Origin of the sequence: Cupriavidus metallidurans CH34, from assembly GCF_000196015.1 — a bacterium.
GTDB classification, from domain to species: Bacteria; Pseudomonadota; Gammaproteobacteria; order Burkholderiales; family Burkholderiaceae; genus Cupriavidus; species Cupriavidus metallidurans.
The window spans coordinates 1,316,028-1,431,370 of the sequence record NC_007974.2 but is presented as its reverse complement, the minus strand read 5'-3'; the positions used below and the strand labels follow the sequence as shown (position 1 = coordinate 1,431,370).

The 115,343-nt window shown below is 64.1% G+C and carries 101 protein-coding genes and 1 riboswitch (2 of these 102 cut by a window edge); of the genes, 55 read left to right on the top strand and 46 right to left on the bottom strand.

The window, feature by feature from the left end; genetic code table 11:
• Positions 1-551, bottom strand: the start of a protein-coding gene (locus RMET_RS24590; protein ID WP_029309901.1) for an amidase. The gene continues 925 nt to the left of window position 1, outside the view; the window shows 551 of its 1,476 coding nt (coding positions 1-551); it begins with the start codon at positions 549-551; its stop codon lies off the left edge, out of view.
• A gap of 151 nt (positions 552-702) precedes the next feature.
• Here RMET_RS24590 and RMET_RS24585 point away from each other — a divergent pair, with 151 nt between their 5' ends.
• On the top strand, positions 703-1,017 hold the full coding sequence (locus tag RMET_RS24585; protein WP_011519216.1) for an excalibur calcium-binding domain-containing protein: 315 nt from the start codon (positions 703-705) through the stop codon (positions 1,015-1,017).
• A gap of 52 nt (positions 1,018-1,069) precedes the next feature.
• Here RMET_RS24585 and fghA read toward each other — a convergent pair whose 3' ends face one another.
• From fghA to RMET_RS24565, 4 genes are all read right to left on the bottom strand, one after another.
• A complete protein-coding gene (gene fghA / locus RMET_RS24580) occupies positions 1,070-1,918 on the bottom strand; it encodes an S-formylglutathione hydrolase (RefSeq protein WP_011519215.1) in 849 nt (282 codons plus the stop codon).
• 11 nt (positions 1,919-1,929) lie between these two features.
• Positions 1,930-3,036, bottom strand: coding sequence for an S-(hydroxymethyl)glutathione dehydrogenase/class III alcohol dehydrogenase (locus tag RMET_RS24575; RefSeq protein ID WP_011519214.1), 1,107 nt, complete (start codon positions 3,034-3,036; stop codon positions 1,930-1,932).
• Positions 3,037-3,146: 110 nt separating this feature from the next.
• Positions 3,147-4,508, bottom strand: a complete 1,362-nt coding sequence (locus RMET_RS24570) for an NTP/NDP exchange transporter (protein WP_011519213.1) — start codon at positions 4,506-4,508, stop codon at positions 3,147-3,149.
• A gap of 39 nt (positions 4,509-4,547) precedes the next feature.
• Positions 4,548-5,471 (bottom strand): aldo/keto reductase, encoded by a 924-nt coding sequence (locus RMET_RS24565; protein ID WP_011519212.1) that lies wholly within the window; start codon positions 5,469-5,471, stop codon positions 4,548-4,550.
• 171 nt (positions 5,472-5,642) lie between these two features.
• On the opposite strand from RMET_RS24565, the gene RMET_RS24560 reads away from it, so the two are divergent.
• The 6 genes from RMET_RS24560 (at position 5,643) to RMET_RS24540 (ending at position 10,142) form a co-directional block, all read left to right on the top strand.
• Positions 5,643-6,506, top strand: a complete 864-nt coding sequence (locus tag RMET_RS24560) for a branched-chain amino acid ABC transporter permease (protein ID WP_409365171.1) — start codon at positions 5,643-5,645, stop codon at positions 6,504-6,506.
• Positions 6,503-7,498: a branched-chain amino acid ABC transporter permease gene (locus tag RMET_RS24555; RefSeq protein ID WP_011519210.1), complete on the top strand. Its 996-nt coding sequence runs from the start codon at positions 6,503-6,505 to the stop codon at positions 7,496-7,498. Before RMET_RS24560 ends, RMET_RS24555 begins: the two co-directional genes overlap by 4 nt.
• Positions 7,495-8,247 carry an ABC transporter ATP-binding protein gene (locus RMET_RS24550; protein WP_011519209.1) on the top strand — a complete coding sequence of 251 codons (753 nt, stop codon included), beginning with the start codon at positions 7,495-7,497 and terminating at the stop codon, positions 8,245-8,247. Before RMET_RS24555 ends, RMET_RS24550 begins: the two co-directional genes overlap by 4 nt.
• A complete protein-coding gene (locus RMET_RS24545; protein WP_011519208.1) occupies positions 8,240-8,941 on the top strand; it encodes an ABC transporter ATP-binding protein in 702 nt (233 codons plus the stop codon). The genes RMET_RS24550 and RMET_RS24545 overlap by 8 nt, the downstream gene beginning before the upstream one ends.
• A 233-nt stretch (positions 8,942-9,174) precedes the next feature.
• Entirely contained in the window at positions 9,175-9,441 is a 267-nt protein-coding gene (locus RMET_RS33725; RefSeq protein ID WP_029306347.1) for a hypothetical protein, read from the top strand.
• A 233-nt stretch (positions 9,442-9,674) separates the two neighbouring features.
• Complete coding sequence (locus RMET_RS24540; RefSeq protein WP_011519207.1) at positions 9,675-10,142, top strand: GNAT family N-acetyltransferase; 468 nt, start codon at positions 9,675-9,677, stop codon at positions 10,140-10,142.
• Positions 10,143-10,179: 37 nt separating this feature from the next.
• Here the strand turns inward: RMET_RS24540 and RMET_RS24535 are convergent, their stop codons facing one another.
• The 5 genes from RMET_RS24535 to RMET_RS24515 all read right to left on the bottom strand — a co-directional run bounded on the left by RMET_RS24535 (position 10,180) and on the right by RMET_RS24515 (position 15,809).
• Positions 10,180-11,361, bottom strand: coding sequence for an ABC transporter substrate-binding protein (locus RMET_RS24535; RefSeq protein WP_011519206.1), 1,182 nt, complete (start codon positions 11,359-11,361; stop codon positions 10,180-10,182).
• A 134-nt stretch (positions 11,362-11,495) separates the two neighbouring features.
• A complete protein-coding gene (locus RMET_RS24530; RefSeq protein WP_011519205.1) occupies positions 11,496-12,857 on the bottom strand; it encodes a GntP family permease in 1,362 nt (453 codons plus the stop codon).
• Positions 12,858-13,030: 173 nt separating this feature from the next.
• Positions 13,031-13,423: a RidA family protein gene (locus RMET_RS24525; protein WP_008651227.1), complete on the bottom strand. Its 393-nt coding sequence runs from the start codon at positions 13,421-13,423 to the stop codon at positions 13,031-13,033.
• A gap of 14 nt (positions 13,424-13,437) precedes the next feature.
• The gene (locus RMET_RS24520; protein WP_011519204.1) at positions 13,438-14,901 is read right to left on the bottom strand and encodes an N-acyl-D-amino-acid deacylase family protein; all 1,464 of its coding nucleotides are present in this window, start codon (positions 14,899-14,901) and stop codon (positions 13,438-13,440) included.
• Between the two features lie 2 nt (positions 14,902-14,903).
• Entirely contained in the window at positions 14,904-15,809 is a 906-nt protein-coding gene (locus RMET_RS24515) for a MurR/RpiR family transcriptional regulator (protein ID WP_011519203.1), read from the bottom strand.
• Positions 15,810-15,941: 132 nt separating this feature from the next.
• Here RMET_RS24515 and RMET_RS24510 point away from each other — a divergent pair, with 132 nt between their 5' ends.
• The 3 genes from RMET_RS24510 (at position 15,942) to RMET_RS24500 (ending at position 18,951) form a co-directional block, all read left to right on the top strand.
• A complete protein-coding gene (locus tag RMET_RS24510; RefSeq protein WP_011519202.1) occupies positions 15,942-17,213 on the top strand; it encodes an amino acid deaminase in 1,272 nt (423 codons plus the stop codon).
• Positions 17,214-17,270: 57 nt separating this feature from the next.
• Positions 17,271-18,206, top strand: coding sequence for a sugar kinase (locus RMET_RS24505; protein WP_011519201.1), 936 nt, complete (start codon positions 17,271-17,273; stop codon positions 18,204-18,206).
• 103 nt (positions 18,207-18,309) lie between these two features.
• On the top strand, positions 18,310-18,951 hold the full coding sequence (locus RMET_RS24500) for a bifunctional 4-hydroxy-2-oxoglutarate aldolase/2-dehydro-3-deoxy-phosphogluconate aldolase (RefSeq protein WP_011519200.1): 642 nt from the start codon (positions 18,310-18,312) through the stop codon (positions 18,949-18,951).
• A gap of 118 nt (positions 18,952-19,069) precedes the next feature.
• Here RMET_RS24500 and RMET_RS24495 read toward each other — a convergent pair whose 3' ends face one another.
• The 7 genes from RMET_RS24495 to RMET_RS24465 all read right to left on the bottom strand — a co-directional run bounded on the left by RMET_RS24495 (position 19,070) and on the right by RMET_RS24465 (position 24,697).
• A complete protein-coding gene (locus tag RMET_RS24495; protein WP_008651235.1) occupies positions 19,070-19,198 on the bottom strand; it encodes an entericidin A/B family lipoprotein in 129 nt (42 codons plus the stop codon).
• Between the two features lie 144 nt (positions 19,199-19,342).
• Complete coding sequence (locus RMET_RS24490; protein ID WP_011519199.1) at positions 19,343-20,680, bottom strand: EAL domain-containing protein; 1,338 nt, start codon at positions 20,678-20,680, stop codon at positions 19,343-19,345.
• Positions 20,681-21,079: 399 nt separating this feature from the next.
• Complete coding sequence (locus tag RMET_RS24485) at positions 21,080-22,393, bottom strand: hemolysin family protein (RefSeq protein ID WP_011519198.1); 1,314 nt, start codon at positions 22,391-22,393, stop codon at positions 21,080-21,082.
• Positions 22,394-22,507: 114 nt separating this feature from the next.
• Entirely contained in the window at positions 22,508-22,855 is a 348-nt protein-coding gene (locus tag RMET_RS24480) for a HigA family addiction module antitoxin (RefSeq protein WP_011519197.1), read from the bottom strand.
• 9 nt (positions 22,856-22,864) lie between these two features.
• Positions 22,865-23,149, bottom strand: coding sequence for a type II toxin-antitoxin system RelE/ParE family toxin (locus RMET_RS24475; RefSeq protein ID WP_011519196.1), 285 nt, complete (start codon positions 23,147-23,149; stop codon positions 22,865-22,867).
• Between the two features lie 176 nt (positions 23,150-23,325).
• A complete protein-coding gene (gene ppk2 / locus RMET_RS24470) occupies positions 23,326-24,477 on the bottom strand; it encodes a polyphosphate kinase 2 (protein WP_011519195.1) in 1,152 nt (383 codons plus the stop codon).
• 1 nt (position 24,478) lies between these two features.
• On the bottom strand, positions 24,479-24,697 hold the full coding sequence (locus RMET_RS24465) for a YdcH family protein (RefSeq protein ID WP_008651241.1): 219 nt from the start codon (positions 24,695-24,697) through the stop codon (positions 24,479-24,481).
• A gap of 309 nt (positions 24,698-25,006) precedes the next feature.
• On the opposite strand from RMET_RS24465, the gene RMET_RS24460 reads away from it, so the two are divergent.
• The 3 genes from RMET_RS24460 (at position 25,007) to RMET_RS24450 (ending at position 27,649) form a co-directional block, all read left to right on the top strand.
• On the top strand, positions 25,007-25,897 hold the full coding sequence (locus tag RMET_RS24460; RefSeq protein ID WP_011519194.1) for a helix-turn-helix domain-containing protein: 891 nt from the start codon (positions 25,007-25,009) through the stop codon (positions 25,895-25,897).
• Positions 25,898-25,963: 66 nt separating this feature from the next.
• Positions 25,964-26,125, top strand: a riboswitch (FMN riboswitch).
• Positions 26,126-26,249: 124 nt separating this feature from the next.
• Positions 26,250-26,936, top strand: coding sequence for a 3,4-dihydroxy-2-butanone-4-phosphate synthase (gene ribB, locus RMET_RS24455; protein WP_011519192.1), 687 nt, complete (start codon positions 26,250-26,252; stop codon positions 26,934-26,936).
• 122 nt (positions 26,937-27,058) lie between these two features.
• Complete coding sequence (locus RMET_RS24450; protein ID WP_011519191.1) at positions 27,059-27,649, top strand: surface-adhesin E family protein; 591 nt, start codon at positions 27,059-27,061, stop codon at positions 27,647-27,649.
• 82 nt (positions 27,650-27,731) lie between these two features.
• Here the strand turns inward: RMET_RS24450 and RMET_RS24445 are convergent, their stop codons facing one another.
• A complete protein-coding gene (locus tag RMET_RS24445; RefSeq protein WP_011519190.1) occupies positions 27,732-28,133 on the bottom strand; it encodes an RT0821/Lpp0805 family surface protein in 402 nt (133 codons plus the stop codon).
• A gap of 524 nt (positions 28,134-28,657) precedes the next feature.
• Between RMET_RS24445 and RMET_RS24440 the strand changes: the two genes are divergently transcribed.
• A complete protein-coding gene (locus RMET_RS24440) occupies positions 28,658-30,169 on the top strand; it encodes a glucan biosynthesis protein G (protein WP_175582387.1) in 1,512 nt (503 codons plus the stop codon).
• Entirely contained in the window at positions 30,142-32,748 is a 2,607-nt protein-coding gene (gene mdoH, locus RMET_RS24435) for a glucans biosynthesis glucosyltransferase MdoH (protein ID WP_029309904.1), read from the top strand. Before RMET_RS24440 ends, mdoH begins: the two co-directional genes overlap by 28 nt.
• A 249-nt stretch (positions 32,749-32,997) precedes the next feature.
• On the opposite strand, the gene RMET_RS24430 is transcribed toward mdoH, so the two are convergent.
• Positions 32,998-33,576 carry a hypothetical protein gene (locus RMET_RS24430; protein WP_017513713.1) on the bottom strand — a complete coding sequence of 193 codons (579 nt, stop codon included), beginning with the start codon at positions 33,574-33,576 and terminating at the stop codon, positions 32,998-33,000.
• Positions 33,577-33,836: 260 nt separating this feature from the next.
• Here RMET_RS24430 and RMET_RS24425 point away from each other — a divergent pair, with 260 nt between their 5' ends.
• The gene (locus tag RMET_RS24425) at positions 33,837-35,063 is read left to right on the top strand and encodes a Bcr/CflA family multidrug efflux MFS transporter (protein ID WP_029306338.1); all 1,227 of its coding nucleotides are present in this window, start codon (positions 33,837-33,839) and stop codon (positions 35,061-35,063) included.
• 30 nt (positions 35,064-35,093) lie between these two features.
• On the opposite strand, the gene RMET_RS24420 is transcribed toward RMET_RS24425, so the two are convergent.
• Together RMET_RS24420 and RMET_RS24415 are read right to left on the bottom strand one after the other, a co-directional pair.
• Positions 35,094-35,960, bottom strand: a complete 867-nt coding sequence (locus RMET_RS24420) for a mechanosensitive ion channel family protein (RefSeq protein WP_011519185.1) — start codon at positions 35,958-35,960, stop codon at positions 35,094-35,096.
• Between the two features lie 241 nt (positions 35,961-36,201).
• On the bottom strand, positions 36,202-37,404 hold the full coding sequence (locus RMET_RS24415; RefSeq protein ID WP_011519184.1) for an ammonium transporter: 1,203 nt from the start codon (positions 37,402-37,404) through the stop codon (positions 36,202-36,204).
• A 551-nt stretch (positions 37,405-37,955) separates the two neighbouring features.
• On the opposite strand from RMET_RS24415, the gene RMET_RS24410 reads away from it, so the two are divergent.
• The 3 genes from RMET_RS24410 to RMET_RS24400 all read left to right on the top strand — a co-directional run bounded on the left by RMET_RS24410 (position 37,956) and on the right by RMET_RS24400 (position 39,361).
• A complete protein-coding gene (locus tag RMET_RS24410) occupies positions 37,956-38,237 on the top strand; it encodes an HU family DNA-binding protein (RefSeq protein ID WP_008651272.1) in 282 nt (93 codons plus the stop codon).
• A 154-nt stretch (positions 38,238-38,391) separates the two neighbouring features.
• Positions 38,392-38,877 (top strand): acyl-CoA thioesterase, encoded by a 486-nt coding sequence (locus RMET_RS24405; RefSeq protein ID WP_017515742.1) that lies wholly within the window; start codon positions 38,392-38,394, stop codon positions 38,875-38,877.
• A gap of 7 nt (positions 38,878-38,884) precedes the next feature.
• The gene (locus tag RMET_RS24400) at positions 38,885-39,361 is read left to right on the top strand and encodes a CreA family protein (RefSeq protein WP_011519181.1); all 477 of its coding nucleotides are present in this window, start codon (positions 38,885-38,887) and stop codon (positions 39,359-39,361) included.
• A gap of 65 nt (positions 39,362-39,426) precedes the next feature.
• Here the strand turns inward: RMET_RS24400 and RMET_RS24395 are convergent, their stop codons facing one another.
• The 3 genes from RMET_RS24395 to RMET_RS24385 all read right to left on the bottom strand — a co-directional run bounded on the left by RMET_RS24395 (position 39,427) and on the right by RMET_RS24385 (position 43,090).
• On the bottom strand, positions 39,427-41,232 hold the full coding sequence (locus RMET_RS24395; RefSeq protein WP_011519180.1) for a class I adenylate-forming enzyme family protein: 1,806 nt from the start codon (positions 41,230-41,232) through the stop codon (positions 39,427-39,429).
• A 25-nt stretch (positions 41,233-41,257) separates the two neighbouring features.
• The gene (locus RMET_RS24390) at positions 41,258-42,022 is read right to left on the bottom strand and encodes an SDR family oxidoreductase (RefSeq protein WP_008651283.1); all 765 of its coding nucleotides are present in this window, start codon (positions 42,020-42,022) and stop codon (positions 41,258-41,260) included.
• A 189-nt stretch (positions 42,023-42,211) separates the two neighbouring features.
• Positions 42,212-43,090, bottom strand: a complete 879-nt coding sequence (locus tag RMET_RS24385) for an arylamine N-acetyltransferase family protein (RefSeq protein WP_011519179.1) — start codon at positions 43,088-43,090, stop codon at positions 42,212-42,214.
• Positions 43,091-43,232: 142 nt separating this feature from the next.
• Here RMET_RS24385 and RMET_RS24380 point away from each other — a divergent pair, with 142 nt between their 5' ends.
• Together RMET_RS24380 and RMET_RS24375 are read left to right on the top strand one after the other, a co-directional pair.
• Entirely contained in the window at positions 43,233-43,730 is a 498-nt protein-coding gene (locus RMET_RS24380) for an Mpo1 family 2-hydroxy fatty acid dioxygenase (RefSeq protein WP_011519177.1), read from the top strand.
• 256 nt (positions 43,731-43,986) lie between these two features.
• Positions 43,987-44,460, top strand: coding sequence for an HU family DNA-binding protein (locus RMET_RS24375; RefSeq protein WP_008651289.1), 474 nt, complete (start codon positions 43,987-43,989; stop codon positions 44,458-44,460).
• A gap of 124 nt (positions 44,461-44,584) precedes the next feature.
• Here the strand turns inward: RMET_RS24375 and RMET_RS24370 are convergent, their stop codons facing one another.
• Together RMET_RS24370 and RMET_RS24365 are read right to left on the bottom strand one after the other, a co-directional pair.
• Positions 44,585-45,577 (bottom strand): isopenicillin N synthase family dioxygenase, encoded by a 993-nt coding sequence (locus RMET_RS24370; protein ID WP_011519175.1) that lies wholly within the window; start codon positions 45,575-45,577, stop codon positions 44,585-44,587.
• 239 nt (positions 45,578-45,816) lie between these two features.
• Positions 45,817-46,323 carry a GNAT family N-acetyltransferase gene (locus tag RMET_RS24365; RefSeq protein ID WP_011519174.1) on the bottom strand — a complete coding sequence of 169 codons (507 nt, stop codon included), beginning with the start codon at positions 46,321-46,323 and terminating at the stop codon, positions 45,817-45,819.
• 87 nt (positions 46,324-46,410) lie between these two features.
• Between RMET_RS24365 and RMET_RS24360 the strand changes: the two genes are divergently transcribed.
• Entirely contained in the window at positions 46,411-47,103 is a 693-nt protein-coding gene (locus RMET_RS24360; RefSeq protein WP_011519173.1) for an NnrU family protein, read from the top strand.
• 51 nt (positions 47,104-47,154) lie between these two features.
• Here RMET_RS24360 and RMET_RS24355 read toward each other — a convergent pair whose 3' ends face one another.
• Positions 47,155-47,580, bottom strand: coding sequence for a cupin domain-containing protein (locus RMET_RS24355; RefSeq protein ID WP_011519172.1), 426 nt, complete (start codon positions 47,578-47,580; stop codon positions 47,155-47,157).
• A gap of 567 nt (positions 47,581-48,147) precedes the next feature.
• Here RMET_RS24355 and RMET_RS24350 point away from each other — a divergent pair.
• The gene (locus RMET_RS24350; RefSeq protein ID WP_011519171.1) at positions 48,148-49,728 is read left to right on the top strand and encodes an isocitrate lyase; all 1,581 of its coding nucleotides are present in this window, start codon (positions 48,148-48,150) and stop codon (positions 49,726-49,728) included.
• A gap of 142 nt (positions 49,729-49,870) precedes the next feature.
• Here the strand turns inward: RMET_RS24350 and kdgD are convergent, their stop codons facing one another.
• Complete coding sequence (kdgD, locus tag RMET_RS24345; RefSeq protein ID WP_011519170.1) at positions 49,871-50,785, bottom strand: 5-dehydro-4-deoxyglucarate dehydratase; 915 nt, start codon at positions 50,783-50,785, stop codon at positions 49,871-49,873.
• Positions 50,786-51,204: 419 nt separating this feature from the next.
• Between kdgD and RMET_RS24340 the strand changes: the two genes are divergently transcribed.
• Entirely contained in the window at positions 51,205-52,566 is a 1,362-nt protein-coding gene (locus RMET_RS24340; protein ID WP_008651304.1) for an MFS transporter, read from the top strand.
• A 16-nt stretch (positions 52,567-52,582) separates the two neighbouring features.
• A complete protein-coding gene (gene garD, locus RMET_RS24335) occupies positions 52,583-54,175 on the top strand; it encodes a galactarate dehydratase (RefSeq protein WP_008651306.1) in 1,593 nt (530 codons plus the stop codon).
• A 66-nt stretch (positions 54,176-54,241) separates the two neighbouring features.
• Here garD and RMET_RS24330 read toward each other — a convergent pair whose 3' ends face one another.
• The 3 genes from RMET_RS24330 to RMET_RS24320 form a co-directional block, all read right to left on the bottom strand.
• Positions 54,242-54,610, bottom strand: a complete 369-nt coding sequence (locus tag RMET_RS24330) for a 5-carboxymethyl-2-hydroxymuconate Delta-isomerase (protein WP_029309905.1) — start codon at positions 54,608-54,610, stop codon at positions 54,242-54,244.
• Between the two features lie 97 nt (positions 54,611-54,707).
• Positions 54,708-55,532 carry an IclR family transcriptional regulator gene (locus RMET_RS24325; RefSeq protein WP_011519168.1) on the bottom strand — a complete coding sequence of 275 codons (825 nt, stop codon included), beginning with the start codon at positions 55,530-55,532 and terminating at the stop codon, positions 54,708-54,710.
• A gap of 273 nt (positions 55,533-55,805) precedes the next feature.
• Positions 55,806-56,675: an AraC family transcriptional regulator gene (locus tag RMET_RS24320; RefSeq protein WP_011519167.1), complete on the bottom strand. Its 870-nt coding sequence runs from the start codon at positions 56,673-56,675 to the stop codon at positions 55,806-55,808.
• 140 nt (positions 56,676-56,815) lie between these two features.
• On the opposite strand from RMET_RS24320, the gene RMET_RS24315 reads away from it, so the two are divergent.
• Positions 56,816-57,361, top strand: a complete 546-nt coding sequence (locus RMET_RS24315) for a carboxymuconolactone decarboxylase family protein (protein WP_029309906.1) — start codon at positions 56,816-56,818, stop codon at positions 57,359-57,361.
• Positions 57,362-57,506: 145 nt separating this feature from the next.
• On the opposite strand, the gene RMET_RS24310 is transcribed toward RMET_RS24315, so the two are convergent.
• The 3 genes from RMET_RS24310 to RMET_RS24300 all read right to left on the bottom strand — a co-directional run bounded on the left by RMET_RS24310 (position 57,507) and on the right by RMET_RS24300 (position 60,484).
• On the bottom strand, positions 57,507-58,157 hold the full coding sequence (locus RMET_RS24310; RefSeq protein WP_011519165.1) for an HAD domain-containing protein: 651 nt from the start codon (positions 58,155-58,157) through the stop codon (positions 57,507-57,509).
• A 334-nt stretch (positions 58,158-58,491) separates the two neighbouring features.
• The gene (locus tag RMET_RS24305; protein ID WP_008651314.1) at positions 58,492-58,692 is read right to left on the bottom strand and encodes a hypothetical protein; all 201 of its coding nucleotides are present in this window, start codon (positions 58,690-58,692) and stop codon (positions 58,492-58,494) included.
• 187 nt (positions 58,693-58,879) lie between these two features.
• Positions 58,880-60,484 (bottom strand): methyl-accepting chemotaxis protein, encoded by a 1,605-nt coding sequence (locus RMET_RS24300; protein ID WP_011519162.1) that lies wholly within the window; start codon positions 60,482-60,484, stop codon positions 58,880-58,882.
• A gap of 300 nt (positions 60,485-60,784) precedes the next feature.
• On the opposite strand from RMET_RS24300, the gene RMET_RS24295 reads away from it, so the two are divergent.
• Entirely contained in the window at positions 60,785-62,617 is a 1,833-nt protein-coding gene (locus RMET_RS24295) for a phosphodiesterase (protein ID WP_049799847.1), read from the top strand.
• Between the two features lie 20 nt (positions 62,618-62,637).
• Here RMET_RS24295 and RMET_RS24290 read toward each other — a convergent pair whose 3' ends face one another.
• Positions 62,638-63,423: a response regulator transcription factor gene (locus RMET_RS24290; protein ID WP_011519160.1), complete on the bottom strand. Its 786-nt coding sequence runs from the start codon at positions 63,421-63,423 to the stop codon at positions 62,638-62,640.
• 323 nt (positions 63,424-63,746) lie between these two features.
• Here RMET_RS24290 and cls point away from each other — a divergent pair, with 323 nt between their 5' ends.
• The 4 genes from cls (at position 63,747) to RMET_RS24275 (ending at position 66,951) form a co-directional block, all read left to right on the top strand.
• Complete coding sequence (gene cls, locus RMET_RS24285; RefSeq protein WP_029309908.1) at positions 63,747-65,180, top strand: cardiolipin synthase; 1,434 nt, start codon at positions 63,747-63,749, stop codon at positions 65,178-65,180.
• 109 nt (positions 65,181-65,289) lie between these two features.
• The gene (locus RMET_RS24280; RefSeq protein WP_011519158.1) at positions 65,290-65,982 is read left to right on the top strand and encodes a TetR/AcrR family transcriptional regulator; all 693 of its coding nucleotides are present in this window, start codon (positions 65,290-65,292) and stop codon (positions 65,980-65,982) included.
• Positions 65,983-66,214: 232 nt separating this feature from the next.
• Complete coding sequence (locus tag RMET_RS32810; RefSeq protein ID WP_011519157.1) at positions 66,215-66,730, top strand: hypothetical protein; 516 nt, start codon at positions 66,215-66,217, stop codon at positions 66,728-66,730.
• Between the two features lie 35 nt (positions 66,731-66,765).
• On the top strand, positions 66,766-66,951 hold the full coding sequence (locus RMET_RS24275; protein WP_011519156.1) for a hypothetical protein: 186 nt from the start codon (positions 66,766-66,768) through the stop codon (positions 66,949-66,951).
• Between the two features lie 60 nt (positions 66,952-67,011).
• On the opposite strand, the gene RMET_RS24270 is transcribed toward RMET_RS24275, so the two are convergent.
• The 4 genes from RMET_RS24270 to RMET_RS24255 form a co-directional block, all read right to left on the bottom strand.
• Complete coding sequence (locus RMET_RS24270) at positions 67,012-67,437, bottom strand: hypothetical protein (protein WP_011519155.1); 426 nt, start codon at positions 67,435-67,437, stop codon at positions 67,012-67,014.
• Positions 67,438-67,735: 298 nt separating this feature from the next.
• Complete coding sequence (locus tag RMET_RS24265; protein WP_011519154.1) at positions 67,736-68,836, bottom strand: alpha/beta fold hydrolase; 1,101 nt, start codon at positions 68,834-68,836, stop codon at positions 67,736-67,738.
• Positions 68,837-68,916: 80 nt separating this feature from the next.
• Complete coding sequence (locus RMET_RS24260) at positions 68,917-69,684, bottom strand: helix-turn-helix transcriptional regulator (protein WP_011519153.1); 768 nt, start codon at positions 69,682-69,684, stop codon at positions 68,917-68,919.
• Positions 69,668-70,576 carry a DMT family transporter gene (locus RMET_RS24255; protein WP_011519152.1) on the bottom strand — a complete coding sequence of 303 codons (909 nt, stop codon included), beginning with the start codon at positions 70,574-70,576 and terminating at the stop codon, positions 69,668-69,670. Before RMET_RS24255 ends, RMET_RS24260 begins: the two co-directional genes overlap by 17 nt.
• 254 nt (positions 70,577-70,830) lie before the next feature.
• On the opposite strand from RMET_RS24255, the gene RMET_RS24250 reads away from it, so the two are divergent.
• From RMET_RS24250 to RMET_RS24240, 3 genes are all read left to right on the top strand, one after another.
• Positions 70,831-71,346: a cupin domain-containing protein gene (locus RMET_RS24250; RefSeq protein ID WP_029309910.1), complete on the top strand. Its 516-nt coding sequence runs from the start codon at positions 70,831-70,833 to the stop codon at positions 71,344-71,346.
• Between the two features lie 60 nt (positions 71,347-71,406).
• Positions 71,407-71,853: a hypothetical protein gene (locus tag RMET_RS24245; protein WP_011519150.1), complete on the top strand. Its 447-nt coding sequence runs from the start codon at positions 71,407-71,409 to the stop codon at positions 71,851-71,853.
• Positions 71,854-72,462: 609 nt separating this feature from the next.
• Positions 72,463-73,257: a response regulator gene (locus tag RMET_RS24240; protein ID WP_011519148.1), complete on the top strand. Its 795-nt coding sequence runs from the start codon at positions 72,463-72,465 to the stop codon at positions 73,255-73,257.
• A gap of 40 nt (positions 73,258-73,297) precedes the next feature.
• Here RMET_RS24240 and RMET_RS24235 read toward each other — a convergent pair whose 3' ends face one another.
• Positions 73,298-74,434 carry a sensor histidine kinase gene (locus RMET_RS24235; protein ID WP_029306323.1) on the bottom strand — a complete coding sequence of 379 codons (1,137 nt, stop codon included), beginning with the start codon at positions 74,432-74,434 and terminating at the stop codon, positions 73,298-73,300.
• Positions 74,435-74,747: 313 nt separating this feature from the next.
• On the opposite strand from RMET_RS24235, the gene gspG reads away from it, so the two are divergent.
• From gspG to RMET_RS24135, 20 genes are all read left to right on the top strand, one after another.
• Positions 74,748-75,248 (top strand): type II secretion system major pseudopilin GspG, encoded by a 501-nt coding sequence (gspG, locus tag RMET_RS24230; RefSeq protein WP_011519146.1) that lies wholly within the window; start codon positions 74,748-74,750, stop codon positions 75,246-75,248.
• 43 nt (positions 75,249-75,291) lie between these two features.
• Positions 75,292-76,494 (top strand): type II secretion system F family protein, encoded by a 1,203-nt coding sequence (locus RMET_RS24225; protein ID WP_029309911.1) that lies wholly within the window; start codon positions 75,292-75,294, stop codon positions 76,492-76,494.
• Between the two features lie 6 nt (positions 76,495-76,500).
• Positions 76,501-78,207, top strand: coding sequence for a GspE/PulE family protein (locus tag RMET_RS24220; protein WP_011519144.1), 1,707 nt, complete (start codon positions 76,501-76,503; stop codon positions 78,205-78,207).
• Positions 78,188-79,102: a hypothetical protein gene (locus RMET_RS24215; protein ID WP_011519143.1), complete on the top strand. Its 915-nt coding sequence runs from the start codon at positions 78,188-78,190 to the stop codon at positions 79,100-79,102. The genes RMET_RS24220 and RMET_RS24215 overlap by 20 nt, the downstream gene beginning before the upstream one ends.
• Positions 79,099-79,629 carry a hypothetical protein gene (locus tag RMET_RS24210; protein WP_011519142.1) on the top strand — a complete coding sequence of 177 codons (531 nt, stop codon included), beginning with the start codon at positions 79,099-79,101 and terminating at the stop codon, positions 79,627-79,629. Before RMET_RS24215 ends, RMET_RS24210 begins: the two co-directional genes overlap by 4 nt.
• Positions 79,626-80,192 carry a hypothetical protein gene (locus tag RMET_RS24205; protein WP_011519141.1) on the top strand — a complete coding sequence of 189 codons (567 nt, stop codon included), beginning with the start codon at positions 79,626-79,628 and terminating at the stop codon, positions 80,190-80,192. Before RMET_RS24210 ends, RMET_RS24205 begins: the two co-directional genes overlap by 4 nt.
• Positions 80,189-80,797 (top strand): hypothetical protein, encoded by a 609-nt coding sequence (locus RMET_RS24200; RefSeq protein ID WP_011519140.1) that lies wholly within the window; start codon positions 80,189-80,191, stop codon positions 80,795-80,797. The genes RMET_RS24205 and RMET_RS24200 overlap by 4 nt, the downstream gene beginning before the upstream one ends.
• Positions 80,798-83,002, top strand: coding sequence for a type IV pilus secretin PilQ (locus RMET_RS24195; protein ID WP_011519139.1), 2,205 nt, complete (start codon positions 80,798-80,800; stop codon positions 83,000-83,002).
• 3 nt (positions 83,003-83,005) lie between these two features.
• Complete coding sequence (locus RMET_RS24190) at positions 83,006-83,536, top strand: type II secretion system protein (protein ID WP_011519138.1); 531 nt, start codon at positions 83,006-83,008, stop codon at positions 83,534-83,536.
• 5 nt (positions 83,537-83,541) lie between these two features.
• Positions 83,542-83,979, top strand: coding sequence for a type II secretion system protein (locus RMET_RS24185; RefSeq protein WP_011519137.1), 438 nt, complete (start codon positions 83,542-83,544; stop codon positions 83,977-83,979).
• Entirely contained in the window at positions 83,976-84,587 is a 612-nt protein-coding gene (locus RMET_RS24180; protein WP_011519136.1) for a hypothetical protein, read from the top strand. Before RMET_RS24185 ends, RMET_RS24180 begins: the two co-directional genes overlap by 4 nt.
• A 211-nt stretch (positions 84,588-84,798) precedes the next feature.
• Entirely contained in the window at positions 84,799-86,313 is a 1,515-nt protein-coding gene (locus RMET_RS24175) for a multicopper oxidase domain-containing protein (protein WP_011519135.1), read from the top strand.
• 10 nt (positions 86,314-86,323) lie between these two features.
• A complete protein-coding gene (locus tag RMET_RS24170) occupies positions 86,324-87,955 on the top strand; it encodes a multicopper oxidase family protein (protein ID WP_029309913.1) in 1,632 nt (543 codons plus the stop codon).
• 17 nt (positions 87,956-87,972) lie between these two features.
• The gene (locus tag RMET_RS24165) at positions 87,973-96,069 is read left to right on the top strand and encodes an Ig-like domain-containing protein (RefSeq protein WP_011519133.1); all 8,097 of its coding nucleotides are present in this window, start codon (positions 87,973-87,975) and stop codon (positions 96,067-96,069) included.
• A gap of 12 nt (positions 96,070-96,081) precedes the next feature.
• Complete coding sequence (locus RMET_RS24160) at positions 96,082-96,570, top strand: hypothetical protein (RefSeq protein WP_011519132.1); 489 nt, start codon at positions 96,082-96,084, stop codon at positions 96,568-96,570.
• Between the two features lie 48 nt (positions 96,571-96,618).
• Complete coding sequence (locus RMET_RS24155; protein WP_011519131.1) at positions 96,619-97,398, top strand: LolA-like protein; 780 nt, start codon at positions 96,619-96,621, stop codon at positions 97,396-97,398.
• A 15-nt stretch (positions 97,399-97,413) separates the two neighbouring features.
• Positions 97,414-98,262 (top strand): hypothetical protein, encoded by an 849-nt coding sequence (locus tag RMET_RS24150; protein WP_011519130.1) that lies wholly within the window; start codon positions 97,414-97,416, stop codon positions 98,260-98,262.
• The gene (locus RMET_RS24145; RefSeq protein ID WP_011519129.1) at positions 98,259-99,884 is read left to right on the top strand and encodes a c-type cytochrome; all 1,626 of its coding nucleotides are present in this window, start codon (positions 98,259-98,261) and stop codon (positions 99,882-99,884) included. The genes RMET_RS24150 and RMET_RS24145 overlap by 4 nt, the downstream gene beginning before the upstream one ends.
• Before the next feature lie 131 nt (positions 99,885-100,015).
• Positions 100,016-100,639: an SCO family protein gene (locus tag RMET_RS24140; protein ID WP_029306311.1), complete on the top strand. Its 624-nt coding sequence runs from the start codon at positions 100,016-100,018 to the stop codon at positions 100,637-100,639.
• A gap of 52 nt (positions 100,640-100,691) precedes the next feature.
• Positions 100,692-101,567: a peptidyl-prolyl cis-trans isomerase gene (locus tag RMET_RS24135; protein WP_011519127.1), complete on the top strand. Its 876-nt coding sequence runs from the start codon at positions 100,692-100,694 to the stop codon at positions 101,565-101,567.
• A gap of 84 nt (positions 101,568-101,651) precedes the next feature.
• On the opposite strand, the gene RMET_RS24130 is transcribed toward RMET_RS24135, so the two are convergent.
• A complete protein-coding gene (locus tag RMET_RS24130) occupies positions 101,652-102,278 on the bottom strand; it encodes a lytic transglycosylase domain-containing protein (RefSeq protein WP_017514262.1) in 627 nt (208 codons plus the stop codon).
• A 288-nt stretch (positions 102,279-102,566) separates the two neighbouring features.
• Here RMET_RS24130 and RMET_RS24125 point away from each other — a divergent pair, with 288 nt between their 5' ends.
• Positions 102,567-103,145 carry a septation protein IspZ gene (locus RMET_RS24125; RefSeq protein WP_011519125.1) on the top strand — a complete coding sequence of 193 codons (579 nt, stop codon included), beginning with the start codon at positions 102,567-102,569 and terminating at the stop codon, positions 103,143-103,145.
• A gap of 34 nt (positions 103,146-103,179) precedes the next feature.
• Here the strand turns inward: RMET_RS24125 and RMET_RS24120 are convergent, their stop codons facing one another.
• The 5 genes from RMET_RS24120 to RMET_RS24100 form a co-directional block, all read right to left on the bottom strand.
• Positions 103,180-104,637 (bottom strand): GntP family permease, encoded by a 1,458-nt coding sequence (locus RMET_RS24120; protein WP_011519124.1) that lies wholly within the window; start codon positions 104,635-104,637, stop codon positions 103,180-103,182.
• A gap of 3 nt (positions 104,638-104,640) precedes the next feature.
• Positions 104,641-105,693: a patatin-like phospholipase family protein gene (locus RMET_RS24115; RefSeq protein WP_008649035.1), complete on the bottom strand. Its 1,053-nt coding sequence runs from the start codon at positions 105,691-105,693 to the stop codon at positions 104,641-104,643.
• A gap of 65 nt (positions 105,694-105,758) precedes the next feature.
• Positions 105,759-110,441, bottom strand: coding sequence for a hypothetical protein (locus tag RMET_RS24110; protein WP_011519123.1), 4,683 nt, complete (start codon positions 110,439-110,441; stop codon positions 105,759-105,761).
• Between the two features lie 29 nt (positions 110,442-110,470).
• On the bottom strand, positions 110,471-114,628 hold the full coding sequence (locus RMET_RS24105; protein WP_011519122.1) for an ABC transporter substrate-binding protein: 4,158 nt from the start codon (positions 114,626-114,628) through the stop codon (positions 110,471-110,473).
• Positions 114,629-114,796: 168 nt separating this feature from the next.
• Positions 114,797-115,343: the 3' portion of a DUF1109 domain-containing protein gene (locus RMET_RS24100; RefSeq protein WP_011519121.1), read on the bottom strand. 95 nt of this gene lie beyond the right edge of the window; the window shows 547 of its 642 coding nt (coding positions 96-642); its start codon lies beyond the right edge, outside the window — the gene reads right to left on this strand; it ends in the stop codon at positions 114,797-114,799.

Genomic DNA, 115,343 nt, shown 5'->3' with positions numbered 1-115,343 from the left:
CCGCCAAAGTCGCTGCCATCGGCAACCGGCAGCATACGCAGCGCCAGCGCGGCGGCTGCACCACCACTGGAGCCGCCAGCCGAGCGCGTGGGATCGTAGGGATTCAGCGTGGCGCCATAGACGGGATTGAACGTGTGCGACCCCAGCCCGAACTCAGGCGTGTTGGTCTTGCCGATCAGGATCGAGCCGGCACGTCGCATACGCTCTACGATGACCGAATCACTGGCGGGGATATTGTCGCGAAAGATCGGCGATCCGTACGTTGTGCGAATGCCGCGCGTCATCGCCAGATCCTTCGGCGCCTGCGGGAAGCCATGCATCCAGCCGGAAGACTTGCCCGCCGCCAGCGCTTCGTCGGCCGCCGATGCCTCGCGCATCAGCGCTTCCTCGTCCTGCATGGCGACGATGGCGTTGCTGCCCGGGTTGACTCGGGCGATGTGCGCCAGATAGGCCGTCATGACTTCCCGGCTCGACACCTCCTTCTTGTGAATGGCCTCGGAAAGCTGTCGGGCAGACAGCATGACGATGGGGTCGGGACGGTAGGCGGACATCGGAGGAGGGCGCAAATTGGATGTGGCGGAAGACGGCATCATGAATGAATTGCCCGCGCTCGTGTATTGGGAGTTGACCGCGAGGCGTGTTGATCACGCCATGTCGTATCATTCCTGCCCAAAACCACAAAAATGACACTAGGGAGAAGCAATGCGCAAGCTGATATTGGTCGCCGCACTGTGCGCCGCCGGGTACTACTACTATCAGCACGACCGGCAGGCGCGCCTGCTGGCGGCAACGGAGATTGTGGCGGCAACGGAGACTGTGGCGGCCGAACCGTCTGCGCCGATCAGCCTGAGTCGGTCGAAACCGGCGGTGCAGTCATTCAGTTGCCAGGGCAAGACCAGATGCAACGAGATGACGTCCTGCGACGAGGCAACGTTCTATCTTCAGAACTGTCCTGGTACGAAAATCGATGGCGACGGTGATGGCATCCCATGCGAGAGGACGCTCTGCGGCGGCTAGAGGGATTCAGGCGTGAATGGATGCCGGCGCCGGGATGCGCCGGCATCAGTCCTTAAAGCTGCTCTGCGTGATGCCGCACGTGGTCGGCAATGAACGTCGAGATGAAGTAGTACCCGTGGTCGTACCCGTCGTGCCGACGTAGTGTCAGGGGCTGCCCGGCCTTTTCACAGGCGGCCTCGAACACTTCCGGATGCAGTTGCTCGGCCAGGAATTTGTCGGCGAGCCCCTGATCGATCAGGATGCCGGCCGGGAAGGGTGCCGACGTCTGCGCGCGCATCAGGGCACTGGCATCGTGCTGGGCCCAGCGGCTGCGATCTTCGCCAAGGTAGCCGGTGAACGCCTTCACGCCCCACGGGCAGTCCGACGGCGCCGCGATTGGCGCGAACGCCGATACCGATCGGAACCGCTGCGGGAAGCGCTGGGCCAGTACCAGCGCGCCATGTCCACCCATGGAATGCCCAAAGATCCCTACCCGTGCCGCATCGGCGGGAAGCTCGCGGGTCACCAACTGGAACAACTCATCCGCAACGTAGCTCTCCATGCGCCAGTGCATGCGCCATGGCGTTTCGACCGCATCCACGTAGAAGCCGGCGCCCACGCCGAAGTCCCACGCATCGGCCTCGCCCGGCACATGCGCGCCGCGCGGACTCGTATCCGGGCCCACCAGGATCAGGCCGTGCTCGGCGGCAAAGCGCTGCGCGTTAGCCTTGATCGCGAAGGTTTCCTCGGTGCAGGTCAGGCCGGCCAGATAGAACAGCGCTGGCAGCGGCTTCGCGCCGGGTTGCAGCGCCTGCGGCGGGAGATAGACCGAGAACCGCATCGGCAGCCCGATGGCCACCGACTGGTGCTGGTAGAAGCGCTGGACGCCGCCGTGGCAGCCGTGTTCTGACAGCAGTTCCATGGATCGCGTCCTCAGTACAGGACCACCGAGCGGATCGATTCGCCGCGCTTCATCAGGTCGAAGCCCTCGTTGATGCGGTCGAGCGGCAGCGTATGCGTGATCAGGTCGTCGATGTTCAGCTTGCCGTCCATGTACCAGTCGACGATCTTGGGCACATCGGTGCGCCCGCGCGCGCCGCCGAAGGCCGAGCCCTTCCATTCGCGGCCCGTGACGAGCTGGAACGGACGGGTGGAGATTTCAGCGCCCGCTTCGGCCACGCCGATGATGATCGACTTGCCCCAGCCCTTGTGGCAGCACTCCAGCGCCTGACGCATGACCTGCGTGTTGCCGATGCACTCGAACGAGTAGTCGGCGCCGCCGTCGGTCAGTTGGACGATGTGGTCCACCACGTTGTCGACATCCTTCGGATTCACGAAGTGGGTCATGCCGAACTTGCGTGCCATCGCCTCGCGCGCGGGATTGAGGTCCACGCCGATGATCTTGTCCGCGCCCACCATCTTTGCACCCTGGATCACGTTCAGGCCGATGCCGCCCAGGCCGAACACCACCACGTTCGCGCCGGCTTCCACCTTGGCCGTGAAGATCACCGCGCCCACGCCCGTGGTCACGCCGCAGCCGATGTAGCAGACCTTGTCGAACGGTGCGTCGGGGCGGATCTTCGCCAGCGCGATTTCGGGCACCACGATATGGTTGGCGAACGTCGACGTGCCCATGTAGTGGAAGATCGGCTTGCCATCGATCGAGAAGCGCGAGGTGCCATCCGGCATGAGGCCCTTGCCCTGCGTGGCGCGGATGGCCTGGCACAGGTTGGTCTTGCGCGACAGGCAGAACTTGCACTGACGGCATTCCGGCGTGTAGAGCGGAATCACGTGATCGCCCGGCTTGAGCGACGTGACGCCCGGACCAACGTCGGTGACGATGCCCGCGCCTTCATGGCCCAGGATGGCGGGGAAAATGCCTTCGGGGTCCGCGCCGGACAGCGTGTAGTAGTCCGTATGGCAGATGCCGGTGGCCTTGATCTCCACGAGGACTTCGCCCGCGCGCGGACCGTCGAGGTCCACCTCTTCGATGGTGAGTGGTGCACCGGCTTTCCAGGCGATGGCGGCTTTGGTTTTCATGAAGCAACTCCCGAGCGAATGAATTGAGGCGGCACGTGTCCGCGTGACAGGCTAATACCAAGGCCACGACTATAAGCCGAACCGCGCACACGAGCCAGACCGGCGGGCGATTATCGGCTGCCGGTCTGGCCCCGGGCGAGTACAGCCGGTGAGGATTTCTCGACTGTCAGTTCGGTCAGTTGACCTTCGTGCTGGCGGCCAAGCCACCAGCCTAGCCAGCCCCACACGATGGCGAGTACCGCGCCCGCCAGCGCCACGGTTGCGGGGTGCCCGGACAAGGCGTCGATCGCCGTTTTCACCCAGGCGCTGACGGCATCGCCGGCACGATAGATTGCGGTATCGATGACGTTCTTGGCCTTGTACTTGGTTTCCGGGTCGACCACCGTAAACAGCATCTCCCGGCCGGGGCGCAGCATCGCGTACTCCCCGACGCGCCGCACGATCATGGCAGCCGCGAGCACGCCGAATGTGGGCCACATCGCCAGTAGCAGGAAGCCGCCGGTCACGGCCAGCGGCACGGCGGTCAACAGGGCGGTCACGCCGTAGCGCCGCGCCACGCGTCCTGAAAAGAAGATCTGCACGAGGATCGTTAGCGCCTGCACGGTGGCGTCGAGCGCGCTGAATACCTGTGTCTGCTGCGCACGCGAGTGGAAGGTGGCCGCCACCAGTCGTGCCTGCTCGAAGTAGAGGAACGTGCTCGATGTGGCCAGCAGGATCACGAACAGGCTGATACCGATGAGGTACCGGGAACGGAGGACCAGGGACAGGCCAGCCCAGAGTCCGCCGCCTACCGGTTGCGCGGGGTCCGCCGCCGAAGCTGTCTCGCTGCCGGGCGCACCCGCTCCATACCTGCGTCGCCAGGCGAACAGGTAGCCGACCCCGGGCAGCGTCGCGGCCAGCAACGCGGCCGACAGCAACATCAGGCCAGTCAATCCGATGTGTCCCACGAGCCCGGCGCCGAGTACGGGTCCGGCGAGACCACCTGCGCTGGCGCCCGCCGCGATGATGGCGAACAGTCGCTTGGCCTGTTCGGGCCGAAATACATCGGCCATCAGGCTCCACGCCACCGATACCACAAACAGGTTGAAGACCGAGATCCAGACATAGAACACGCGGGCCAGCCAGACACTATCGGGCAGGGCGCGGGTGACCAGCGCGAACGCCACGAGGTTGGCGATGAAGAATGCGTAGACCCATGGCACGAAGCGCCGGCGCGGCAGCCACTTGCAACATGCGCCGTAGAACGGGATGGCCACGAGCATCACCACGAACGTCGCGGTAAACAGCCACTGCAGATTCTGCACGCCGCCAGCGATGCCCATCGTCTCCCGCACGGGCCGCAGCATGAAGTAGCTCGCGAACAGGCAGAAGAAGAATAGGAAGCCCGCCACCACGGCCGGGGTTTCGCTCCGATCGATGCCAAGCAGCCCGCTGGGGCCGGCGGGATTGGGAGGCAGGTCCGGAGTGTCCATGGCGAGGGCCGACGGTCAGGCCAGCAGTCAGGTCAGCAGTCAGGCCAGCGCCGCTGCGATGCGGGCGCGTTCGGGCGTATCGGGCATCCGCCCGAACGCGGCGCCTGCGTTGTCGAGCATATTGTGCGGATTGGAGGTGGCCGGGATGGCGGCGGTGACAGCGGGATGACTGACGATGAACTTCAGGAAGAGCTGACCCCAGGACTCGCAGTCGACCTCGGCGGCCCAGTCTGGCACGGGCTTGCCCTTGACGGCCGCAAACAGGCGCCCGTCCTGGAACGGGCGGTTGATCAACACGGCTACGCCGCGCTCCTGGCATAGCGGCAGCAACACGCGCTCGGCACCGCGTTCGCCCAGTGAATAGTTGATCTGGACGAAGTCGAGCCTCTCGGCCCGCACGATCTGCGCGACGGCATCCTGCGCGTCTTCCCGATAGTGGGTGATGCCGATATACCGCGTCTTGCGCTGTTCCTTCCATTGCCGAAGCAGCTTCAGGTTGTCGCGCCAGTCGATCAGGTTGTGCACCTGCAGCAAATCGACCGCATCCGTATGCAGATCAGATAGCGAACTGGCGAACTGCGCTGGTGCACTGGCTGCGTTGGCTGAGATCTTGGTGGCCAGGAAGACGCGGCGCCGCGCGTCGGCGGCTTGCAGCAGGTCGCCGGTCACCGCTTCGGCGCTGCCATAGCTCGGCGCGGTATCGACGACGGCGCTTGGCAGGCGTTGCAGCAGCACGGCCATGACTTCGGTCAGGGGTGCGCGTTCTTCGGTGCTCTTGCCGGTGTTGAACGTACGGGCCGTCCCCATGCCAATGACGGGCAATTGCACGGTCGAGCCCGGAATCTTGCGACGCATCGGCGCGTCGACGGTTGCGGCGCTGGCCGTGTTGCCGAGCGTGAGGCCGGCTGGCAGCGCGGCCAGCGAGGCGGAGATTCCCAGAAAGGTGCGGCGGTCAATCGACATGGCGATGTCCCCGGCTGTCAGGTGCAACGACCTTAGCGCTTGTGGGGGGCGAAGTAAACCGGCACCGGGTGCTGCGCGGGTCGCGCCCGATTGCAAAAATGCGGCGAGACCTGAACAATCGGCGCCAACCTTCCCGAACGCGCGGTCATCCATGAAAAGGACCGGATTGTGATATCGAGCTTGCCTGGCGTGCTGTTCGATGGCGTGGCATACGGCAGCCTGCTGTTCCTCATCAGCATCGGGCTGTCCGTGACGATGGGGCTGATGAACTTCGTGAACCTGGCACATGGCGCGTTCGCGATGCTTGGTGGCTACGTGGCGGTGGTGCTGATGAACCGGGCCGGGGTGCCGTTCCTGGCAGCATTGCCGCTGGCGTTCCTGGGCGCGGCGGCAGCCGGCTGGGTGCTTGAGCGCACGCTCTATCGCAGGCTGTATCGGGCCAGCCACCTGGATCAGGTGCTGTTCTCGATCGGCCTGACCTTCATGGCGATGGCGGGCGCCACGTGGCTGTTCGGCCCGGGCCAGCAGCCCGTGGTATTGCCGGATTTCCTGATCGGGCAGGTTCGCGTGGGCGGGGTCGACCTCGGCGCCTACCGCCTGTTCCTGATCGCGGTCGTGATCGCCATCACGCTGGCGCTTGGGTGGCTTGTTGCGCGTACCCGCTTTGGCGCGCAGGTGCGCGCGGCAGTCGATCATCAGCAGGCGGCGCGCGGGCTTGGCATCGACGTCGAACGCGTGTTCAGCCTGACCTTCGCGCTGGGATCGGGCCTGGCCGGACTTGGCGGTGGGCTGGGCATCGACGTGCTGGGCCTCGATCCGACGTTCCCGCTCAAGTACATGGTGTATTTCCTGCTCGTGGTCGCCGTTGGCGGTGCCGGGAGTATCCGTGGCTCGCTGGTCGCCGCGATCGTGTTGGGCGTGGCGGACGTGGCAGGCAAGTACTACGTGCCCGAGATCGGCGCGTTCGTGATCTACGCAATGATGGTGCTGCTGCTGGTAGCGTTTCCGGCAGGTCTCTACGGGAGGCGCGCATGAAGACCCGTGTGCATCGTCTGCCCGATGGCCGCTGGCATCCGGCGGAGATCGTGTTCTGGCTGGCGCCGGTCGTGGCGTTCTTCTTGCTGCCCGACTACCTGATCCTCGGCAGCCAGATCCTGATCGTTGGACTCTTCGCGCTATCGCTCGATCTGATTCTGGGTTATGCGGGCATCGTGTCGCTGGGCCATGCGGCGTTCTTCGGCCTGGGCGCGTACATGGCCGGTCTGCTTGGCGCGCATGGCTGGGGTGAGCCGCTCACGGGCTTGCTAGCCGCAGCTGCGGTGGCGGCGCTGGCCGGATGGCTGTGCAGCTTCCTCGTGATCCGGGGCGGCGATCTGACCCGCCTGATGGTGACGCTCGGCATCGGTCTGATGTTGTTCGAGGCGGCGAACAAGGCGGCATTTCTGACGGGTGGCGTCGACGGGCTCTCCGGCGTGACGATGAACAAGATCCTTGGCATGTTCGAGTTCGACCTGTTCGGCAAGACCGCCTATGTCTACAGCCTGGTGGTGCTGTTTGTGATCTTTCTGCTGGTGCGAAGGCTGGTGGCTTCGCCATTCGGTCTGTCGCTGCGGGGTATTCGCGAGGGTGCGCGGCGAATGCCAGCGCTTGGGACCGACGTGCCCGCACGACTTCGGGCGGTCTTCACGGTGGCAGCGGCGATTGCCGGCGTGGCGGGCGGCTTGCTGGCCCAGACCACGCAGTTTGTCGGCATGGATGTGCTCGGCTTTCCGCGCTCGGCTGAATTGCTGGTGATGCTGGTGCTTGGTGGCACTGGGCGGCTTTACGGCGCGTTGGTTGGCGCGGCATTGTTCATGATCGCGCAGGACGTCCTGGCTGGTATCAACCCCGTGTACTGGCAATTCTGGATCGGGTTGCTGCTGGTGGTCATCGTGTTGTTCGCGAGAGGTGGTGTGATGGGGGCGCTGTCGGCGCTCGGCCGGCGCAGGCATCCGTCCGAGCCAGCGCGAAAGGAGGTCGACGCATGACCGCGATCCTGCGCACGGAAGGGCTGAGCAAATCGTGGGGCGCGTTCGCGGCGAACAGCGACGTCTCGCTGACGTTCAAACCGGGCGCCCGCCATGCGCTGATCGGACCCAATGGGGCGGGCAAGACCACGTTTGTCAATCTGCTGACCGGGGCGCTGGCGCCGTCGGCAGGACGCATCTGGCTCGGCGAGCGTGACATCACCACGCTGCCGCAGCACGTGCGCGTGGAGCTGGGCATGACGCGCACATTCCAGATCAACACGCTGTTCCCCGGGCTGACGGTGCTCGAATCAGTAGTGCTGGCGGTCGCCGAGCGCACGGGGGCGGGGCGCGTCTGGAGGCGCACGGTGGCGTCGCAGGTCGCGCTAGTCGACGAGGCGATGGCAGTGCTGGCCATGCTCAGGCTCGAGGCCGACGCCGATGTCGAGACCCGGCAATTGCCCTATGGCAAACAGCGCCTGCTGGAGATGGCACTCGCGCTGGCCACGCGGCCTTCGATCCTGCTGCTCGACGAGCCCGCCGCCGGCATTCCGACCGGTGAGAGTGCAGAGTTATTCGCGGTGATTGCCGCGCTGCCCCGCGACATCACCATCGTTTTCATCGAGCACGATATGGATCTGGTGTTCCGCTTCGCCGAACGCATCACGGTGCTGGTGGCCGGGCGCGTATTGATGGAAGGGACGCCGGCTGAAGTCTCCACCGACCCAAGAGTGCGTGAGGTCTATCTTGGAGAGGCCGCCCATGAGTGATCTGCTACGGCTGGAGACTGTCAGCGCCGGATATGGCGAGGCGACGGTGCTCGAGCAGATCGATCTGGCGCTGGGCGCCGGCGACAGCCTCGCGCTGCTGGGCCGTAACGGCGTAGGCAAGACTACGTTGCTGTCCACGCTGATGGGCTTCACGCGATTGCGTGGGGGCAAGCTGGTCTGGCAAGGGCGGGATCTGGCCAGGGTGCCGCCGCATCGCCGTGCGCAGAGCGGCATCGGCTGGGTGCCGCAGGAGCGCTGGGTCTTTCCCTCGCTGACCGTGGAGGAGCATCTCGGCGCGGTGGCCCGGCCCGGGCCATGGGATGTCCAGCGTGTGTATCGGACCTTTCCGAGGTTGGGTGAGCGTCGGCGTAATCTCGGCAACCAGTTGTCTGGCGGGGAGCAGCAGATGCTGGCCATTGGCCGGGCACTGATGGTCAACCCCGCCCTGTTGCTGCTGGACGAGCCGATGGAAGGGCTGGCGCCGGTCATCGTGCAGGAGTTGCAGCGCGTGATCGCAGGGCTGATCGCAGACGCGGGCATGGCTGTGATCGTGGTGGAGCAACACGCGCGGTTGGCGTTGGGCATGACCCGGCAGGCGATTGTTCTGGACCGGGGCCGAGTGGTGCACCGGTCGGATAGCGCAACACTGCTGGCCAACAAGGCGTTGCTGGATCGGCTGGTTTCGGTCCGATAGCAGGGGGCGGGGCGTTCGCATTAGTGCTCGGACGATTCCGAACGTTTTCGGAATCGTCTTATATCCGTGTGGTCTCCCGGCTTTGACAATGCATGGGTCGCCGCAAGGGTGGCGACGCGGGCCACACGCCCGCCTGAACGCTTTGTCGAAAGAAAGGAGTTACGCCATGCATCGCCACGATGTCTGCATCTTACTTGCTGTTCCGGTCTCCCTCCCCCTGGGGAGGCCGGGGCATGGATAAGCCGGTACCCGGAGCCGCTTCGCGCAAGCCCGCCGGCAAGCGGCAGGCCGGGCCACCAGGGCAACCCCATGCGGGCTTTCCAGCGCCGGATGTGATGGCGTTCCGGCAGTTGCAGCGCGTCGAAGGGGCAATGGGTGTGGTGACGGTTGCAGTCGAGCACGCCGCCGCGCCGGAGTTTTCGAATGAAGGGGCTGCGCTGATCCTGCGCATGTTGAGGCAGGAGGCAGCCAGGGCTCTCGAGGAGCTGTCGCCGTACTGATTGGCGCCGGAGCGGATTCACGGTCTGTGGTATCCGCTCCGCCAATGCCCGTCAGTGCATCCGATCCGGTCTTGGGTTGAAGTTGGTAACAGGATTTTTATAAGAGGCGCTATCAAAATGAAGCGAAGCGGTTCTGGCTAGACGCGCGGGCGCAGACAGTACAAGTGGACTGGCCAAGGCCGCGCAACGACGCCAGAATCATTTTGATAGCGCCTCTAACAGGATTTTTGTCCATGGATGTTCGTACCATCGGTGTCGATGACCTCGACCTCATTTGCCAGCATCGGGAGGCGATGTTTCAGGAGGCAGGCTTTGCCCCGGGCACGTTGCGCACGATGACAGACCACTTTCGCGCCTGGCTGCGGCCACGCCTGGCGGATGGCAGCTACTTCGGCTTTCTGTTGACCGATGCGGGGCGCCCTGTAGCGGGTATCGGCCTGATGCTGGTCGACTGGCCACCGCATCCCGCGCATCCGACACAGGATCGCCGGGGCTATGTCCTCAACGTCTATGTAGCGCCAACGCGCCGGCGCCGGGGTCTGGCGCAGCAGTTGATGGCGTTGGCCGAGGCGGAGTTCGCGCGACGCGGCGTGGAATTTGCCGTTCTCCACGCTACCGAGGCAGGTCGACCGCTCTATCAACGGAGCGGCTGGAATCAGACTTCGGAGATGTCCAAGGTGATTGCCCCGCCCGCGCAGTGATGGCACGGGCGCGGCAACCACGCCGAGCGCCTTGGGGCTACTTCCCCGAGTCCTTCACGCCATCGAACTTGTCGAATTCGACGTTGTAGAGCTCGCCGTTCACCTTCTCTACCTTCCGGATATAGACCGTCTGGACCACGTCGCGGGTGGCGGGGTCAATCGTGATGGCGCCGCGCGGGCTCTGCAGTTTCATGCCCTTCAGAGCGCCAACGAGCTTGTCGCCGTCCGTCGCGCCGTTGGTCTTCTTCAGCGCATCGTAGATGGCGGCCATGCCGTCGTATGCGGCCACGGCCATGAAGTTCGGGCGTCCGGCCCCTGGGTTGGCATCGGCAAAGGCCTTCAGGAACGCCTTGTTCTCCTTCGAATCATGCGCCGCCGAGTAGTGGAACGACGTGATCACGCCCAACGTGGCATCGCCCATGGCCGGCAGCACGTGGTCGTCGGTCAGGTCGCCCGTGGCGATGACGCGGATACCGGCATCGGCCAGCCCACGTTCGCGGAAGCCCTTCATGAACGCCACGCCTTGTTCGCCTGCCGGCAGGAACAGGAACACGGCCTCGGGTTTGGCATCCTTGATGCGCTGGATGAACGGGGCGAACTCGGGATTTCGCAGCGGCACGCGGATCGATTCGACAATCTGGCCGCCACCGCCCAGGAAGTTGGTTTTGAAGGCCGTTTCGGCGTCGATGCCAGGGGCGTAGTCTGCGACCAGCGTCACGACCTTGCGGACGTTATTGCGAACGGCCCACGTCGCCATCGGTGCCGAGATCTGCGGCAGCGTCATCGACACGCGGGTGATGTAGTTTGACTTGGTGGTGATGACCGACGACGCCGCATTGAAAATCACCATCGGCTTCTTCGCCTGCTCGGCGACCGGGGCAACGGCCAGCGCCTCGGGCGTCAGGCCGAAGCCTGCCAGGATATCGACCTTGTCGCGCACCACCAGCTCCTGCGCCAGCCGCTTGGCGACCTCGGGGACCGGACCCGTGGTGTCCTTCATGATCACCTCGATCTTGCGGCCCGCCACGACGTCGCCGTTCAGCTTCTGCCAGGCCTTGATGCCGCCTTCCATCTGCTTGCCGTAGTCGGCAAAGCTGCCAGAAAACGGGGCGATCAGGCCAATCTTCACGGGATCGGCCGCAAGGGTGAGGAGGGGATACGTGAGGACGGCGAAGGCGCTGCAGGCCGTGATGGCACGCCGCATCGGACTGAACGTCATGAGAGTCTCCCGGAAGTGCAGCATCGGACGGCTGCATCGAACAGGGAGTGTAGGAGGGGTGGGGGCTTTGTGCTACCCCGGGTTTTCTCCCCCGCCGTCGGGCGGAACAGGGGAGAAAACACCGCCGCGAAGCCTCAGGTCACCGTCGCCAGTCCCAGCGTCAGTAGCAACGCCACGACCGAAATGATCGTTTCGGCGACCGACCAGGTCTTGAAGGTCTGGGTCACGGTCATGTTGAAGTACTCCTTGACCAGCCAGAAGCCGCCGTCGTTGACGTGCGACAGGATCAGCGAACCGGCGCCGGTCGTCAGCACCAGCAGTTCGGGGCGCGTGCCCGGCACGCTGGCGGCGATCGGGGCGACGATGCCGGCGGCGGTGGTCATGGCCACGGTGGCCGAGCCGGTGGCGATGCGGATCATCACGGCCACCAGCCAGCCCAATACCAGCACCGAGACGTTTGCGTGGGTTGCCACGTCGACGATGGCGGTGGAGATGCCGGAGTCGCGCAGGATGCGGCCGAAGCCACCGCCGGCACCCACCACGAGGGTGATGATGGCGGTCGGCGCCACGCACTCGTTGGTGAACTTCAGGATCGCATCGCGACCGAAGCCGCGGGCCTTGCCGAAGGTATAGAAGCTGACCAGCGCGGCGATCAGCAGTGCCATGACCGAGTTACCGATCAGCTTGAGGAAGTCGTTGGCGAAGGTCTTCGGCGTGGCAATCAGGTCCGCCCAGCTACCAATCAGCATCAGAATCACCGGCAGCAGGATCGTGAAGACAGTGATGCCGAAGCCTGGCAATTGGCGCGTGGCCTTGATGTTCTCGGCTTCTTCGGTGAACTGCGCGGCCAGCGGGTTGACCTCGGGCAGCTTCACGTGGCGGTCGATCAGCTTGGCGAACAGCGGGCCAGCGATGGCGGCTGTCGGGACACCGACGATCAGCGCGTACATGATCGTCTTGCCCATGTCAGCGCCGTAGGCCTGCACAGCCAGCAGCGCGGCAGGGTGCGGCGGAATCAGCCCGTGCACCACCGAGAGGCCGGCGACCATCGGGATGCCAACCAGCACCATCGAGGTATTGGTGCGCTTGGCGACGTTGAAGGCGATCGGGACGAGCAGCACGAAGCCTACCTCGAAGAACACCGGCAGGCCGACGATGAAGGCGATGACCACCATCGCCCAGTGCACGTTCTTCTCGCCGAAGAAGTCGACCAGCGTCAGCGCGATGCGCTCGGCGCCGCCCGATTCGGCCATCATCTTGCCAAGCATCGTGCCGAGCCCGATCACGAGCGCGATATGCCCGAGCGTGCCGCCGACACCCGCTTCGAACGACTTGATGATGTCGCCCATCGGCATCCCCACGGCGAAGCCCAGCGCCACCGAGACCACCACGAGCGTGATGAATGGGTTCAGTTTGAATTTGGCGATCAGGATCACCAGCGCGATCACGGCGATCAGCGCATAGACCAAGAGCGTGGTTCCTGTAACGGCACCCATGTCGTCTCCTTTTTGCGGGTGCCGCCGGTCCGGACGGTCCGCTTCCGCGTGTGAAAAAGCCGCTATGCCTTGTGTCGCGTAGCGGCGGGTTGAGAAAGCTGGAAAAGCTAAAAAGCTATGAAGCTGTGGCCCCGGCTCGGCTGGCTCGCCGACCACGTCCACGCCGGCCGGGTTCAGGCCGCCGGTTTCTTGTAAGCGATGCAGTCCACTTCGACCTTGCAGTCGACCACCATGCTCGATTGCACGCAGGCCCGGGCCGGCGGATTGGCGCCGAAGTATTCCTTGAAGATCTTGTTGAACGACGTGAAGTCGCGGGCATCGTCCAGCCAGACGCCGCAGCGAACCACATGCTCCGGGCCGTAGCCGGCTTCCGCCAGGATGGCCATGACGTTCTGAATGGCCTGGTGGCTCTGCGCGACGATGCCGCCGTCGATGACTTCGCCGTTGACCATCGGTACCTGGCCCGACACGTAGAGCCAGCCGTCCGCTTGCACGGCGCGTGCGAACGGCATGTGCGAGCCGCCCTGGCCGGTGCCACCTTCGACGCCGAATCGTTTGATATCCATGGAAACTCCTGTTTTCAGTGTTGTTGCTGGGTGCCGCGTGGCAGGAAGCGGCCGGCGCGTACGCCGGTGGCGGCGCGTTGCCGCCATGTCAACTCGCCGTTGACCCAGACGGCCGCAATGCCTTCGGCCGGTTGCTGCGGATCGGTGAAGCTCGCCGCGTCGCGGATCGTGGCGGCGTCGAACAGAACGAGATCGGCCCAGTAGCCTTCGCGCACGAAGCCGCGACCGGTCAGGCCGAAGCGCTCGGCCGACATGCCAGTCATCTTGTTGACGGCCACCGCGAGCGGGAACAGTTCGCGATCGCGCGCGTAGTGGCCCAGCACGCGTGGAAATGCGCCCCAAAGGCGCGGATGCGGTAGCGGGTCGTTGGGTAGCCCGTCGGACCCAACCACGGTGGCAGGATGGCTCAGGATGCGATCGACGTCCGCATCCTCCATGCAGTGATAGACGGCGCCGGCAGGCTGCAGGCGCCGTGCCGCCTCAAGCAGGTCGACGTTCCACTCGGCGGCGATATCGGCCAGCAGCCGGCCACCCATCGTGGGATGCGGCTCGGACCAGGTGACCTGGATGTCAAAGTCGTTGGTGACCTGCTTGAGATCGAGTGTCGACGAACTGGCGGTGTAGGGGTAGCAGTCGCAGCCAACCGGTTGCCAACGCTCCGCGCCTTCGAGCGCGGCGAGCACCTCGCCGCTACGGCCCCAGTTCGACACGCCCGCGCATTTCAGGTGCGAGATCACCACCGGCACGCGCGCGTGCCGGCCGATGCGGAAGGCTTCGTCCATCGCGTCCAGAATCTCCGCGAACTCGCTGCGCAAGTGGGTGGCGTAGATCGCGCCTGCCTTGGCCAGCGGTTCGGCCAGCGCCAGCACTTCGTCGGTGGGAGCGTGGAATGCGTTGGCATATGCCAGGCCGGTGGAAAGCCCAAGCGCGCCATGATCCAGGGCTTCCTGAAGCTGGCCGCGCATTGCGGCGGTCTCGGCCTCGGTCGCGGGCCTGTCGAGCCTGTCCATATGATTGCTGCGCAGCGCGGTATGGCCGACCAGTGCGGCCACGTTTACGGCTGGTTTCGCGGCGTTGACGGCTGCCACATACGTTTTGAAGTCGGGGTAGCGAAACGCGTCGGCGCGGCCCAGCAGGTTCATCGGGTCGGGTGGATCACCGGCCAGCGTGACGGGTGCGGCGCTGATGCCGCAGTTTCCGACGACCACAGTGGTCACGCCTTGCGAGATCTTCGGTGTCATCGCCGGCTCACGCACGACATTGGTGTCGTCGTGCGTATGGACATCGATGAACCCGGGGGAGAGCACCAGACCGTGACCTTCCACGACGTTTGACGCGGAATCGGGGTCGATCGCGCCAGGCTCGTCGATGCGGGCGATGCGGCCATCGCGGATCGCCACGTCGGCCAGGCGCGCCGCGGCGCCCGAGCCATCGAGCAGCAGCACGCAGCGGATCAGGGTATCGAACAGGTGTGGCATTGTCAGTCTCCGAGCGGCTGGCGGCTGTCCGGCCCGTCGCTGTCCTGGCTGACGCCTCGGTGGGCATCCAGCACGTATTTCAGCCGGCGCAACTTTTCCTTGCTTTGCTCCTGTTGCAGCAGCGCAAAGCGGGTGGACAGTACGTCCAGCACCATCAGCATCGCGTAGCGCGAGGCCGACGGCTTGAAGATGAAATCCGTTTCCAGCGTCCGCACGGGCAGGAGCACGTCGGCGCGCGCGGCCAGCGGCGAGCCAAGCGCGGTCACGGCAATCAGCCGCGCGCCATACTCGCGCGCGATATCGCAACTGGCCAGTATCTCCGGCACGCTGCCGCTGGCCGAGAACGCCAGTACCACGTCATCGCGCGTCAGTGTTGCGGCGACCATCTTCTGCAGCAGCGCGTCGTGATACGTGGCCACCGGGTGCCCCAATCGCGCCAGCCGATACCGCGCCTCGTCGGCCATGAAGGTCGAGCCTCCACCCATGCCAAAAGCGTAGACCATGCGTGCGTTGAGTAACAGGCGCGCGGCAATGTCAATCCGCTCGGGATCGATCAGCTTTCGGTTGACTTCGAGCGTGGCGAGAACGTCGGCGTGGATGCGCTCGGCCAGCGCGGCCGGTGCGTCAGTATCGACCGGGCCCGGCGCCGGTTGCAGGAAACGCGATCCGACTGCCGTGGCTTGTGCCAGGCGCAGTTTCAGATCGCGGACGTCGCGGCAACCGATGGCCTTTGCGAAGCGCGTGACACTTGCCTCGCTGACCGCCGCCTTGCGTGCCAGTTCGTTGATGCTGGCAGCCGCCGCCCCTGCAAGATCCTCAAGGATCACCTGCGCCACTTTCTGCTCGGCCAGTCGCAATGACGGGCCACGCTCGGCGATGCGGGTCAGGATGTCGAAGGGCGCGGTCATGGCGTACGGTGGGTGGGCGGGCCCCGCCGGTCACCTCGGCCGACGAAGCATGTTACTTTCTAACAAGGATGAAATATCGTAGTTTCAAGGCTATCATTACGTCAATTGAATTTTGACAGGGTGATGTCAGTCATGCGTGAAACAAAGTACCAGACCGGTATGATCGATCCGCTGAACAAGGCGATGGGGCGTCTGGACGCGCCGCTCACGCCGTCCGAGGCGGGTCAGCCGGGCTGGCGTCTGCTGGCCGAAGAGCTCAGTCTCCCGGCCGCAGTGCTCTATGAAGACCGTCTGACGCACAACCTGCAGTGGATGCGCAATTTCATGGGCGCATACGGCGTGCAGCTGGCACCGCATGGCAAGACGACGATGGCGCCGAAACTGTTCGCGCGTCAGCTTGCCGAGGGCGCGTGGGGCATCACGCTGGCCACCGCCCATCAGACCGCGGCGGCAGCCGCGCACGGCGTCAAGCGCGTGCTGATGGCCAATCAGCTTGTGGGGCGGCGCAATATGGAGATCGTTGCCGATCTGCTGGCCGCCGATCCGTCATTCGAGTTCTTCTCGCTGGTAGATTCGGCCGCGCTCGTCGACCAGCTTGGCGCGTTCTTCGACGCGCGTGGTCAGACGCTGCAGGTGCTGCTGGAACTGGGTGTGGAGGGCGGCCGGACCGGTGTGCGCGATGCCGCGCAGCAGGCGGACGTGCTCGATGCGCTGTCGCGCTGGCCGAACGCCCTGAAGCTGGCTGGCGTCGAGATCTATGAAGGCGTGCTGCAGCAGGAAGCCGATATCCGCGAGCTTCTGCAGCGCACGGTGGCCGTAACGCGCGAACTGGCCGCGGCGGGGCGTTTCGGACGCAGCCCGGTGGTGATGTCCGGCGCGGGCTCGGCATGGTACGACGTGGTGGCCGAAGAGTTCGCGCGCACCGATATCGGGATGCCGATCGATATCGTGCTGCGTCCCGGGTGCTACCTGACGCACGACGTCGGCGTCTATCGAGCGGCGCAGGAACGCATCCTGGCGAGCAATCCGGTGGCGCAGAAGATGCGGGAGGGCCTGCTGCCCGCGCTGCAGCTCTGGGCCTATGTGCAGTCGATTCCTGAGCCAAACCGCGCCATCATCGGCATGGGCAAGCGGGATGCCGCGTTCGATGCGGGCATGCCGATACCAGCGCAGATGTATCGTCCGGGTGCGGCCGGCCCTGTTGCCACGCCGGCGCGCTGGAAAGTGACGGGCATGATGGATCAGCACGCCTATCTGGAAATCGAGGCTGGCGATGACATCCGCGTCGGCGATATGATTGCCTTTGATATCTCGCATCCTTGCCTGACCTTCGACAAGTGGCGCCATATTCCCGTGCTGGACAGCCAGTTCCAGGTCATCGACATTGTTCAGACGTTCTTCTGACCCCGGTGTCAGTCCCTGTGGCCAGACCGAATGGAATGAAGAGGAGATGAAGCCGAGATGAGTATCGATATCCTTGCCTATGGCGAACCGCTGATCGAGTTCAACCAGCAGCCCGACGATCCGTCGCGTTACCTGCAGGGCTTTGGCGGCGATACCTCCAATTTCTGCATTGCCGCCGCGCGCCAGGGCGCGACCACGGGCTATATCACCGCAGTAGGGGCCGACAGTTTCGGTGAGCGGTTGCTGGCGTTGTGGACACGGGAACGTGTCGATACCCGACACGTGGTGGTCAATGCCTCTGCGCCCACCGGGGTTTATTTCGTCTCCCACGACAACCACGGCCATCGCTTCGACTATCTGCGCGAGCGTTCCGCGGCCAGCCGCTATCACCATGAGCAGTTGCCGCTGGCAACCATCGCGCAGGCGCGCTTTCTGCATCTCTCCGGTATCAGCCTGGCAATTAGCACCAGCGCCTGTGATGCAGGACTGGCGGCGATGGAACATGCGCGCAAGGCCGGGGCGAAAGTATCGCTCGACACGAATCTGCGATTGCGGCTCTGGTCGCTGGCCCGCGCGCGCGGCATCATGCGCGAGGCATTCTCCCTGACCGACATATGCCTGCCGAGCTGGGACGACATCACGATCCTGACCGGGCTCGATGACCGCGACGCGATCGTCGACTATCTGCTGGGTTGCGGTGTGGAACTGGTTGCGCTGAAGCTCGGAGAAGAGGGCAGTTACATCGCCACGCAGGAGTCGCGCGCGCTGGTGGCGCCGTTCCCCGTACGTCCGGTCGATGCCACCGGCGCGGGCGACTGCTTCGGCGGCAGTTTCATCGCACGGCTGGCTGCGGACGCTGATCCGTTCGATGCGGCTCGCTATGCCAACATTGCCGCCGCGCTGTCGACCACGGGTTATGGGGCCGTGGCGCCTATCCCCCATGCCGAAACCGTGCGGGCCCGGCTGGAGCAGGGCGTCACAGTGATTGCCTGATGCATTCGGCAACAGCCTTGTCCCGTTTTACGACAATTCGGCCCCTTGCACCAACGCACCAACGCACCAACGCACCAACGCACCAATTTATCGAAGATCCGTCATGCCCATCCACGCTTCCCCTCTGCTCGAACGACTGACCAATGTGCCGGTGATTCCGGTGCTCGAATACCACTCCGTCGACGACGCGCTGCATATCAGCGAGGCCTTGGTGGCCGGAGGCCTGCCGCTGCTTGAGATCACGCTGCGCACACCGGTGGCATTGCAGGCGATGGAAGCCGTCGCCAAGGCCTTGCCGGAAGCAGTGGTCGGCGCGGGAACCGTCCTGACGACTGACCAACTCCAGGCGGTACGTGATGCTGGCGCTCAGTTCGCGGTGTCGCCTGGGCTGACGCAGAAGCTGGCCGATGGCGCTCAAGATGCGGGTATTTCGCTGCTGCCGGGCGTGGCGACTGCGAGCGAGGCGATGTTCGCGCTCGAAGCGGGCTTCTCATTCCTGAAGTTCTTCCCGGCGGAGGCAGCCGGGGGCGTGCAGATGCTGAAATCGCTGCACGGGCCGTTCTCTCAGCTCAAATTCTGCCCGACTGGAGGTATCGATCTGGCGAAAGCGCCCAACTATCTGGCCTTGCCCAACGTTGTGTGCGTAGGCGGTTCGTGGGTGGTGCCGAAGGATGCGGTTGCGGCGAAGGATTGGGGGCGAATCCGCAAGCTGGCCGAAGAGGCGGCCCAGTTGCGGAAGGTCTGAGCCTGATGGCAGTCGTCGATAGGATGCGGCACTGGCAAGCCGCAACAGGAAAAAGAAAAGGGGCGCACGAGCGCCCCTTTTTCATGCTTCAGTTGGACAACCTGAGCGCTCAGCCGTCTTACTTGCGCTCGGCCGAATTCTCAAGCTTCTGACCGCCCTTCTGAATGTCCTGGCCAAGTCCTGCCATGGTATTGCAGCCTGCCAGCAATGTGGCGACCAGTACGCACCAGATCCATCCTTTCTTCACGAGGGGCTCCTTTCAGGGATAGTAATCAACGGGCACATTTTATCGCCGCGCCGATACTTGTCGATGCAGGATATGTGCCAAAGTGTAAGTCCATCTGTACTGCAATTGATGTGATCCGCGCGTTGCGCCTCACCTCAATGCCGGTTAGACCAAATTGGTTGGCCGCAGGAGCTGGCGAGCGCGCTCGGCCACGGCTGCGTGGGTCTGCACCAGCCATTGCGCGGGAAAGGGCTGCGCCAACAGATAGCCTTGCACGCCATCGCAACCCCAATCGCGTACGGCCTCAAGCTGGGCGCGAGTTTCCACACCCCGGGCATGGACCGCCACGCCCCGCGACCTGGCGAACACACATGCCGCGCGCAACAACGTGGCAGCATCGCGCGCCTGCGCCGAACTGCCCAGATGCCGTGCATCGAGCATCACCATGTCCGGTGCGACCAATGCCAGCGCGTGCCGGCTGACCTGGTCATCTGTGAAATCCGAAAGGGAAATCTGGATGCCGCAGTCATGTAGTCGTGCGGCTTTCTGCGTGGCATCGGCAACTGCGCTGATGCACTGGACTGGCACCTCCACGCAGAGACGGTCCGGGGAGATACCGGATGTTTCTACAGCGCGCTGCAGCATGGTGATTGCATCGTCGGCCAGGAGCTGCGGGCTGGACGCCAGCAGCGTGAACTGGACCTTTGCCACATGTTTGGACTCCTGGATCAATTGCAGCAACTGTTGCACCAGCCAGTGGCCGACTTCGCGCATCATGCCGAGCGCTTCGACGGCTGGCAGGAAGTCCTGCGGCGAAATACGCCCAAGCACTGGGTGATGCCAGCGTAAGCGCACCGTATAGGCGGCAATCTCCGCTGTGTCGAATAACGCACGAGGCTGTAACTGCAGGCTGAATTCGCCGCGTGAAACGGCCTCGGGCAGTGCCGCCAGCAGGGTCACCATGCGCGGGCTAACAGGCTGGCTGGCATTGGCAATACCACCACCGCCACGCCTGTTGATCTGCAGCATGGCATCGAACGCCTGCTGCAGATTGCGTTCGGTGGCGCTTTCCGGGCTGTCGATGGCGGTGCCGATGCTGCACGAGAGGAATAGCTCGAATCCGTCGACGGAGTAGGGGAGCCGCAGCGCTGTGGCAATGCTCTGGCTCAGTTCGGCCATCTCTTCGGCGGTTGCCGGCAGAAGGCAGGCGATGCCAAGGTCGGCCGGACTCAACCAGTGCATCACGGCGGGCATGACGCCGACACCGGCTATCCGGGATTTGACCTCAGCCCGCAGCAGGCGGGTGCGCCGGCTGCCGATCGTTTCGCAGGCAAACTGAAAACGGTCCAGGCGGACGATCACGATCGCCAGCGGATGTGCGGTGCCAATCTCCGCGCGATGCCCGGCAAGCGCTGCCAGAAAGGCGGCGGGCTGGGACTCGGACAGCGCAGGCTCGCGGGCGCGGTCATCCCCCCAATGCGCGTCTTTGGCTTCAGAGTCCATCGAATACGTTTGCTGGCAGCAAGTTCATGTTAGGCAATAGCCGCCGGCGATACCGCGACTGCGTTCCGTCCTGATGTACTCGCGCCCGGCGCGCCCCGGTGGTGCGGCAGGGTCTATGGGGTGTGCGCGGTCGCACTACCTATGCACGGCTGGTCAGATAATACGGCAGGAACCTGCGAGATCGTAATTCGACGATGTTGGCACAGGCATATCGTCGCAGCGAAAGTTGATCTTGAGCAATATCGGGATTGCCCGGCTGTCGCGTATCTTGAACACGGCAGTGGCGAGCGATAAACACACTCGGCTTGAAACAAGTGAAAACGGACACCGAAGTGTCCGTTTTGATCGATCAATCGAAATGATCGGTACCGGTCAGGTATTGCCGATCAGTATTGCCGATCAGCCGGTGGTATCGGGCTCGGGGCCGTCCTCCGCCGGCACGCGGGAGGCCAGCACCTTGTCGATGCGCTTGCCGTCCATGTCGACAATCTCGAACTTCCAGTCCTCCCACTGCACGGCGTCGGTGGTTTGCGGCAGTCGACCCAGAAGCAACAGGAGCATGCCTGATAGCGTGTGATAACGCTCCTTGGCCTCTTCCGGCACCGCCCGCAGGCCGATGCGGTCCTTGAGTTCGGGAATCGGGATCAGTCCGTCCAACAGCCATGATCCGTCGTCGCGCTGCACGGCCCATTCGTCGCCGGCCGCATCCGGCTTGAACTCGCCGGTGATCGCTTCCACGAGATCCTGGAGTGTGACGAGGCCCAGTACTTCGCCGTACTCGTCGATTACGAAGGCAACTTGCCCGCCGGACGAGCGGAAGTTCTCGAGCAGTTCCATGCCGGTCACGCTTTCGGGCACAAATACCGCCGGCTGCAGCACGGCTGTCAGCTCGGCCTTTTCGCCGCGCAGGCGCTTGGCCAGCATTTGCCGGGCGCTGACTACGCCGAGAATGTCGTGCATCCCGCCGCGTACCACCGGAAAGCGGGCGTGGTCCGATTCCTCGATGCGGCGCAGGTTCTCGTCCTCGCTCTCCTCGACATCCAGATAGACCACATCGCCACGGGGCACCATCAGCGAAGCGAGTTGGCGGTCGTCGAGGCGGAACACGTTGCGCACCATCGTGTGCTCCTGCTGCTCGATGATGCCGGCCTCCGAGCCTTCCACCAGTAGCGCGTGGATTTCCTCCTCGGTAACTGCCGGGCCGCGATTGGTTTTCACACCAAGCAGGCGCAGCACGAGGCGGGTAGAGCTCGACAGCAGCTTGACGAAGGGGGTGGAGGCAACGGCGAGGAACGAAATCGGGCGGGCGGCCATCCGGGCGATCGCTTCCGGCGCAAGCTGACCCAGCCGCTTGGGCACGAGTTCGCCCAGCACGATGGAGAAATAGGTCAGGCCGGCCACCACGATCGCGGTGGCAACGTATCCAGCAGTAGTGGCCGAAATACCAAATCCCTGAAGCCATACGCCAAGTGGCGCCGCCAGCGTGGATTCACCAACCACGCCGTTCAGCACGCCGATCGACGTAATGCCGATCTGGACAGTCGAGAGGAAACGGGTAGGGTCCTCGCCCAGTTTCACGGCAGCCATGGCGCCCCGGTCGCCTTCGTCGATATGGCGCTGAAGGCGGGCCTTGCGAGCCGTCACAAGCGCGATTTCGGACATGGCGAACAGCCCGTTCAGCAGAATGAGCGCCAAAAGTATGGCAATTTCCATCAGGGTGCGCGCCCTGTGCGCGCGGGAATTGAAAAGTCAGAGCATACCATCGGCATGTGACGGGGTACGGCCTTGGTGGCGTAAGCATCACTGTCGTGGTGGCGCAAGGGCAGGTCATGCTGTCAGCGGCTGGATGTCGCGCTCGATGTTCGCCCCTGCAGTCGCGCGCGCCAGCCGCAGTGCATATGCGGTCTGGAGGCCCGCCCAGAATTCCGCACTAGTGCCGAAATAGCGGGCCAGCCGCAGGGCGGTGTCTGGCGAGATGGCTCGCTGACGCCGCACGATATCGTGAATTCGTTGCGGCGCCATATGCAAGGCCACCGCCAATGCTTCCGCCGACAGTTCGTTTGGCGCCATGAACTCGGTTTCCAGTACATCGCCGGGGTGTGCCGGCGGAATCGGCTGGCCGGTGGCAATGCTGCGAAAATCCGCGCGCCGCAAGTCTTCGCGGTTGATTGTCATGCGCGCTCCTCATTCCTCGTATTCGGCGATGCCGACGTCCCAGGCTTCGCCGTTGATGAAGCGAAAACAGAGATGCCACGGACCTTTAATGCGGACGCGCCAGTGTCCGCGGCGCTTGCCAAGAACTGGTTCCAGCCGGTTTGCGGGTGGGGCGACCATATCGGGAAGAGACGACGCAGCGTCGAGGATCGCGAGCTTGCGCAGCGCGTCGGCCTGAATGTGAGCGGGCAGTGTGTGAACGGACTGGCCGCAATAGATGGCGGCCGTTGTCTTGTCGGAGAGCGAGCGGATCATGATGGTTGGCGGTACGGTCAGTCATTGGTTCCGGGATGGAGCCATCGTACGAATCGCGCGCCATTACCAATATGGGATGAATCTGAAACCCCGGATTCCCGAGGTTCTGAATCGTGGATGCGAAAACGCCCACCGGTAACGGTGGGCGTTCCGAGGCCGCCGCTATCCCGTTGCGCTCAACCTGCCAGCGCACGGCCTACGACCAGCGGGTCGACCAGGCCGACATGCTCCGGGCTGCGATTTGTATAGGCAAAGCGGTGGAGCACGACGCGCATCGCGTTCAGGCGCGCCCGTTTTTTGCAGTCCGAACGGATCACGGTCCAGGGGGCGTCGGCGGTGTCCGTACGGGCGAACATCGCTTCCTTGGCCTGGGTGTAGTCTTCCCATTTGTCGAGCGAAGCAAGGTCGACCGGGCTCAGTTTCCACTGCTTGAGTGGATGGACCTGACGCTCCTTGAAGCGGCGCCGTTGTTCCTTCTGGCTCACGGAGAACCAGAATTTGAACAGATGGATGCCGCTGCGGACGATGTGCCGCTCGAACTCGGGTGCCTGATACAGGAAGTCGTGATACTCGGCATTGCTGCAGAAGCCCATCACGTGCTCGACACCTGCACGGTTGTACCAGGAGCGGTCGAACAGCACGATCTCGCCAGCTGCCGGCAGGTGCTGGATATAACGCTGGAAGTACCACTGCGAACGCTCGGTGTCCGTGGGCTTTTCGAGCGCCACCACGCGCGCGCCGCGTGGGTTCAGATGCTCCATGAACCGTTTGATCGCGCCGCCCTTGCCGGCCGCGTCGCGTCCCTCGAAGACGATCACCACGCGCTGGCCCGTTTCGCGCACCCACGCCTGAAGCTTCAGCAACTCCACCTGCAGGAGGTACTTCTGCTTTTCGTAGTTGCGGCGCGACATCAGGTTCTGATACGGATACGTGCCCTGGCGCCAAGTGGGTGACAGTTCTTCGTCAGGATGGCGTTTTTTGCCGGCAGGCCACGTCGAGGGCTCGCCCTCGAGGATCAGGCGACGCAGTTCGGCGGCCTCGTCGGGCGACAGGCCGTCCATGACCGTGCGGACGGTGGCAAGGACAGTATCCGGGTCCTTGCCGGCGACATCGGCCAGCACGTCGCGTAAGCCACTGGCCACGAGCACCCTGGCGGCTTCCGCGCCATCGCGCACAGCGTGAAGTTCGGCCGAACGCGCCGAGTTGGTGGGAAGAACGTCCCCCTTGTTGACCGGACGCTCTTCGGCACTGGAGCCTGCAAGCGGTTGCGCGGCGTCGATGGACTGAAGCCCTTCGCTGGCCGCTGTGTTTTTCTTGCCAATGGCCATGTTAGTTTCCGGCGGTCTTGCGAAGAATCACGTACAACTGATCCTTCAGGCGCAGCTTCTCTTTCTTCAGGTTTTCGATGGCTTCATGGGTTCCGACGACGATGCCGCTTTCCATGTTCTTGATCTGATGATCGAGATCGTTGTGGAGGTTGAACAGACGCGAAAAGTGGGCGTCTTCAGTCTTGAGGCGGGAGATTTCTTCGCGGTATTCCGGGAACATGTTGTGTCCTGTTAAGCGGGGGGAGGGCGAGAGACTGTGCCGATTGATTACATTTTGTGTAGCTGGCGGCAGCTTGGAATTGACGTGGGTCATGCTTGTTGCGGCGCTCACGAAGAATCAGACATTTCCTTGTGAAGACAACGAAACCCGCTGTGGGCTGGTCTCGGAACCCCTCACTATCACTGTCGATCGTCGATAGTCCGCGCGTTCGTGGCAGCAATGGCAGTGTTTGCATGGTGGATGATTGAATTACAACGATTACCTCGAAGGTAGTCGCCCGGGCATGGCCGGCGTGCTGTAATCCGTCCCATGGATACGCTAACTCCCGGCTCCGAAGCCGCCCTCGATTTCCCCGGCCTGCTGCGCTACTGGCGCGGAAAGCGCGGCTATAGCCAGCTTGCCCTGTCGTTGGCGGCCGGCGTGTCGCAGCGCCATATCAGTTTTCTCGAGTCAGGCCGCGCCCGGCCCAGTCGTGAGATGGTGCTGGCGCTCGCAGAACGCCTGGGCGTGCCCTTGCGGCAGCGCAACCGGCTGCTGCTGGCCAGCGGCTATGCCCCGGCGTATAGCGAGCACGCGCTGGCCTCGCCTCCGATGCAGATGGTGCGGCACGCCATCGCGCTGATCCTGGCCAAACAAGAACCGTATCCGGCCGTGGTGCTCGACCGTTTCTGGCACCTGGTCGATGCCAATCAGGCCTACCGGCGCATGCTCGACAAGCTGCTGCAGGGCCGCAAGCCAGCCATGCTGGACGAAGGAGGGGGCCGACTGAACCTGATGCTGGCGGTGTTCGATCCCAAGGGTCTCTGGCCTGTGATCGAGAACGCGCGGCAGGTGGGCCGCTATTTGCTGCGGCGCGTCTGGCAGGAACTGCAGGTACAGGCGCAGGACCAGACCGCGCGCGAGATCCTGCGGCGGATCGCCGAATGGCATCCGGACATGGTCGGGCCAGGAGGTGTCCTGCTTGTCGAGGATGATCCGGCCGAAGGCACGCCGCCGCCCGTGCTGCCGGTGGCGCTTCATGCCGGGCGATTCCGTGCCTCGCTGTTCTCCACGCTGACCACGCTGGGTATTCCACAGGATGTCACCCTGCAGGAACTGCGGATCGAGTGCTTCTATCCCGCTGACGACGCCACAAAGGCGGTATTCGAAGCGCTTGCCGAGGTGCCAGCAAATCCGTTGGCAGCGTCGACGAATCGCTGAACAACTAAAAAAGCACAGTCGTGCTAAGATCCTCGGGCCGCTGCGAGGTCTCTCGCGGCGGCATCGTTACGTCTTCAGGGCGGGGTGCAATTCCCCACCGGCGGTATGTGGCCGGCGCCAATGGCGCATTGTCACGAGCCCGCGAGCGCCCACGCTCTCCGCGTGGGGTCAGCAGATCTGGTGAGAGGCCAGGGCCGACGGTTAAAGTCCGGATGAAAGAAGATGGGCGGAATTCGCATGACCCCATGCGCGCGCGATGTCGTCCATTGCGTGCTGTCGGGGTGTCTTTGCCGTTCTCGCTGATCATCCCCTGAAACGCCCATCCATGGAAATCCACGCACGGAGCGTTTCAATGCTGACCCTTACCAAATCCACCAGCCTTCCTGATTCCACCGCCGCACTGGCGCCATCCGATGCCGACGCGCGTCCACTGGCCGAGCGCATCGCGCAGGCCCTCGATGCGATGCGCGATGGCCGTCCGGTCGTACTGCTCGACGATGACGACCGCGAAAACGAGGCAGACCTGATTCTTGCAGCGGAGCGGCTGACGAACTCGAACATGGCCATGATGATCCGCGAATGCAGCGGCATCGTCTGCCTGTGCCTCACGCCGGAGAAGGTGCGGCAACTCGGCCTGCGGCCGATGGTCGAGAACAATCGCAGCCAGTACGGCACTGCGTTCACGGTATCGATCGAGGCGCGTGAAGGCGTGACCACCGGTGTCAGCGCGGCGGACCGGATCACGACCATTCGCGCAGCCATCGCCGATGAGGCGGGCCTTGATGCCGTGGTGAGCCCCGGACACGTGTTTCCTCTGGTAGCAGTGGAAGGGGGTGTGCTGGCGCGTCGCGGGCATACCGAGGGCTCGGTCGAGCTTGCGCGCATGGCGGGACTGTCGCCGGCCGCGGTGTTGTGCGAGTTGATGAATCCCGATGGCACGATGGCACGCAGGCCCGAAGCGCTGGCGTTTGCCGAGATGTATCAGTTGCCAGTACTGACGATCGCCGATCTGGTGGCGTGGCGGGAAATTAACGCCTGACCAGCCGCAAACAAATGACGCGGCGGGGATCTCAAAACGATGCAGATCGATCAAGATCATCGTCGCGCGCGAACGCTGTGCGAAAATGCGGGGACTTTTTCCCGTCCTTACGAGGGTTCCCAATGTTCTCCCGCTTTATTTCGCGCGCGGCCCTGCTCGCCGGCGCGTGCCTTTGTCTTGCCACGCCGATTGCCTATGCGGAATCGGATGGCATGGGTCCAATGACCCCTCCGATGCCCAATCCTGCGGTGCGCCCGGTAGCAGCCGGTGCTCTGTATCAATGCCAGGGCCCGAATGGTGGCACCGTGTTTCGCGCTTCGCCGCGTGAAGGGTGCACATTGGTGGCCTCGCCCGATCCGGCCGCACCAGACCCGCAGCGCTGGATGCCGCTGATGGGCGCCACTGGCATGGTTTCCTATCTCGATCAGACGGCCATCCGCCGGCGCGGCACCGAAGTGGGTGTGGTGCTGGTGCATAACGCACCGGCTGGTGTCATCAAGACCGCCAGTGGCGACACGATCCGCTCATCGCTCAAGCGCATGGTGCTTAACTGCGCGACGTCGATGTATGCAGTGATCGAACAGACCCTCTACAACAAGCGCTACGCGCGCGGCGAATCGCTCTATACGATTCGTGGGCCTCAGGCCGGGATGCCCCAGCCGGCAGCCCCCGGCACGCTGGCCGGTGAACTGATCGGCCGTCTCTGCCACTGAGTATTCGCGCTGAGTATTCGTCTACCGGCCGACTGCGGGAGTGCCACCCGGCACTCCGCGTCGGCCGGTGGCCTATCAGGCGTCAGTCCTGGACTTGACGCGCCTTCCAGGTGCCATTCGACTGCTTGCAGAACCAGCCTGACCAGGCCTCGGTGGCGCTTCCGCGCTTCAGTTCCGATTTCAGCCGGCGGCAGGATTGGCCCTTGTCCGTCTTGGTGGCGATCGGGCTGACCGTGCCATCCACGGCCTGACGACGACCCTCGCCGGGGAAATGCCATTCCACGACCTGGTTGTCTTCCGTTTCGTTGAGTGCCTTGCGCACGGTTTGCTGGAGTGAGGCAACTTCCTTCTTGTTCAACGTGCCCACGATGCTGCCGGACAGGTAATTGTCAAAATAGGCCAGGGCCGGCTGGCTGGCGCCAAGCAGCAGGGCGCAACCCGCGGTGGCTGCAATGGCAAGGCGGAAATGACGCCGGAAGGACATGACGGTTCCTTGTGAAATGACGTTGTCGATGGGCCGATTGTAAGCGCGTGGTGACGGATTGCGTGCAAAGGAAGGGCGTCCGCGGCACATTCTTCGATGCGGCCGTTAACGCCCGGCGCCACCTTGTCAAACCATGACCTATGCTTGACTTCAACCCGCAAACGCTTGTCCGGAGCGGCTTTCAGCCCACAGGTGTGACATTTTGTTGCAAACGTTGCGACACCGAAACGTGACTTTTAAGGCTCGAATTGTTAAGGTTTCGCATCGCAATGCAACAAAGCCATCAAACCTGTCCTGCGGTGGGCCTATCTGGCACTGGCACGGATATGCCGACGCGGGCGTCGTTGCGCAGCACCCTGGCTCATCTCTTGCTGCTTCCGCATGTTGAAGATTCACGATCCGGCCACATGATCGGGTCGCTGCTTCCGTTAACCCACTCCCGGGCCTTCATGACCGCCATTACACCTTCAATTCGCCACGACCAGATTCCGACCGCGGCGCCTGCGCGGCGCTTATCGGCGAGGATGTCCGGTCTTGGGCGATGGATTGGTGGCGGCCTGCTGGCGGCGATGGTGGTGACTGCGCACGCGTTCGACTTCGAGACCGTGGCGGCGCGCGCGCGTCAGTTGTCGGCGTCGCCGTACAAGCCGGTGAAACACGACTTGCCGCGCGAACTGAAGGATCTTCCCTACGAGCGTTATCGCGAGATCGAGTACAAGCCCGAACGCTTCGCGTGGCGCGGCCAGCGGCTGCCGTTCGAGGTGTCGTTCTTCCACGAGGGCATGGTGTTCGACCAGCCGGTGAAGATCAACGAGGTGGTCGGCAATAGCGTGCGCGAATTCCGATTCGATCCTTCCGCGTTCAACTATGGCTCTCACCGGGTGGATCCGGCCAAGCTCAAGGGACTCGGGTTTGCCGGTTTCAAGCTGCTGTATCCGCTGAACCAGGGCAAGCGCAAGGATGAGCTGGCGTCGTTCCTGGGCGCGAGTTACTTCCGCGCGCTGGGCAAGGACCAGTGGTATGGTCTGTCGGCCCGCGGCCTGGCGGTCGACACGGCCTTGAACTCGGGCGAGGAGTTTCCGCGCTTCGTCGAATACTGGATCGAGCGACCGGCGGCCAACGACAAGCAGCTGACCATCTACGCGCTGATGGACTCCCGCCGCGTGAGTGGCGCGTACCGGTTCGTCATCAAGCCCGGCAACGAGACCGTGATGGAAGTGAAGTCACGTCTCTTCCTGCGTGAGAACGTGACCAAGCTGGGTCTGGCGCCGCTGACGAGCATGTATCTGTTTGGCGAGAACCAGCCGTCTCAAGACACCGACTACCGGCCCGAGGTGCATGATTCCGATGGCCTGTCGGTGCAGCTTGGTACCGGCGAATGGATCTGGCGTCCGCTGGTCAACCCCAAGCGACTGTTGGTGACATCGTTCGCCGCCACCAATCCGCAAGGGTATGGCCTGATGCAGCGCGATCGTAGCTTCGACAACTACCAGGAGATCGGAGCCTGGTATGAGCGCCGTCCGAGTGCCTGGGTGGAGCCGAAGGGTAACTGGGGTTCGGGCCGCGTGGAGCTGGTGCAGATTCCAACGCCCGACGAGACCAACGACAACATCGTCGCGTTCTGGGTGCCCGACAGCCCGCCGAAACCCAAGCAGGCATTCGATTACGAGTACCGCCTGAAGTGGCAGAAGGATGGCGAGAACCTGCCGCCGCTGTCATGGGTCACGCAAACGCGCCGTGGGCAGGGCCTTACGCGCAAGCAGGATGACACCAGCTTCTCGCTGATGGTGGATTTCGAAGGCCCGGCCTTCAAGAAACTGCCCGATGACGCGAGACTGGATGCAGTGATTTCGGCGGACGCCAATGGCGAACTGCTCAAGACAACAGTCCAGCGCAATGAGGCCACGGGTGGCTGGCGCATGACGATGTTCATGCGGCGCAAGGACGAGAACAAGCCGGTTGAGTTGCGCGGCTATCTTCGCAACGGCAATACAACCCTTTCCGAAACATGGAGCTACATCTTACCCCCAGGCTAAAGCAGTTACCGGCCCAGGCGGCGGCAGTATGCGAGCGCTATGTCGATCGTCTGCCGGCTTCGCCCGAGGTACGTAGTGAACTGCTGGCCGATGCCCTGTCTCCGGCTGTGTCGAGCCTGCCGGCTGAGGGCATTGAAGTGCCGTCGGCGATGACGGAGTTGCAATGGCGCCTGGCTGGGCGTGACCCGAAGGAGAAGGACATCGCGGATCTGAATACGCGGAATACGGCCGGTGGTGCTGCATATGCCTCGGTGCCCCGACGCTTCGCGATGGCGTACGGCAATCCACAGGTCGATGGCGCCCCGTTGCTGCAGCGTCGGGATGATGGCACCGTGCGCGTGGACACGGGCCCGGAGCCGCAGCGCGCGTCCATGGTGCCGCGTCAGTGGCCACCGCATGTGATCTCGGGCTGGATTCGCAATACCTGGCGCAAGATGCTGGGCCGGCCGCCGGTCCCAGAAACCTGGGATACGCTGCATGACGGCCCGGATGCCGAAGGCAAGTGGCATCCCGCTGGGTCGCATCGTCGTTGGTTCCTGCTGGCGCTGGTGGTCATCCAGACCGCGCTGGCCACGTATTTCATGGCGAAGGTACTGCCGTATCACGGTGCGGATCCGCTCGAAGTGGCGATCCTGGTGCTGTTCGCCGTGTTGTTCTCGTGGGTGTCGGCTGGCTTCTGGACGGCGATGATGGGCTTTCTGGTACTGGCCAAGGGCGGTGACCGCCATCTGATATCGCGCAGTGCCGCGAGCGATGCGCCGATCGATCCCGCCGCCCGCACGGCCGTGATCATGCCGATTTGCAATGAAGACGTGACGCGCGTCTTCGCCGGTTTGCGCGCGACCTACGAATCTCTCGAGCGCACCGGCGAGCTGCAGCATTTCGATTTCATCGTCCTGTCCGATAGCGGCAATCCCGATCTGCGCACGGCCGAACATGACGCGTGGATGGAAGTGTGCCGCGCCGTAGGCGGATTCGGCCGCATCTACTACCGCTGGCGTCGCCACCGTGTGAAGCGCAAGACCGGCAACGTGGCCGACTTCTGCCGCCGCTGGGGCAGCAAGTATCGCTACATGATCGTGCTTGATGCTGACAGCGTGATGAGTGGCGACTGCCTGGCCACGCTGACGCGGCTGATGGAGGCCAACCCAGGTGCAGGCATCATCCAGACCGCGCCGCTCGCGGTCGGCCGCGACACGCTTTACGCGCGCGTGCAGCAGTTCTCCACTCGCGTCTACGGCCCGCTGTTTACGGCTGGCCTGCATTACTGGCAACTTGGTGAATCGCACTACTGGGGCCACAACGCAATCATTCGCATCAAGCCGTTCATGGAGCACTGCGGCCTGGCGCCGCTGCCGGGTAAGGGTCCGCTCTCTGGCGAGATTCTGTCCCACGACTTTGTCGAGGCAGCGGTCATGCGCCGCGCGGGCTGGGGCGTGTGGATCGCATACGACCTGCCGGGTTCGTTCGAGGAATTGCCGCCGAACCTGCTCGACGAGGTCAAGCGAGACCGCCGCTGGTGCCAGGGCAACCTGATGAACTTCCGGCTCTGGATGAAACAGGGCTTCCACGCGGTGCACCGCGCGGTGTTCCTGACCGGCATCATGGCCTACGTGTCGGCGCCGCTCTGGTTCCTGTTCCTGCTGCTGTCCACGGCCGCGCTGGCGAAGCACGCGCTGGTGCCGCCCGAGTACTTCACCAAGCCGTACCAGATGTTCCCAACCTGGCCGGAGTGGCATCCGGAGAAGGCGCTCGCGCTGTTCTCGGCAACGGCCACGCTGCTGTTCCTACCCAAGCTGGCCAGCGTGTTGTTGCTGCTCAAGGACGCCAAGCAGTATGGCGGTGTGGTGCGGCTGTTCATTAGCATGTTGCTGGAGATGACGATGTCGGCCCTGCTGGCACCGACGCGCATGCTGTTCCACACGAAGTTCGTGATCGCAGCCTATAGCGGCTGGGGGATCTCGTGGAAGTCGCCACCGCGCGAGGACGCCGAGACCACCTGGGGCGAGGCATTCCGTCGCCACGGCTGGCATACGCTGCTGGGACTGGTGTGGGGCGCAGGCGTCTACTGGATCAGCCCGGGCTTCATCTGGTGGCTGCTGCCAATCGTTGGGTCGCTTGCGCTGTCGATTCCGTTGTCCGTGATGCTGTCGCGGGTGTCCCTGGGTCGTGCCGCGCGTCGCGCGGGCCTGTTCATGATTCCCGAGGAAACTGTCGTGCCGCGCGAGATCGTGGAGACGCAGCAGCATGTGGAGAATGCACAGGAGGTGCCGGGCTTCGTCGATGCCGTGGTCGATCCGGTGACCAACGCGCTGATGTGCGCCACCGGTACCGCGCGCAAGATCCAGCCCGAAGCGGCACGGCTGCAACACGCGGCGCTCGTGCAGCACGCGCTGACGAACGGGCCGAAGTCGCTCTCGGCTGCGCAGAAGCACGTGTTGCTGGGCGATCCGTTCGCGCTGGCCAGGCTGCATGAGCTGGTTTGGGGTTCGCCACTGGCGGACAGCGCCTGGAAGGAAACGCGCGTGTTGATGCGCCGGGCGCCGAACGTGTTGCCATTGCGTCCACGGGCGGCCTGAGGGACGCATCGCTGGAATCAAAAACGGCAGGCTTTGAAGCCTGCCGTTTTTGTTTGTCCGGCATCCGGACGCGAAGGGGAGACCGGCGCTTTTCCAGTTATGCCGTGGCACGATATTGGCTCGGGCTGCGCCCTCACACTCCATGGCATCTTCGGGCGAAGGGACCACGACAGCATCGGTTTGAGGATGGCACTCTGGCCGATGCCGAATCCGCCTGCATGCAGGCGTGTGGCACTTGTTTGAAACGGGTTATCGCAACGCGGCGGTACAGATCGGGGCGTTGATATAGACGTCGCCGACACGACGCTCGCCGCGATCGTTGCGAGTCATATAGCGGAACATCATGCTGATGCCGAGCTTGGTTAGGATCTCGACGTCGCGGTTAGCGCAGATGTTGCGCTGTAGCGGCGCCGCGTAGTTGACCTCGAAGCTGGCGAGGTCGAGCATCGGGCCACGGTAGTTGGTCAGTTCCAGCTGAAACAGGATGTGCTTGCCTGGAATCGACTGACAGCGCCGCAGGCGAGTCTCTCCGTCGATCTCGATCGGCAGCGCATCGTTGAGCTGGCGGCAGGCGCGCGCCAGCACGCTGTCCGGGCGATTGGTATTGCGCAGGAGTTCCGGCACGCCGGCGGCGCCCGTGTTCTGACCGGTGGCGGCACCCTTGAGCATTCTCGCCAGGGCGTCGGCTTCGTCCACCGCCACGGGCGCGGAAGACGGAGCCGGCGTCGCGGTCGGCCTGCCCGGCGCGGCCCATGCGGGCAACGGCGGCAGGGCTGCGATCGCAACCAGGCTCAGCGAGGCAATTAACGGCTTATATCGTATGGTCATGCAGGATAACGGTGCCGGGGACGGTTCCCGTGATCCGTCTCCCGCGATGCGTCTGACTGCGTGGTCGGTGCAACATCCGAGCCGACAGGCAGGCATTGTACCCTCCACCCCGCCGCGCGTGAAAGCCAGTCCAACAATGTTCCGCACCGGTGGCGGGTTGCCTGGCGATCGATGCCAACATCCTTGCTTCCCCGACGGGTGGGCCGGTGCGCATTTGCCGGCTGTGCAACAATTGCGCCTTGCGTTTCCGGAACCCTTTCATGACGTCGACCAAGGGCGCGCCATCGTCCTCCCGTTTTCCCCTCTGGCTTCTGATTTGCGCATCGCTGACCGCCATCGCGCCGCTGTCCATCGATATGTACCTGCCGAGCTTCCCGGCGTTGGCAGCAGATCTGCATACCGACATCGGACAGGTGCAGCTGACGCTTGGCACGTTTCTGGTTGGGCTGGCGATTGGACAGGCGTTTTACGGCCCGATCAGCGATCGCTTCGGCCGCAAGCCGCCACTGTACGTCGGACTCACGATCTACGGCGCGGCGGCTGCAGGCTGTGCGATGGCGTCGACCGTCGATTCGTTGATGCTCTGGCGGTTCCTGCAGGCGCTTGGCGGCTGTACCGGCCTGGTAGTCTCGCGCGCGGTGATTCGTGACCGGATGGAAGCCCATGAGTCGGCGCGGGCGTACTCCTCGCTGATGCTCGTGATGGGCCTGGCGCCGATCCTGGCGCCGCTGATTGGTGGCGCGGTGCTGGCGGCTTCCGGCTGGCGTGCGATCTTCTGGATTCACTGTGGCGCAGCGGTGCTGCTGCTGTGGTTCGTCCACGTACGCATGGAGGAGTCGCTCGACGTGCAGCGCCGCCGGACACTGCATCCGGTTGCAGTGCTGCGCAGCTACTGGGAGTTGCTGCGCGATCGCGAATTTCTCGGCTATTCGCTGGCGGCGGGATGCGTGCAGGGCGGCATGTTCGCCTATATTGCGGGGTCGCCGTTTGTGCTGATCGAACTGCATGGCATCGATCCCTCCCACTACGGCTTTGTTTTCGGGGCGAATGCGTTTGGCCTGATCGGCATGTCGCAGGTCAATACCCGCCTGGTGCGGGCGCGCGCGCTTGACGATGTGTTGCGCGTGGCGCTGTTCGCGCCTTGCGTGGCAGGTCTCGTCCTGGCCGGCACAGCCCTGATCGGCTGGGCAACGCTTCCGGTACTGCTGGTCTGCTTCTTCGCATTCCTGTCGGGCCTTGGCTGCATCACGCCCAACGCCTCGGCTTTGGCGCTATCCCATCAGAGTCATCGCGCCGGCACGGCTTCGGCGTTGATGGGCACGTTGCAGTTCGGCTTCGGCACGCTGGCAGGCGCGGCGGTCAGCCTCTGGCACGATGGCACCGCGTTGCCGCTGGCCGTTGTCATGGCTGTCTGCGGCAGTGGCGCGGTCGTGCTGCGTCTCTACGGGCGGGCAGGTATGCGGCAGCGCTCCCAATCCGCAACCTGATCCCGCCGAACTTGCCTGGCCGGATCAAGCTCAGGCCGCCTGGTTTGCCGGCGTGCCCGATGCTACCGATACGGCCGGCGCGTTCTGCATCACCACGACCTGGGCCGGCATCGGCGCCTGGAAGCCCGCCTGGCCGAAGCTGTCGCGAATCGTGCGATTGGTATCGAAATAGACCTGCCAGTAGTGATCGGTATGGCAGTAGGGGCGGACGGCCAAGACCGGGCCAACCAACGTGAATTCAAGGATCTCGACATCGACGGGCGGTTCGGTCAGCACGTTCGGAATGGCCGCGATCTTTTCCTTGAGCAAAGCCGTGGCGGCTGCCACGTCCGTCGACCCGGCAAGTTGCGCCTTCAATTCGACCCGGCGGAACGCATTGGCCGAGAAATTCTGGATCGTGTCGCTGAAGATCTTGTTGTTGCCGACGACCGTCATGACGTTGTCGGGCGTGTCGAGCGTGGTGGAGAACAGGCCGATCTCGCGCACCGTGCCGGTGACACCACCGACGGATACAAAATCCCCGACCTTGAACGGACGCAGGACCACCAGGAACGCGCCGGCCGCGAAGTTCGACATCAGGCCAGACCAGGCCATACCGATAGCAACACCGGCTGCGGCGATCAGCGCCGCAAACGTCGTAGTCTGGATGCCGAAGTAGCCGAGGATGCCGATGACCAGCACGACATTCAGCGTGACGGTAACGATCGAGCCAACGTAGCGCAGCAGCGTCGGGTCTACCTTCTGCCTGGCCAGCGAATTCTGGACCATGCGCACCACGAAATGAATCAGCCAGCGGCCGACCACCCAGAAGGCGAGGGCGGCAAGGATCTTGACGCCGAAAACAGTGGCATAGCCATAAATCACATCGCGGATGCTTTGCAACGAAGAAGTATCCATGGGGGCACGCTCCAGTTCTTTATGGAAAAGTGAAAATCAGGCACGTCAGAATCAGCGCAAATCGGTGTGGATGGTGCCAGGGCTGCAAGACACGCCTGTGGCGGCGTATCTTCGGGAGTCCAAGGGCATTATTGGGCGCGTCGAGATCAAAGTTCAAGTTAATCTTTGTGAACACAAAGTAAAACGGCCGGATGATTCCGGCCGTTTTATTTGGGGCGATTCGAGGCTGCAAGCGCGTCGATTACCAGCTCGTTTCGCGCTCCGGTGTAGCGGAGATGCGGTGCAGTGTCAGGTCGGCGCCGTTGTACTCCTCCTCAGCGTCCAGGCGAATGCCGACGACCTTCTTCAGCGTGCCGTAGACCACGGTGCCGCCCACCAGGGCAATCACGATCCCCATGGCCGTGCCGATAAGCTGGGCCACGATCGAGACGCCGCCGATACCGCCGAGCGCGTGGCTGCCGAAGATGCCCGCGGCGATGCCGCCCCAGGCGCCGCACAGGCCGTGCAGGGGCCAGACACCGAGTACGTCGTCGATGTGCCACTTGTTCTGCGCCAGCGTAAACAGATGAACGAACAGCACACCCGCCACCGCGCCGGTAATCAGCGCGCCCAGCGGATGCATTAGGTCCGAGCCCGCGCAAACGGCGACCAGGCCTGCCAGGGGGCCGTTGTAGGCAAAGCCCGGATCGTTGCGGCCGGCCCACCACGCGGCCAGCGTGCCGCCCGCCATTGCCATCAGCGAGTTGATCGCGACAAGGCCGCTGATCTTGTCGACGGTCTGCGCGCTCATGACATTGAAGCCGAACCAGCCCACCGCCAGTACCCAGGCGCCCAGCGCGAGGAACGGGATATTCGAAGGCGGGTGCGCGCTGATGCGGCCATCCTTCTGATAGCGGCCGCGGCGTGCGCCCAGCAGCAGCACCGCCGGCAGCGCGATCCAGCCACCGACCGCGTGGACCACCACCGAGCCGGCAAAATCATGAAACGGCGCACCGGTCACGGAGGCGATCCAGTCCTGGATGCCGAATCGGTTGTTCCACGCGATGCCTTCGAAGAAGGGGTAGACGAAACCGACCAGCACGAACGTGGCTGCCAGTTGCGGGTTGAATCGCGAGCGCTCGGCAATACCGCCCGAGATAATCGCCGGGATGGCCGCAGCAAATGTGGCCAGGAAGAAGAACTTCACCAGCTCATAGCCGCTTTTTTGCGCCAGTACATCTGCCCCGGACATGAATTGCACACCGTAGGCGACCGTATAACCGATAAAAAAGTATGAAATCGTCGAGACCGCGAAATCGACCAGGATCTTGACCAGGGCATTGACCTGATTCTTCTTGCGGACGGTGCCAAGCTCCAGGAATGCGAATCCCGCGTGCATGGCTAGCACCATGATCGCGCCAAGCAGGATGAACATTGCATCCGTACCGGTTTTCAAGTTGTCCATCGTTGCCCCATGCTCAAAATGGGAGCATGGGTATGCAAAAGCCGTTCCAGATCTGGGCATGAACGCCGAAAAACCGCGCAAACTCAGTGCGTGGCGCACTTGGATGGCGTTTCGGGTCACGCTGAGCCGCGGAGTACCAACGCCCAAAAAGAGGGAATATGGCGTAAATGCGCCGTGATGGCGCACGTTGTGTTGTCAAAGCAGACCCGAAACGGTGCATTGCACCTGAACTGGGCGTTGTTGAGTCTGGAGGGATTGATGCCTGGCAAATGGGACCCGAACGTTCCAGTGACGGGTACGGCAATTTCTCCGGGAATGCCGATGTGCGATATTCGGTACAGCAGACAGCCGCAAAAAGTGATGTTTCGATTCTCGGAAAAGAGGGGGAGAACGCCCGCTAAGTCTTGCCACAGAACGATTTCCGGCAGTTTTCGTTGCATTGGTGCCACTGGGGATTGCCCAAGGCACAAAGGGCAGATTAGACTGCGCCGATCGGACTTCTGCCATGCGGTAAAAAGTCCGGTGACGACGACCAACAAGGGAAATCAGCCATGAATAAAGGTGAACTGGTATCGGCCATCGCCGCGGAAGCAGAACTCAGCAACGCCGCCGCCGAGCGCGCGCTGAACGCTGCGCTGGACAGTATCAAGAAGGCAGTAGCCAAGGGCGACTCGGTCACTCTGGTGGGTTTTGGCAGTTTCAGCTCGGGCAAACGTGCTGCCCGCACCGGTCGTAATCCGCGCACCGGCGAAACGATCAAGATTCCTGCGGCCAAGACCGTGAAGTTCTCGGCAGGTCAGGGTTTCAAGGACGCTGTGAACAAGAAGAAGTAAGCACATCGCGTCTGAGAAGCAAAGAAAGCGGCCTGAGGGGCCGCTTTTCTTTTGTCGGAAGTTTCTTGCATGGCTGGGGTGGACCGGGCTCCCATTCACGCACGCGGCGAGTTACACTGCCGGCGCCTGAATGCCCGAATCTGGATTTCCTGCGATGAACGATCTGTCCCACCAGCTTTCCATGACCGTGCTGATGACGCCGGACATGGCCAATTTCTCCGGCAATGTCCACGGCGGCACGATCCTGAAATACCTCGATATGGTGGCCTACGCCTGCGCCAGCCGCTATGCCGGCCGCTACGTGGTTACGCTGTCGGTGGACCAGGTGATGTTCCGCCAGCCGATCCATGTGGGCGAACTTGTGACGTTCCTGGCTGCCGTCAACTTCACGGGCCGCAGCTCGATGGAGATCGGTATCAAGGTGGTGACCGAGAATATCCGCAGCAAGGTCGTGCGCCATACCAATAGCTGCTACTTCACGATGGTCGCCGTTGACGACAACGGTGCGCCGGCCGAAGTGCCGCCGCTGCAGCCGCGTGACGAAGTGGAGCGCCAGCGTTTCGAAGCCGCCAAGCAGCGACGCGCGCTGCGCCAGGAAATGGAACGTCGCCACGACGAGATCAAAGGCTCCACACCGTGACCCCGACATGACCAGACTTCGTATCGGCATGGCCGCAGGCCTTGCCATCGGTATGCTTGCCTGCGCGGCACAGGCCGAAGAGATCGGCAGTGTTTCCACCAATTTCCGCATGACCGGATCGGATAAAGTTGTTATCGAGGCTTACGACGATCCGCAAGTCGACGGGGTGACCTGCTACGTCTCGCGCGCCCGGACCGGGGGCATCAAGGGCACGTTCGGCATGGCCGAAGATCCGCCAGAGGCGTCGATTGCCTGCCGCCAGGTGGGGCCGATTACGTTCAAGGGTCCGGTGAAGGCGCAAGAGGATGTGTTCTCCGAGCGCATGTCGATCCTGTTCAAGACGCTGCACGTGGTGCGCGCAGTGGACCGCAAGCGCAATACGCTGGTCTATCTGACGTATTCGGATCGGATCGTGTCCGGCAGCCCGCAGAACTCGGTCACTGCCGTGCCGGTGCCGGCGGGGACGCCGATTCCGGTGAAGTGATATTCAGAGACTGACGGTTTGCGCCCCTCTCCCGTTTGCGGAAGAGGGGGCGTCACCTCAGACAATCAAGCCGCGAACAGCTTCCTGAGGTTCGACTTCAGGATTTTCCCGTTCGGATTCCGCGGCAGCATCTCCTCCAGCACGATCACGCGCACCGGCACCTTGAAGGCCGCCAGACGCGCGCGCACGAACTCCTGCAGTTCGGCCTCGGTTGCCTTCATGCCAGGCTTCAGGCTGACCACCGCGCCGGGCTCCTCCCCCAGCGTGCGGTGCGGAATGCCTACCACCGCCGCATCCATGATGGCCGGATGATCGTATAGCGTGCTTTCCACCTCGATGCAGTAGATGTTCTCGCCGCCACGGATCAGCATGTCCTTCATGCGGTCGACGATATAGAGGAATCCGTCCTCGTCGATACGCGCCACGTCGCCGGTGTGCAGCCATCCGTCGACGAAGGTCTTTGCGGTTGCCTCGGGCTTGTTCCAGTAGCTGTGGACCACATTGGCGCCGCGGACCAGCAACTCGCCGACCTCGCCGGGCGGGAGTGCCCGGCCGAATCCATCGTCGATCTTCATCTCGCAGATCGGCAGCGCCGGGCCGGCGCTGTCGGGACGATGGATGTATTCCTCGGCGCTGTGGCTTGTGAACGTGGCTGACGTTTCCGTCATACCCCAGCCGATGCCCGGTGCGGCATGTGGGAATACCTCTTTGATCCGGCGCACGAGTTCCGGTGAGGCGGGGGCCCCACCATAGTTCATGTTCTCGAGCGACGACAGATCGAACTCGCCGCGCTGAGGGTGCTCCAGAATCTGCCACGCGATGGTCGGCACGCCACCCGCGCCGGTGCAGCGCTCCGCCTGAATCAGTTCCATGGCGCGCAGCGTGTCCCAGCGATAGAGCAAGACGATCTTTCCGCCGGTGGCGAGCGTGCCATTCAGGATGGACATGCAGCCGGTGACGTGAAAGAACGGCACCGCCAGCAATCCCCCTTTCTGTGGGGCGTCCGGATTCGGTTCCGGCACCGGCTCGCCACGGCGCAGCAGGTTGCGCAGCGGGCTGAATTGCGCGCACACGGCCACCGTGCAGGCGTTGCGGTGCGTGCCGACGGCGCCTTTCGGCTTGCCCGTGGTGCCGGACGTATAGAAGATCGTCACGTCATCGTCCGGATCCAGGGGGACGACCGGGAGCGATTGCGAGGGGAGTGCCGGCCACGCATCCGATTCGCCGATTACCGATGCCAGCGGCACGATACGCGGGTCGTCGAAGGTCGCATTGGCGGGGGCGCGCACGACGTAGATCCGTTCGAGATCGGGGCAGGCTGCCAGATGCTCCGTGATGCGATCCAGCCGTTCGTAGTCGACGATGGCAACGCGGCTGCCCGAATCGGCCAGGCCATATTCCAGCTCGGGACCGGTCCACCACGCATTGAGCGGGGTGACGATGGCGCCGGCGAGAATTGCCGCGTAGAACGCCACAGGCCACTCGGGCAGGTTGCGCATGGCCACGGCCACGCGGTCGCCCTTGTGGATGCCGTCGCGTACCAGTTGCTGGGCCAGCGTCGTGGCCGCCTGCGCGAACGCGCGATAGCTGACGCGCTCCTCTTCGTAGACCACGAAGGTCTTGTCGCCCCAGGCTGCCGCGATCAGGAACAGATCGCGCAGCGTCGGTGGCGCATTCTTCCAGACCGTGGTCGGGATGCCCCGGATCACGCGCGTCTCGGTTTCGAACGGCGCGCCCGGCGCGGTCAGCCGGGCGTGCGCTTCGGCCAGGGACATGACCGGCCATTGGCCGGCGCCAGCCTCCGGCGGCCGGGATTGCTGCGTCTGCTGCTGGTGCTCTTGGTGCTGCTGTTGCTGCGGTTGTTGCGACATGCATGGCCTCCCGCAAAAACAATCGTCAGATGGTAACGCCCCCGTCAACAACCAGTGCCTGGCCCGTCATGAACGTGCTGGCGGCGGAAGCCAGATAGCAGGCCGCGCCCGCGATTTCCACCGGTTCGCCGATGCGGCGCAGCGGCGCGTTCTCGGTGGATTGCTTGTAACGCACCGGATCTTCCCAGAGGGCACGTGCGAAATCGGTCTTGATCAGGCCCGGGGCAATGCAGTTCACGCGTACGTTGTGCGGCCCGAACTCCACGGCCAGATTGCGGGCCAACTGGAAATCGGCGGCCTTGGACACGTTGTAGACCCCGATCGTGGGCGAGCCGCGCAGGCCACCGATCGACGACACGATGATGATCGAGCCCTCGCGGCGTTCGATCATCTGCGGCGCCACCATCTGGATCAGCCAGTGGTTCGAGATCACGTTGTTGTCGAGCACCTTGCGGAATTGCTCGTCGCTCACGCCACTCATCGGGCCGTAGTAGGGGTTCGATGCCGCGTTGCAGACCAGCACGTCGACCTTGCCGTAGACGCGATTGGTTTCGTCCACCAGATGCTGCAGTGCATCCTTCGACGAGATATTGGCGGCCACGGCCAGCGCGGTGCCCGCGCCGTGCTTGGCGTTGATGGCGTCGACGACTTCCTGGCAGGCCTCGATCTTGCGCGAGGAGACGACGACCTTCGCGCCCTGGATGGCAAGCTGCTCGGCGATGGCCCGGCCGATGCCGCGCGAAGAACCGGTAATGATGGCTACCTTGCCCGACAGATCGAACAATGACATGGCGTCTCCTGTTGTTTGACAGCGGTCATTGCCGCTGTCTGGATGGGTGATTGGCCGGGACATTATGGGCAGGCGCCAGGACTCAGTCCATAACGAAAGCGGTGCCAGGATGCCTGTATCAGCAAACTTTCTGCGGGCAATTCACGCGATGCATGGCGTGTGCCGCTGCGCGGAATGGCGGCCGGGTCTCTATCCGAGCACCGCTGGCAGTCGTGTCGCCAGCGCGGCGCGCAAGGCGGGATCGAGCCGGATCTGGAAGCGCGTTGCCAGCGTGTCGATCACGGCGTCGGCCGACGCCAGGGCGGTTTTTCGCACGCTGCCGTCGGGCGAGCGCTCGCTCAGGTTGCCATTGGCGAGCGCGAGCCGGGTGTCGCCGTCGGTACGCGCGGCCATCAGCGTACGGGTGAAGTGGCTGTCTGGATGCGTGGAGACGTACCAGTTCCGCGCGATGAAATCGATCCAGGGCTGCGGGGTCAGGTCGAAACGGTAGATCGGTTGCCAACCCGAAGCGTCGTCGCTGACGTCGGGCACCGTCAGATCCAGGCAGTGAAAACCCGTACCCGTCAGCGCGTTTGCCGGGGAGGGATGCAGACGATAGGGCGTGTTTTCATCCGGCGGCAGCGATAGCGACAAGGCGCGGTCCGGCGTCGGCCCGCCGAAGCCCACATCGGCGATATAGCTTTCGTGCGCCACTTCTACGCGCAGGAGCATGTGCGACAGCCCCGTCGGCGTGGCTTCCGGCACATGCCAGCGCACGCGCGCTGCAAGCGGCGTCACTGCGTAACCGAGTGCCTTGAGGCCGGCGCAGAGCAGGGTGTTCTGCTCGAAGCAGTAGCCGCCGCGGCCCTGCGCCACGAGTTTTTCGAATACCGAGGGCAGATCGATCGACACCCGGCGGCCGAGCAGCGCGTCGAGATTCTCGAACGGGATGTGCGCGAGTTGGGCCGCGATCAGCGTGTTCAGCACCGGTAGCGTGGGGGCGTCGGGAACCTCTGCGATGCCGATGCGTCGCAGCCAGGCGACCAACTGGTCGGGGTGGAGAGCGGGGATTTCGTCGGCGGCAAGCATGGTGGGGGGCTGGCGGGAATTAGTGGGGGCGCTCGAACGGAAGGGGGAACGCTACCGAATCGCACGGGACGTGACTACTATAAGGCCGCAACGGCCGCGATGCGAACCTTGCGCCAAAGCATAAAAAACTACGGAGACGCCCGTGAAAACCCTGATCGATCACCTGTCGAACTACGCTGCCTATCACCGTGATACCCGCAACGTCGTGACGCATTTCATCGGCATCCCGATGATCGTCCTGGCCGTGACGGCGCTGCTTGGCCGGCCCGCGCTGCCGCTTGGTGACGGCGCTCGATACCTGACGCCGGCGATGATCGTCTACGCGCTTTCGTGCCTGTTTTACCTGCGCCTGTCGTTCGCTTTCGGCGTGGTAATGGCCGTGATTCTGGCGTTTTTCGTGTGGGCCGGCGCGTGGCTTGCGGCGTTGCCGACGGCCGCGTGGCTGGCATCTGGCATCGGTCTGTTCGTCGTGGGCTGGGTCATCCAGTTCGTCGGGCATTACTTCGAGGGTCGCAAGCCGGCGTTCGTCGACGATCTGGTTGGTCTGCTGGTGGGGCCGCTTTTCCTCGTCGCGGAGACGGCTTTCGCGCTTGGCCTGGCGCGTGAAACGCGCGATGCGATGCTGGCGCACGCGCATTGAATGACCCGAAAACGCGCCGTCGCGCGACGCTCGCGGAATGCGAAAGTGGGGGGACGTAACGCTCCGCAGCGTGTTTGCTGATGCAAACCAGCTACAAAACACGGGGTTTTCACTTGGTTTGCCCTGCGGCATGTACGAAAACCCCTTTACTTCTGGCCGTTTCCGCTATGATTCAGTGCGTACCGGCACTGACGTTCAGCAACATGCCAAACGTTGCGATCGGCCGGCACACTATCTTCAACTCTCGTATATAGACATGGCGACCAAAGCGAAACCGACCGCGAAGACCGCAACCAAGCCCGCTGCCAAGAAGGCCGCGGCACCCAAGGCACCCGTGAAGGCACCTGTGAAGGCTGCTGCCAAGAAGGCCGCTCCGGCCAAGAAGGCTGCTCCCGCCGCTGCCGCACCGACTCCGAAGCCGCTGAAGGACACCTTCAACAAGTCGAGCCTGGTCGCTCACCTGGTAGCCCAGACCCAACTGGAAGCCAAGGCCGTGAAGACGGTGCTGGCACACCTCGAAAACACCATCGTCAGCGCACTGAACAAGAAGGGTGCTGGCGAATTCACGCTGCCGGGCCTGCTGAAGGTGACCGCACAGCAAGTGCCGGCCAAGAAGAAGCGCTTCGGCAAGGATCCGTTCACTGGCGAAGAGCGTTGGTTCCCGGCCAAGCCGGCCAGCGTCAAGGTCAAGGTGCGTCCGCTGAAGAAGCTGAAGGACGCTGCGGCCTGATCGCCCGCATCTTTGGTAGTCGTCAGTCCGGTGCCGATCGCTCGGCGCCGGGCGACTTGAAACCCCGTGCCCGAAAGGCCCGGGGTTTTTTGTTGGGCGGGCGGGATCGAGCGGGATCAGTGCCTCAGTAGGCCTTGAAGTTCGCCGCGACTCTTTGCCGCAGGAAATCACCTGCCGTAATCGCCGGATACCGCTTCGACGGCCCTTCGATCACCGCATCGCGGTTGGCCTGGCAGAAGAACGCAAGGCTGTAGCGCGGGCCCATGTACTCTCCCGGCGCGGGATTCCGGACGCGATGGAAGTTCGACGGCAGATGGTCGTCGCTCCAACGCATCAGCATGTCCCCGATGTTGCAGGTGACCACGTCCTCGATCGGCGCGATCGGGGTCCAGGCCTGGGCATCCATCTCCTTGCCGGGACACACCTGCAGACCACCCTGGCCTTCGCGCTGGAACAGTAGCGTCAGGCAGTCGAAATCGGTATGGGCGCCGGCGCGCCACAGGTCGAGCTTGTCCTGCGCCTCGGGTGGAATCGCGTAGTAATGCAGCAGCCGTAGCGTGCTCTGGTAATCCGGCGCGGCCGGGTCATGCGCGCGCGAGAAGAAGTCGGTGTCGAAGCCGAGTCTGTCGGCGAAGCAGGACAGCACCTTCATTCCCACGTTCCAGCATTGCGCCTCGAATTCGAGCATCGTCTGCCGGAACCCGGGCAATTCGGTCTCCGAAGGCCAGAGTGGCGCCATGTGTGGGCGCGTGATCTGATAGGACTCCTTCTGGTCCGGCGTGCCGGTGGATGGCCTTACCTGCGCGCGCGATTCCCAGCCCGCGTTGTTGGCTTTCTGCAATGGATACCGGGCTTTTACCGTCTCCGGCAATGCGAAGAATTGTTCGGCCATGGCAAATGCCTGCCGTATGGCGGGCAGGTCGATACCGTGGTGCCGCAGTTGGAAGAAGCCGATGTCGGTGGCGGCACGCCAGAGCTGATCGGTAATCTCTGGCTTGCGGGTGTCGAAGTCCGACAGGTCGATGCAGCGGATCTCGCGCGTGTCGGTTTCGGAGCCATGGGCGCCCATGCGTGATTCGCGGGCAAGCTCGTGGAGGGGAAGGGTGGCGTTGGTCATGGGTGTCCGGGTTCGGGAATGTGGGCCGATCGGTCCGTCCCGGGAGCAAGACACACGCATATCGCGGCAATGCGGCTCTCGACTTCCGGGATGGACACGGAACTCAAGAGCAATTTCCTGCCGCCCCGGTGCCTGGAAAGGGCGGGGCGGTTGAACGCTTCTACTCTTCGATCGTAGGTGACGCAGGATTCGGGCCAGCCGGCGCGCGCCCCGATTCACCAGATTGGCGCGGGCGACGGCTACTCCGTGGCGTCGAATGCATCGTGATAGCGCACGGTGCCTACCGGCACGTCGGGCCCGAAGGCAAGGGTCTGGAAATACTCCTGCGGTACGCCGGGCAACACCAGCCGGGAATCGGCCTGGAAGCCGAATCTGCCGTAATAGGCAGGCTCACCCAGCACGACGCAACCGCGTGCGCCAAGGCGTCGCAACTCATCAAGCGCCGCCAGCATCAGCACCGAGCCAATGCCCCTGCGCTGCCGATCTGGCAATACCGAGACTGGCCCAATGCCATACCAGCCCGAATTGCCGGAGGAAATGGTGACGGGCGAGGCTGCAACGTGGCCGACGATCCCGCTTTCATCCTCCGCCACCAGCGAGAGCGTCAGGCATCCGGCACGACGCAAGCCGTTGATGATGAAGGCTTCGGTGTGGCTCGAGTGGGTCTCGCCCCTGAACGCCGCTTCCGTGAGTTGGGCGATGGTTTCAACATCCTCGGGACGCTCGGTCCGGACGGAGATGGTCATGCAGTTTTCCTCATTGATGCTCTCGCGGTGGACATCAACCATACTGCAATACGGTCAACCAATCATCCAGATCGTGGGAGGCGGGCAATGGGAAGTATTGGTGCGGTGGTGGTGGCGTCAGTCGCCTTCGTGGGCAGTCATTTCCTGCTGTCTCATCCGTTGCGGGGAGCGCTGGTTCGCGCGGTCGGCGAAAAGGGGTTTCTCGGCATCTATTCGCTGGTCGCCTTCCTGACGCTTGGGTGGATGGTGATGACCTACAAGCGAGCGCCGGTTTCGTCACCGCTGTGGGTGCCTGGCGACGGGATCTGGGCGGTGGTGACGGTGGTCATGCTGATCGCCTCGATCCTGCTGATGGGATCCCTGATCCGAAATCCGGCGTTGCCCACGGTTGGCCGCCCGGGCGCCTTCCCGGAGGCTGCGCGCGGCGTGTTTGCGGTGACGCGTCATCCGATGATGTGGGCCTTCGCGCTTTGGGGCGTGTGCCATATCGCTGTGTATCCGGTGACGAGGAACATCGTGGTCGCGCTGGCAATGATCGTGCTCGCCCTTGTAGGCGCCGCATTGCAGGACCAGAAAAAGGAACGGCTGCTGCCAGACCGCTGGCCGGACTGGGAGGCCAAGACGAGCTACCTTCCATTTGCGGCGATCGTCACCGGCCGGGCTCGGCTGGCCGGATTTGGCTCGCACGCGCTCCTTGGTGGGCTTATCGTCTGGCTCGCGGCGACCTGGGCCCACCTGCCGCTCGCCGCGATTGCGGCGGGCATCTGGCGGTGGTTGTAGTCGCCGCGGGGTTACAACATCGTACCGCCCCGACAAATGCCGGAGGGCGGGTCAAATCCACTGGTCGTTCTCGACGGTGCGCTCGCCCGCCGCACCGTCACCCGTGTTCACCACGCCGCGCGGCTCGATCAGCAGCAGTTTGACTTCCGCGTTCGCGCAGGGCTTGTGCTCGACGCCCTTCGGCACCACCGCCATCTGCCCGGCACGCAGCACGATCGACCCGTCGCCCGTGGGTCCCGCCCGGACGTCGATGCGCAGTTCTCCTTCCAGGACGATGAAGGTTTCGTCGGTGTCGACATGGCGGTGCCACTGGAACTCTCCCTCGACCTTCACGACCTTGAACTGATAGTCGTTCATTTCAGCGACGACGCGCGGTTGCCAGTGACCGTCGATCAGCGCGATCTTGTCGATCAGGTCGATGGCCCGGCACTGGCCACGGTCGGCATGCATGGTGGGATGTTTGGGGGCTTGGGGCATCGTTCTCTCCGCTCAAATGTTGACGATTCGAGCTTACGCACGATCCGCGCGACGGTATTGAACGATCGTGGGTGTGCTCAGCCGCGTTGCATGTACCCGGCGACTTGCAGCCAGCGCCCTGGCGTCAGTCCGAATGTCTTCGAGAAGTGCCGCGTCATGTGGCTCTGATCGGCAAGCACAAGGATTCTCGCACGGAGCATAGACATCTCCGCTGGCGCATGACACCGTCCTTCAACTGCGCCTGAAGGACCCAGATGTATCTATATCAGTGCGCCAGCCATCTGCGGCGACCCCTTCCCCGGGAACTGAAAGCACATTTCATATTGCGAAATCGCCGGAAAATTTCACCGCCGGGTTCTTTTCGTTCTCCGAAAACTCGTTCCACATCGCAAAAAATAGAGCTTATCTCTTTGAAAAATAAGGATAAATTAACTCTTATGTCTTATATAAGACCTTGCCGCGATGCATCAAAAACCCCCTACAATTATTTCCACGCTGCTTGCTTCGACACCCGTAGCGGCACAGGCAAACACTTCTTCAAACACGCTTCACTCTTAGGAAACTCGTATGGCTCAGTATCAAGACGACATCAAGGCAGTTGCTGGTTTGAAAGAGCAACACGGCAGCGCGTGGAATGCCATCAACCCCGAGTATGCCGCTCGCATGCGTGCCCAGAACAAGTTCAAGACGGGTCTGGACATCGCCAAGTACACCGCCAAGATCATGCGCGCCGACATGGCCGCCTATGATGCGAATCCTTCCAAGTACACCCAGTCGCTCGGTTGCTGGCACGGTTTCATCGGCCAGCAGAAGATGATTTCCATCAAGAAGCACTTCAAGAGCACCGAGCGTCGCTACCTCTACCTGTCGGGCTGGATGGTCGCTGCGCTGCGCTCCGAGTTCGGCCCGCTGCCGGACCAGTCGATGCACGAAAAGACCTCGGTCAGCGCGCTGATCCGCGAGCTGTACACGTTCCTGCGCCAGGCTGACGCACGGGAACTGGGCGGCCTGTTCCGCGAACTGGATGCCGCCACCGGTGCCGCCAAAGCCGCCATCCAGGAAAAGATCGACAACCACGTCACCCACGTGGTGCCCATCATCGCCGACATCGACGCTGGTTTCGGCAATGCCGAGGCGACGTACCTGCTGGCCAAGCAGTTCATCGAAGCCGGTGCATGCTGCATCCAGATCGAGAACCAGGTGTCCGACGAGAAGCAGTGCGGCCACCAGGATGGCAAGGTCACCGTGCCGCACGAGGACTTCCTGGCCAAGATCCGCGCGATCCGCTACGCCTTCCTCGAACTGGGCGTGGACGACGGCGTCATTGTGGCCCGTACCGATTCGCTGGGCGCAGGCCTGACCAAGCAGATCGCCGTGACCGCCACCCCGGGCGACCTGGGCGACCAGTACAACTCGTTCCTGGATTGCGAGGAACTGTCGGCTGACCAACTGGGCAACGGTGATGTCATCATCAAGCGCGACGGCAAGCTGCTGCGTCCGAAGCGTCTGCCGAGCAACCTGTTCCAGTTCCGTGCCGGCACGGGCGAAGCACGTTGCGTCCTGGATTGCGTCACCGCGCTGCAAAACGGCGCCGACCTGCTGTGGATCGAAACCGAAAAGCCGCATATCGCCCAGATCGGTGGCATGGTCAGCGAAATCCGCAAGGTCATCCCGAACGCCAAGCTGGTGTACAACAACAGCCCGTCGTTCAACTGGACCCTGAACTTCCGCCAGCAGGCCTACGACGCGATGAAGGCCGCGGGCAAGGACGTGTCGGCATACGAGCGCACCCAGCTGATGAGCGTGGAATACGACGACAGCGAACTCGCCAAGATCGCTGACGAGAAGATCCGCACGTTCCAGGCCGATGCATCGCGTGAAGCCGGTATCTTCCACCACCTGATCACGCTGCCGACGTACCACACCGCCGCGCTGTCGACCGACAACCTGGCCAAGGAATACTTCGGCGACCAGGGCATGCTGGGCTACGTGGCCGGCGTGCAGCGCAAGGAAATCCGTCAGGGCATCGCCTGCGTCAAGCACCAGAACATGTCCGGCTCGGACATCGGTGACGACCACAAGGAATACTTCAGCGGCGAAGCTGCCCTGAAGGCGGCTGGCAAGGACAACACGATGAACCAGTTCTGATCTGGGTCGTACTCCTAAGCAAGCTTCAGGCAGAACGCCAACCCTTCGCGGGTTGGCGTTTTTTTTTTAATTTGGCGACGCGCAAAAAAAAGAGCCGACGAATCGGCTCTGTCCAAACTCTCAAAGTGACGACCTGAGAAACTTACTGCGGTCCGAGCTTGCGGATCAGCGCATCCAGCCGTGCCATTTCGTCTTCGGTCAGATCGGTCAGCGGCGCGCGCACCGGACCGGCATCGTGGCCAACCAGCTTGGCGCCAGCCTTGACGATCGACACCGCGTAGCCTTGTTTGCGGTTGCGGATGTCCAGGTACGGCAGGAAGAAATCGTCGATCAGGCGACCCACCGTGGCGTGGTCGTCAGCGGCAATCGCGCGGTAAAACTCCATCGCGGTCTTCGGGATGAAGTTGAACACGGCCGACGAGTAGACGGGCACGCCCAGCGCCTTGTAGGCGGCGGCATAGACTTCGGCGGTAGGCAGGCCGCCCAGGTATGCGAGCCGGTCACCAAGCTTGCGGCGAACGCGCACCATCGCCTCGATCTCGCCCACGCCGTCCTTGAAGCCGATCAGGTTGGGGCAGCGGTCGACCACGCGTTCCAGCAGGTCGGCGCCGATACGGGAGTTCGCGCGGTTGTAGACGATCACGCCGATTTTCAGCGCCTTGCAAACCTCTTCGATGTGGTTGGCGATGCCTTCTTCGCTGGCTTCGGTCAGGTAGTGCGGCATCAGCAGCACGCCGTGGGCGCCCAGGCGCTCGGCTTCCTTCGCGTATTCGATCGCCACGCGAGTCGCGCCACCGGCGCCGGCAAGAATGGGTACCTTGCCCCGGCAGGTCTCCACCGCGGTGCGAATCACGTTCGAATAGTCCTGCTGCGTCAGCGAGAAGAACTCACCCGTGCCGCCGGCGGCAAACAGCGCCGACGCACCGTAGGGCGCCAGCCATTCCAGGCGCTCGATATAGGTATCGGGGCGGAAGTTGCCTTGCGCGTCGAAATCGGTGATAGGGAAAGAGAGCAGGCCTTCCGAGATGATCTGCTTGAGTTCTTGCGGTGTAGTCATGTCACGCTTCCTGATCGCCACATGGCAGATGGCGGTTGGTGGGGAACAAGGTGGGTTATGGCCTCGTTCCATCTGGTCGATGGCTTCGAGATAAGTCATCGTACAACCATAGCGAAAAGCGCGCAAGCATCGACAGGGAAGTCTGAGGGAAAACCCCGGGTTTGACTGCTTCGGAAGCACGCCTGCGCTCAAATGGAAAGTGACGGCCTGAAGAGAAAATTGCCCTGAGAGCCCATAAGCAGGCTGAAAGAGGGTGATATGTGTCGGACTACGGAGTCGGAGAATGCGCGGAGTAGGGGTAAACGCGCACTGCATTCATTCGAGCCTCGTTCTTATAATTCAAGTCGTATGACGACATATCTCAAGCCGGTCCAGAAGCACTCCCGCATCCAGGAACCAGGGCTGTGAGGAGACCTCTCATGAATGCCACCCCCACCACAGGCGCTGCAGCCGCATCCACCGCGCGGCGCACCAATGTCCGTTACTGGATTCTCGCGCTGATTTTCATCGTGACCACGGTCAACTACGCGGATCGTGCCACGCTGTCGATTACCGGGCCCGCGATGCGCGAGGAATTCGGTTTCTCGGCCGTCCAGATGGGCTATATCTTCTCGGCCTTCAGTTGGTCGTACGTGATGGCGCAGATTCCTGGCGGCTGGCTACTCGATCGCTTTGGCGCCCGGCGCATCTATGCCGTGAGCATCTTCCTCTGGTCATTCTTCACGCTGCTGCAGGGGTGGGTCGGCATCTTCGCCTCGATGGGAGCAACGATGACGGCGCTCTTCATGCTGCGTTTCGCCGTGGGCCTGGCCGAGTCCCCGGCATTCCCGGCCAATGCAAAGGTGGTGGCAAGCTGGTTCCCGACCGCCGAGCGCGGCACCGCGTCGGCCATCTTCAACGCCGCGCAGTACTTCGCCGCCGTGGTGTTCACGCCGCTGATGGCATGGATCGTTCACAGCATGGGCTGGCATCACGTCTACCTGTGGATGGGCATCATGGGCATGCTGCTGGCGATGCTCTGGCTCAAGGTCATGCGCAGCCCGGTCACGCATCCGGCTGTGAATCGCGCGGAACTTGAGCACATCGAGCAGGGCGGTGGCCTGATTCACATGAATGAAGGGGCAGGCAAGTCAAAGCAGGGCGCTAATCCCGCTGGCTGGTTCTATGCCCGGCAGTTGCTGTCGAACCGGATGCTGGCCGGGGTCTATCTGGGCCAGTACTGCATCAACGTGCTGACGTACTTCTTCCTCACGTGGTTTCCGGTGTACCTGGTGCAAGCGCGCGGCATGTCGATCCTGAAGGCGGGTTTCGTCGCGTCCCTGCCGGCCATCTGCGGTTTTCTCGGCGGCGTGCTGGGCGGCGTGATCTCCGACCACTTGCTGCGCCGCGGCTACTCACTGACCATCGCCCGCAAGGTGCCGATCGTGGCGGGCATGTTGCTGTCGGTGTCCATGATCGCCTGCAACTACGTGGATGCCGAATGGCTGGTGGTGGGCATCATGGCGCTCGCGTTCTTCGGCAAGGGCATCGGCGCGCTGGGCTGGGCCGTGGTGGCTGACACTGCGCCCAAGGAAGTGATCGGCCTGGCGGGCAGCATCTTCAACACGTTCGGCAATATCGCCGGCATTGTGACGCCGATCGTGATCGGCTATATCCTGAGCGCGACAGGCTCGTTCAACGGCGCGCTGGTGTTCGTGGGTATCAATGCCCTGGTCACCGTGCTGAGCTATCTGGTGATCGTCAAGGACATTCGCCGCGTCGAGCTGAAGCACCCCCAATAAGGAAGGAATCCCCAACATGTCGGACTTGTCGGTACAAAACGCGCAGGGCCAGGCCGCCGAACGCGCGCCGCTCTACATCCGCATTCACGCCAATGACAACGTGGCCATCGTCGCCAACGACGGCGGGCTGCCAGCCGGCTCAGTATTCCCGTGCGGTCTGACGCTCGTGGAGCGCGTGCCGCAGGGCCACAAAGTGGCGCTGGTGGATCTAAAGAAAGGTGACGCGGTTACGCGCTACAACGTGACCATCGGCTACGCCTTGCAGGACCTGCCGCGCGGCGCGTGGGTCAACGAGCGCGTGATTGAAATGCCAACCGCGCCGGGACTGACCGATCTGCCGATCGGCACACGTGTGCCCGAGCCGCTGCCGCCGCTGGAAGGCTATACGTTCGAGGGTTTCCGCAATCCGGACGGATCGGTCGGCACGCGCAACATTCTGGCGATCACGACCACGGTGCAGTGCGTGTCCGGCGTAGTGGAGCACGCGGTGCACCGGATCAAGACCGAGCTGCTGCCGCGCTATCCGAACGTCGACGACGTGATCGGCCTCGAGCATACCTATGGCTGCGGCGTGGCGATCGATGCGCCCGACGCGATCGTGCCAATCCGCACGCTGCGCAATATCGCGCTGAATCCGAACTTCGGCGGCACCGCCATGATGGTGAGCCTGGGGTGCGAGAAGCTGCAGCCGGAACGCCTGATGCCGCCGGGCACAATCCCGATCCAGACCGGCGCCGGCGAGGTGCAGGTGGGCGTGGTTTGCTTGCAGGACGACAAGCACGTGGGTTTCGCGTCGATGATCGACTCGATCATGGCGATGGCCGAGACCCATCTGCAGACCCTCAATGCCCGCAAGCGCGAGACGGTGCCCGTATCGGAACTGGTGGTGGGCGTGCAGTGCGGCGGTAGCGATGCGTTCTCCGGCGTGACGGCCAATCCGGCTGTCGGCTTTGCCACAGACCTGCTCGTGCGCGCCGGCGCGACCGTGATGTTCTCGGAAGTGACCGAGGTCCGCGACGGTATTGACCAGCTCACCGCCCGCGCCGCTACCCCCGAGGTGGCCGAAGCGATGATTCGGGAAATGGACTGGTACGACCGCTATCTGGACCGTGGTCGCGTCGATCGCAGCGCCAACACGACGCCAGGCAACAAGAAGGGTGGCCTGTCGAATATCGTGGAAAAGGCCATGGGTTCGATCGTCAAGTCGGGCAGCGCGCCGATCTCGGGCGTGGTGTCACCGGGCGAGAAGGTCAAGCAGAAGGGCTTGATCTACGCGGCGACCCCGGCCAGCGATTTCATCTGTGGCACGCTGCAACTGGCTGCCGGCATGAACCTGCACATCTTCACGACGGGGCGCGGCACGCCGTATGGTCTGGCCGAGGTGCCCGTGATCAAGGTCGCAACGCGCAGCGATCTGGCGCGCCGCTGGCACGACCTGATGGACGTGAACGCAGGCCGCATCGCCACGGGCGAAGCCACGATCGAGGATGTGGGCTGGGAGTTGTTCCACCTGATGATCGACGTGGCCAGCGGCCGCAAGCAGACCTGGGCCGAGCACCACAAGCTGCATAACGCGCTGGCGCTGTTCAATCCGGCGCCGGTGACCTGAGTGGTGGTTTGTTGAGGGGTGTCGCCTCTCTCCCGCAGGTGGGGGAGAGGCGGAAGATCGCCAGGCTTAGCCGCCAATGATCTGCTTGGAGTACGTCGCGCGCTCCATTTCCACGACGTTCACAGACACCTGAACGCTTTGCGCCGACGCGCCGGGGCGGACCATCTCCGAGATCGCATTGCACACCAGCTGGCCGAGTTCCTTGCGCACAGCCTGCTCACGGCCGTCCAGGATCTGCAGCGTGGCGTGGACGAACGCGCGGTCCACGTTCTCCGTTCCCTGGCGATAGGTGGAGAGCGTCACGCAGCGCGACTTGATATCGGGTTCCTGGAATTGGCCGCTGGACAGCAGCGCGGCGTTCGCCTCGTCGAGCAGCTCTTCTTGAGAGCAGGTCAGGCGGGTGTTTTCCGTGAGTTCGATGACGAGATGGGGCATGGAACCGGGTCCGGTTGATAGCGGGAAACCCGCATCGTACGGCATTCCGGTGCGGCGTGCCCGCAACCGTTTCCCATCCCGTCAGTGTTGCGCTCCGTTACCGTGTGACACCGAACGCGGCTTCGATCTTGCGGATATGGTCACGCAGCAGCGGACGCACTTTCTCCAGCAGATGGGCTGGCGGCACGATCGCATTGGGACCGCTGCAGCTCAGCGTCATCGGGGGCAATGAGGGACCCGGCCGGAACGCGTGGGCGATCGAATTGATGTCGGGCAGCCATTCACCAAACGACGTGGTGCAGCCAAGCCGGCGTTGCTCGTCACGGCTGTTCGCGAGGATGGCTTCTGCTTCGGCAGGGGCGACCTTCTCGTCCGTGCGGAATGCCGTTAGCGCCTGACGCTGCTCGGCTGGCGGCAATGCCACCAGGTAGGCACGGCCTGCTGCCGTATTGAGCCCCGATACGCGGCTTCCCACGGCGACGCGCAGAGTCAGGTAGGTCTCGGACTGGCAGTTCTCGAATACCAGCATACGTCCGCGGTCGCGCACGATCAGTGAGGCGACGCCTTGCGACAAATCCGCCAATTCCTGCATGTAGGGCCGCGCCACCGCCAGGACCTCTGCACCCTGCTGCGCGGCGGGCGCCAGCGCCAGTGCGGAACTGCCCAGGCGGTAACGAACGGGGTCCGTCAGGGCCTGGAGGTAGCCAAGTTCGGTCAGCGTGTGGGTCAGGCGCGAAATCGTCGATTTCGGCAGGCCACAGCGCTTGGCGAGTTCGGCATTGCCAAGTTCGCTGTCGAATGCACGAAAGCACGCCAGCACATCCAGACCACGCGCCAGCGCGGTCACGAAATGGCGGTCTTCCTTGCGTTTGCTTTCCTTGGGTGCGGCGGCGATCTCCGCCATTTCGATCACATCTTCCATGGCGTGCTCACTCTTTGCCCGTGGCAAGTTGCACGTGCAGCTTCGCCTGGATGGTGGTGCCTGCGAGCAGGCGTGGTCTTGCGAAAAGGGGGAAGGACGCGAGACCAGAACGGTTCGCGGGTACTGCGGTACTACGCATGATGTCTCCGGGTAAGGCGTCCGGTGTTGATGACTCACCGGTATTCGATGAGTCGAATCGTCCCACCGATACTCGGCAATTGTCAACCGCAGCGCGGAATCATAATTCTGCATTGCAGAATTCAACGGCTGAATCTAGTGCTCGGAGGCTTGCGTCTGCAGCCATTCCCGTGGCGATTTGCCAACTTTGGCCGCGAAAACACGCGACAGCGCAGAGGGGTTGGCATACCCAAGTTCGTTGGCCAGCAGCTTGATCGGTACGCCATCACGCAGCCGGGCCTGTGCAAGGCTGATACGCCAGCCGGCCAGGTAGTCGGCTGGCGTTTGTCCCACGATTTCGCGGAAGGCGGAGGCGAATGCGCTGCGCGACATGCCGGCGCAGGACGCCATGCGGTCCAGGTTCCAGGTCTCGCCAGGGGCTTCGTGCATCGCCACCAGTGCGCGGGCCAGTCGCGGATCGGAAAGCCCGGTAATCAGGCCCGCCTGGATGCCTGCATCGGCCGGATGATCGAGCATCCAGCGCAGTAGCTGGATCAGCACGACCTCGAACAAGCGGTCTGCCAGCAGCCGCTGGCCGCAGCGGACACGCCCGGTCTCGGCGAACAGCAGCGATAGCGCGGCATCCAGCCCCTCGACCCGCGCCAGCGGCAACACGATCAGCGGGGGCAGGGCCCTCGCAACCGGGTTCATTGCACCTCCGGCGAACTCGAGCGTGGCGCAGGTGAACTGCGAGCCTTCGATCGGCGGATTGTGGAAGGTGTGGACGACGTGCCGCGGATAGAACAGCAGGGACGGTTCGCGGATTTCCATGCGCCGAGGCAGGCCACGGGCCGAGTGCGAGAGCGTCAGATGGCCTTCGCGCAGCACGTGCAGGAATCCGCGTTCCTTCACATCGAACCGGCTGATCCCGCAGAGCGCCCCGGTATGGAACAGGTGGGCGCGAACGCGGAAGCGCTCCAGCAAGCCGGAGAGGCGGTCAGGAGTGGATTCGATCGGGTGGGACATCTTGATGGATGAATTGGTATGTTTCGTGGACGTATGGTATCCGATCGTGTTGCGCCCGGCGGCATAGTGGAGCCCATGGACGGCACGGCCCGTCCGGTTCCCAGTACCACTCCACTTATCATCCAGAAAGGAGCTTCATCATGACCGCACGTGTTCCCCTCGTAGACCAACGCACTGCTCCGGCCGCAAGCGTGACTGCCATCGAACAGATCCAGACCGCGTTCGGCGTCGTACCCAATATGTTCCGCGCCGTGGCCAACTCGCCGGCCGCGCTGCAGTCGATGTGGGGCAGCTTCGGCGCGCTCGGTGGTGGCACGATCTCAGCGCAACTGGGCGAGAAGATCGCCGTAGCCGTTGCCGACCGCAATCGCTGTGAATACTGTCTGGCCGCGCATACCGCGCTGGGCCGCAAGGCGGGCGCATCGGCCGAGGAGATGGCCGCAGCCCAGGCAGGTCTGTCGGACGAACCCAAGACGGCCGCCGCGCTGGCGTTCGCGGTGAAGGTCGTGGAAGCGCGCGGGCAGATTAGCGAGACCGAAGTGGCATCGCTACGCCAGGTCGGTTTCGGCGACGAAGAGATTGTCGAGATCCTGGCACACGTCGCGTTGAACCTGTTCACGAACTACGTCAACGTGGTGTTCAACGTGCCAGTGGATTTCCCGGGCGTGAAGCTGATTGCGCGTTGAGGTTGCGCCGAGATTGCGCTGATGGCGCTGATGGCGCTGATGGCGCGCGAGGCTGAAAGCCAATGAAAAAAGGGCCGCAATTGCTTGCGGCCCTTTGTCTCTTGCTGCGGGACCGATTGAGCGTCAGTGCTGAATCAGCCCTGAATCAAGCGTGAATGGCACCCGATTCGAGCTGCTTGCCAGTCAGGCTGGCCACCGCGATGGCCATGGCGCGCTCGCGGGCCTCGGCTGCGGCGGGCGCCGGCATGAAGCGCTCCGGTGCCTCGCGTGCCAGTTGCTGCAGATGGCGCAGCTTGGCCTTGAGATCCGGGTCGACGCGCGAATCCGGCGTGATGGTGGAAGGGCAGGCCACACCGAGGATGTCGAGCGCCTTGCGGAAGATGTCGACGGTCAGACCTTCGGCCGGATTCACCTGTACCAGGTGTGCGCGCTGCTCGTCGGTCAGGGACTCCGGGGCAGCGGTCGAGATGATGACCCATGCGCCCGGCGCCGGGTGTTGCGCGAACCAGGCGTCGATCTCCGCGCCGTGTCCGCCTGCCACCGGCGGCGTCATGCCTTCGACCTGCAGATCCAGCTGCTGGAAGATGGCGGCCGGGGTGCCACGGCGCCAGGCGTCCGAGACCACGACGCGGGCGCCGGCAATGCCGAACAGGCGGCGCAGGTAGCCGAGGGCGATGGGGTCGAAGTACCTGACGTCTCGCAGGGTTCCCGTGTTTGGCGTGCCGCCCAGGCGGGTAGCGGAGCGGTCCGAATACAGGACGCCGGGGACGTCCAGCATGATGAGGCGTTCAGACATGGGATTCCTGTGTTTGTCAGTCGCAGTTAAGCGGTTAAGTTGAATCAAGCGTATCTGGCTTTAGGGTGCGATGGGCTACACAAATTGTGCTCAAGTGCAACAGCCGTGTAACTTGGCCACACAACTCGTAAATGCCGGTTAGCGCTTGATATCAGTTGTTTCGTGCAGACACACTGCCCGGCTGCAGTCCGCATTGTCTCGACAATGTCGACGCGCGGATACAGACCCGATGCACGCCTCAACGAGTGGTTTGGCGGGTCGGTTGACAGGAATTTGAAAGGAAATGTTCGCGGATGTGAAACATTTGATGCATTACAAACGAGGGGAAGGGTGTTCAGCGCTTGCGCAGCAATTGCATTTCGAAATGCTCAAACGAGTACTGGCACGTGATGCCGCAAAACAGTTCGGCTCGCCTGACCGGCTGCTCGCAGGCGTGGCAGGTGCCGCAAGGCTTGAGCCGGGGCGCCCAATCGCGCCCGGCGTTCTCGAAGTCTTCCAGAAAGCTGCTGTCGTCCTGTACGGCTTTGCGTAGCATTCGCTTGTCTCCGCGGAGGCATTTCCTTGGCCAATGACGCAATGCCTTCGGCCTGTGGGTCATGCTCGCGGGGCGTTATGCGTCGGTCAATAGGCGTGTTGCCATTTACGGACGACAAATGCGAAAACTGAAGCCTTGCCCCGGCGTTCTGCACCCTCAGGGCAAGGTATTGCGGCGGTGCGAAACCTCAGAAGCGGAAGCGCGCGACGTCTGCCTCCAGCGCTGCGGCCTGTTGGTCGAGTTGCGCCGCCTGGCCAGACACCGCCTCCACGAGCGTGCCGTTCTGGGCGCTGGTCTGCTCGAGCCGTGTCAGCGCATCGGCGACGTGCCCGATGCCGGCCGCCTGTTCGTCGGCCAGCAGGCGCAGTTCTTCGGCAAGGGTGTGGCTGTGATTGACCGCGACATCGATGCCTTCCATGGCGCCCACCACGCGCGTGCTGAGGTCCGCACCGCGTGCGATCTCTTTCGCCGCGTCGCCGACAATGCCGCCGATTTCGCGCGCAGCCGTGGCGCTACGCTGGGCCAATGCGCGGACTTCCTGCGCGACAACGGCGAAACCACGTCCCGCAGCGCCCGCGCGAGCAGCTTCCACCGCTGCATTCAGCGCCAGGATATTGGTCTGGAAGGCAATCCCTTCGATCACCGTGACGATTTCCGAGATGTTGCGCGACTGCGCGTGAACGTTCGCCATGGCGCCGCTCATGTCGCGCACCGACGCCATGCCTGTAGTGGTGGCTTCGCGCGCGCGGCTGGCCATGTCGCTCGACTGTCGGGCCTGTGCGTGCGCCTGCTGGACCAGTTCGGTCAGGCGCGCCACGTTCCCTGCCGCCTCGGCAAGCGCTGAAGCCTGCGTGCCCGTGCGTGCAGCCAGTTCGCGGTTGCCGTTTGCGATACCGTCGCTGGCACTGGAGATTTCATGCGCGCATTGCTGAATGCGCGCGAGCACGCCGGCCAATTGATCGCGCATGCCGGCCAGGAAGTAGAGCAGGCTGCCTTGATCATGCGCGCCCACGGCGATCCGGGCGGTCAGGTCGCCATTGGCGATGCGATTCGCAACGGCCGCGGCGTCGCGCGGTTCGCCTCCGAGTTCGCGTGTCAGGCTACGTGCAGCGATCCAGGCCAGCGCGGCGGCGGCAATGAAACTGGCGACGAGCAGTACCGCCATCACGGTCTGGGCGGTGACTTGCGCGGCGGCCACGCCGGCAACCGTGTCCGCAGCTTGTTGATCCAGCGTGGACCGTGTCTGTTCGATCAGGCCGGCGAGCTTCTGCAGTTGTTCGCCGACGAAGTGTCCGTCGACCGAGACCGATGAATCGAATTGCAGGGCGTCGAGCGGCTGCTTGCCGATCAGGGCCACGAAGTTGTTCATCAGTTCGCCGGCAGTCGCGCGCTCTTTCTGCAGCGCGTCGGCTTGCTGCGGGGCGGCCGAGCGGACGCCGTCAACGGCCTGGTCGAGCCGACGCAGCGCCTGGGCGATCTCCGACGCGGCGGTGTCGCGCTCCGCGGTGCTGGTGGCCAACGTCAGCGACAGCTGGGCGCGGCCCAGCGTGGCCAGCGCCGCCTGAGCACGCTCGGCGGAGATCGCGCCGCGCATGTCGCGCTGGTAGAGCGTGTCCGTATCCTGCTTCAAATGAACCAGATTGATGATGCCGGTGAGTCCGACGGCCGCGCCGAAGGCGTAGATCAGCACGAATGCCGCTGACAGCCGCATGACCAGCGGCAGGCGCGCCAGTCCTTGCCACAGGGATTTGCCTCCCAGTCCAGGCAGACCCAGCTTGATGGCTTGCAACACGAGAAACACTCCTTCGGGGCCGCGACCCCGTCATTCCATGACCCGATGCGCTGCGGCATGCCGGCCTCTCGGTCATTCCCTGGAGAGTGCGGGGCGTCGGTCGTGCTGCGGTGCAGCGCGATCGTCGTGCATGAATGTGACGATAACGTGACACCCCCTGAATGGGTGGCGTCGTCATACTGGCGACACATTGCTGTCATGAAATGGCGGACGCTCCATTTATCGTTCGCGCCGAAAGCCGCCTCGTGGCATCACGGCCTCCCGGCCGATAACCTGCCATTCAACCCTTATCCGCATGTCATGCTGACCGTCGCCTCCTCGTTGGCCACGGCCCGAGAGGCTGTGTGCCTGCCTTCGCTGCAGGCGGTATTCCAGCCTATCGTGTCGCTGGGCAATGGGGACATTCTTGGTCATGAGGCGTTGATTCGCGGCCCGGCCGCATCGTTGCACGAGATGCCTGACGCCTTGTTCCGACGCGCGCAGGCAAATGGGACAACCGTGGCGCTTGAAGTGGCGGCAGCCCGTACCGCGCTCGATGCGTGGTCGTCGCTGAACCTGCCCGGCAAGCTGTTCCTGAACTTCAGTCCATTGACGCTGCGCCATCTTCTGGTCGGGCGTGGACACGCCATGGCCGCGTTGCTGGGGGCCGATGGCATTGTCGGCGGAGCGGCGGCTATCGCACCATCCCGGGTCGTCATCGAGATCACGGAGCAGACTGCCATCGGCAATGCCCAGACCTTTGGCGAGGCCATGGCGTTGCTCGGCGAGCTAGGCGTGCATTACGCTCTGGACGATTTCGGCTCGGGACATGCCAATCTCGACATGCTGGCCGATCTGTCGCCGCAGTTCATCAAGCTGGACAAGTCGCTCGTGCGCGGGATAGGCACGTGCTCGCGCCGGCTGGAGATACTGCGCGGGATGCTACGCATGATGGGAGCATTCGGTGGGCACGTGATCGCAGAAGGCATCGAGCGGGCCGAGGAACTGGCCATGGTGCGGGATCTTGGTGTTTTCGCGGGCCAGGGCTACTTTTTGGGGAGGCCAGTGGCGCAGCCTGAACGGCAAGCGTCGCTGGAGGTGCGGGCTGTGCTGGCCTCGCGTCAGATCGCGGTGTTTCCCCAAGCCTTGCGCTCGGGGTGGTCGGGCATGACAGCCGGGCAACTCCTGCGCCCCGCGCCCACGATTCATCCGGCTACCTCCAATAACGACGTCCTGGCGCGGTTTCACAGCCAGCCCGATCTGCACGCCATGGCGGTGGTGGACGAGGCCATGCGGCCGGTGGCGATGATGAACCGGCAAATCCTGATCGACCGCTACGCCACGCCATTTCATCGGGAACTCTATGGCAGGAAGGCCTGCATCACGATCGCCAATCCGGCGCCAGTTTGCTTCGACCGCCGCACCAGTCTGGAGGATATGGCCGAACTCTTCGCGGGCGAGCAATCGCATGTGCTGGCCGATGGTTTCGTGATCACTGATCAAGGCAGATACGTGGGTCTTGGCACCGTGGCCGATTTGCTACGCGCCACCACCGAGGTACGCATGGAGGCGGCACGTTATGCGAATCCGCTGACGTTCCTGCCCGGAAACATCCTGCTGAACCAGCACGTCGACCGACTCATCGCAGCTGGCAGCGCGTTCCATGCGTGCTACGTCGACCTCAACCAGTTCAAGCCATTCAACGATCGCTACGGCTACTGGAAGGGCGACGAAATGCTGAAGGGCGCGGCCGCGATTCTGGCGCAGGCTTGTGACCCCGCGCGCGACTTCCTTGGACATGTCGGCGGCGACGACTTCCTGGTGTTGTACCAGGGGGACGATTGGGAGGTGCGTATCCGGGACGCCATCGCACGCTTCAACGATGCGGCACTGATGTCGTACTCGTCGACGGATCGTGCTGCTGGCGGTATTCACGGCGAGGACCGGTTCGGCAATCCGGCGTTTTGCGTGCCGGTAACGATGGCCGCCGGCGTGGTCAGTGTCGGTGCGGAAGCAATGGCGACGCTGCGGCTATGCAGTCAGCATATCGGCGCGGCCTCGGCGGTGGCCAAGCGCAGCGCCAAGCGCGCGCCATCAGGCGTTGCGCGGATCGATATCGCCGAACTGGCTGCGCGCGGCGCGCTCGATATCTAGATCTGGATTTTCAGGCGGTCTTACGAAAGCAATTTGAACATCCGCGCAGGGGTCGATGACGCGGAGGCCGCGCGAGCGGCAGCGGACAATTCGTGGCGCGCAGCTTGATCGAGGATGTCCAGCCGATACCCCTGGGCATAGACGACGCTGACCGTGACGCCGTTCTCCGCGCACAGGTTCAGGGTACGACGCATTCGCGATACCAGTCCGGCCAGCGCGCGGGAGTAGGGCGGCAAGTCATGTCCCCAGATTGTGTGCTCGATGCGGCGGCTGGCCAGAATGCGGCCCGCGTTGGCGAACATCAGCATGGCCAGGTCGAACTCCTTGGGCGTCATCGGAATCCGGCCGCCATTGAGCGTGGCGTAGCGACCGGGGTTGCTCAGCTCGTATGGCCCGGCGCGCAACGGCATGGCTCCGCGCAAGCGCGTGCCGCTCATGCGCCGGCGCAATGCGGCGATGCGGGCCAGCAGCACGCGCGCGGCCAGCGGGCGAAGCACGTAGTCGTCGGCGCCGGCATCAAGGGCCTCGACGAGGTCGTCGTCATTGTTCTCGCTGGCAAAGATCACGATTGGCACGTCGCGGTTGCGCACCGCCCGGACGGTGCGAATCACGTCGATGGCGGAGATGTCGGCCAGCTCACGGTCGATCAGGAGCATCTCGTAGGTGTCATGGCCGAGCCCTTGAATCAGGTCACGCCCGGCGTGAAAGACGTTGCATTGGTAGCCGGCGACGGCAAGGAGTTCCTGCAGCGGATGCAGGGGTGACGAGCTGTTTGCAAGCAGCGCGATGTTCGTTCGGGCATTCATGCGACATTCTCTGGAAAGCGAAGTAAACGCGTTGCAGCGTAGCCAGCGTTGGCAGGGCGAACAATCGGTGTTTCCTTAAATGGATGGCGTTGACGTCGGAATGAAACGAAATCGGGCGTCCGGCCGGCGACGCGTGCGTGGTGTCGCTTATCCACAGATTGTGTGGATAACTGCGTCGGCGCCTCCGCCAGTCGCGCCGGGTCATGGGAGCGCATCGGACTGCCTAAAAATTAAGCAGCATGGATTCGGGTGCGAGGCTTGGGGATGTTGGAAGTGATGTGCTGTGCCAGAATAGCGTCCATCCCGTCCGGCCCCGGCTGCCTATGTTGACCCCTAGTGTGATTGCAGCGATCGTCGTGTCTCTTCACGTGCTGGGCGTGATTGCGGCGCTGCACGCCGTCATGACCGTACGCACTGCGCCCGGGGCCATAGCCTGGGCTGGATCGCTGGTCATGATGCCGTACTTCTCGCTGATCCCCTATCTGATCTTTGGACGAAGCCGCTTCGCGGGATACGTCAATGCGCGGCGCTTCAACAATCACCGTCTGCGCGAGATCCGCCAGAACATGAGTACCCAGGAGCTGGATTCGCTCAGCGCCTGCCTGGTGATGAACCCCGACCAGGAATGCATGCGCGCATTGCCGCGTCTGACTGGCATGCCATGCCTGGGTAATAACGACGTGCGGCTGCTGGTCAACGGCGAGGCGACCTTCCAGGCGATCTTCGCCGCGATCGATGCCGCCACGCAGGTCGTGGTGGTCCAGTTCTTCATCGTTCATGATGATGAGCTTGGACTCGAACTGCAACGCCGCCTGTGCGCGCGTGCCAAGGCGGGGGTCAGGGTCTATTTCCTATACGACAGCATCGGCTGTCACGCGCTAGGCCGGGCCTACCTGCGTGCGCTGGAGGAAGCCGGCGTCCACGTGCGCTCATTCGCCACGCATCCCGGCTTTGTCAATCGCTTCCAGCTCAACTTCCGCAATCACCGCAAGCTGGTCATCGTCGATGGCGAGCGCGCCTTTGTCGGGGGTCATAACGTCGGCAACGAGTACCTCGGTCGCCGGCCACCACTCGCGCCCTGGCGGGATACCCATATCGAGATTCGCGGCGCGGTGGTGCTCGAGCTGCAGATGACGTTCGCCGAGGACTGGTACTGGGCCGCGCACGAGGTGCCCTACCTGTTGCTGCCACCGCCGAGGCGTTTCGGCGACATGGTGTGCCAGATCGTGCCATCCGGGCCGGCGGACGCGCAGGAGACATGCTCGCTGTTCTTCGTCGAGGCGATCCAGGCCGCGCGCAAGCGGATCTGGATTACGTCGCCATACTTCGTGCCCGACGAAGCCGTTTCCGCGATGCTACGGCTGGCAGTGCTGCGTGGTGTGGACGTGCGCATCCTGATACCGGCCCGGCCGGACCATTACGTGGTCTATGGGGCGTCGACGATCTATGCCCACCAGGCCGTCTGCGCCGGCGTGAAGGTGTTCCGCTACCAGCCGGGCTTCCTGCACCAGAAGGTCATCCTGGTCGACGACGACGCGGCGGCTGTCGGCACCGCGAATCTGGACAATCGCTCGTTCCGGCTCAACTTCGAGATGATGGTCATGACGGCTCACCCGGCATTCGCGGCCAGCGTGGCCGAGATGCTGGAAGCCGATTTCGCGCAGGCCCGTCAGATCGACCGCGAGGACTTCCTTGGCGCGCCCGCGATCCTGCGCGTGGCGATGCACGTGGCCAAGCTCTTCGCTCCCATCCTTTAGTGACGCGGGAAATACGCGAACCGCGCGGACGAACGGCGCTGGAAGTGTTTGTGTACACTGTCTACTATTGTTATTCGTTGCCCTGGACGTTGTCCGCATGGGAGCTAGCATGAATCGAACCGCCGCGCCCACACCGCCCACACCGCCCACACCGCCCACACCGCCCACACCGCCCACACCGCCCACGCGCACCACTTATCGCCATGGTGACCTGCGCCGCGCCCTGCTCGAAGCAGGCATCGATCTGGCACGGCAGGGCGGGCCAGATGCCGTTGTCCTGCGCGAGGCGACACGCCGAGCGGGCGTGGTGCCGAATGCGGCATACCGGCACTTCGCGAACCGGCAGGATCTTTTGCAGGCAGTGCGCGCGCACGCGCTGTCCGGCCTGGCGATGGCGATGGAAGCGGAGTTGGCGACGATTCCTTCTGATGCCGCGCCTGCCGAGCGCGCGCGGGCGAGCCTGCGGGCGGTAGGCGCGGGCTACCTGCGCTTTGCCTTGGGTGAGACAGGGCTGTTTCGCACCGCATTCTCGGTTCCCGACGATGTGGAGGAAGATTCCGATCCGGCAAAAGCCGGCAATAGCGGACTGAACCCGTTCGAACTGCTTGGCGCCGCACTGGATCGCTGGGTAGAGGCAGGCCTGCTGCCAGTCGAACGACGTCCGGGTGCGGAGTACCTTGCGTGGTCGGCCGTACATGGCCTGGCGATCCTGCTCATCGACGGGCCGCTGCGCGGCCGGGCAAGGGAGCAGGCGGGAGTGCTCGGCCAACGACTGCTCGACCTGGTGGAGAAGGGCCTGTAAAAAAAAGATGCCACGGGGCGGGGACCGCGTGGCATCGTGAAGCCTGAGTCTCAGGGGGAGGGGTCGACCCTGAAACCGGGTGGGTCGCCCGTATTGCACGGGCGAGGGGCAGTGTAAGAAGACGATTCTCATACGAGAATCGGAAGATTCCGAAATTTGGACTTCTCGATGCAGCTACTGTCTAAGTGACTGTCGGAAGTCAATTCCGACCGGGTATCGACAGGAGGTTGTGATGAGGGGCGCCCACGGGTGGGTCCTGGCGGCAGTGACCGCGGCAACGATGCTGGGCGGTTGCGCGACGTATCCCGGCTATGACAGTCCGTACGGATATGACCCCAACTATCCGCTGGGCGACCTTGGTTCTGTCTACGGTGGGTACCCGGGCTACGAATATGACTACGCGTATCCCTATTGGTACGGCTACCCGTACGCGTATGGCGGCGGTTATCCATACTGGCCCGCTTACTGGCCGGCGTACACTGGTGGCGTATTCTTCGGCAGCTTCTGGTATGGCTGCTGTCACACCTCTTACTACCACCGCTACGGATGGTATGGGCATGGGTACCGTGGATACTACGGGCACGGCTGGTATGGGTATCGCGGTGGCTACTACGGCTACCGTGGATCGCCGGGCTATCCTGGGTATCGCGGGTACGCCGGCTACCAGGGCGCAGGTGGAATGCCGGGATGGGGGGGCGGTGGTAGGGGCGGACGGAGCGGTGGTGGCCGCGGAGGCGGACATCGCTGACACGCATCACCAGCACTTTTCAAGGAGCCGATGCTATGAGCAAACTGGATTCCACCAAATCTCTCACACCTGCTTCAAGAAAGGCACGCGAGTCGCATGATCAGAAGGTCGAGCAGGAACTCGACGAGGCCTTGCTCGAGACATTTCCGGCCAGTGATCCGATCGCGGTGCATCCTGTGCCGCACGAACCGGCCCACAAGGGGCCGGGCGCAAAAGGGTGATTGGAGGGCGTCGGAGAGCGTTAGCGAAAGTGGCCAGGCAACCAGGGCAACCAGGGCAATTTAGGGCAACTGGCGCAATTGCCCGATGACGGACATCAGCCGGCCGTGCGCGACGGTGACCGCGGCTTCATCCTGCAGCGCTTCCTGATAGCGCTTGCGGAAGTCCGCGTCGCCACGTTCGCTGAACAGCTTCTGCGCGGCGGCAGCCACGGCCCGGCAGGTTTCGTCGTGATGTTCTTCACCATCGAGTTCTTCGTCGATCTCGATGATCAGTCTCGATAGCGGATCGAGCCAGCGGAAGAAGGACTCCTCGGTCACGAGTTGCACGAACTGGCCGGCTGGAATCGGACCGTGCAGCCGCTCGTACTGGCCACGGTCATAACCGATGACTTCCTTGTGAACCTGGAGCAGCGCCGCGCGCAATGCCCGGAGCCCCAAGCGGCGGGTTTCCTGGATTGCAAGGAACTGTTCGCTGGGCATGTCCATCTTCACTTTCCTCTTCAATGGCAGGCCGAATGGACATGATCATCCGTGGCATCCTCCCTGGGCCGCCAGAGCCTGCCCGCTAGTGTTATCGGGCACACTCGTAGACAGCGTGATGCTGTGTACGGTGCGAAGTCAGTATAGGCAGCGGGGCAGGCGCGATCTAGCGTTGAAGCCTAGCGAAATACCCGTATTGCGGCCCCGCGACAAAGCGTGCCGGGCTTGCTGCGCAGGCGCTCGCCACGCCTCGCACGTTGCAGTGCGGCACTCGGCCGCACGGGCGGGACGGGCGAACGTGGCGCTACTTTTGCGCGGGTAGCGACTTCAGCAGTTCAACGAGATACGGCTTCCAGACCTCGGGGTGTTGCAACGTCTGATGGCCATATGTGTTCACGCTCTCCGGCATCTCCACGTACTTGCCTTGCCGTACCTTCGGCACGGTGCGTTGCATGACGCCGAGGTCCACCGCGTTGATCATGTCGTCGGCGAAGTTCACCGCGTAAAGCGGCGCGCGGATCATGCCCAGATCCGGCTCGGGGTTGTAGTCCCATGATGATTCGAACCAGTACAGGTAGTCATTGGCGTCCACGCCGCGGCTGTCCGCCACGGTCTTGTCGACGTACTGGTTGACCTGGTCGCGCGTAGGAGCGGCCTTCTGCAACGTGGCCGCGCTTTGCGTCATCAGGGCGAATACCGGCGTGGTGCGGGTCCAGTGCGTGGGCTGCCGCGTGTAGTTGCCGCCGTTCCAGTCCGGGTCATTCCGGATCGCGTCGATCAGCATCCGGCGCCACAACCAGTTGCGGCCCGACATCGCCACGGGCTGGCTGGCGATCGGCATCAGCGCATCCATCATGTCCGGATGCCGTTCACCCCAGACCCACGTCTGCATGCCGCCCATCGACGTGCCCAGTATCAACCGCAGGTGATCGACTTTGAGTCCCTCGGTCAGCAGGCGGTAGTGGCCTTCCACCACATCGTTGTAGCCATAGCGCGGAAAGTTCGCGCGCAGGGCGTCGCTGGGCTTGCTCGATCCGCCACGGCCGATGCCGTCGGGCATGATGATGTAGTAACGCGAGGCGTCGAGCGGCTGTCCCGCCGCGAACAGTTCCTTCTGCATCAGCGGCGTCAGGTACGCGCGTCCGGTGCCGGTAGTGCCGTGGAGCAGAAGCACGGCGTTGTTGACCTTGCCGTCGGCGCCGCGAGTGGGCGTGCCCAGTGTCGCGTAGTGAAGCTTGACGGTCGGCAGCGTCTGGCCGCTCTGGAAGTGGAAGTCGCGTGCTTCGAAATCGCCTTCGGTGGGTTGCATCACCGGCACCGTCGATTGCGCATGGACTATCCCGCAGGCGAATAGCGTGGCAACGGCGAGGCGCTTGAGCCCGACCGTCGTGATCGTTGTCTTCATGGTTGTCTCCCCGTTTTGGTTCGCTGGTTCGCTGGCTCGAACACGCGCGCATCATACGCGCGGCGGGAGAAATCTGCAGATCAGGCCAGCGCGGCGGCCCGCCACGCACCGGGCGGCTTGCCGAACCGACGGGCGAATGCGCGTGTGAAGGTGGTCTGATCGGGATAGCCAACGCCATAGGCGATATCGGCGAGCGGCATCGTACCGGCCATCAACCATTGCACGGCCTGGTCCAGCCGCAGCCGTGTCTGATAGCCGTGCGGGGTATCGCCAAACGCCTCGCAAAACAGCGTGTGGAACCGACGCGCGCCCCAGCCCATGCGCGCGGCAAGCTGGTCTACCCGCAACGGCGACGCGAGATTGGCGCGCAGCCATGCATCGATGGCCATTGCCGGAAAATGCGTGGCATCGTTACGGGCCGCATCGAGACCCAGCGCCGATGCCAGATTGCCCGCGAGCGCCGTTGCGCAATGCCACGCGTGCTGGAGTGGCAGGTCGCCAGACGGGCGATGCGTCGCCAACGCGCGGACGCGGGCAGCGAAGCTGGCATCCATGGCGAAGGCACGCGGGTTCTCCATTAGCCGCGCAGGCAGGGCGACGGAACTGGCCGGAAAGTCCGCCACGAGCTGGAGGTTTTCGGTCAGGCCCGCGCAGACATGGTGGGCGCCCGCAGGCACAACCAGGCCGTGTTGGTCATCGACGCGGTACGCATGGCCGTCAATTTGGAGTTCGATGGCCCCGTCCACGCCGAACAGCAACTGATGGTAGTCATGCGCATGACCGAAGGGCCGCGGCGAATAACGGCGCGGCTCGACCAACGGCGAGGCGTGTTCAACGAGCTTGGGCATGTCGGGGGTTGCCCTGCGTCTGACAGAGCCACACGCCAATACCGGCCACGGCCATGCCGAGCCACTGGAGCGGGGCGAGCCGATCGCCGAACAATAGCGCGGCCTGCACGGCGGCAAGTGGTGGAGCCAGGAACATCAGCGCCGCCGCATTGGCGGCCTGACCACGGCGCACCAGGCTGAGCAGCAGCCAGGTGCCGATCCCAGACAGCACGAACGCAGCCCAGGCCAGCGATGCCCACAGCGTCGGGCCGGTTTCCCAGCGCAACGCGCCGATCCCGCCCGTGGCGCAGACCAGCACCCCGGCCACAAGCATGGCGCCGACATTCTGCCAGGCCGAGCTAGCGCGGATATCCGCGCGGGCGATCGAGGTTTTCTGGAGGAGGGTTCCCATCGTGATGGAGAGAATGGCGAGCACGCCCGTCAGTATGATCCATGGCGACACGGTCTGCGGCGTGCCAGCCTGCATGGCCGGAAGCACCACCAGCCCGACGCCCAACGCGCCGAGCCCAAGGCCGCGCCAGGTACGGGACGAAGGTTGCTCCTTCAGCAGCGGGATCGCAAGCAGGGCGGTCAGCAGCGGCTGCAAGGCGCCAAGCAGCGCCATGATCGAAGGAGACAGTCCATGCGCCACCGCGCCGTAGCCCGCGCACAGGTAGATGCCCTGCATCAGCGCGCCGGCCAGCAGATGGCGTGGCACCTGCTTGAGCGCAGGCCACGTGACGCCGCTGGCCATCGCCGCCAGGGCAAACATCAGCGCGGCCAGCGTGAAGCGGGCCAGCAGGAACAGGTTGGCGTCGGCAACCGGAACGACGGCCTTGCCGACGATGAAGCCGGTGGACCAGATCAGGACGAAAGCCATGGCCGGGAGCCAGGCGGGGAAGGGGCGCGACATCGGTTCGAATCGGGTAGGGCCTTGGTGGAGCCTCGGGATGGCATTTCTTGGGCCGGAATGGTCCGCGGAATGGTCCGCATTGTCCGGGAGCCTAACCCGCCACGTGCCGGGTCGTCTTGGCGAATCCTGCAATGCCGGGGCCATGCCGCCATCGGCCGACATTCTGTCATGCCTGGCTTTCGGGTAAGGTGGCGTGTCAGTCATCCGATCCACACACCAGCCCCCCGCAGCCCCTGCAGCCCCGGAAACAAGTCATGCCTACGCGCTCACCGCAGCAACGCCTGATCGACGAACTGTCCCTGGTCCCGCACCCGGAAGGCGGCTATTACCGCGAGACCTACCGGGACCCCGCGCGTATCACACGCGTGGCCGACGGAGCCGAGCGCTCTGCATCCACGGCCATCTACTACCTGCTGTGCGATGGCGCCTATTCGGCTTGGCACCGCATCCAGTCCGACGAAGCATGGCACTTTTACGCAGGCGATGTGCTCAATGTCCACGTGCTGGCACCTGACGGCGCGTTCACCACGCACCGGTTGGGTAATCCGCTGTTCCAGCCAGGGACCGTCTTCCAGGCGGTGGTGCCGGCCGGCTGCTGGTTTGCCGCGGAACGCGTGGTGGGCGCGGCCGGCTATGCCCTGGCCGGTTGCACGGTAGCGCCGGGATTCGAGTTCAGCGAGTTCGAGCTGGCGGACCGCGATGAACTGGCGCGGCTGGCGTCATCCCATCCACGTCACGCCGCGTTGATTACCCGGCTGGGCAAGGCATAGGCATCGGCCCGGCGCTTGCCTTACCTGTCCTGTCCGTCCGATCAACGAGGCCAATTCACCATGAATGCACGGAACGCTGTCCTGCTGGCTGTCCTGCTTTGCGCCACGAATGCGATGACCGCGTTCGCGGCTACCCGGTGCGATGGCCCAGACCACAAGGTTCTCTATCTCGACGATGGCGTGACGTGTCCGACCGGCTACCGCAATACCGGCGAGCCAGGTGGCACGCTCTCGATCATCGGCAAGACGGCGGTCACCCGGCAGCAGGAGGAAACCTACCTCCGTCGCCACGACGTCGAAGCCAGGCAGTTGCAGCAGGCCAGCGCCCGTGAACAGCAGATGACGATCGCCGCGGAGAACAACCGCCGCTCCAGTTGCACCATGCTGTTCAATCAGCTCCGCCAGAACGACCTCGCCATGCGTCAGGGCAACGCCTGGGACAACATGGCGCAACTCAAGGCCAACCGCCAGGCCATCGTGAATCAGCGTGGTCAGCTTGGCTGTTAGGCGGATCGGATACCAGAGTGCTGCAAGCTGCGCGACATATATCGTGGTATATATCACCTCATAATCATTGATATATCCACAATCGATATATAATTAAGCGGTTTTCCTCACTTCTTAATTTTTCATTAATGTATTTTCTACAGACATTCAAAATAACGCCGGATGTCTAATGAAAAATGCATTATTCATTCCTCAGATTGGTATCTTTTCTGGTGTTTCTCTCCTAATCTTGACTCAGGGAAGGAGAACGCGCGGCGTCACCATGACCAAGACATGGAAAGCCGAACCGGGAGGGCGCCGCTGCCTCAAGCGGACAGAAGTCGAAGCACGCAATGCACCCCTGAATTAGGGGGAGGCCGCGTCCTGTGTGACGCGCGCCGGGCACCTGGACAGCGCGGAATCCTGTGAGCCAGCAAGGGATTCCAGTTCGGTTCGTGACTGCCCCAAGCATTGCCGGGCGGGCCTCCGCGGGCCCGATCTGTCCCAGGCAGTATCACCACCTGACAGGCTGATTCATGCTGCCCCCGCGTTGAAATACGTGTCGCCTCGGACACGTTTTCAATGTGGATGCCGCTCGCACTTCCGCGTAGTTCGAAGTGGGAGGCGCAAATGAATAACAACTGCAGTGTGCTGATCGTGGAAGACCATAATCTTCTGCGCGCGGGTTTGCGTTCGATGCTGTCCGCGCAAATGGGATATCACGTGGCGGGGGAGGCAAGAGATGGCCGGGAGGCCTGCCAATTGGCAATCTCGCTGTGCCCGGATCTGATATTGATGGATCTTTCGCTCCCCGGCATGAACGGTATCGATGCCATTGCAGCAATCAAGCGCCGATCTCCTGGTATTCGGATAATTGCGCTTTCGGTGCACCAGAACGACGAATATGTGCGCGAGGCATTGCGGGCAGGCGTCGACGGCTATGTACTGAAAGACACCTCCTTCGATGATCTGGTGACCGCGATGCGCGTCGTCCTGCTGGGCAAGAAACATCTGAGCCCGGAGCTCTACGGCAATCTTGTGGAGTCCTACGTCAGCGGCCATGAAATGTCGACCGCCAAGACCGGATGGGACCTGCTGACGGCACGGGAGCGCAGCGTTCTCAAGCTGGTGGCCGAAGGGCGCTCGAACCGGCAAGTCGGCATCTACATGAATCTCAGCCCGAAGACGATCGAGAAGTATCGGGCGAGCTTGATGCGCAAGCTCGGCATCACCAACCTGACGGAACTGGTGCTGATCGCCATCAGCATGGGGCTGATCACATCGTTGGCGCGGAAGTATTGCGACGACAATCATCCATCCGTGACGAACCATGACGGGCTGGATGCCGTACCACTTCCCGCAGTACGCCGGCAGATGCTGGACGAGGGGCGCGCCGCCGGTTCGGATGGTGAGGCTTCCCCATGACTGCGGAACGAGTGACAGGGTAGCGGGAGGGTCTGCCCGATCAGACCCTCCATGCAGCGCTGACCAGGGTTCCGCTACCTTGGCCTGACGTCAGCGCAAAGCTCCCTCCGTTCGATTCGACCCGCTCGCGCATGCCCAGAAGACCAAGGCCGGAGAATGTCGGGCCGTCGGGTGAGCTGGATAGATCGTCGAAGCCAATGCCATTGTCCTGAATCGTCAGCAGAATCTCCTTCGCGGCGCGGCGCAGGACGATGTTGATCTCCGTGGCCAGCGCGTGCTTGATGATGTTGTTGATCGCCTCTTGGGCAATCCGGAAAATGTCCGCCTTGAGGTTGTCGGGCACCTCGTTTTCAACGATGCGACAGTCGAAGACCACCAGCAGATTGCCGGTGCATTGCTGCGTCTGCTTGCACAGCGCCTCCAGCGCCGGCACCAGGCCCAGATCGTCCAGCAGCCGTGGGCGCAGGTCATTGCAGATGTGCCGGACCTCGCCGATGGTTTCCCTGATGCGTAGCAGCGTGGTTTCGAGCAGTGACTCCGCCTGCTCGGCGCTGCCATGGCGCATCCGCCCAAGCGCATCCTCCACCATCAGCTTGACCAGCGTCAGCGCCTGCCCAAGGCCGTCGTGAAGCTCTGAAGACAGGCGCTTGCGCTCGTGTTCCTGACCGGTCAGCAGGTGCGTGTACAGACGCCGGAAATCCGCTTCCGACCGCATCAGGGCATCCACCAGCCCCTGCTGCAGCACGACAGGCTCCTCGAAGATGACAAGCACCGCGCTGCAGTTGCCCCTGCCATCCATCACCGGCTGAAAATGCAGCAGGACACTGGCTGCTCGATTGTCACGGCCATGCAGCACGACATTGAACGAGCGGAGGGTGCAGGAGATGCTCGCGGCCAGGCAATCCACGATCCATGCGCGATCGCCGTCGTCTGCCATGTCGGCCAGTGACCGGCCGATCAGCTCCGCGCAGGTGTAGCCGAGCAATCTGGCGGCGCCATGGTTGACAGATACGAAGTACCCGTCAGGCGCCAGAACTGCGAGCGCCGTGCCTCGTCCGTCGGTAATGGCACGAAAGCACCGGTGACCCGTTTCGATGGCCGCGCTCATCCGGCGCATCGCATCCGTGACGTCACGCAACTTCAGGGGCTCGGCTCCATGGGATGGCTTGTCTTCCATTGGCCCTCCGATACAGATTCGCGCGATTCCCACGTTCCGATGAAAGGCGCGCCATGGTGGCCCGGACCACGCGGGCCTGTGTTCCCGACTGCGACGGGCCGGCACTCCCGATGCGTGCCTTGTATCGTTTGTGATCATTCTAGGCGCGTGAAAAATGCAATGCCATGAAAGCGGCCCGTCGGAGGAAGAAGGAGGGTCTCTACCCATGCCTAAAGGCGGACCTCCCTACTACTTGGCACCCGCCCTGTATCCAAGAATGTCACTAAGGCCCCAGGTTGGATCGCAGCTCTCCACCAGGAGGAAGGGATTTGCCATGCGTATCGACACGCAACCGAAGCGGCTGGCGCAGCGCCGATGGCGATGGGTAACGCGCCGCTTCCCGGATCATCGCCCATATCGGCTGGCGGTGGGATGCCCGCCAGGGTTCACGTTGCTCGAGTTGCTTGTCGTCATGGTCATCATCGGCTTGCTGGCCGGGCTGGTGGCGCCGCGCTACTTCGAACAGATCGGCAAGTCGAACACCAACGTGGCCAAGGCGCAGGTCGACTCGTTGAGCAAGGCGCTGGACGCATATCGCCTCGACGTGGGGGCATACCCCACTACCGAGGAGCGTCTCGACGCGCTGGTCACCCGGCCCCAGAACGCGCCGCGCTGGAATGGCCCCTATCTGCAGAAGCGTGTGCCGCTGGACCCATGGGATCGGCCCTATCAGTACAGGTCGCCGGGGGAGCATGGCGACTACGACCTCATGTCGTTTGGCAAGGACGGACAGCCGGGAGGGACGGGAGAGAACTCAGACATTACTTCGTGGTGAAAGCGTGAGGGGCCGGCCCGCCGGCCTGACGTGGAGAACGACGGTGACCTACATGTTGTGCGTGTTCGACAGCGGTGGCCGGGTCAAGACCATCTATCTGGACGGCGAGTCCGCTGCCAATGTGGTGACGCAGGCGGAATCCCGAGGCCTGCGCGTGGCATCCGTCCGTTCCACCGTCACGACCACGAACAGTCTCCGCGGATGGCGCGTGCTGCCGGGTGTGCGGTTCGACGTGGAACTGTTCGCGCGGGAGCTTGCCGCACTGCTCGATGCCGGTGTTGGCGTGATCGACGCCTTGCGCACGCTGGGCGGCAACGATCGCAGGGAGGCGTCGGCACGTGTCTACGGGAATCTGCTCCGGCAGCTTGAGGAAGGCCATTCGCTATCCGCAGCCATGGTGAACGCCGCGAACGTGTTTCCCGATGTGCTGATCGCCTGCGTCAAGGCCAGCGAACAGACCGGTGGTCTCGCGGACAGCCTGCGGCGCTACTCACGCAACAGTGCCACGCTGCAGGCGTTGCGCGCGCGCGTGATCTCTGCAGCCATCTATCCGTCGGTTCTGCTGGTGGTGGGGATGGCGGTAGTCCTGTTCCTGCTGGCGTTCGTGGTGCCACGGTTCGCCGCGCTGCTCGAGCACAGCGGCCGCGAACTGCCGTTGATGTCGCGCTGGTTGATGATGTGGGGCGGCGCGGTGCACCGGCACGGCTCAGCCATCGCATTGACATTCGCCATACTGCTTCTGGCCGGCATCGTTGCGCTACAGCGTCAGTCCATACGCGATCTGCTGGCCGACCGGCTGCTTGCGCTGCCTGGCATCGGGCCGCATTTCCGCATCTATCGCCAATCCCAATTTTTCCGAACGTCGGCGATGCTGGTGGAAGGAGGGATTCCCGCGGTACACGCCTTCGAGCTGTCGCAAGGGCTCGTGAGCCAATCCGATCGCGCCGCGCTGAGCACGGCACTGCACGCGGTACGCAGCGGCAGGAAGATTTCGGAAGCCTTCCAGCAGTGTGGATTGGCCAATGCCATCACTTCTCGTTTGCTGACCGTCGCGGAGAAGACCGGTGGCCTCGGCCCGGTGCTGGACAAGATTGCCGGATTCCAGGAGTCGCATGTCTCGCGCGCCATCGACCTGATATCGCGGTTGATCGAGCCGGTGATGATGATTTTCATCGGCGTCGTGATCGGCGGCATTGTCGTGCTGATGTACATGCCGATCTTCGAGCTCGCCTCCAGCGTTCAGTAGACCATCATGGACCCGATCGGCACGCATCCGGAGCAGCATGGGGGGACCACCCTCCGCGCAACGCTGCGCGAACTCGCGGCGTCCTACGGGTCGGGCACCCGCGCGCTGGAAGCGTATATGTCCCAGAGCGGCGTGGGCGCGGACGAGAGCCTTGCCGAGCTGGCAAGCGCCTTCCGGATGGAGCCCATCGGCATTCGCGACCTGCAGGAGATGGAGCCAGACTTCGAGATCATTCCATTCGTCGAGGCCGTGGCACGCCTGTGTGTTTGCTTCCGGTCCGGGGACGGGCTCGTGTTCGTGATCGCGGACCCGCTCGATGCGCAGTCGCGCGGGCGGGTTGACCAGCGGATGCGTGCCCGGCCGCACGTGCGTTACGAATGGCGCCTGGCGACCGTCGGCGACGTGACGGCCTATCTTGCGGCGCGTGAGAAAGACGTCCACGCGCTGGATACCGTTGCCTTCGAGGAACTGGAGCACCGCGCGGCGGAATCGTCCGCGCTGGCGCTGAGTCTGCAGGGCATCAGCAATGACGACAGCTCGGTCGTCAGGTTGCTCAATTCGACCATCTATGACGCCTTGAAGATGCAGGCCAGCGATATCCATCTGGAATGCCGCGCTAACGGCCTGGTGATCAAGTGCCGCATCGACGGCGTGCTGGCGGTGGTGGGCAGGGTCGACGGACGCGCACCCGCCGATCAGGTGCTGTCGCGTGTCAAGGTCATCTCGGAACTCGATATCGCCGAGCGGCGCGTGCCGCAGGATGGTCGCTTCAAGGCGCAGTATGCCGGGCGGGAGATCGACTTCCGCGTATCGATCATGCCGAACCTGTTCGGGGAGGACGCCGTCCTGCGCATTCTGGACCGCTACCAGCTATCGCAGTCCGCGCAGGGCCTGACGCTCGAAACACTGGGTTTTCAGGCTGCCGATACCGGTTTCATGCGGTCGGTGGCGTCAATGCCTTATGGCATGTTGCTGGTGACCGGCCCAACCGGTAGCGGCAAGACCACGACGCTGTACGCCATCCTGACCGAGATAAACGATGGTCTGGACAAGATCGTGACCATCGAGGACCCGGTCGAGTACCAGCTCGGGGACATCCTGCAGATCCCGGTCAACGAGGCCAAGGGCCTGACCTTCGCGCGTGGCCTGCGCTCCATCCTGCGTCATGACCCGGACAAGATCATGGTGGGCGAGATCCGCGATGCGGAGACCGCGCAGATCGCGGTGCAGGCGGCGCTGACCGGACACCAGGTGTTCACGACCGTCCACGCGAACAACGTGTTCGACGTGATCGGTCGTTTCACGAACATGGGGGTGGATCCATACAGCTTCGTCTCGGCGCTGAATGGCGTGGTCGCCCAACGGCTGGTGCGCAAGTGTTGCGATGGCTGCGTGGTCGAGGAAGCCGGTGATCGGGACTTGCTGGCACGATCTGGCATCGACCCGGACATGGCGGACGGGTTCCGCTTCCGGCGCGGACTGGGTTGCGCGGCCTGCCGTGGCAGTGGCTATCGTGGCCGGCGCGCGATTGCGGAAGCGCTGCGGATGAACGACGAACTCCGGGCGCTGCTCTCGGAGCGCGCGCCACTTGCGCGCATCAAGAGCGTGGCACTGCGGCAAGGTATGCAAACGCTGCGCAAGGCCGCGATCGAGATGGCGGCCGCAGGGGAAACAACGCTCGAGGAGATCAATCGTGTCACGATCTCCGAGTAACCGTCTTGCCATCGGCATTGGCACGTGCGATGTCGCGGTCGGCGTGTGCCAGTCCAGGGCCGAGCGTCTGTGGACGCTGTTGCAGCGACGCGAAGTCAAGGCGCTGTCGCTGGGCGGCCTCACGGCGCCGCTGGCTATCGTTTCGCACCGCAGCGTCGAGACGCCGTCCGACCGCTGGTATAACGAGGAGGGCGCGCTCGATAGCCTGCGCATGGCACTTGCCGAGGCGCATTCCCCGTCCAACCCGCCTTTGGCGGGGCGCAGACACCATGCTGCGATCGTACTGGACGACTTCTGGGTGAATCATGGGGTGCTGCGTGGCGATTTCCGCAGTATGCGCAAGCGGGACGTGGAAGAGGTTGCGCGCGCGTACTTCTCGGATGCGTTCGGCCTTGAGGGTGTGAGTCTGGCGATCGCCATCGCAGTGCAAGCTGGCGGTGACGCTGTCTTTGCCAGCGCGATGCCGAGATCATTGCTGACAGGCATCCAGGAAACCTGTGCCGAAGCCGACATCAAGGTGACGTGCCTGTCTCCCAGGCTGCCCCGACTGCTCGACCGGACCCAGCGCGATATGCCGGATCTTCCGGGCATGATCGTCGTGGTAGCGGACGATCTGCTGCAGGTGGCCATGACCGATGGCAGCCACTGGGTTGCCTATGACGCGCAGCGATTGTTTCCCGGCGAGACGGCTAGCGATACGCGGCTCGCCGATCAGGCCCGCACGATGTTGGAGAGGTGGTCGGACGAGAGTGCGAGTACGTGCACGGTCTTTCTCAGCGGCAATGCGGTGGACACGGCACCGTTCGAGCGCTGCTTCGCCAAGGTGCATCGGGCGACGGGGATGGATGCCACGTATGCCTCGCCGGCGTTAGGCCTGATGGGGCTTGCATCATGAAGCCGCGCCTGGACATCGACTTCTGCGCGGCACGCTGGCAGCCGCCACTGGCTGGCATCGTACTGTTGCTCGTGTCCGGCATCCTGCTTGGGTCGGGGGTGTGGGAGCTTTGGCGGGCGGGCGAGAGCAACGAGATCGCGCGAACGGATCTCGAAACCGTCATGCGCCGTGCCAGCCCGGCGAGGCACACCATCGCTGTTGCCTCCACGCCAGCCGCGAAGCTGGCCGAGAAGCAGTCTCAGGCGATCCTGCGGGAGCTGACGGTGCCCTGGCAGGACCTGTTGTCGATTGTCGAGAACTATCCCGAGCACGATGTGGCGCTGATCGGCATCGACCAGAATCCGGCGCAGGGGCAGATTCGGATCGTCGCGGAAGCCAAGGACGCCGATGCGATGATCGCCTATCTCAAGTACCTGCAGAGTAGCGCGCTGTTGCGCGAGGCGGTCCTGAACGCGCATCTGGTGGAAACCAATGTGCCTGGCACGCCAATACGGTTTCAGGTTGCCGCTGTCTGGAGAAAGCCATGACAGCCGCCCAGGTACGCGATCGCCTGCTGACGATCCGTTTCGCGCTCTGGCGGACACTGGGGACCCCAGGGCTGCTTGGCATCGCCGTTCTAGCGGCGGCGATTGTGGTCTGGTCAATGGTGCCCGACCTGATGGCGGACACGAAGGCACTTCATGCGCAGACATGGCAGGCCCGCAAGGTGGCAGGAATTCGTGCCGCCGAGGCGGCGCAGGCAAAGGCCGATATCAGCGCGCCGGACAAATTCCCCGAACTATTCTCGACCTTCTCCGGCAGCGGCGAAGACCTGACCGTCATCTTTGCCCAGGCGCGGGAGAGCCACCTGACGCTCGGCTCGGCCCAGTACCAGTTCAGTGCCGAGCCGGGCGCGCGCTTCGTGCGCTATCAGGTCACGCTGCCGGTCAAGGATCAGTACGGCGCGATTCGGCGCTTTATCGCGTCGGTGCTGAACAGTGTGCCTAACGCGGCCTTGCAGGAGATTCACGTCGAGCGGCCGGCCGTGGATGGCAATCAGATCGAGGCGCGTATCCGCTTTGCCTTGATCTATCGGACGGAGCGGCCATGACGCACGATCTCGCCCGAAAGATCCTGATCGGCACGACTGGCTTCGTGTTGGCCGCCGTCGTTTCCTGGTCGGTGATGCCCGATCCGCGCACCAACCCGGCACTTGCAGCGATCAATACCGGCCCTTCCTGGGGCACGATGACGCGGCACGGCGCCTCCAGTGATGCCGCAGCGGCCAGTCACGCGCATCATTCCGCGGCGAAGCACCCACCCGCCAGCGCCGCCGTGGCCCAGACGCAGACCCATGCCGCACCACGCGAGCAGCTGGAGAAGCTGCGCAAGCCGATGTCCGCCGAGCCGGGGCACGATCCCTTCACGGCGTCATCGTGGTTGCCGCCGCCGCCCCCACCGCCGCCTCCGGAACCGGTCGTCGAGCCACCGCCAACGCCGCCGCCCCTGCCGTTCAGCTTCCTTGGTGCGCTGGACGGCAATACGCCCAAGCCGCAGATTTTCCTGGGCAACGGCGACCGCCTGTTGATTGTCTCTCGCGGCGACGTGATCGACGGGCAGTACCGTATCGACGCGATTGCGACCGAGAGCATCACGTTTACCTACCTGCCGCTCAATATGAAGCAGGTCCTGCCCACCCAGAGCGAGGGGAAATAAATGCATACCTCACGTGGGCCCAGGCTGATCCGGGCGAGATGCAAAGCGCAGCCCATCTGCATCGGCGTCATCCTGTTGGGAACCTGCCTTGCCGGTTGCTCGCCCATGTACCAGCGATTCCCGCCGGACCCGAGCACCAATGCAGAGCAGATCGTCGGCGCGCTGCGCGAGCGGGACAGGCAGGTCAATGCACTGCTCGAGGAGGCGGAGCGACTACGCGCGGCAGGCCAGTACCAGGACGCCGTTCCGCTGCTTGGCGCGGCGAACCAGCTGGACCCCACCAACGAGCGCGCGCGCATTCTTGGCGCGGCGCTGCAGCGTGACTGGCGCGACGCGGCCATCCTGCAGGAAGCGGAGCGTATGTTCGATCGTGGCTCCTACGATATTGCAGCGGAGCGCGTCCGCTACGTGCTTGCCGAGAATCCGAACAGCATTGCCGGCAGACAACTGGCCCAGCGTATCGAGGAGCAACGCCGTCTGCTGCGGCTTGCGCGTGAGGAACAGCGCGCGGCGGGGTCCATCATGCGCACGCCGGTGACCCTGCAGTTCCGCGATGCCAACATCCGCATGGTGTTCGAAGCACTATCCCGTACCTCCGGTCTCAATGTCATCTTCGACCGGGATGTGCGTGCCGATCTCAAGACCACGATTTTCGTGACCAATGCGGCAATCGAGGACGCGGTGGATCTGATCCTGCTGCAAAGCCAGCTCGACAAGAAGGTGCTGAACGCCAACACGCTGTTCATCTACCCAGCCACGCCCGCCAAGCAGCAGGAGTATCAGGAGCTCAAGGTCCGCACATTCCAGCTGTCGAATGTCGACTCCAAGCAGGTCCAGTCGCTGCTGAAGAGTCTGCTGAAGATCAAGGAAGTCGTGGTCGACGAACGCGCGAACACCGTGACCATTCGCGGTACGCCAGACACGATTCGCGTGGCGGAGCAGATGATCGCCGCGCAGGACCTGCCGGAGCCGGAAGTCATGCTCGAAGTCCAGGTTCTGGAGGTGTCGCGCGAGCGTCTGACCGACCTTGGCATCGCATGGCCAAATTCGTTCACGATGGCCACACCAGCCTCTGCGACGACATGGGGCGTGCTGCACCACCTGACCGCCAACGAGCTTGAAGTGAGTCCGTTGTCGGCGACAGCCAACTTCAAGCTGACCGATACCGATGCCAATCTGCTCGCCAGCCCGCGGATTCGTACGCGAAACAAGGAGAAGGCAAGGATCCTGATTGGCGACAAGGTGCCGGTGATCTCCAGTTCCAGCACGCCCAGCACGAGCGGACCATCGTTCACCCAGACGATCCAGTATCTGGATGTCGGCATCAAGCTGGAAGTGGAGCCCCAGGTGTATCGCGACAACGACGTGGGCATCAAACTGGCCCTGGAGGTCAGCAATATCACCAAGACGATCCAGAGCGGCAACGCGCAGACGGGCCTGAGTTCGCTGGCTTACCAGATTGGCACGCGCAGCGCGTCCACGAGCCTGCGACTGCGGGACGGCGAAACGCAGATACTCGGCGGGCTGATCTCGGATCAGGATCGGACGTCTGCCGACAAGGTGCCCGGGCTGGGGCAGTTGCCGGTGGTTGGGAGGCTGTTCTCCGACCACAATGGTGACCACGTCAAGACCGAGATCGTGCTGCAGATCACGCCGCATATCGTACGCCCGCAACTGACGATGGATAGCGACACGCGCGAGCTCTGGTCCGGCACCGATACCAATGTCCGCACCGAACAATTGCGGCTGGACCCGAGCCGTCCCGTCGCATCGACGGCATCCGGCGCGCCTGCGTTGCCCTATACGCCGGTCAAGCCTGGACAGGTAGGTGGCGGAACCATGGGGCCGCCACCGGCCGCAAGCGGCAGCGCTGCAGCAACGCCAAAGAGTGCATTCGGGCAGCCTCCGCCGCCGATGCGGACCACGCCGCCACCGGCTCCCTATAACGGTCGCTTCTCGGGCACGCCTGCGGTGCCGCAGGGGCAGGCAGCGCCAGCCGGCACAGCCGAGCCGGCGCCGCCACCACCCGTGCCGGCGTCTGGCAACGCCGACGGCTCGGCCGAAAATACGGCGCCGCCGCCAGCGCCACGTGGTCCGGTGCAGGTGGAGCTGATTCCACCGACGCCGCCCGCGCCAATGCCCCGGCAGCCGACGGACATCCCCAGCGACAATCCGCTGTACTCGATCCCCGGCGGCAGCCCCTGAACCATGAATGCCAGGCCCGGATCTCTCTGCATTGCGCGTCGCGGCCCGCTGACGGGATGCGGGGGGCGCGGCTTCACGCTGATCGAGCTGGTGGTGACCCTGGCGCTGGTGGGCATCGTGGCGCTGGCGGTGTTGCCGTTCTCCGAGCTGATTGTGCAGCGCCAGAAGGAGCAGGAGCTCCGCGTTGCCCTGCGCGAGATCAGAACAGCGCTGGATGCGTACAAGGAGGCCAGCGACTTCGGCTCCATCGAGAAGAAGGCAGATATGTCCGGCTATCCGCCAACGCTCGACGTGCTGGCGACTGGCGTCGTCGATGCCAAGGACCCGAAGGGTGGGCTGCTGCAGTTTCTGCGACGGGTGCCGCGCGATCCGTTCTATGCGGGCGATGTCGATGTGCCACCCGAGAGTACGTGGAATGTCCGCGCCTACGGCAAGGCGCCAGACGGCAGCCAGGCGGGCAGTGCCGATGTCTATGATGTGTCGTCGACGTCCACGCGCGTTGGCCTCAACGGCATTCCGTACAAGGACTGGTGACGGCCATGCGATTTCCGGCTTTCACGTGGCGGCGAGGATTCACGCTGATCGAGATCGTGGTCGTGATGGCGATCCTTGGATTGCTGCTGACCATCGCGCTGCCACGCTACCTTCACGCGATCGACCGTGGCAAGGAGCAGGTTCAGCGGCAGAACCTTGCGGTGATGCGCGATGCCATTGACAAGTTCTACGGCGACAACGGGCGCTATCCCGAGACACTCGACGAGCTGGTGACCCGGCGCTACCTGCGCAATGTGCCCGACGATCCGGTCAGCGGCAGCCGCGACTGGGTGGTCGTTGCATCGCCAGACGGCGAGAAACCCGGCGTGTACGACCTGGCTCCCGCCAGCGCGCCGGAGGCGGTAAAGCCCGCCGCTGCCACGACTACCGCAGCCGGGGGAGCTTCCGCGGCAACTGCTGCAGCCGAACGGCCAAGCCAATGAGCCCGATGCCTAGTGCGCGTCTGGTGCGTGGATGCCTTCGTCGCAGGCGAGGGCAGGGGCTGGTCCTGCTGTCGCTTTTGATCGCGCTGTTGCTGATGGCGATCGCGATGGAAGGGGCGCTGGACGTGTGGGCGCTGCAACGACAGCGACAGATGGAAGAAGAACTGCTCTTCGTTGGCGAACAGTACAGGCAGGCGATCCAGAGCTATTACCTGGTGGGACGCGCGCTTCCGGCATCCATCGACGATCTGCTCGAGGACAAACGGTTTCCCGTGCCGTTGCACCACTTGCGACGCGCCTATCCGGACCCGATGACGGGCAAGGCCGACTGGAAACTGTTGATCGAAGGTGGCCGGATCTACGGCGTCTACAGCAGCTCGACCGCCGAGACGATCAAACGGGCGAGGTTTCCCAGACGCTACGCCGAGTTCGCGAACGCCAAGACCTACGCCGAATGGCAGTTTTTCTATGTGCCTCCTGGCCGCGGCATTCCGGGCACGAACCCCGGGCCGCAGACGCCAGCGCCGAACACGCGCGGTGGGAAAGGGGCAGTGCCGGGCAACGGGAACAGGACCTCTCCATTCGCGCCATTGCGGCCGGGCGGTTGAGGGTGTCGAAGACGGGGCAGTCTTTGATGGATTGCCCTACCGCATCAGTAGGGTGTTGCCCCATGCCAAGCTTTCGTCGCGCTTTCCAGAATGGAAGCATCGGGCGATGGATGTCCTGGACATCGGCCATTCGCCCGGATCGTTCGGCTGCGCGCGCAGACAGCCGGGGGCACCGGACCAGGACCGAGGCTGCCGCCAGGAAGGAGGCCGTATGTCGAGTTCCCGCATATTGCGCAGCGCGTTCACCGCGCTGCTGCTGACCAGCATCGCCTTGCCCGCACTGGCACAGTCGTTCCGGGTCCAGTGTCCGGACAGCACGACACTGCATCCGGCACCCGCGCAGGGCGGTGGCGTCGCGGCAGGCATCAAATGCCAGCAGATCTCCGGCGGCGATGGCTACGCCACGATGGGCGATGGCACACAGACCTACCTGTTCTCGTTCGGGCCACTGTCTGGGCTGGCCGATATCAAGAAAGGCCTGCCCGGCACCCAGCCAAACTCCGTGTTCAATACCGTGGGCAGCCCACAGACCGATCCGACCTACAACGGCGCGGTGGGTCTGGTGCCGGATCCGGAGGCAACGGACGCCAACCATCCGCTGACCGGTCACGTCGATCCGAAGCAGATCATGGACGTAGGCGTCATGAACGGCAACATGCCGGCGCCGACGATGGCGATCGACGAAGACGACGAGTTCTTCCTCACGTTGACGAACGTCGGGATGATCATGCGCCCAGACCTGTTCGAGCAGCACACCGTGCACTTCCACGGCTACCCGAATGCCTCGTCGTTCTATGACGGCGTGCCGGACGCATCGGTCGCGATCAATATCGGCGGAAGCTTCACGTACTACTACCTGGCGCCGGACGCCGGAACGTACTTCTGGCACTGCCATATCACGCCACCGGAGCATTTGCAGATGGGCATGGTCGGGCAGATCTACGTTCGGCCGCGCCAGAACCGCGTGCCAATGGACGGCACCACCACGCTGTACGCCGCACTGATGTCGCAGCAGGCGGACCCGCGCACCCGCTGTGGCACGGACATTCTCTGCGCCACGCCGCTGCCACCGCAGAACACATTCAAGCGCGTGCCGAACAAGAGCGGAACGCCCACCCTTTATGCCTACAACGATGGCGATGGATCCACCGCCTATGACGTCGAGTACCCGATCCAGATCCACGGCTTCGACCCGAACTTCCACTTCGTGGGGATGACCTTCAATCCCGAGCCGTTCACCGACATGAAAGACAAGTACTTCCTGCTGAACGGACGGAGCTACCCCGATACGATCAACCAGGCGGCGATGCATACCCAGGTGGCGGACGGTACCGAGCACTTCTCGCAGCCGCTGCCGACGCTGATCAACATTCCCGTTGGCGGGAAGGCACTGCTGCGGATCTCGGACCTCGACGTCAGCGAGTTCCAGACGCTGGCGTCGCTCGGCATCCCGATGCACGTGATTGCCGTCAATGCGCGCCTGCTGCGCGACATGGCCGGCAATGACATGACCTACTACACCAACTCGATCACGCTCGGCGGTGGCGAATCGATCGACGTGATCCTCGATGCCAGCGATGTGAACAGGTTCCCGGTCGGTTCGACCTTCTACCTGTACACGCCGAACCTCGATCACCTCTCGAACGATGCGGAGAACTTCGGTGGCCTGATGACGGAAGTCCATATCTGCAACGCCGTCGACCCCGCCAGCAAGGTCTGTTCCTAGGAGAGATGCCGTGAGCCAACTATCCAGAAACAGGGGGGCGTCCAGGGTGGCATCGCTGGCCTGTGCCGGTGTGGTTGCACTGGCCTGCGCATCGGTGCAGGCCGCGGCGCCCGGCATCACTGGCCCGGTGTTCAACCTGAACGCCGAAGCGAACCGCATCAGCCAGCCTGACGGATCGAGCATCTATTCATGGGGCTATGGTTGCAAGACCACGCCGACCGGCTTCCTTCCTGCCAACATCACGGGTACGTGCTCCTCGATGCAGATTCCGGGGCCGACGCTTATCGTCAGGCAGGGGGACACCGTCACCGTCACGCTGACCAACAACCTTCCTGCGGCGGCCGGTACCACGTCGATCCTGTTTCCGGGCTTCCAGGTCTGCGCGGCGGCGCTGAAACCGGACAAGACCTGCCCGAACACACCGACCGGTGTCCCGGGCCTCCTGACGCGCGAAGCGGCCAACGGTGGTGGCACGGTGACCTACAGCTTCGTTGCCACCACGCCGGGTACCCATTCCTACTACAGCGGCACGCAGGGCGATCTGCAGATCGAGATGGGGATGTATGGGGCGCTCATCGTACTGCCCACATCGGGTGGCGGTGGCGCGACGGTCGTGCCGCCCGGATGCCGCGCGGTGGCTGCCACGCTGCCGGATGGCCAGACCGACTACCGCAATGCGGCAGCCGCCTACAACAATCCGTCGGCCTGCTACGACCGTGAGTACCTGTTTCAGTTCTCCGAGCTCGATCCGCGTATCCATGAGCAGGCGGAGCAGCAGGCCGCCAAGACGTGCAACCAGCCCAACGGGTGCATGTCCGTGGTCACCGAGCCGTACCATCCGGCGTACTTCATGATCAACGGTCGCTCGATGCCGGACCTCATGGACCCGAACTATGCCGTGCAGTACCCGCATCAGCCCTATAACGGCAATCCGCATATGCATCCTGGGGAACTGGTGCTGTTGCGGATTATCGGGACTGGCCGCTGGCAGCACCCCTTCCACGAGCACGGCAATCACGTGCGCGTGCTGGCCAGGGACGGCAACCTGCTGTTGAGCCAGACCGATTCGACCAAGCTGGCCGGGCCGCTGCTGTTCACCACCACGACCACGCCGGGGCTGGCCATGGACGGCATCTTCTACTGGACGGGCAAGGGCCTGAACTGGGACGTGTACGGCCATGTGGCTGGCGCTGTCTACACCGATCCGGCTTTCCCCGCGTACGCCGGCAAGCCGGTGGTGTGCCAGCCGGACGCGAATGGCTATTACACGGTCGATCCGCACGCGCCGAACTACTACGAGTGGTGCGCCGACCATAACAAGGCGCTCGAGGCGCATCCGTTCGGCAATGTCGCCAGTGGCGGGCCGGTGACGCTACCCGACGCCAACATCCTGACCAACGGCGCGTGGTACGGCGGCAGTCCATACCTCGGCCCGGACGCCACGATCCGCGCCGTGGGCGCCAATGGCACCACACCGCCTTCCGGGACCATCGCCAATTCGCCTACGAGCGAGGCTGGCTTCGCCTTCATGTGGCATTCGCACAATGAGCGCGAGATCACCACGAACAATATTTTCCCGGGCGGAATGATGATGATGATGCTTGTGGACCCACAGGCATTCACGATTAACGAAGGCAACTAGCGGGCGGGAGAAACGCGATGAGATCCGATCAGTTCAGGGCCAGGGTGCTTGACCTGGTCAAGGCAGGACTCGCGGTGTCGCTGCTGCTCGTGGCGAGCGGCGAGTCTCTTGCACAAACCGTCAACCTCACGGCCCAGGCGGCCACGGCGGCAATGCCTGATGGCCAGGTCGTGCCGATGTGGGGCTACAAGTGCGGCACCGCCACCGGCGCGACATGCGTGGCGTCCAATGCGAACGCCGGTACGGGCTGGTCGCCGGTCATTATCCGGGTGCCATACATTGGCGCCGCGACCACGTTGACCATCAACCTCACCAACAGCCTGCCGGTGCCCAAGAACGCCACGAGCGGGGTTCCGACCTCGCTGGTCATCGCGGGACAGCTGGGAGGCGGCCTCGGCAAGACGGCCACGACCACGGCCAGCCCGGCCCACCCGGTGCAAAGCGCAACGTGGCCGATTGCCGGCGGATCCGCACAGTTCACGCCGCCCCAACAGGCCGCGCGCGTCCAGTCGTTCTCGACCGAAGTGGCGACGGGCGGGATGGCTACGCTGACGTGGAGCAACCTCAAGCCTGGCACCTATCTCATCGAATCGGGCACGCACCCGTCGATTCAGGGTCCCATGGGGCTCTACGGGATGCTGATCGTGACCACGCCGGCCAGTGCCGGCAACCCCGCGCTGGCATACACCAACGTCCCTTATGACGCTGACCTGCCGCTGCTGCTGAGCGAAGTCGACCCCGTGCAGAACGCTGCGGTGGCAGCGGCGGTGGCGACGCCGAACTTCAGCGAGACCGCAGTCTGGTCGGGGCAGGCCGGCAGTTGCGGGGACCCGAAGTCCCCAACGTTCGGCACCTGCTACCCGCCTGCCGTGAACTACGATCCACGCTACTACATGATCAATGGCGTGGCCTTCGATCGCACGAACCAGAACCGGTCCAGCTTCCCGGTCAGCACCACGCCCACCACGGGCAGGATTCTCGTGCGCTATGTCAATGCAGGGCTGCGCGCGCACGTGCCGGTGATCGTGGGTGCCCAGACCGGCAACGCCGGCTCGTCCGGTGTTGCGTTGATCGCTGAGGACGGCAACGTGCTGCCCGGCACGCCCAAGGTGCAGAGCGCCACGTTCCTGGCTGCCGGCAAGGCCTACGACGTGATGATGAACGCGCCTGCGAGTGGCGCGCTGGCCCTGCCGGTGTTCGACCGGCAACTCAGTCTGTCGACGAACAACCAGCGCGATGGCGGCATGCAGGCCTACATCGCGGTCAATGGTGGCGCGCTGCCTCAGGCGTCGTCGTCGACGAATGCGGTGGCCAACCCTGATACGTATTTCCTGGTCCCCGGCAATCCGGTCATCGTGGCGGACCCGGCCAAAGGCGTGATCGCCAATGATGTTGGCGTCTATGGGGTGACGGTGCAGCAGGGGCCTTCTGGCGGTACGCTGACATTGAACCCGGATGGGACGTTTACATACAGCCCGGCTAGTGGCACCACCACTGACAGCTTCATCTATCAGGCCAATGGCAATCCAGCGATCAAGGCCAAGGTCACGCTGGCTGCCTGCACCTCCAATTCAAAATGCCTGGGCAAGGCGCCCGTGGCGGTGGACGACGCCTTCTCCAGCAGTACGGCCTCGCGCTACCAGTCAGGCGCGCCCGGCGTACTGGCCAACGACACTGATCCTTCGGGTCTGCTTCTGACGGCTGCCATTTCTGGCGCCGTGCAGGGCGGCACGGTGACGCTGAATCAGGATGGATCGTTTACGGCCATTCCCTCGGCGCCGCCGTCGGGCAACGGTACGGCAACGGTACGTTTCAGCTACACGGCCGTAAACTCGCAGAAGACATCCAGCAAGCCGGCCACGGTGACCGTGACATTCGCGGGCGGAAGCGGGCTTGTCGTGGCCGTCAAGGATGCCCCGACCGGAACACCGATCAACGACTACCGCTGGATCATCGAGGAAGACCGCACTTTCTACATCGATCCTGCCTGTCAGGTTAACAGCACGAAGCGACCGGCCAACTGTCCGCCGCTGCCCGTGCCGAGTCTGGGCACCAACTTCCACACCAGCTACATGCCTGTGGTTGCCTCGGGATGCGTCGGCGTGGTGGCTTGCGAATCCGGGCAGTCGGTGCTTGACCCGAACACCGGCACGCATTCGGCAGCGACCTGCGATGTCGGCAACGGTACTTGCCGTACCGATGCCGCGCAGAAAACCCCGCTGGACCCGAGTCAGGTGGTGCTGGACCCCGCCAAGCGCTACTACATCTCGATCCTGCCAGGCGATGCCGGCAATCCGTTCAGCGCCGGGGCGGGCGCGCCGAAGCCGGTGGACCCGAACAACGCGAACAGCCCGCTGCGGCCGTTCAGCATTGCCGCGGATTGTCCGTCCGGCCCCGCAGGCGCGGATTTCGCGCCGGGCTCGGGTACCTGTGGCCACGGCATGGGCGGCGCGCCCATCGCGGCGGGCCAGAAAACGGTGAACGTCCTGCTGCAGCAGACGCCCTTGCAGACCGCGAAGATCTCGGTGTTCGTGTTCGAGGACGACGCGCCGCTCAATGGCGAAGTCGATGTCAGCGGCGGCACGGACGGCTTCGGCACGGCCCGCGAACCGGGCCTGGGCGGCTTCGAGATCAAGCTCTTCGACGATGCCGGCGGCACGGGCGATCCGACCGGACAGATGACCTACGACATGTTCAACATGCCGTTGTCGAACTCTCTGCAGGGAACGATCGATCCGCTCACGGGGCTGGATGCCTGCCCGATTTCGAAGTCTCCGCCCAATGGCACGCTGGTCGGCATGATCCCGACCTGCCCGAAATTCGAATCCGATGGCAAGACGCTGTCGCCACTGGTGGGGCAGGCGATCATCGCCAACCTGATGCCGGGCCGCTACGGCGTTGTGGCAACGCCCGCAGCCGATCGGATCGGCCGGGGCGAGGAGTGGCTCCAGACCAATACGCTTGACGGCCAGAAAGCACACGATGCGTTCATCAAGGTTGGCGGGCCGTCCTACTTCCAGGAGTTCGGGCCGGCTGGCTTCCATGTATCGGTCGGCTTTGCCAATCCGAAGATCATCAATGCCCGCCTGAAGGCAATCTGCGCAAGCGCGGGGTCAGGCTGCGTCAACAGTGTGAAAGGCAGGATCACCAACCTGCACTACAGCCGGCCGCCCAACCAGCATCTGTACGGCAGCGGATCGCGCGATTCGCTTGGCTTCACGCAATGCTATGTGAGCGTGGGTGACCCCGACGGGGAGGATATTGCCTTCGCGAAGTGCAATGCCGACGGCACCTTCTCCGTATCGGGCATTCCGGACGGGACATACCGCCTGACCGTCTTCGACCAATGGAACGACCAGATCGTCGATGGCCTGGCTACCGCATTCCAGGTGAAGGGCGGTCAGAACATGGTCCTGGGCGATATCCCGGTATTGCAATGGCACACCAACCTGTACACGCGCACCTTCATCGACACGAACAAGGATGGCGTGTCCCAGAGCGGTGAACCGGGGTTGACGCTTGTTCCCACCAATATCCGGTTCCGCGACGGCAGCTACTCGAACTTCAACAACACCGATCTCAACGGCTATGCGGCGTTCAACGAGGTGTTCCCGCTGTTCAACTGGTACGTAGTCGAAGCCGATACCACACGCTTCAAGCAGACGGGCGTGCACGTGGTCTATGACTCGGGTGGTCCGCCGGACGGCACGCCGGGCGGGGGGACGTCTTCGATCGCGTCGAACTATGCCAACACCCTGGAATCGAGCACGGCTCATCTGCCGAACCCCCTGCGGGTACCGGGATCGGTGTACTGCGACAACGCGGACTGCAATGGATACTCGATCCAGAACGGACCCGGCAGCAGCGCGCACCAGCCATCCACGGGCCGTATCGATCCGCCGTGGATCACCACCATGGGCTGGCAGGGCTTCTCGGGCCAAAGCGGATTCATCGAGTTCGGCAAACAGCCATTCGCCGCGAACGAGAACGGTGGCATCCGTGGCGAGGTCATCTACGCCTCGACGCGTCCGTTTGATGATCCAGCGCTGCTGATCCATACGAGCTGGACGCCGAACGTGCCGAACGTGACGGTGAATCTCTACCAGAAGACGGTTGCGGCTGACGGCTCGGTTGCGCTCACGCTGGTCGATACTACGAAGACCAGTAGCTGGGACGACTTCGCGCAGGGCTTCCGCACCAACAACGTGCCGAACATGAACTGCCCTGGGCAGGAGACGCAGGCCAAGGACCCGTTCTTCTTCACGTTGCGCAACAGCACGCAGTGGCTGGACCCGACCCAGAAGCAGTTGCCGTCGAACGCGCAGTTCAAATGCTATGACGGGATGCACGCCTTCAACCAGCTGCAGCCTGCGCCGTACGATGGGATGTACAGCTTCCCGAGCGTTACCGGCCGCAACCCTGGCAACGGGAATGCCACCGGGACCAACTGCACGATCTGCGTGAAAAACCCGACCGGCGACGGCACCATGATGCTGCCCCCGGGCAAGTATGTGGTGGAAGTCATCCTTCCACCCGGATACGAGCTGGTCAAGGAAGAGGACAAGAACATCCTGATTGGCGACAACTACATCGCGCCGGTCACGCAGCAGTTCGGCGCGCTTGGCAATATCTTCATCCTGCCCGACCAGGCCGCGGTAAACGCCACCTACAACCGCTTCAATGCCCAGAATCCGACCACGGGCCTCGGTTCGTCGCCACGGCATGAGGGCGACACGGGCAGCGTGGAAACGTTCTGGCCGTGCGTTGGCGCGTTGCGCGTCGTGCCGGACTACATCAGCCTGTTCCCGGGCTCGAAGGAGGTGGCGCCGTTTGCAGGTGCTTCGCGGAACCTGTGCGATCGCAAGGAAGTCATCCTGACCGACCAGATGACCGTACTGGCCAAGTTCTGGGTCTTCAGCTCCACCCATGTGGCCGCGCACTATACGGGCTTCATGCTGGACGACTTCTCGTCCGAGTTCGATCCATACTCGCCGCAGTTCGGTGAGAAGTTCGCCGTGCCCAATGTGCCGATCTCGATCAAGGATTTCGGCGGCACCGAAGTGGCGCGCGTCTACTCGGACCAATGGGGCATTTTCAACGGCCTGAACTATTCCACCTGGGAGGTCAATCCGCCCAATCCGACTGGTTACGCGCCGACCATGATGGTGGCGTGCATGAACGATCCGGATATGCCCGACCCGGCGCACCCCGGCAAGACCATGCGCGACCCGCTCTACAACCCCGGCTACAGCCAGTTCTGCTACGAGATCCCGTTCATGCCGGGCCAGACGCAGTACATGGACACGCCAGTGGTGCCTGTCCAGGCGTTCGCGGATGGCTACAACCAGCCGGACTGCGCCTATCCCGACGCCACGCCAGCCATTTCGACCGTGCAAGGCGATACGGTGGGTACTGGCAGCGGGCCATGGGTGCAGGCGGCAGGCAACAGCCTGACCATCAAGGCGCTTGGCGATCAGACGGTGACCAACCACGCCTACAGCGGCCCATCGGCCACGACGGCGCCGTTCAACGCGAAGTCCATCAGCCGGCATTACGGCTTTGGTAGCCGGCCTGCCGGTTGCCCGGCTTCGGGTCCGTGTCCGAACGTGACCATCGGCGGCAAGCCGATGACCGACGTGACGTGGAGCGACCTCAGCATCACGGGCAAGGTGCCCGCCGGCGTGGCGGCGTGCTCGGTGCAGCAGGCGGGTCAGTCTGCGGCCCAGTGCGGCGAACTTTCGATCGTGGCGGCCAATGGCAAGACGTCGATCGACACCGTTACCGTCACTATCGGTGGCAAGGCGCCGACGTTCGTCAACGGAGAGAACGGATCCAACAATGCCATCCAGACTGCCATCGACAAGGCGAGCCCGGGCGACATGATCCTGGTGGGCCCCGGCACGTACAACGAGATGCTGCTGATGTGGAAGCCTGTGCGCCTGCAAGGTGTCGGCGCTCCGTCGGTCGTGGTCAACGCCAATACGCATCCTTCGGGCAAGCTCGATCCGTGGCGCAGGCAGGTGCAGTGCCTGTTTGGCGTGGCGACGAACGGCGGTCTGATCTCCGCGACCAATCCGTATGACAAGTCGGGAACGTACACCTGCCCGGCGAACATGCAGCGGCAGGTGGATGCGATTCCGCTCGAACCGGTGATCGGCTGGGATGGCACGCTGAATGGCAACCTGGGCGAGCTGCTTATCGAGCCGACGCTGATGGGCGCCTACGAAGGGGCGGCGATCACGGTCCTGGCCAAGGGGGTACGTGACGTGTCCGTGAACGGCGTGCTGCAATCCGACCCGAACTGCAGCGCCAACGGCATCTGCACGCCGCTGACCAGCAGCGCGGCGGATTGCTCCACCTATCCGAGCAACTTCCTCTGCAACCCGTCGCGGATTGATGGCATCACCTTTACCAATAGTTCGCAAGGCGGTGGCGGGATTTTCCTGCACGGCTGGAACCACAACATGGAGGTCTCCAACAACCGCGTGTTCGGCAACGCCGGAACGCTGACAGGTGGCATCACGGTGGGGCAGGTGGAAGTGCCTGACGGCACCATCGCCGCCGACGGCTTCACGCAGCAGCCGTTTGCCTACAACACCAACGTGAAGGTGCACCACAACGCTGTCACGTCGAATGCCTCCTACGGCGACGAGATCAACTCCACCACGCCGTCTTCGGCGGGTGGGGTGACGTTCTGCTCGGGTGCCGACAACTACAAGTTCGACTACAACTGGGTGTGCGGGAACATCAGCAGCGGCGACGGTGGCGGCGTGGCTCACTTCGGCTTCAGCTACTTCGGCGAGATGTCGCATAACTGGGTGCTCTTCAACCAGAGCAACAACCCCACGCTACCCACCTATGGCGGCGGCATCATCGTTCAGGGGGTTCCGCCGGATGGCACCTTCTGCGAAAACTCGGCAACCGACCTGGATTGCGCGCCGCAGTTGTCCGATGGCGCGGGCCCGGGGATAAAGATCGACAGCAACCTGATCGTCGGCAACACGGCGGAAAGCGGCAAGGGTGGCGGGCTGCGGCTCCAGTCGGTCAACGGCACCGACGTGGCGCGTAGCCCGACGAACCCGAGCCGCTGGTACCAGGTGTCCGTCACCAACAACATCATCGCCAACAACGTGGCGGGTTGGGCTGGAGGCGGGGTGTCGATTCAGGATGCGGTGTACGTGAGCTTCATCAACAACACGGTTGTGTCGAATGACTCGACGGCGTCCGCCGGCGTGCTGTTCAACACCGCCGCGGCAAGCCAGGCCAACGTACCACCGCCGACCAACTGCACCACCGTGGGTGCGGAAACGACCTGTGACCCGATCACGACATCCACCTATCAGCCAGCGGGACTGGAGACCGCGCGGCATACGCAGAACCTGCTCGGCGCGTTCAATGGACAGAGCGTGAACTGTCCGGCCGGGCTCCCGGGGTGCAAGACGTACTCGAACCCGGTGATCGCCAATAACCTGTTCTGGCAGAACCGGTCCTTCTACATCAAGGTGGGCGCGCTCGACCAAGGGATACCCGGCCTGCAGAACATCGTGACCCTGATCCCGACGCTGAACCAGTCGGGACATGCCACCGGCTACTGCGCGCCCAAAGCGGTGTACTGGGACATCGGCGCCTATGGCGACCAGGGGCCGAGCGACCACTCGTCGGGACTGACGCTTGCGCCACGGCAGTCGATCCTGACGGATGCCGCCGACTATCAGGGGCAGGGGAATCTGGGCTCCAATCCGGCCCTGGTGAGCCAGTACTGCAATGGCTCGCGCAAGCCGCCGGAAGCGGGTGGCAACGGCATCTCGGTGCCACCGGGCATTGCCGATGCGGTGATCCCGAACCCGCTGTTCAGCCTGACGCCGTCGGCCACGCCGGACGAGGGTAACCAGTGGATCAACATGTCCTACGGTCCGTTGTCGCTGGTGAATGCCTCCGTCACCGCGGGCAGCGCGGGGTACGGCGTGCCGCTTGGCAATTACTCGATTACGGGCGCGTCTCCGGCGATCAATGCGGCAGGGGCGGGTGCGCCGGACCACGACTTCTTCGGGACGCCACGGCCGCAAGGCGGTGGGGTGGACATCGGCGCGGTCGAGTACGTGCCCTCGAAATAAGGCGGCAACGAAATGACCTGTTTCGCATGCATCCTGACCACCACGGCGTTGCTGCTTGCCAGCGGCGCCGTGCCCGGCGCGCTGGCCGCGTCGGGCGATGCGACGGCGGCCAAGGCAGGCTCCGCGTCCGCGTATCGGCCCGTCAATGTGCCGAAACGGGCCCAGTCCTACTACGAGCTGAATCGCGGCGTGGACAACCTGCGGGTACGCCGCACGGCGTCGGGCAACCTGCTGCGCTTCAGTTTTCGCGTCGTCCAGCCTGAAATCGCTCAGGTGCTGGGCGACAAGAACGCCACGCCGTATCTGATTGGCCAGCGCACCCACGCACTGCTCGAGATTCCGGTGATGGACAAGATCGGCCAGTTGCGGCAGACCGGGCAACTGGAAGCTGGCCAGGAGTACTGGATGGTGTTTTCCAACAAGGGCAACGTGATCAAGGCCGGCGACCGGGTCAGCATACTGGTTGGCACGTATCGCATCGACGGCCTGGTGGTGGAATAGGTGGACGGGCTCGGACAAGTCGACGCCTGAACCGGGGAGGAGAAACCCATGAACCGAAATCTCTTTGTGGCGCTGGGTCTGGCCGTGCTCGTGACACCGGTCGCGGCCGCCGCCGCCGATGCAGGCCGGATGTCCGCCGCCCAGATCGTCGACCGGAACGTGGCCGCGCGGGGCGGCCTTGCGGCCTGGCGGGCGGTCAATACGCTGACCATGTCGGGCGAACTGGACGCGGGTGGCAAGAAGGAGACGAAGCTACCGTTCGTGGCCACCATGAAGCGCCCCCACAAGGTGCGATTCGAGTTGCGGTTCCAGGACCAGACGGCGGTGCAGGTCTACGACGGCACGCAAGGGTGGAAGGTCCGGCCGTTCCTGGGGCGGGACGGCGCCGAACCGTTCACGCCCGCCGAGGCAAAGGCAGCGGCCGAATGGGCTGAGCTCGACGGGCCGCTGGTCGATTACGCCCGCAAGGGGTCTACCGTCGAACTTGAAGGCACTGACACCGTGGAAGGCCATCGTGCTTACCGGCTCAGGCTGACGACGAAGGATAGGGTGCAACGCAGGGTGTGGGTAGATGCGTCGAGCTTCCTGGAGGTGAAGATGGACGGCGAACCCCGCGTGATGGACGGACGGCCGCGTCCGGTTGCGATCTACTACCGCGAATACGGCAAGGAGAACGGCCTGATGATGCCGCACGTCGTGGAAACCGTGGTTGTTGGCGTCAAGCCGGGGCACAAGATGAAGATCCAGCGAGTGGCCGTGAATCCGCCGGTAGACGATGCGGCGTTCGCCAAGCCGCAGGCTGCCGTTCCGGGAGCCGCAGGCCAGTAGCAGGGGGCGAACGCCATGAGCACCATAGCAACACGCGCCCGGACCATGGGCACCAGGGCGATGGCTGGTAACGCGCTGGCCGCCTGTCTGCTGGTACTGGCAGGCGCGCAGGGCTGCGCGGCGGAGCCTACCGCTGCCGAGGTCGTCGAGAAGCATGGCAAGGCCATTGGCGGCGCGGAAGCCTGGCGCAAGATCGATGCCATGGTATGGGTCGGGCACGTGGAAAGCGCGCAGGCCCCCGCCCAGTTCGTGCTGGCCCTCAAGCGGCCCAACAAGACGCGCTTCGAGATTCGCGGCGGCAGTCAACAGGCCGTGCGGATCTTCGACGGCAATCGCGGCTGGAAGGTGCGTTCGGCGCAGGGCAAGCCGAGCCTGACGCCCTACACGCCGGAAGAGGACAAGTTCGCGCACGACGAGCAGGTCATCGACGGGCCGCTGATCGACTGCGAGGCCAAGGGCATTACCGTGGTGATGGAGGGCACTGACGAGGTTGACGGGCACAAGGCCTACCGGCTCGGTGTCACCTTGCCCTCCGGCAGTTCGCGCCGCGAGTGGATCGACGCGCAGACCTATCTCGATATCAAGTCGGAGCGGCAGTCCCGCAACGCCGCCGGACAGGCGCATCTGGTGACCGTGTACTACCGCGATTACCGGGAGGTGGACGGCGTGCGCCTGCCATTCGTCATTGAGAGCGGCGAGGGCATGGCGCGTGCCGGGGAACGGCTCGTGATCGATCGCATCCAGATGAATCCGCCATTGCAAGACATCATGTTCGCCAAGCCGCCGTCGATGCGTGGCAGCGAAGAAGCGGCACGACCCACTGCGGCGCCCCCATACGGCTTCCGCCCGGCCCCGATGCAATGAACCCGCTTGCTTGCCGACTCTGGCGGATTGCCGCGTGGCTGGCGCTGCTATTGCTGGCGGGCCTAGTCCGTGCCGACCCGCCGCCAGACGCTGGCGAGCGGATTTTCCGGCAGGGCACGCTGGCCTCGGGCGAGCCGCTTCAGGCCATCCGCGATGGCGGGATGCGCATGGAGGGCCAGGCCGCCGCCTGCATGAACTGCCACCGGCGCAGCGGGCTCGGCGCGCGTGCCGGCCTGACGGCGATTCCCCCGATTACGGGCAGGTATCTCTTTCACCCGCGCGCAACTAATCCCGACGATCTCGACCTGCCATTTGTCGATGGCATCCGTATCGACCGCGAGCCCTACACGGAGGCTACGCTGGCACGGGCCATCCGCAGCGGGCTCGACTCGGAAGGCCGGCCACTGAGCTACCTGATGCCGCATTTCGCATTGGACGATGCCGATATGGCGGCGCTGATCGGCTTTTTGAAGCGCCTTGACGCACGCACGCTGCCCGGCGTCGATGGGACCATGCTGCACTTCGCCACGATCATCACGCCAGACGCGGACCCGGTCAAACGCCAGGGAATGCTGGACGTGTTGCAGCACTATTTCGCTGACAAGAACGCGTTCCCGCTGGGCCCCACGCCGCGTCTGCGCGCGTCGCGCAGCATGATGTTCATGGTGAACCGGCGCTGGCAGCTGCATGTCTGGGAACTGAGCGGTGCGCCCTCCACGTGGCAGGCGCAATTGCAGAAACATCTCGCGGAACAGCCCGTGCTCGCCGTGGTATCCGGGCTTGGCGGTTCGAACTGGGCGCCGGTGCACGCGTTCTGCGAGCAGGCAGCCGTGCCGTGCCTGTTTCCCAATGTCGAGGTGCCCGCCGAGGAGGGCAAGGGGTTCTATTCGCTCTACTTTTCCAATGGCGTCACCCTTGAGGCGCAGTTGATGGCACGGTCGATCCTGCGCGGCCAGGACGGCAAGGCAGTTGGCCCGGTGCTTCAGGTATACCGCGAGGGCGATAGCGGTGACGCTGGCGCCAGGGCGCTCGCGGCAGCGCTCATGCCCGCAGGCGTTACGGTGTCGAACCGCGTGCTGAAGGCGCACGAGAGCATCGCCAGCGCACTGCGCAAGGTGCCAAAGGGCAACGTACTGGTGCTTTGGCTGCGCCCGCCGGATGTGGCGGCGCTTGGCGGCAGCCCACCGCCCGGAACGACCGTGCTGATGTCGGGGCTGATGGGCGGGCTGGAACATACGCCTGTCCCTGCGGGCTGGCGAGCGGTCACCGAGTTGGCGTATCCCGTCGACTTGCCCGAACGCCGGCGTGTGCGCGTCGACTATGCGCTCGGATGGTTCACGATCCGGCGCATCCCGCTGGTGGCCGAACAGGTGCAGGCGGATACGTTCCTGGCTTGCGGGCTGCTAGCCGAGACCCTGAACCATATGGCCGATACCTTCCAGCGCGACTACCTCGTGGAGCGCGTGGAGGACATGATCGAGCGCCGCGTCATCACCGGATACTATCCGCGCCTGACTCTCGCGCCAGGGCAGCGATTCGCATCCAAGGGCGGCTACATGGTCCGCTTCTCGGGGCCGGATGGCACCCGGGTTGCGGCGGATGGGGACTGGACGGTGCCCTAGGCGCGCCGGGCGGAGGTTTACCTATCCCAGTTAGGGGAGGGTTCCCCATGCCGCCCTTGGCGCTGCTTGCCCACAATGGAGTAAACACCCGCCAGGGTGCGCGTCAGCGAAACGTCGAGGAGGGGACTCCCATGAAAGCGTACGCAAAGCGTTGGAGCAAAGTGGCGGCAGTGACCGCCGTTGGGCTGATCGTGTGCGTCTCGATGGGCGCCGTCGGTCATGAATCCGACGATCCGCATTCCCATCACGAGATGAAACGGGAGATGCATACGTCCACGGTGGACTATCGCCTGCCGCCGGTGACGCTGGTGCGTGACGATGGGCAGGCCGTGTCGCTGGCCAATGAACTCGATGATGGCCGGCCCGTGGTACTGACCTTCATCTACACCACGTGCACGTCGATCTGTCCGGTCATCAGCCAGACGCTGTCACAGCTTCAGGCGGAACTGGGTCCTGACCGGGACAAGGTGCATCTGGTCTCCATCTCGATCGACCCCGAGCACGACACCCCGGGACGGTTGCGGGAATATGCGGCGAAGTTCGGCGCGGGCCCGGAGTGGCAGCACTACACCGGCGCAGTGTCGGCCAGCGTTGCCGCCCAGAAGGCCTTCAACGTTTATCACGAAGACAAGATGAATCACAGTCCGGTGGTCCTGCTGCGCGCGGCGCCGGGCAAGCCCTGGCTGCGGATAGATGGTTTCGCGACGGCGGACGAGATCCTCCATGCGTACCACCATCTGATGGCGTCGAACTGATCTCGCCGGGCGCACGAACATCGCGCCAGTCGTCCGAATGCGGAGGCCCACCATGAATGCGATTGCCCTGTCTCGTCTGTCAGGTCCGGCACGTCTGGCGCTCGGCCTGATGCTCGCTGCGTGCCTTGCGCCATGTCAGGCAGCGGATGACAGCGGGAGCGGGGCGGGCACAGGCCTGCCGCCCGGAACGCTCGCCGTCGTCAACGGCGTGCCGATTGCGCAGACGCAGCTCGACGACGCCTTGCGTGTGGCGCGCCAGGCAGACACCCCGCAGATGCGCCAGTTCTTCACACAGGAACTGATCGTGCGCGAAGTGCTGCGGCAGTCGGCGGAAAAGGATGGGTATGACCGGAGGCCGGAAGTCGTGCAGGCCGCCAACACCGCGAAGGCGTCGGCGGAGGCGGAGCTTTACCTGCGCGACAACCTGCGCCTCGATCCGATTACCGATGCGCAGGTCAAGGCGCGGTATGACGAGGTAGTCAGCATGATGGGGAAGGAGGAGTACAAGGTCCGCATCATTTCGGTGGCGGACGATCGGACCGCCCGTACCGTGCTGGAAAAGCTCAGGGCGGGCGTGTCCTTCGATGAGCTGGTCCGGATGTACAGCGTGGCGTCGAGCAAGGAGGGCGGGGGCGAGATGCCGTGGATCACGTTCCGGGTGCCCGTGGTCGAAGGCAAGAGCCAGGGCGTGCCGGTAGCCGTGGCCGAAGCCGTCTCCCATCTGGAGGTTGGTGCGGTCACGCAGGAGCCAGTCGTGGTCGACAATCTTCGTGTCATCGTCAGGCTCGATGCGAAGCGTGCCACGCAGGTCCCGGCATTTGACGACGTCAAAGACGACATCCGCAGGCAACTGCATATTGTGGCGCTCAACAAGGCCAGGGCGGATGTGGTCGGCAATCTGATGCAGGCGGCGACGATCCGGCAGTAGAGCCGTAGAGCCGTAGAGCCGTAGAGCCGTAGAGCCGTAGAGCCGTAGGGCAGTAAAGCAGCAGCACCGGCCATCGCCGGCGCATTACCCCGAGGCCAGCAGCCTGCGGTAGTGCGCCATGACCATCGGTACGTAGGCCTGCGTTTCCGCGTAGGCCGGGATCCGGTTTCCCGCCTGGATCACCGCATTCTCGCCAGCGTTGTAGGCCGCCAGCGCAAGTTCCAGATCATCGCGGAACAGGTCCAGCAGATAGCGCAGGTACTGTGCGCCCGCGAGTATGTTGTCGCGCGGATTCAGCATGTCGCCGGTCGAGAACCGCTTGGCGGTATCCGGCATCAGTTGCATCAGTCCGATCGCGCCCTTTCTGGATACCGCATTGGGATTGAAGCGCGATTCGATGGCAATCACGGCACGGATCAGTTCCGGCGGCAGGTGGGAGTTGCGGCTGGCTTCCGAAATGAAAGTCGCGAACAGCGCGGCGTCGGTGGGCAGATCCCTCGGCTCCCGGGGCTTGCGCTCGGCCGGTGGATTGCCGGCGACCAGCAGGTGCAGATGTGGATTTCCCGCCGTATTGGTCAGCGTGATGGACCCGTCCGCACTGACCGCGCCGAAGATCTGGGCCCGTGCCACGCGCGCAAAGGCAAGCCCCACGATCACCACGACCGTGAAAAGGATGGTCCTCGGCAACGTTGATGGCTTGCGCTCAGTCATTGGCGTCCCCTCCCAGTACATTCTGGTACGTCCCGACCCATTGCGGCAGGAGGAAGTATCCCCATGACGCAGTAGGGATTGTGGGAGTTGTAGGGATTGTGGGGTTCCTGGCGCCCCGTGCAGCGTTTGCGCACTCCGGGCCAACCCTGATTCACTCATGTTTACCTTGACGCGGGCAGGCGCGTCTCCGACACTTCGCAGAACTATGCAATGATCAGTTTGACGCGCTCTGGCGTCCGGATCACTTGCTGCGACGCACCGCCAGTTGGAGACTGGGAAAGGACCCGCATGAGCGCATTCTTCTACGCATTACGACCGGTATTGTTCGACTCGCTTGGCGTGATCGTCTTTGCCGTACTGTTTGCCATGAAAGTCGATGTCGTGGTGGCCACTGCGGCAGGTACTGCCGTGGCGGTCGGCGTGGTGCTCTGGGCGAGGTTTCGCGGTGAGCCCATTGCCGCGCTGCAATGGATCAGCCTGATCAGCGTGCTGGTATCGGCCGCTGCCACGTTACTGACGAACGACCCCCGCTTCGTGATGGGCAAGCCCAGCGTGCTGTATGTGCTGGTCGGCGTGGTCATGCTGCGCGGCGGCTGGATGCACCGCTACGTGCCACCGGTCGCGCGGGAGCGCATGGGCGATCTGCTGACCCGTTATGGCTACCTGTGGGCCGGGCTGATGCTGCTCACCGGCTTGCTGAACCTGGTGGTGGCAGTGGCGTTCACGGCATCGTGGCCGCTCTTTATCGGCGTGTTTCCGCTGGCATCGAAGCTTGCGCTGTTCGGCATCCAGTTCACGCAAATGAAGCTGGCCGCGCGCCGGATGGGCATCGTGCAGCCCCAGGTCGGCGGGGAGGGGGCCGCCTGACCCCTCGGTTCATCGGGCTTTGGTTCATCAGGCTTCAGAACGACCCAACCCAACTCCCCAGCGCGATCACCGCCGCCAGCGCCAGCATCGGGCCGACGATCCCCACCATCACGATGCCGCCGTAGCTTTCCCGATGCGTGGCGCCGCATACGGCCAGCAGCGTGACCACGGCCCCGTTGTGCGGCAGCGTGTCGAGTGTGCCAGCGCTCATCACGGCCACGCGATGCAGGATGGCGGGATCGATGCCCAGGTCGAAGGCACGTGTCAGGTAGGTGCCACCCAGCGCATCGAGCGCAATGGTCAGGCCGCCAGAGGCGGAGCCGGTCAGCGCCGACAATACGTTTGTTGCCACGGCCAGCGACACGAGCGGGCCTCCCTCGATCGACAATACCCAGTCCCGCACGACGCCGAACCCGGGCAGGCTGGCGACCACCGCGCCGAATCCCACCAGACTGGCCACGCTGAGCACCGGCAGGGCGGCGGCGTGAGCGCCAGCCCCCATGCTGTCGCGCAGCTCCGGCAGGCGCCGGAAATTCAGCGCAATCAGGCAGAGAATGGCAGCGGTCAGTGCGACGATAACGGACCACACGCCGCTGACTGCCTGCAGCGTGGTCGCGCCCCACTCGGGCAGGCCGAGGTAGTCGGCATCCACCCGTGGCAGCACCACGAAGCTCATGAGCAGGTTCACCACGATCACCACGGCCAGCGGCAGCAGCGCGATAAAGGCTGCTGGCGGCTCGTCGCTGCGACTGCCTTGCAGCGCCTCGGCCGGGTCGAATTCGCGTGCGGTACTGGCAAGCTCACGGATCAGCGGGCGCTCCGCCACCTCATCGGGCGAAGCCTCCTCCTCGGCAATGGCGTAACCCTCGCCCCTGCGGCGCGCAGCGTTCTCGCGCTGCGACAGCCACCACAGCCCGAACGTCAGCATGATCGCGCTGGCCACGATACCCAGGCCGGGCGCGGCGAACGGCGTGGTGCTGAAGAACGGCATGGGAATCGCGTTCTGGATCGCCGGCGTTCCCGGCAGCGCCGACATCGTGAACGTCGACGTACCCAGTACGATGGCGGCGGGCATCAGGCGTGGCGGGATGTCCGCCGCGCGAAACAGCGCGTGCGCCATCGGCGCCAGCACAAAGAACGCCACGAACAGGCTCACGCCGCCGTAGGTCAGCAGCGCGCCCGCAAGCACCACGGCCAGCATCGCACGCTGGGGACCGAGCACGCGCGTCATCCATTCGGCGATGGCCGTGACGGAGCCGCTGTCGTCCATCAGCTTGCCGAACAGGGCGCCGAGCAGGAACAACGGGAAGAACTGGGCGACGAACCCCGCCGCCGTGCCCATGAAGGTCTGGGTCCAGTGAGCCAGCAGCGGTTCGCCCGCCGTGGCCGCGGCCAGCAGGGCCGCCGCCGGCGCGATGATCAGGATGCTCCAGCCGCGAAACGCGAGCCAGATCATCGCCCCCAGGGCGATGACGATGCCAAGGAGACCCATGGTTCAGATCTCCTCGAGCAGTTCGTCGAGATTGAACGAAGAGCGCTGACCGAGCGCGTCGCCGTGCTCGGCCAGGAATTGCGCAGCCGCTTCACGCCCTTCGTCGCGCAGCAGGCACAGGAACGACCACTCTGCATTCATCTTCGATGCCGTGCCGTACTCGGCGATCTTGTCGCTGGCAATGCGGTGGATGCGCATATTGGCCCATTGAGCTCCTTCCGCGTCACCGGGATCGGCCACGCGCTGCAGCACCGCCATCATCCGCAACTCCTTGAGCAGCGCGGCGTTGAACGAGATTTCGTTGAGGCGGTTCACGATGTCCCGGGCGCTGCGTGGCGCGCCGGGGCGGGCCACGGGGTTGATCTGCACAAGGATCGTGTCGTGCGAGCAGCATTCCCGCACCAGCGGCGTGATCGTCGGATTGCCGGCGTAGCCGCCATCCCAGTACGGCACCCCGTCGATTTCCACGGCCTGGAATACCGTGGGCAGACACGCCGAGGCCAGCAGCACCTCGGACGTGACCTCCGCGTTCTTGAACACGCGTCCGCGGCCGGTTTCCACATTGGTGGCGGTGACGAACAGGTGGATAGGCGCGCGCGCCAGCAGCTCGAAGTCGATGCTGGCCTGCAGGATATCGGCCAGCGGATTGCTGCCGGCGCGGTTCAGGTCATAGGGCGACCAGATCCGAGCCGCCAGATCGGCGGCGACGAACAGCGGGGAATCGTCGAGGGTCCAGCGGCCCAGGATCACGTCCAGCGGACTGCGGCGGAACGGGCTGAAACGCGCCGTCTCGGAGACGCGCTGCCAGAAGTCCGACAACGCCTGCCGGGCGCCTTCGGCGCCGCCAAGCGCGTGGCCATGCACGAGCACCGCGGCGTTCATGGCGCCGGCCGAGGTGCCGGAAATGCCGTCGATCTCCAGCCACGGCTCTTCGAGCAGCCGATCGAGCACGCCCCAGGTGAAGGCGCCGTGCGCGCCGCCGCCCTGTAGCGCCAGGTCGATCAGCAGCGGCTCCCGCCCTGGCGGCGGTGCGGCGGTCTTGCCATCGTCGGCCATGTGTCTCTCCGTTGGGTGAATCACGTGAGGTACAAGCCGCTCTATTATTTGTGTTGCGCTGCAACTTAGGCAAGCGGAAAGAATGTCGTGTAGACCAGACGTTCCTCCACCACCCGGCGCCGCAACGATTTGCCGGCCCGGACTTCTGGCACGGTGCGGTCGGTGTAATACCGCTCGAACTCCCGGATGGCCAGCCGCGCGGGCTTGCCTGCGACATCGGGCAGTGTGACCGTGCCGGACCAGATCACCGGATCGAGCAGGTCGCCCAGCGATGGCCGTGTCACGTCGATTGCTCCAATGGCGCCAATAGCCCCAATAGCCCCAATAGCCCCGGTGACGGCAGCGGGCGGTGCGATGCGGCCAAGCCCTAGCACTTCCGGGACGATGCGCTGCGGCGCCTGCCCCACCAGATGCTGGCCGACGGTGCCGATATTCAGCGGGGCCTTCGGGTCCAGCAGGCTGTCCGCCAGCACGCGAACATCCTGCCAGGCCAGATCGCTGTCGATGGCCGGATCCCGCGTCTGCAGCACGACTTCCACCTTGTTGCGCCCGGTCTCGCCCTCGGTGCCGAATGGCGGGATAAACGAGATGTCGAGATATTCGCCATCGGCCGACCACTTCATCGGCCCGTGGGCCGGCACCGTACCGCGCAGGCTGACGTTGACCTGCGTCCCCGTGCGGGCGAAGGTGGCGCGTCGGCGCGGCAGGACCTGGGCGAACTCGCAGAGCACGACTTTCGACACCAGCGCCTCGTCGATCGCATTTGGCTGGTAGCGGACCAGCGCCAGCCGCACGAACGGCATATAGGTCAACCCCGGGTCCAGCTCGATATCGCAGTACCAGCAACTGCGTTCGGCGTGCCAGTGAACCCGATGCCCGACCACCATGACCTTGGGATTGCCCGCTTCCTGCAGTGGGGCCAATGCCGATGTCACCCGCGCCGGGAAGTCGGTGTCGTGGATCGACATTTTCGGCAGTACCGAATCCCAGAGCGGATCGGCGCCCCACTGGGTCACGAGCCCCTCAAGCGGCAGCGGGATGCTGGCGAAATCCCCGCTGGCCGGCAACACGACGCCGAGCAGTTCGCCTTCGCCGGACGTGAACCACGGGCGATCCAGCCATACGCGCACGCCGTTGCCGAGCCGGGTGGTGTCGAAGTCCGTGCTGGTGGGCGTGCCGCTCCAACGGAACGTCGGCACGCAGTAGCGCACGCGCGGCGCATCCGGCGGAGCGCTGGCGGGTATGACGGTATAGGCGTCGGTGCCATCGGCAGCCCGCAGCATCGGTGCGCCCGGATCGTCGTCGGCGCCACGCACCATGCGCGGCCCCTGGGCGAATTGCCCGGTACGGGTGATGGCGTTCGGGTCCGCATAAAGGGCCGCCGGCAGGTACTCGCGGAAGCGCGTCGTAGCCCGCAGGCAGTACGACACCAGACGGCATTTCGTATCGCCGAATTCGTGCTGGTCGCCGCGCGCGCGGGGTCGTTGCGGATCAGCGATCATCGCATCGACAAGTGGGCCGAGACTGTCGAGGTTGGGTCCGTTCTCCGGCAGGGCGATCTCCGCCAGCGTGCCCTCGCATTGCGCGATCCGGGGGCCTGCTGCGTCTGCGGGGTCATCGATCCATTCGGTCCATGTCGCCTGCAACTCCAGCTTGCCCGTGCTCGGCCCATGCACCCGCACACGCGCGCCAAGTTTGGCAAAGCGATCGCCCGGGCTGCGTGCTGTGCCCAGTCCGGTCAGGAATTCCGGCGTGCAAACCGGTTGCTGCGTCGCGTGAACCAGTACCAGCGGCCGGTACGGCGTGAGCATCCATGCCGCGCCCGTCAGTGCCATCTGCTGTAGCAGCGCCTTTTCGGCGGCGGTATCCACCCAGTCTGGCAGGCCGAACGTGCCGATCAGGTCGGGATGGACAAAGCTGGCATAGGTCAGCCTCGCGATCTGGCCCTTGGGCAGAAGGAACGTCAGCGTGCGGGCGTCGGCGTCCCAGCGTGGTGCGCCGTCGTCGGGATACGTGACCTGACAAGGTGGGTCGGCGAGCAGTCCGATGCGTTCCGCCAGCACGATGCGCAGCCCACGTGTATCGGGCCAGCGCTGGTCGAACGCCACCATCAGGACGAGTTCGTTACCCGGAATGGCGACGATCTCGGCGCCCGCGCCCAGTGACATCGGCCCGGTCACGCCGGGCAGCCGGCTGCCCGGCGCGGCGCGCAGCGCGATGCCCCCGGCTGCGACATCGGGCAGCCACGGCGTTGGCACCCGTGCCTCGCGATGGATCACGTACTGGCCAGCCGCGAGCCGGTCGCCAGTCGGGTTGTCCGGCGACGGCAGGGCTGGCGGCACCGCGACGGTGGTGGCAACGTTCGCCAGCGCCGTGGGGGTGATCAACGCCACGTCAGCGCCCGGACCGGCGTCGTAGAGCGTGCCCGATTCGCGCGCGGCTAGCGCGTACGCATCGCGGATTCCCGATGCGGACCCGAACATCGGATCGAACAGGCCGTGGGTCTCGCACAGCGTTTGCGACGCCTTGGGCGGTACCACATGCCGCTCGTTCGCGGGTGTGTAGGCGAAATCGGCGGAAGCCGGCAGCTTGATCGCATCGGCAAACGCGCCGGTCGTCAAAAAGGTGGCCGGATCGGCGTCGTAGTTGCTGCGAATGACCATGCGTTCCAGCGACTCCCCCTCGCTGGCACGCGCGCGTTGCACCAGCACGGGCGGGTCCACCGGCTCGAAACGCCAGTACGTGACTGGCTGCGTGACCTCCAGTTCGTTTTCTCCGTCACCGAGCGAGGGGTCGTCGACATCGAGGCTGTTACCGGCGAGATCGACCAGCCGCGCGCGCAAGCGATAGGCAAAGCCGAAGCGCAGCCGGGGCAGACTGCCTTTCGCGGCCACGAAGCTGGCCAGGATGCCGTTCCCATCGGTAGCGGCCGCGGCATCGGTCACATCGGTCGGCACTTCGGCCTGCACGCCCGAATCGCCATCCTGCGCGCGCAGCGTGCGGCCCGGACGCGGCACCACCAGGCTCCATCCAGCCCAGCGGAACAACGATTCGTGCAGATAGTGATCGTCAGGGTCGGCGCCGCTGGCAGGGTTGGCGGTACTTGTCGTCGATGCGCCCTTGACGTAGCCCTCGTCATCGGCAGGCAGCGAGAGCTTCGCGCCCGTCGCGGCAATCTGGTATGCGCCTTGCCGCCGACACAGCGATTGCCAGCGACCCGGCTTGCCTCCGATGATCGGCTGCACGTCGACCCTATACCCGCGCAGCACATCTTCCGTGAACAGGGCAATCCCGGCCGAAGCCGCCGCGCCGCTGCGGACGGCGCCATCCTTGGCGGCGCTGCTGGCGGCCCCGAAGGCCAGCGCGGCGGCACGCCCATGGCGGGAGACACCGATCCCCCCGGCACGCAACGCGGCAACGGGCTGGTCGTCCCCGGTGGTGTAGGTCACCGCGCCATCGGTGCCGGTCTTGTGGCTCTTGTCGATCAGCCGCTGCGCCGACAGCACGAAATCCACGGTCTTCAGCGCGGTGCCGTCGGGGTCTACCTGATAGACGTCGAACGGAATGCGCTTCGACTGATCCCAGCGATCATTGGCGCCGCCCAGCCGCAGCATTCCCATGTGGTGATCGTTGGTGCGCGGGCGGGCCGTGAAACGTTGCGAGTCGGCCTGCCACGCGGTGGCCGGGCAGCCATCCACGCCGGGATCGTGATCATTGGCCCAGCGCAGATCGAGTTGCATCGTCCCTTGCGCGTTGCCTTGCTGGCCGACCTGCTGATCGATCGGGTTTTCGGCGGGCAGGACGAAGTCGAGCAGCACACCAAGTCTGCGCAGCAGGGCTGGGTAGTCGCTGTAGGACGCCAGACGCTTGTGGAAGTCGAGCGTCTGGGTCTCGGGCGGCGGGGGAATGCCCTTGCCGCTCGGCCGGCGCATGGCAAGCGCATCCGCCGAGAGGGGTTCCCGGCGATAAAAGCGGTCGGCCTGGTACAGCGTGTATTCGGCGGCGGTGGCCCAGTTGGCCATCAACGCCGTATCGGGCGTGCCGTTGGGCGGCTGCCAGTCCGGCGGCAGCACGCGCACCGGGAAACTTGCCCCGTTGACCGGGTTGCCACCCCTGTCGACACCGATGCCGGCCGCGGTGCCCGAGTATTTCGAGTTAGGGCCGAATACGCTATTGCGCAGCACCTGCTCGATGCCACCATCGCCATCGTTGAAGAAACGGGCGAAGCCACCCTGGCGCTCCGCGCCCACCTCGCGCGGTGCCCCCATGTCGATCAGCATGGCGCGTAGTGCCGGATTGGCCGATGACCAGGGCAACAACGTCGGGTGCCGGCTGGTGGCGCCCACGGCCAGTTGCGCGTAGTACTTGCGCGCCAGACCGAGCACGTTGCGCACGGCGTAGGAGCGCAGGTTGACCCGGCTCATGTCCTTGAAGACGAAGCCATCAACCGGCGTCTCCGGCGCGAAGAGCTGGCTCCACAGATCGACGTCGGGCTGTGCCTGACCGGCAAGCGGCCCAAGTGGCTCGAGTGGCAGCAACGTGGTGCCGATGCGTAGCCCGAACTTTGCCTCGGCCACGGTCCTTGGCCAGAGCAGCCATTCAGGAAAGGCCCGGAGTTGTCGCTCGTTCGCGCGTTCGGGTGTCAGTCGCGGCGAAGCGACGACCGACACCTTGAGGCGCCCCTTCAAGGCCCCCTCGGTCACACGCCCGGCGGGCAGGACCGTCCAGAGAATCGTTTGCGTGGCCATGCGCAGCCCCCTGTTTGACCAACGTCGGGTCAGGCAAATGCCTCGGCGTACTGCCGCCAGGCGTACTCGGTGTCGTCGTGGATCAGCGCCAGTTCGTCCGTCAGCGGCAGGGCCGGCTGCAGCCCCATGAGTTCGCGGAAGGTCGGGTCGCCGTTCGCGCCGGCGAACTTTCGCTCGCAGCTGATCGTGACGCTGGTGGAGAACAGGAACACCTCGACTTCGATCGTCAACTGCGCGCGCCCCACGCACTTGCCGCTTTGCGATTCGTACGCCAGCGCAAGGTACAGTTCGATCGACGCCGTGATCAGCCCCAGCACGCTGACGCTGCCGCCAAGGCGGAAATAGCCGGTCAGGGCGCAGTTGTCCTGCTCCATGCGGAAGTAGATGCCGGCCATGACATGGACACCACCGGATGCCACGCCGAGGTTGACCGAGATGCTGGCGCCAAACTCGAACGAGGCTTCCAGCAGCTGGATGCCGCCCGGATCAAGCGTGATGCCGAAGAACCCGCCGCCGCCAAACATGCAGACCGACAGATTGAACGGCTGCTCGCGCGTGCAGAAATTGAACCGCACCGCCAGCGGCTGGCCAATGAACGGCACCGTGAACCCGGCGCCCAGCGCGAGGTTGCTGAGATTGAACATGCCCACCGAGATCGACGGCAGGGCCACATTGAAGCCCGCATCTATCCCCTGGGTGGAAATATCCAGGTAGGGCGGGTCGGAGAAGCCGTCGAGCGGTATCAGGTCGCGCAGCGTCTCCACGAATGAGAGCGGGCCGATAAATTTGATGTCGTTGAGCAGCACGTCGACGTTCATCTTGTCGGCGGTGCCAACGCGGAATTCGATCTTCTCGAAATTCAGTTCCAGGAAGCCGGCAGCGCCTATCAGGATCAGGTCGAAATGCTTGAGCGAACTGACGACCGTGAGCTTCGGCTGCCCGCCGCCTGATTTCTTGACCTTGGCCTCCACGGCCACCGAGAAGCCGGCGGGGTCGTTGGGGTGAAAGATCGGGCCGGAGGCTGGCCAACTGGCGATGCGCGGGTTCCAGTTGAAGCGGATGGTCAGTTCATCGCCGAACAGCACCTGCAAAAGCGTGCGGAGCACATCATCGCTCACTGCGAGCGCCAGCATCATCGCGTCGAGTACGTTCAACAGCGTCTGCCGCGCCGCGCCTTCGAGCAGCCGGAAGTTGGCGAGGGTATCCCGCAGCGGCGCCAGCGCGTTCTGCACGGCCTTGAGGTGGGCAAAAAGCGCATCCGCATCGCTCAGCAGGGCCTGGAACGCCTTCGGGTCGCCGAGGATCGCATCGAGCGCGGCGAACAGCGCCTTGCCTTCGGCCACCAGCGCGGCCACCGTGCCGAGGTCGCCGGCAAGCGCCGTGGCAACGTTGGCGGCCTGAATCAGCGACTGACGCAGGCCAGCGGGTAGCGAGACACCGGCGACCGTCGCACCTGCGGTGGCGCGCAATTGATCCGAGGCGCTCTGCACAGCCGTGATCGCCGTGGCGAGATTGGGCAGAGCAGGCGCTGCGTCGATCGACGTGTTGACCAGCGGCGCGATAGCGTTGCTGAGTGCGGTCAGCGCGGCTTGCAGGGCGTCCAGTCGCGCCTGCGCATCGGCAACGAGGCCCGGCGCGTAGGTGGCGGCCTGCTGTTTCAGGTCTGCCACCGTCGAGCCAATGGCGCTCACCCCGCCCGTGGCGGCGCTGCCTGTCTGCCCGGCCAGCCCAGTCAAGGCGGCATAAAGCTGCGCCAGACCGTTCAGGAATAGTTCGGCCTGGCTGCCGCACTCCGAGACAAAGCGCGGCACCTGCTCGGGCGTGTCCACCAACGACGTCACTGTCTCAATGACCGCGCCGAGTGGAATGCATCCGAACAGCAACGGAAGGTTGGGCAGTCCGGCGCCGGGGAAGGCATCCGACCCGGTCATGCGCCCGCCCACGAAATCGTTGACAGAGCCGGTGACCGGCCCGGTCAGGCGAGACACCGCGCTCGGACTGAGGTTCGGCTGGACGAAGCCGCCGGCGCGATCCCCCTGTGCGGAGAAATCGAGCCGGGCCTGGTTCTTCGGATCGCCTGGCACGATGTTGACGAACACCTGTCCCTTGTTGTCCGCGCCGAACTCGCTGGCCAGGTAGGTGTTGTTCCATTCCACCACGTTGGCGTCGCCGCTGCCGGTAAGCTGCGCCAATGCAGGAATGCGCACCGTGGCCCGAACCACCTTCGGATAGAAGGCGGGACGCTGCTGGGTCTGGCCGTACGCCTTCAGCGTTGGATTGCCGGTGCCGGCTTCCGCGCCGAAGCGTAGCTCGCGCACCTCCAGCATCGTGTCACCGGGCTGGGCGCTGCGCGCCAGCGTCATCGATTGCGGCGCCATCGTCGCGCCACGTCCCGTGCCGGGGACCTCGCCGGGTGGCAGCCCTTGATCCCAAAGCGTCTGCGCTTTGGCGAACGTGTCGTTCGCAGTGCTCGGGTCCATGGCGATGGATTCATACATGAACACCATCGGCAGGTCGAAGCGGATGGCGCGCCCGTCGAGATCCGTGCCTTCGCAGCGGAACGGAAACGGCACGCCGCCGACCAGGGGCCAGATCGGGGCCGTCGTCGGCGTTACCGGGCTCAGGTCCGGCGTCACCAGGCTCAGGATGCGCACGCTGGTCAGGGGCATCTGCAGGTGCAGTTGCGTACGGCCATCGGTACCGCTGCGCAGATCGGTCTCCGTGAAGGCCCGCTCGCGTTCGCGCACGATGATGAACGTACGCTTGCGTAGCACCGCCGCATTGCCGGGCACACCGCCATGCTGGAATTTTCGCTCGGTGACTTCGACCAGCACCGCGCGGTGCCCGAAGGGCCATAGAAACCCGCGCTTGACCGTGCGCACGTAGTGGTCGCGCCCCATGCTGCCGCGATGGGTCCAGGCGACGAGGTCGATCGACTGGGGGCCGTCCCATACGCCACGCACGTTGATCCACGCGCCCAGCGCGGAGAGCATCAACTGATCGGCAGGAATCGCGGCGGGGGTGTAGCCAGAGCGCGAGAAGTTGGACGACAGATGGACAATGCTGTAGCGGTCCATGTCGTTGAGTGCTGCCTTGAACGGCATGTCCACGGGAGCGGGCAGTTCCCCGACGGCGGCCGGAAACTTGGCCTGCATCGGCTTCGACGTCCCTTCACCCGCCAGCGCCCAGACCGCGCGCACGATGCGGTTGGGGTCGGGGTGCGGGGGCACGATGGTGCCCTGATCGGTGGGTGCCACGAGCTGGGTGTGCCATAGCTCCGTATGCCCGTCCGGCGTGGTGACTGGCGCCACCGCGTGATGCCAGCGCTCATCGGCATCGGGGCTCAGGATCAGGCGCCAGGGTACCTCCAGCGCGGTCTGCTGGGCGGTAGGCTCGGCGGGACGGGGTTTCAGGCCCGACAGGATCGGACCGAGCCCGACGTCCGTGGTAACGCCCCGGCGAACGTCGATGGCCGGCAGGGCCGCACGGCGCCGTGCCGTAGCCGGGGCCACCTGCCGCCGCTCAAGCGTCGACGTATCGCGCTGGACCGATGCGAGCTTCAGGTTGCGTAGCGTGATGCTCGGCAGGGCGGCGCGCTGGGCCAGCGTCAGGCTGCCGGTTGCCTGCGCGATCAGTCCGCCGAGCCATTCGGGAAAAGACAGGGGCGGTTGCGCGGCCGTGGGCGGCAGGGCATTGGCGCCCACGGCCAGTGGCAGATCGCGCACGGCCGTAAGCACGCCTTCAAGCGTGTATGGGATATCGAAGCCATCAGGCACGGCAAACGCGATCCGCGATTCCCCCGCGATACGCGCGCGCGCGGGCAGCGTGACGGGGGGATCTACGGCTGGCGGGGAGGATTCGGCGAACGCCTGCTCGAAGATCGACTGAGGTGGAAAATGCAGGACCAGCGTGGCCACACCGCTGCCAGTCTTGCGCAGCCGAGGCGGGCTGCCTCGCTGCACGGTCAGATTGTTCAGTTCCACCCGCAGCACGAGCAGGTCGTCCTGCCGGACCACTGGCTGACCGGGGCGGCCCGCGTCGAAGAAATTCTGATTGGGATCGGGCGCGACAGGGAGCGGGATCGGGATCGGAATCGGCCGGATTACCACGGGGCCATCGACACGCGTCTGGACTGAAGTTGTCTTGCCGGCGGCCGGCGTCGGCTTGCGCGGGACTCTGCTGACCATCGCAGCCCCCTTTCAGAGAATGTTCTGATTGTTTGCAAGAAACGGGGTCACGGGCAGCGTCCCGGGACACAGCCAATATATTCAGTCCGCGCGTTTGCGGAATTCGATATCTTGCAGATCAGATCTGAGACGGGCCACGCGCGGGGGGCAGGGTGTGGCCGTGGCGTCTCACCAGCGCAGCAGGCGCGGGCCGAGCAGCCAGCCCAGCGCCGCCGGAATCAGCATCCCGGCCAGATACCAGATTGCCCAGAACGGGACCTCCATTTCGGGGCAATGCAGGCAATAGACGATAGTCGCCACCGAACCGGCGAGCAGTCCGGCCAGGGCGCTGGCGGCGCGGAGGTTCGTTGGGGCCATCTGCCGAACCGCCCAGACCAGCGCCACGCACAGCGGCAAGGACAGGAACACGATATTGAACGGGCAGGTCCTCCACGTCATGCCGAGCATCAGTGACAGCCGCTCGGTTGCCGGCACATTGGCCAGCACCGCCAGGGCGCCGATCCACACCGCCAGCACCGGCACGCCGGGCACCGCCCAACGGGTACCCACCTGCGCGCCGGGCACCACCAGCCGTTTCAGCACAACGAATGCGCCGATTGCCAGCGACAGCGGAAACGCCACCTTGAGCCAGAAGATCGGCGTGACCAGCATCACGCGGATGTCTGGGCGCACCCCATACGTCATGGTCAGCAGCAGGAGCGCGCCGGCGGCACCG

Bases quoted from the DNA above. Each gene is read 5' to 3' on its own strand.
- RMET_RS24585 (WP_011519216.1), top strand. From the start codon at position 703: ATGCGCAAGCTGATATTGGTCGCCGCACTGTGCGCCGCCGGGTACTAC.
- fghA (WP_011519215.1), bottom strand. From the start codon at position 1,918: ATGGAACTGCTGTCAGAACACGGCTGCCACGGCGGCGTCCAGCGCTTC.
- RMET_RS24575 (WP_011519214.1), bottom strand. From the start codon at position 3,036: ATGAAAACCAAAGCCGCCATCGCCTGGAAAGCCGGTGCACCACTCACC.
- RMET_RS24570 (WP_011519213.1), bottom strand. From the start codon at position 4,508: ATGGACACTCCGGACCTGCCTCCCAATCCCGCCGGCCCCAGCGGGCTG.
- RMET_RS24565 (WP_011519212.1), bottom strand. From the start codon at position 5,471: ATGTCGATTGACCGCCGCACCTTTCTGGGAATCTCCGCCTCGCTGGCC.
- RMET_RS24555 (WP_011519210.1), top strand. From the start codon at position 6,503: ATGAAGACCCGTGTGCATCGTCTGCCCGATGGCCGCTGGCATCCGGCG.
- RMET_RS24550 (WP_011519209.1), top strand. From the start codon at position 7,495: ATGACCGCGATCCTGCGCACGGAAGGGCTGAGCAAATCGTGGGGCGCG.
- RMET_RS24545 (WP_011519208.1), top strand. From the start codon at position 8,240: ATGAGTGATCTGCTACGGCTGGAGACTGTCAGCGCCGGATATGGCGAG.
- RMET_RS33725 (WP_029306347.1), top strand. From the start codon at position 9,175: ATGGATAAGCCGGTACCCGGAGCCGCTTCGCGCAAGCCCGCCGGCAAG.
- RMET_RS24540 (WP_011519207.1), top strand. From the start codon at position 9,675: ATGGATGTTCGTACCATCGGTGTCGATGACCTCGACCTCATTTGCCAG.
- RMET_RS24535 (WP_011519206.1), bottom strand. From the start codon at position 11,361: ATGACGTTCAGTCCGATGCGGCGTGCCATCACGGCCTGCAGCGCCTTC.
- RMET_RS24530 (WP_011519205.1), bottom strand. From the start codon at position 12,857: ATGGGTGCCGTTACAGGAACCACGCTCTTGGTCTATGCGCTGATCGCC.
- RMET_RS24525 (WP_008651227.1), bottom strand. From the start codon at position 13,423: ATGGATATCAAACGATTCGGCGTCGAAGGTGGCACCGGCCAGGGCGGC.
- RMET_RS24520 (WP_011519204.1), bottom strand. From the start codon at position 14,901: ATGCCACACCTGTTCGATACCCTGATCCGCTGCGTGCTGCTGCTCGAT.
- RMET_RS24515 (WP_011519203.1), bottom strand. From the start codon at position 15,809: ATGACCGCGCCCTTCGACATCCTGACCCGCATCGCCGAGCGTGGCCCG.
- RMET_RS24510 (WP_011519202.1), top strand. From the start codon at position 15,942: ATGCGTGAAACAAAGTACCAGACCGGTATGATCGATCCGCTGAACAAG.
- RMET_RS24505 (WP_011519201.1), top strand. From the start codon at position 17,271: ATGAGTATCGATATCCTTGCCTATGGCGAACCGCTGATCGAGTTCAAC.
- RMET_RS24500 (WP_011519200.1), top strand. From the start codon at position 18,310: ATGCCCATCCACGCTTCCCCTCTGCTCGAACGACTGACCAATGTGCCG.
- RMET_RS24490 (WP_011519199.1), bottom strand. From the start codon at position 20,680: ATGGACTCTGAAGCCAAAGACGCGCATTGGGGGGATGACCGCGCCCGC.
- RMET_RS24485 (WP_011519198.1), bottom strand. From the start codon at position 22,393: ATGGAAATTGCCATACTTTTGGCGCTCATTCTGCTGAACGGGCTGTTC.
- RMET_RS24480 (WP_011519197.1), bottom strand. From the start codon at position 22,855: ATGACAATCAACCGCGAAGACTTGCGGCGCGCGGATTTTCGCAGCATT.
- RMET_RS24475 (WP_011519196.1), bottom strand. From the start codon at position 23,149: ATGATCCGCTCGCTCTCCGACAAGACAACGGCCGCCATCTATTGCGGC.
- ppk2 (WP_011519195.1), bottom strand. From the start codon at position 24,477: ATGGCCATTGGCAAGAAAAACACAGCGGCCAGCGAAGGGCTTCAGTCC.
- RMET_RS24465 (WP_008651241.1), bottom strand. From the start codon at position 24,697: ATGTTCCCGGAATACCGCGAAGAAATCTCCCGCCTCAAGACTGAAGAC.
- RMET_RS24460 (WP_011519194.1), top strand. From the start codon at position 25,007: ATGGATACGCTAACTCCCGGCTCCGAAGCCGCCCTCGATTTCCCCGGC.
- ribB (WP_011519192.1), top strand. From the start codon at position 26,250: ATGCTGACCCTTACCAAATCCACCAGCCTTCCTGATTCCACCGCCGCA.
- RMET_RS24450 (WP_011519191.1), top strand. From the start codon at position 27,059: ATGTTCTCCCGCTTTATTTCGCGCGCGGCCCTGCTCGCCGGCGCGTGC.
- RMET_RS24445 (WP_011519190.1), bottom strand. From the start codon at position 28,133: ATGTCCTTCCGGCGTCATTTCCGCCTTGCCATTGCAGCCACCGCGGGT.
- RMET_RS24440 (WP_175582387.1), top strand. From the start codon at position 28,658: ATGTCCGGTCTTGGGCGATGGATTGGTGGCGGCCTGCTGGCGGCGATG.
- mdoH (WP_029309904.1), top strand. From the start codon at position 30,142: ATGGAGCTACATCTTACCCCCAGGCTAAAGCAGTTACCGGCCCAGGCG.
- RMET_RS24430 (WP_017513713.1), bottom strand. From the start codon at position 33,576: ATGACCATACGATATAAGCCGTTAATTGCCTCGCTGAGCCTGGTTGCG.
- RMET_RS24425 (WP_029306338.1), top strand. From the start codon at position 33,837: ATGACGTCGACCAAGGGCGCGCCATCGTCCTCCCGTTTTCCCCTCTGG.
- RMET_RS24420 (WP_011519185.1), bottom strand. From the start codon at position 35,960: ATGGATACTTCTTCGTTGCAAAGCATCCGCGATGTGATTTATGGCTAT.
- RMET_RS24415 (WP_011519184.1), bottom strand. From the start codon at position 37,404: ATGGACAACTTGAAAACCGGTACGGATGCAATGTTCATCCTGCTTGGC.
- RMET_RS24410 (WP_008651272.1), top strand. From the start codon at position 37,956: ATGAATAAAGGTGAACTGGTATCGGCCATCGCCGCGGAAGCAGAACTC.
- RMET_RS24405 (WP_017515742.1), top strand. From the start codon at position 38,392: ATGAACGATCTGTCCCACCAGCTTTCCATGACCGTGCTGATGACGCCG.
- RMET_RS24400 (WP_011519181.1), top strand. From the start codon at position 38,885: ATGACCAGACTTCGTATCGGCATGGCCGCAGGCCTTGCCATCGGTATG.
- RMET_RS24395 (WP_011519180.1), bottom strand. From the start codon at position 41,232: ATGTCGCAACAACCGCAGCAACAGCAGCACCAAGAGCACCAGCAGCAG.
- RMET_RS24390 (WP_008651283.1), bottom strand. From the start codon at position 42,022: ATGTCATTGTTCGATCTGTCGGGCAAGGTAGCCATCATTACCGGTTCT.
- RMET_RS24385 (WP_011519179.1), bottom strand. From the start codon at position 43,090: ATGCTTGCCGCCGACGAAATCCCCGCTCTCCACCCCGACCAGTTGGTC.
- RMET_RS24375 (WP_008651289.1), top strand. From the start codon at position 43,987: ATGGCGACCAAAGCGAAACCGACCGCGAAGACCGCAACCAAGCCCGCT.
- RMET_RS24370 (WP_011519175.1), bottom strand. From the start codon at position 45,577: ATGACCAACGCCACCCTTCCCCTCCACGAGCTTGCCCGCGAATCACGC.
- RMET_RS24365 (WP_011519174.1), bottom strand. From the start codon at position 46,323: ATGACCATCTCCGTCCGGACCGAGCGTCCCGAGGATGTTGAAACCATC.
- RMET_RS24360 (WP_011519173.1), top strand. From the start codon at position 46,411: ATGGGAAGTATTGGTGCGGTGGTGGTGGCGTCAGTCGCCTTCGTGGGC.
- RMET_RS24355 (WP_011519172.1), bottom strand. From the start codon at position 47,580: ATGCCCCAAGCCCCCAAACATCCCACCATGCATGCCGACCGTGGCCAG.
- RMET_RS24350 (WP_011519171.1), top strand. From the start codon at position 48,148: ATGGCTCAGTATCAAGACGACATCAAGGCAGTTGCTGGTTTGAAAGAG.
- kdgD (WP_011519170.1), bottom strand. From the start codon at position 50,785: ATGACTACACCGCAAGAACTCAAGCAGATCATCTCGGAAGGCCTGCTC.
- RMET_RS24340 (WP_008651304.1), top strand. From the start codon at position 51,205: ATGAATGCCACCCCCACCACAGGCGCTGCAGCCGCATCCACCGCGCGG.
- garD (WP_008651306.1), top strand. From the start codon at position 52,583: ATGTCGGACTTGTCGGTACAAAACGCGCAGGGCCAGGCCGCCGAACGC.
- RMET_RS24330 (WP_029309905.1), bottom strand. From the start codon at position 54,610: ATGCCCCATCTCGTCATCGAACTCACGGAAAACACCCGCCTGACCTGC.
- RMET_RS24325 (WP_011519168.1), bottom strand. From the start codon at position 55,532: ATGGAAGATGTGATCGAAATGGCGGAGATCGCCGCCGCACCCAAGGAA.
- RMET_RS24320 (WP_011519167.1), bottom strand. From the start codon at position 56,675: ATGTCCCACCCGATCGAATCCACTCCTGACCGCCTCTCCGGCTTGCTG.
- RMET_RS24315 (WP_029309906.1), top strand. From the start codon at position 56,816: ATGACCGCACGTGTTCCCCTCGTAGACCAACGCACTGCTCCGGCCGCA.
- RMET_RS24310 (WP_011519165.1), bottom strand. From the start codon at position 58,157: ATGTCTGAACGCCTCATCATGCTGGACGTCCCCGGCGTCCTGTATTCG.
- RMET_RS24305 (WP_008651314.1), bottom strand. From the start codon at position 58,692: ATGCTACGCAAAGCCGTACAGGACGACAGCAGCTTTCTGGAAGACTTC.
- RMET_RS24295 (WP_049799847.1), top strand. From the start codon at position 60,785: ATGCTGACCGTCGCCTCCTCGTTGGCCACGGCCCGAGAGGCTGTGTGC.
- RMET_RS24290 (WP_011519160.1), bottom strand. From the start codon at position 63,423: ATGAATGCCCGAACGAACATCGCGCTGCTTGCAAACAGCTCGTCACCC.
- cls (WP_029309908.1), top strand. From the start codon at position 63,747: ATGTTGACCCCTAGTGTGATTGCAGCGATCGTCGTGTCTCTTCACGTG.
- RMET_RS24280 (WP_011519158.1), top strand. From the start codon at position 65,290: ATGAATCGAACCGCCGCGCCCACACCGCCCACACCGCCCACACCGCCC.
- RMET_RS32810 (WP_011519157.1), top strand. From the start codon at position 66,215: ATGAGGGGCGCCCACGGGTGGGTCCTGGCGGCAGTGACCGCGGCAACG.
- RMET_RS24275 (WP_011519156.1), top strand. From the start codon at position 66,766: ATGAGCAAACTGGATTCCACCAAATCTCTCACACCTGCTTCAAGAAAG.
- RMET_RS24270 (WP_011519155.1), bottom strand. From the start codon at position 67,437: ATGGACATGCCCAGCGAACAGTTCCTTGCAATCCAGGAAACCCGCCGC.
- RMET_RS24265 (WP_011519154.1), bottom strand. From the start codon at position 68,836: ATGAAGACAACGATCACGACGGTCGGGCTCAAGCGCCTCGCCGTTGCC.
- RMET_RS24260 (WP_011519153.1), bottom strand. From the start codon at position 69,684: ATGCCCAAGCTCGTTGAACACGCCTCGCCGTTGGTCGAGCCGCGCCGT.
- RMET_RS24255 (WP_011519152.1), bottom strand. From the start codon at position 70,576: ATGTCGCGCCCCTTCCCCGCCTGGCTCCCGGCCATGGCTTTCGTCCTG.
- RMET_RS24250 (WP_029309910.1), top strand. From the start codon at position 70,831: ATGCCTACGCGCTCACCGCAGCAACGCCTGATCGACGAACTGTCCCTG.
- RMET_RS24245 (WP_011519150.1), top strand. From the start codon at position 71,407: ATGAATGCACGGAACGCTGTCCTGCTGGCTGTCCTGCTTTGCGCCACG.
- RMET_RS24240 (WP_011519148.1), top strand. From the start codon at position 72,463: ATGAATAACAACTGCAGTGTGCTGATCGTGGAAGACCATAATCTTCTG.
- RMET_RS24235 (WP_029306323.1), bottom strand. From the start codon at position 74,434: ATGGAAGACAAGCCATCCCATGGAGCCGAGCCCCTGAAGTTGCGTGAC.
- gspG (WP_011519146.1), top strand. From the start codon at position 74,748: ATGCGTATCGACACGCAACCGAAGCGGCTGGCGCAGCGCCGATGGCGA.
- RMET_RS24220 (WP_011519144.1), top strand. From the start codon at position 76,501: ATGGACCCGATCGGCACGCATCCGGAGCAGCATGGGGGGACCACCCTC.
- RMET_RS24210 (WP_011519142.1), top strand. From the start codon at position 79,099: ATGAAGCCGCGCCTGGACATCGACTTCTGCGCGGCACGCTGGCAGCCG.
- RMET_RS24205 (WP_011519141.1), top strand. From the start codon at position 79,626: ATGACAGCCGCCCAGGTACGCGATCGCCTGCTGACGATCCGTTTCGCG.
- RMET_RS24200 (WP_011519140.1), top strand. From the start codon at position 80,189: ATGACGCACGATCTCGCCCGAAAGATCCTGATCGGCACGACTGGCTTC.
- RMET_RS24195 (WP_011519139.1), top strand. From the start codon at position 80,798: ATGCATACCTCACGTGGGCCCAGGCTGATCCGGGCGAGATGCAAAGCG.
- RMET_RS24190 (WP_011519138.1), top strand. From the start codon at position 83,006: ATGAATGCCAGGCCCGGATCTCTCTGCATTGCGCGTCGCGGCCCGCTG.
- RMET_RS24185 (WP_011519137.1), top strand. From the start codon at position 83,542: ATGCGATTTCCGGCTTTCACGTGGCGGCGAGGATTCACGCTGATCGAG.
- RMET_RS24180 (WP_011519136.1), top strand. From the start codon at position 83,976: ATGAGCCCGATGCCTAGTGCGCGTCTGGTGCGTGGATGCCTTCGTCGC.
- RMET_RS24175 (WP_011519135.1), top strand. From the start codon at position 84,799: ATGTCGAGTTCCCGCATATTGCGCAGCGCGTTCACCGCGCTGCTGCTG.
- RMET_RS24165 (WP_011519133.1), top strand. From the start codon at position 87,973: ATGAGATCCGATCAGTTCAGGGCCAGGGTGCTTGACCTGGTCAAGGCA.
- RMET_RS24160 (WP_011519132.1), top strand. From the start codon at position 96,082: ATGACCTGTTTCGCATGCATCCTGACCACCACGGCGTTGCTGCTTGCC.
- RMET_RS24155 (WP_011519131.1), top strand. From the start codon at position 96,619: ATGAACCGAAATCTCTTTGTGGCGCTGGGTCTGGCCGTGCTCGTGACA.
- RMET_RS24150 (WP_011519130.1), top strand. From the start codon at position 97,414: ATGAGCACCATAGCAACACGCGCCCGGACCATGGGCACCAGGGCGATG.
- RMET_RS24145 (WP_011519129.1), top strand. From the start codon at position 98,259: ATGAACCCGCTTGCTTGCCGACTCTGGCGGATTGCCGCGTGGCTGGCG.
- RMET_RS24140 (WP_029306311.1), top strand. From the start codon at position 100,016: ATGAAAGCGTACGCAAAGCGTTGGAGCAAAGTGGCGGCAGTGACCGCC.
- RMET_RS24135 (WP_011519127.1), top strand. From the start codon at position 100,692: ATGAATGCGATTGCCCTGTCTCGTCTGTCAGGTCCGGCACGTCTGGCG.
- RMET_RS24130 (WP_017514262.1), bottom strand. From the start codon at position 102,278: ATGACTGAGCGCAAGCCATCAACGTTGCCGAGGACCATCCTTTTCACG.
- RMET_RS24125 (WP_011519125.1), top strand. From the start codon at position 102,567: ATGAGCGCATTCTTCTACGCATTACGACCGGTATTGTTCGACTCGCTT.
- RMET_RS24120 (WP_011519124.1), bottom strand. From the start codon at position 104,637: ATGGGTCTCCTTGGCATCGTCATCGCCCTGGGGGCGATGATCTGGCTC.
- RMET_RS24115 (WP_008649035.1), bottom strand. From the start codon at position 105,693: ATGGCCGACGATGGCAAGACCGCCGCACCGCCGCCAGGGCGGGAGCCG.
- RMET_RS24110 (WP_011519123.1), bottom strand. From the start codon at position 110,441: ATGGCCACGCAAACGATTCTCTGGACGGTCCTGCCCGCCGGGCGTGTG.
- RMET_RS24105 (WP_011519122.1), bottom strand. From the start codon at position 114,628: ATGGTCAGCAGAGTCCCGCGCAAGCCGACGCCGGCCGCCGGCAAGACA.